The sequence below is a fragment of the Candidatus Binatia bacterium genome, from assembly GCA_029243485.1.
In the GTDB taxonomy this organism is placed as follows: Bacteria; Desulfobacterota; Binatia; order UBA12015; family UBA12015; genus VGTG01.
On sequence record JAQWRY010000058.1, the window covers coordinates 1 to 113,426 of the forward strand.

At 65.7% G+C, this 113,426-nt stretch carries 99 protein-coding genes and 2 pseudogenes; 35 read left to right on the forward strand and 66 right to left on the reverse strand.

The genetic code is table 11. The annotated features are described in order from the left end of the window. Together P8R42_16195 and P8R42_16200 are read left to right on the forward strand one after the other, a co-directional pair. Window positions 1-3,861, forward strand: a 3,861-nt coding sequence (locus P8R42_16195) for a right-handed parallel beta-helix repeat-containing protein (protein ID MDG2306155.1), incomplete at its 5' end; no start/stop codon positions are given. Next, window positions 3,858-4,232, forward strand: coding sequence for a hypothetical protein (locus P8R42_16200; GenBank protein MDG2306156.1), 375 nt, complete (start codon window positions 3,858-3,860; stop codon window positions 4,230-4,232). The genes P8R42_16195 and P8R42_16200, both read left to right, overlap by 4 nt. Before the next feature lie 6 nt (window positions 4,233-4,238). Here the strand turns inward: P8R42_16200 and P8R42_16205 are convergent, their stop codons facing one another. Then, window positions 4,239-5,525: an MFS transporter gene (locus tag P8R42_16205; GenBank protein MDG2306157.1), complete on the reverse strand. Its 1,287-nt coding sequence runs from the start codon at window positions 5,523-5,525 to the stop codon at window positions 4,239-4,241. Between the two features lie 83 nt (window positions 5,526-5,608). Between P8R42_16205 and P8R42_16210 the strand changes: the two genes are divergently transcribed. After that, a complete protein-coding gene (locus P8R42_16210) occupies window positions 5,609-6,379 on the forward strand; it encodes an enoyl-ACP reductase (protein ID MDG2306158.1) in 771 nt (256 codons plus the stop codon). A 69-nt stretch (window positions 6,380-6,448) separates the two neighbouring features. Here the strand turns inward: P8R42_16210 and P8R42_16215 are convergent, their stop codons facing one another. From P8R42_16215 to P8R42_16245, 7 genes are read right to left on the reverse strand one after another with little or no spacing between them, the layout of a single operon-like run. Beyond that, a complete protein-coding gene (locus P8R42_16215) occupies window positions 6,449-7,957 on the reverse strand; it encodes a TolC family protein (GenBank protein MDG2306159.1) in 1,509 nt (502 codons plus the stop codon). Window positions 7,958-7,988: 31 nt separating this feature from the next. Then, window positions 7,989-9,086: an ABC transporter permease gene (locus P8R42_16220; GenBank protein ID MDG2306160.1), complete on the reverse strand. Its 1,098-nt coding sequence runs from the start codon at window positions 9,084-9,086 to the stop codon at window positions 7,989-7,991. A 3-nt stretch (window positions 9,087-9,089) separates the two neighbouring features. Continuing rightward, on the reverse strand, window positions 9,090-9,698 hold the full coding sequence (locus tag P8R42_16225) for an ABC transporter substrate-binding protein (protein MDG2306161.1): 609 nt from the start codon (window positions 9,696-9,698) through the stop codon (window positions 9,090-9,092). After that, a complete protein-coding gene (locus tag P8R42_16230) occupies window positions 9,698-10,630 on the reverse strand; it encodes an ABC transporter ATP-binding protein (protein MDG2306162.1) in 933 nt (310 codons plus the stop codon). Before P8R42_16230 ends, P8R42_16225 begins: the two co-directional genes overlap by 1 nt. A gap of 57 nt (window positions 10,631-10,687) precedes the next feature. Then, on the reverse strand, window positions 10,688-11,980 hold the full coding sequence (locus tag P8R42_16235) for an adenylosuccinate synthase (protein ID MDG2306163.1): 1,293 nt from the start codon (window positions 11,978-11,980) through the stop codon (window positions 10,688-10,690). 13 nt (window positions 11,981-11,993) lie between these two features. Continuing rightward, the gene (serA, locus tag P8R42_16240; GenBank protein ID MDG2306164.1) at window positions 11,994-13,601 is read right to left on the reverse strand and encodes a phosphoglycerate dehydrogenase; all 1,608 of its coding nucleotides are present in this window, start codon (window positions 13,599-13,601) and stop codon (window positions 11,994-11,996) included. 27 nt (window positions 13,602-13,628) lie between these two features. Next, window positions 13,629-14,801 (reverse strand): alanine--glyoxylate aminotransferase family protein, encoded by a 1,173-nt coding sequence (locus P8R42_16245; protein ID MDG2306165.1) that lies wholly within the window; start codon window positions 14,799-14,801, stop codon window positions 13,629-13,631. A 167-nt stretch (window positions 14,802-14,968) separates the two neighbouring features. Between P8R42_16245 and P8R42_16250 the strand changes: the two genes are divergently transcribed. Continuing rightward, window positions 14,969-16,747, forward strand: coding sequence for a TolC family protein (locus P8R42_16250; protein MDG2306166.1), 1,779 nt, complete (start codon window positions 14,969-14,971; stop codon window positions 16,745-16,747). Continuing rightward, the gene (locus P8R42_16255; protein MDG2306167.1) at window positions 16,729-17,199 is read left to right on the forward strand and encodes a (deoxy)nucleoside triphosphate pyrophosphohydrolase; all 471 of its coding nucleotides are present in this window, start codon (window positions 16,729-16,731) and stop codon (window positions 17,197-17,199) included. The genes P8R42_16250 and P8R42_16255 overlap by 19 nt, the downstream gene beginning before the upstream one ends. A gap of 93 nt (window positions 17,200-17,292) precedes the next feature. On the opposite strand, the gene folE is transcribed toward P8R42_16255, so the two are convergent. The 7 genes from folE to P8R42_16290 form a co-directional block, all read right to left on the reverse strand. Then, on the reverse strand, window positions 17,293-17,844 hold the full coding sequence (folE, locus tag P8R42_16260) for a GTP cyclohydrolase I FolE (GenBank protein ID MDG2306168.1): 552 nt from the start codon (window positions 17,842-17,844) through the stop codon (window positions 17,293-17,295). A 16-nt stretch (window positions 17,845-17,860) separates the two neighbouring features. After that, window positions 17,861-18,967 (reverse strand): homoserine kinase, encoded by a 1,107-nt coding sequence (locus P8R42_16265; GenBank protein MDG2306169.1) that lies wholly within the window; start codon window positions 18,965-18,967, stop codon window positions 17,861-17,863. A gap of 252 nt (window positions 18,968-19,219) precedes the next feature. Next, window positions 19,220-20,542 (reverse strand): DUF4147 domain-containing protein, encoded by a 1,323-nt coding sequence (locus tag P8R42_16270; protein MDG2306170.1) that lies wholly within the window; start codon window positions 20,540-20,542, stop codon window positions 19,220-19,222. A gap of 27 nt (window positions 20,543-20,569) precedes the next feature. Continuing rightward, on the reverse strand, window positions 20,570-20,995 hold the full coding sequence (locus tag P8R42_16275) for a TraR/DksA family transcriptional regulator (GenBank protein MDG2306171.1): 426 nt from the start codon (window positions 20,993-20,995) through the stop codon (window positions 20,570-20,572). A 142-nt stretch (window positions 20,996-21,137) separates the two neighbouring features. Next, window positions 21,138-21,626 carry a YajQ family cyclic di-GMP-binding protein gene (locus tag P8R42_16280; GenBank protein ID MDG2306172.1) on the reverse strand — a complete coding sequence of 163 codons (489 nt, stop codon included), beginning with the start codon at window positions 21,624-21,626 and terminating at the stop codon, window positions 21,138-21,140. Between the two features lie 97 nt (window positions 21,627-21,723). Further along, the gene (gene lolA, locus P8R42_16285; protein ID MDG2306173.1) at window positions 21,724-22,380 is read right to left on the reverse strand and encodes an outer membrane lipoprotein chaperone LolA; all 657 of its coding nucleotides are present in this window, start codon (window positions 22,378-22,380) and stop codon (window positions 21,724-21,726) included. Further along, window positions 22,380-24,662, reverse strand: coding sequence for a DNA translocase FtsK 4TM domain-containing protein (locus tag P8R42_16290; protein MDG2306174.1), 2,283 nt, complete (start codon window positions 24,660-24,662; stop codon window positions 22,380-22,382). Before P8R42_16290 ends, lolA begins: the two co-directional genes overlap by 1 nt. Window positions 24,663-25,600: 938 nt before the next feature. Here P8R42_16290 and P8R42_16295 point away from each other — a divergent pair. Further along, window positions 25,601-25,948: a VOC family protein gene (locus P8R42_16295; protein MDG2306175.1), complete on the forward strand. Its 348-nt coding sequence runs from the start codon at window positions 25,601-25,603 to the stop codon at window positions 25,946-25,948. Between the two features lie 183 nt (window positions 25,949-26,131). Next, window positions 26,132-26,407: a hypothetical protein gene (locus P8R42_16300; GenBank protein ID MDG2306176.1), complete on the forward strand. Its 276-nt coding sequence runs from the start codon at window positions 26,132-26,134 to the stop codon at window positions 26,405-26,407. Between the two features lie 20 nt (window positions 26,408-26,427). Here the strand turns inward: P8R42_16300 and P8R42_16305 are convergent, their stop codons facing one another. Beyond that, window positions 26,428-28,080, reverse strand: coding sequence for a ribonuclease J (locus P8R42_16305; GenBank protein ID MDG2306177.1), 1,653 nt, complete (start codon window positions 28,078-28,080; stop codon window positions 26,428-26,430). Window positions 28,081-28,257: 177 nt separating this feature from the next. Between P8R42_16305 and ssb the strand changes: the two genes are divergently transcribed. Next, window positions 28,258-28,689 (forward strand): single-stranded DNA-binding protein, encoded by a 432-nt coding sequence (gene ssb / locus P8R42_16310; protein ID MDG2306178.1) that lies wholly within the window; start codon window positions 28,258-28,260, stop codon window positions 28,687-28,689. A gap of 31 nt (window positions 28,690-28,720) precedes the next feature. On the opposite strand, the gene radC is transcribed toward ssb, so the two are convergent. From radC to moaC, 3 genes are all read right to left on the reverse strand, one after another. After that, the gene (radC, locus tag P8R42_16315) at window positions 28,721-29,392 is read right to left on the reverse strand and encodes a DNA repair protein RadC (protein ID MDG2306179.1); all 672 of its coding nucleotides are present in this window, start codon (window positions 29,390-29,392) and stop codon (window positions 28,721-28,723) included. Window positions 29,393-29,485: 93 nt separating this feature from the next. Next, on the reverse strand, window positions 29,486-30,697 hold the full coding sequence (locus P8R42_16320) for a class I SAM-dependent rRNA methyltransferase (protein ID MDG2306180.1): 1,212 nt from the start codon (window positions 30,695-30,697) through the stop codon (window positions 29,486-29,488). Further along, window positions 30,694-31,188, reverse strand: a complete 495-nt coding sequence (moaC, locus tag P8R42_16325) for a cyclic pyranopterin monophosphate synthase MoaC (GenBank protein MDG2306181.1) — start codon at window positions 31,186-31,188, stop codon at window positions 30,694-30,696. Before moaC ends, P8R42_16320 begins: the two co-directional genes overlap by 4 nt. A gap of 101 nt (window positions 31,189-31,289) precedes the next feature. Here moaC and P8R42_16330 point away from each other — a divergent pair, with 101 nt between their 5' ends. After that, window positions 31,290-31,712, forward strand: coding sequence for a secondary thiamine-phosphate synthase enzyme YjbQ (locus tag P8R42_16330; protein MDG2306182.1), 423 nt, complete (start codon window positions 31,290-31,292; stop codon window positions 31,710-31,712). Here P8R42_16330 and P8R42_16335 read toward each other — a convergent pair. Then, window positions 31,697-32,350, reverse strand: coding sequence for a YqgE/AlgH family protein (locus P8R42_16335; protein ID MDG2306183.1), 654 nt, complete (start codon window positions 32,348-32,350; stop codon window positions 31,697-31,699). The two genes, P8R42_16330 and P8R42_16335, sit on opposite strands and share 16 nt — an antisense overlap. 148 nt (window positions 32,351-32,498) lie before the next feature. Between P8R42_16335 and P8R42_16340 the strand changes: the two genes are divergently transcribed. From P8R42_16340 to trxB, 5 genes are all read left to right on the forward strand, one after another. Next, window positions 32,499-33,683, forward strand: a complete 1,185-nt coding sequence (locus P8R42_16340) for an acyl-CoA dehydrogenase family protein (protein ID MDG2306184.1) — start codon at window positions 32,499-32,501, stop codon at window positions 33,681-33,683. Between the two features lie 80 nt (window positions 33,684-33,763). Next, complete coding sequence (locus P8R42_16345; GenBank protein MDG2306185.1) at window positions 33,764-34,603, forward strand: lytic murein transglycosylase; 840 nt, start codon at window positions 33,764-33,766, stop codon at window positions 34,601-34,603. Window positions 34,604-34,635: 32 nt separating this feature from the next. After that, complete coding sequence (gene cysC / locus P8R42_16350) at window positions 34,636-35,259, forward strand: adenylyl-sulfate kinase (protein ID MDG2306186.1); 624 nt, start codon at window positions 34,636-34,638, stop codon at window positions 35,257-35,259. Window positions 35,260-35,266: 7 nt separating this feature from the next. Beyond that, window positions 35,267-35,923 (forward strand): nitroreductase family protein, encoded by a 657-nt coding sequence (locus P8R42_16355; GenBank protein MDG2306187.1) that lies wholly within the window; start codon window positions 35,267-35,269, stop codon window positions 35,921-35,923. 49 nt (window positions 35,924-35,972) lie between these two features. After that, entirely contained in the window at window positions 35,973-36,911 is a 939-nt protein-coding gene (gene trxB, locus P8R42_16360; GenBank protein MDG2306188.1) for a thioredoxin-disulfide reductase, read from the forward strand. A 30-nt stretch (window positions 36,912-36,941) separates the two neighbouring features. Here trxB and P8R42_16365 read toward each other — a convergent pair whose 3' ends face one another. Genes P8R42_16365 through hisB form a run of 5 tightly spaced genes read right to left on the reverse strand, consistent with a single transcriptional unit; the run spans window position 36,942 to window position 40,684 of the window. Next, window positions 36,942-37,964, reverse strand: coding sequence for a cation diffusion facilitator family transporter (locus P8R42_16365; GenBank protein ID MDG2306189.1), 1,023 nt, complete (start codon window positions 37,962-37,964; stop codon window positions 36,942-36,944). Continuing rightward, the gene (gene hisF, locus P8R42_16370) at window positions 37,961-38,722 is read right to left on the reverse strand and encodes an imidazole glycerol phosphate synthase subunit HisF (protein ID MDG2306190.1); all 762 of its coding nucleotides are present in this window, start codon (window positions 38,720-38,722) and stop codon (window positions 37,961-37,963) included. Before hisF ends, P8R42_16365 begins: the two co-directional genes overlap by 4 nt. Next, window positions 38,722-39,468 (reverse strand): 1-(5-phosphoribosyl)-5-[(5-phosphoribosylamino)methylideneamino]imidazole-4-carboxamide isomerase, encoded by a 747-nt coding sequence (gene hisA / locus P8R42_16375; GenBank protein MDG2306191.1) that lies wholly within the window; start codon window positions 39,466-39,468, stop codon window positions 38,722-38,724. The genes hisF and hisA overlap by 1 nt, the downstream gene beginning before the upstream one ends. Then, window positions 39,465-40,100 (reverse strand): imidazole glycerol phosphate synthase subunit HisH, encoded by a 636-nt coding sequence (gene hisH, locus P8R42_16380; GenBank protein ID MDG2306192.1) that lies wholly within the window; start codon window positions 40,098-40,100, stop codon window positions 39,465-39,467. The genes hisA and hisH overlap by 4 nt, the downstream gene beginning before the upstream one ends. Beyond that, window positions 40,097-40,684: an imidazoleglycerol-phosphate dehydratase HisB gene (gene hisB, locus P8R42_16385; GenBank protein ID MDG2306193.1), complete on the reverse strand. Its 588-nt coding sequence runs from the start codon at window positions 40,682-40,684 to the stop codon at window positions 40,097-40,099. Before hisB ends, hisH begins: the two co-directional genes overlap by 4 nt. Window positions 40,685-40,916: 232 nt before the next feature. Here hisB and P8R42_16390 point away from each other — a divergent pair, with 232 nt between their 5' ends. Beyond that, complete coding sequence (locus tag P8R42_16390) at window positions 40,917-41,657, forward strand: hypothetical protein (protein ID MDG2306194.1); 741 nt, start codon at window positions 40,917-40,919, stop codon at window positions 41,655-41,657. Window positions 41,658-41,664: 7 nt separating this feature from the next. Here P8R42_16390 and P8R42_16395 read toward each other — a convergent pair whose 3' ends face one another. The 13 genes and pseudogenes from P8R42_16395 to P8R42_16455 form a co-directional block, all read right to left on the reverse strand. Further along, entirely contained in the window at window positions 41,665-43,188 is a 1,524-nt protein-coding gene (locus P8R42_16395) for an alpha-L-arabinofuranosidase C-terminal domain-containing protein (GenBank protein ID MDG2306195.1), read from the reverse strand. Next, complete coding sequence (locus tag P8R42_16400; GenBank protein MDG2306196.1) at window positions 43,178-44,662, reverse strand: carotenoid oxygenase family protein; 1,485 nt, start codon at window positions 44,660-44,662, stop codon at window positions 43,178-43,180. The genes P8R42_16395 and P8R42_16400 overlap by 11 nt, the downstream gene beginning before the upstream one ends. Next, window positions 44,659-45,318, reverse strand: a complete 660-nt coding sequence (locus P8R42_16405; GenBank protein MDG2306197.1) for a PadR family transcriptional regulator — start codon at window positions 45,316-45,318, stop codon at window positions 44,659-44,661. The genes P8R42_16400 and P8R42_16405 overlap by 4 nt, the downstream gene beginning before the upstream one ends. Window positions 45,319-45,351: 33 nt before the next feature. Further along, window positions 45,352-45,819 carry a gamma-glutamylcyclotransferase gene (locus tag P8R42_16410; protein MDG2306198.1) on the reverse strand — a complete coding sequence of 156 codons (468 nt, stop codon included), beginning with the start codon at window positions 45,817-45,819 and terminating at the stop codon, window positions 45,352-45,354. Next, window positions 45,816-47,129 (reverse strand): histidinol dehydrogenase, encoded by a 1,314-nt coding sequence (gene hisD / locus P8R42_16415; GenBank protein MDG2306199.1) that lies wholly within the window; start codon window positions 47,127-47,129, stop codon window positions 45,816-45,818. The genes P8R42_16410 and hisD overlap by 4 nt, the downstream gene beginning before the upstream one ends. Before the next feature lie 134 nt (window positions 47,130-47,263). Beyond that, a pseudogene (gene murA, locus P8R42_16420) lies at window positions 47,264-48,541 on the reverse strand (UDP-N-acetylglucosamine 1-carboxyvinyltransferase). Between the two features lie 78 nt (window positions 48,542-48,619). Next, the gene (prmC, locus tag P8R42_16425; protein ID MDG2306200.1) at window positions 48,620-49,501 is read right to left on the reverse strand and encodes a peptide chain release factor N(5)-glutamine methyltransferase; all 882 of its coding nucleotides are present in this window, start codon (window positions 49,499-49,501) and stop codon (window positions 48,620-48,622) included. Window positions 49,502-49,503: 2 nt separating this feature from the next. After that, complete coding sequence (prfA, locus tag P8R42_16430) at window positions 49,504-50,568, reverse strand: peptide chain release factor 1 (GenBank protein MDG2306201.1); 1,065 nt, start codon at window positions 50,566-50,568, stop codon at window positions 49,504-49,506. Between the two features lie 32 nt (window positions 50,569-50,600). Beyond that, window positions 50,601-50,903, reverse strand: coding sequence for a 50S ribosomal protein L31 (gene rpmE, locus P8R42_16435; GenBank protein ID MDG2306202.1), 303 nt, complete (start codon window positions 50,901-50,903; stop codon window positions 50,601-50,603). Between the two features lie 57 nt (window positions 50,904-50,960). Then, complete coding sequence (gene glpK / locus P8R42_16440; GenBank protein MDG2306203.1) at window positions 50,961-52,463, reverse strand: glycerol kinase GlpK; 1,503 nt, start codon at window positions 52,461-52,463, stop codon at window positions 50,961-50,963. Between the two features lie 26 nt (window positions 52,464-52,489). Continuing rightward, complete coding sequence (locus P8R42_16445; GenBank protein ID MDG2306204.1) at window positions 52,490-53,290, reverse strand: hypothetical protein; 801 nt, start codon at window positions 53,288-53,290, stop codon at window positions 52,490-52,492. A 143-nt stretch (window positions 53,291-53,433) separates the two neighbouring features. Next, window positions 53,434-53,565: a hypothetical protein gene (locus tag P8R42_16450; protein ID MDG2306205.1), complete on the reverse strand. Its 132-nt coding sequence runs from the start codon at window positions 53,563-53,565 to the stop codon at window positions 53,434-53,436. Window positions 53,566-53,598: 33 nt separating this feature from the next. Beyond that, complete coding sequence (locus tag P8R42_16455; GenBank protein ID MDG2306206.1) at window positions 53,599-53,784, reverse strand: hypothetical protein; 186 nt, start codon at window positions 53,782-53,784, stop codon at window positions 53,599-53,601. Window positions 53,785-53,893: 109 nt separating this feature from the next. Here P8R42_16455 and P8R42_16460 point away from each other — a divergent pair, with 109 nt between their 5' ends. From P8R42_16460 to P8R42_16480, 5 genes are read left to right on the forward strand one after another with little or no spacing between them, the layout of a single operon-like run. After that, on the forward strand, window positions 53,894-54,748 hold the full coding sequence (locus tag P8R42_16460; GenBank protein ID MDG2306207.1) for a glycosyltransferase: 855 nt from the start codon (window positions 53,894-53,896) through the stop codon (window positions 54,746-54,748). Further along, a complete protein-coding gene (locus tag P8R42_16465; GenBank protein MDG2306208.1) occupies window positions 54,745-56,082 on the forward strand; it encodes a sodium-dependent transporter in 1,338 nt (445 codons plus the stop codon). The genes P8R42_16460 and P8R42_16465 overlap by 4 nt, the downstream gene beginning before the upstream one ends. Window positions 56,083-56,119: 37 nt before the next feature. Then, window positions 56,120-56,866, forward strand: coding sequence for a hypothetical protein (locus tag P8R42_16470; GenBank protein MDG2306209.1), 747 nt, complete (start codon window positions 56,120-56,122; stop codon window positions 56,864-56,866). Further along, window positions 56,844-57,701: a TPM domain-containing protein gene (locus tag P8R42_16475; protein MDG2306210.1), complete on the forward strand. Its 858-nt coding sequence runs from the start codon at window positions 56,844-56,846 to the stop codon at window positions 57,699-57,701. The genes P8R42_16470 and P8R42_16475 overlap by 23 nt, the downstream gene beginning before the upstream one ends. Window positions 57,702-57,729: 28 nt before the next feature. Then, entirely contained in the window at window positions 57,730-58,290 is a 561-nt protein-coding gene (locus P8R42_16480; protein ID MDG2306211.1) for a LemA family protein, read from the forward strand. A gap of 6 nt (window positions 58,291-58,296) precedes the next feature. On the opposite strand, the gene P8R42_16485 is transcribed toward P8R42_16480, so the two are convergent. Continuing rightward, window positions 58,297-60,639, reverse strand: coding sequence for a multiheme c-type cytochrome (locus P8R42_16485; GenBank protein ID MDG2306212.1), 2,343 nt, complete (start codon window positions 60,637-60,639; stop codon window positions 58,297-58,299). 379 nt (window positions 60,640-61,018) lie between these two features. Between P8R42_16485 and P8R42_16490 the strand changes: the two genes are divergently transcribed. Both P8R42_16490 and P8R42_16495 read left to right on the forward strand, forming a co-directional pair. Continuing rightward, window positions 61,019-61,405 (forward strand): amidohydrolase family protein, encoded by a 387-nt coding sequence (locus tag P8R42_16490; GenBank protein MDG2306213.1) that lies wholly within the window; start codon window positions 61,019-61,021, stop codon window positions 61,403-61,405. Then, on the forward strand, window positions 61,405-61,713 hold the full coding sequence (locus P8R42_16495; protein ID MDG2306214.1) for a 4Fe-4S dicluster domain-containing protein: 309 nt from the start codon (window positions 61,405-61,407) through the stop codon (window positions 61,711-61,713). The genes P8R42_16490 and P8R42_16495 overlap by 1 nt, the downstream gene beginning before the upstream one ends. 11 nt (window positions 61,714-61,724) lie before the next feature. On the opposite strand, the gene P8R42_16500 is transcribed toward P8R42_16495, so the two are convergent. Continuing rightward, window positions 61,725-61,940, reverse strand: a complete 216-nt coding sequence (locus tag P8R42_16500) for a hypothetical protein (protein ID MDG2306215.1) — start codon at window positions 61,938-61,940, stop codon at window positions 61,725-61,727. A 623-nt stretch (window positions 61,941-62,563) separates the two neighbouring features. Between P8R42_16500 and P8R42_16505 the strand changes: the two genes are divergently transcribed. Both P8R42_16505 and P8R42_16510 read left to right on the forward strand, forming a co-directional pair. Beyond that, entirely contained in the window at window positions 62,564-64,690 is a 2,127-nt protein-coding gene (locus tag P8R42_16505; protein MDG2306216.1) for a diguanylate cyclase, read from the forward strand. Between the two features lie 56 nt (window positions 64,691-64,746). Next, window positions 64,747-65,682: a TIGR03560 family F420-dependent LLM class oxidoreductase gene (locus P8R42_16510; GenBank protein ID MDG2306217.1), complete on the forward strand. Its 936-nt coding sequence runs from the start codon at window positions 64,747-64,749 to the stop codon at window positions 65,680-65,682. On the opposite strand, the gene P8R42_16515 is transcribed toward P8R42_16510, so the two are convergent. From P8R42_16515 to P8R42_16525, 3 genes are read right to left on the reverse strand one after another with little or no spacing between them, the layout of a single operon-like run. Then, entirely contained in the window at window positions 65,679-66,221 is a 543-nt protein-coding gene (locus tag P8R42_16515; GenBank protein ID MDG2306218.1) for a DUF1318 domain-containing protein, read from the reverse strand. The two genes, P8R42_16510 and P8R42_16515, sit on opposite strands and share 4 nt — an antisense overlap. Further along, window positions 66,221-68,611 (reverse strand): YdbH domain-containing protein, encoded by a 2,391-nt coding sequence (locus P8R42_16520; GenBank protein MDG2306219.1) that lies wholly within the window; start codon window positions 68,609-68,611, stop codon window positions 66,221-66,223. Before P8R42_16520 ends, P8R42_16515 begins: the two co-directional genes overlap by 1 nt. A gap of 45 nt (window positions 68,612-68,656) precedes the next feature. Beyond that, window positions 68,657-69,256, reverse strand: a complete 600-nt coding sequence (locus tag P8R42_16525) for a pentapeptide repeat-containing protein (protein ID MDG2306220.1) — start codon at window positions 69,254-69,256, stop codon at window positions 68,657-68,659. Window positions 69,257-69,334: 78 nt separating this feature from the next. On the opposite strand from P8R42_16525, the gene P8R42_16530 reads away from it, so the two are divergent. After that, window positions 69,335-69,940: a hypothetical protein gene (locus P8R42_16530; protein MDG2306221.1), complete on the forward strand. Its 606-nt coding sequence runs from the start codon at window positions 69,335-69,337 to the stop codon at window positions 69,938-69,940. A 10-nt stretch (window positions 69,941-69,950) separates the two neighbouring features. Here the strand turns inward: P8R42_16530 and P8R42_16535 are convergent, their stop codons facing one another. The 5 genes from P8R42_16535 to P8R42_16555 all read right to left on the reverse strand — a co-directional run bounded on the left by P8R42_16535 (window position 69,951) and on the right by P8R42_16555 (window position 78,981). Next, window positions 69,951-71,384, reverse strand: coding sequence for a sulfatase (locus P8R42_16535; protein MDG2306222.1), 1,434 nt, complete (start codon window positions 71,382-71,384; stop codon window positions 69,951-69,953). 23 nt (window positions 71,385-71,407) lie between these two features. Then, a complete protein-coding gene (locus tag P8R42_16540) occupies window positions 71,408-74,374 on the reverse strand; it encodes a proline dehydrogenase family protein (protein ID MDG2306223.1) in 2,967 nt (988 codons plus the stop codon). Then, entirely contained in the window at window positions 74,368-76,491 is a 2,124-nt protein-coding gene (locus P8R42_16545; GenBank protein MDG2306224.1) for a TIGR00300 family protein, read from the reverse strand. The genes P8R42_16540 and P8R42_16545 overlap by 7 nt, the downstream gene beginning before the upstream one ends. A gap of 82 nt (window positions 76,492-76,573) precedes the next feature. Further along, on the reverse strand, window positions 76,574-78,145 hold the full coding sequence (locus tag P8R42_16550) for an MFS transporter (protein ID MDG2306225.1): 1,572 nt from the start codon (window positions 78,143-78,145) through the stop codon (window positions 76,574-76,576). A gap of 47 nt (window positions 78,146-78,192) precedes the next feature. Then, entirely contained in the window at window positions 78,193-78,981 is a 789-nt protein-coding gene (locus P8R42_16555; GenBank protein MDG2306226.1) for an alpha/beta hydrolase, read from the reverse strand. Window positions 78,982-79,102: 121 nt separating this feature from the next. On the opposite strand from P8R42_16555, the gene P8R42_16560 reads away from it, so the two are divergent. Both P8R42_16560 and P8R42_16565 read left to right on the forward strand, forming a co-directional pair. Continuing rightward, window positions 79,103-80,521: a M20/M25/M40 family metallo-hydrolase gene (locus tag P8R42_16560; protein ID MDG2306227.1), complete on the forward strand. Its 1,419-nt coding sequence runs from the start codon at window positions 79,103-79,105 to the stop codon at window positions 80,519-80,521. Window positions 80,522-80,560: 39 nt separating this feature from the next. Further along, window positions 80,561-81,478, forward strand: coding sequence for an LLM class flavin-dependent oxidoreductase (locus P8R42_16565; GenBank protein ID MDG2306228.1), 918 nt, complete (start codon window positions 80,561-80,563; stop codon window positions 81,476-81,478). A gap of 135 nt (window positions 81,479-81,613) precedes the next feature. Here the strand turns inward: P8R42_16565 and P8R42_16570 are convergent, their stop codons facing one another. Further along, window positions 81,614-81,805, reverse strand: coding sequence for a response regulator (locus tag P8R42_16570; GenBank protein ID MDG2306229.1), 192 nt, complete (start codon window positions 81,803-81,805; stop codon window positions 81,614-81,616). 18 nt (window positions 81,806-81,823) lie between these two features. Then, window positions 81,824-82,645, reverse strand: a pseudogene (locus P8R42_16575) (diguanylate cyclase). Between the two features lie 202 nt (window positions 82,646-82,847). Between P8R42_16575 and P8R42_16580 the strand changes: the two are divergent. Then, on the forward strand, window positions 82,848-84,047 hold the full coding sequence (locus P8R42_16580) for a CoA transferase (protein ID MDG2306230.1): 1,200 nt from the start codon (window positions 82,848-82,850) through the stop codon (window positions 84,045-84,047). A 487-nt stretch (window positions 84,048-84,534) separates the two neighbouring features. On the opposite strand, the gene P8R42_16585 is transcribed toward P8R42_16580, so the two are convergent. From P8R42_16585 to rnr, 4 genes are all read right to left on the reverse strand, one after another. After that, window positions 84,535-86,769, reverse strand: coding sequence for an ATP-binding protein (locus P8R42_16585; GenBank protein MDG2306231.1), 2,235 nt, complete (start codon window positions 86,767-86,769; stop codon window positions 84,535-84,537). A 396-nt stretch (window positions 86,770-87,165) separates the two neighbouring features. Beyond that, window positions 87,166-87,438 (reverse strand): hypothetical protein, encoded by a 273-nt coding sequence (locus tag P8R42_16590; GenBank protein MDG2306232.1) that lies wholly within the window; start codon window positions 87,436-87,438, stop codon window positions 87,166-87,168. A 346-nt stretch (window positions 87,439-87,784) separates the two neighbouring features. After that, window positions 87,785-88,288: a hypothetical protein gene (locus P8R42_16595; GenBank protein ID MDG2306233.1), complete on the reverse strand. Its 504-nt coding sequence runs from the start codon at window positions 88,286-88,288 to the stop codon at window positions 87,785-87,787. 25 nt (window positions 88,289-88,313) lie between these two features. Further along, entirely contained in the window at window positions 88,314-90,866 is a 2,553-nt protein-coding gene (gene rnr, locus P8R42_16600) for a ribonuclease R (GenBank protein ID MDG2306234.1), read from the reverse strand. A gap of 82 nt (window positions 90,867-90,948) precedes the next feature. On the opposite strand from rnr, the gene P8R42_16605 reads away from it, so the two are divergent. Genes P8R42_16605 through P8R42_16615 form a run of 3 tightly spaced genes read left to right on the forward strand, consistent with a single transcriptional unit; the run spans window position 90,949 to window position 93,192 of the window. Continuing rightward, complete coding sequence (locus tag P8R42_16605; protein ID MDG2306235.1) at window positions 90,949-91,851, forward strand: 3-keto-5-aminohexanoate cleavage protein; 903 nt, start codon at window positions 90,949-90,951, stop codon at window positions 91,849-91,851. Then, a complete protein-coding gene (locus P8R42_16610; GenBank protein ID MDG2306236.1) occupies window positions 91,848-92,867 on the forward strand; it encodes a hypothetical protein in 1,020 nt (339 codons plus the stop codon). Before P8R42_16605 ends, P8R42_16610 begins: the two co-directional genes overlap by 4 nt. Window position 92,868: 1 nt before the next feature. Then, entirely contained in the window at window positions 92,869-93,192 is a 324-nt protein-coding gene (locus tag P8R42_16615) for a hypothetical protein (GenBank protein ID MDG2306237.1), read from the forward strand. On the opposite strand, the gene P8R42_16620 is transcribed toward P8R42_16615, so the two are convergent. The 4 genes from P8R42_16620 to P8R42_16635 are packed head-to-tail and all read right to left on the reverse strand — an operon-like array spanning window position 93,183 to window position 98,144. Beyond that, window positions 93,183-94,355 carry an MFS transporter gene (locus P8R42_16620; protein ID MDG2306238.1) on the reverse strand — a complete coding sequence of 391 codons (1,173 nt, stop codon included), beginning with the start codon at window positions 94,353-94,355 and terminating at the stop codon, window positions 93,183-93,185. The two genes, P8R42_16615 and P8R42_16620, sit on opposite strands and share 10 nt — an antisense overlap. Window positions 94,356-94,415: 60 nt before the next feature. Further along, the gene (locus P8R42_16625) at window positions 94,416-95,492 is read right to left on the reverse strand and encodes a Zn-dependent alcohol dehydrogenase (protein ID MDG2306239.1); all 1,077 of its coding nucleotides are present in this window, start codon (window positions 95,490-95,492) and stop codon (window positions 94,416-94,418) included. Window positions 95,493-95,505: 13 nt separating this feature from the next. Continuing rightward, window positions 95,506-96,975, reverse strand: coding sequence for an aldehyde dehydrogenase family protein (locus tag P8R42_16630; GenBank protein ID MDG2306240.1), 1,470 nt, complete (start codon window positions 96,973-96,975; stop codon window positions 95,506-95,508). Window positions 96,976-97,022: 47 nt separating this feature from the next. Then, window positions 97,023-98,144, reverse strand: coding sequence for an LLM class flavin-dependent oxidoreductase (locus tag P8R42_16635; protein MDG2306241.1), 1,122 nt, complete (start codon window positions 98,142-98,144; stop codon window positions 97,023-97,025). 99 nt (window positions 98,145-98,243) lie between these two features. On the opposite strand from P8R42_16635, the gene P8R42_16640 reads away from it, so the two are divergent. Next, window positions 98,244-98,894 (forward strand): TetR/AcrR family transcriptional regulator, encoded by a 651-nt coding sequence (locus P8R42_16640; GenBank protein ID MDG2306242.1) that lies wholly within the window; start codon window positions 98,244-98,246, stop codon window positions 98,892-98,894. A 198-nt stretch (window positions 98,895-99,092) separates the two neighbouring features. On the opposite strand, the gene P8R42_16645 is transcribed toward P8R42_16640, so the two are convergent. From P8R42_16645 to P8R42_16680, 8 genes are all read right to left on the reverse strand, one after another. Next, entirely contained in the window at window positions 99,093-103,412 is a 4,320-nt protein-coding gene (locus tag P8R42_16645) for an Ig-like domain-containing protein (GenBank protein MDG2306243.1), read from the reverse strand. Window positions 103,413-103,693: 281 nt separating this feature from the next. Then, window positions 103,694-105,148, reverse strand: a complete 1,455-nt coding sequence (locus tag P8R42_16650; protein MDG2306244.1) for an NADH-quinone oxidoreductase subunit N — start codon at window positions 105,146-105,148, stop codon at window positions 103,694-103,696. Further along, on the reverse strand, window positions 105,145-106,689 hold the full coding sequence (locus P8R42_16655; protein ID MDG2306245.1) for an NADH-quinone oxidoreductase subunit M: 1,545 nt from the start codon (window positions 106,687-106,689) through the stop codon (window positions 105,145-105,147). Before P8R42_16655 ends, P8R42_16650 begins: the two co-directional genes overlap by 4 nt. A gap of 3 nt (window positions 106,690-106,692) precedes the next feature. Then, a complete protein-coding gene (nuoL, locus tag P8R42_16660) occupies window positions 106,693-108,627 on the reverse strand; it encodes an NADH-quinone oxidoreductase subunit L (GenBank protein MDG2306246.1) in 1,935 nt (644 codons plus the stop codon). A gap of 27 nt (window positions 108,628-108,654) precedes the next feature. Beyond that, a complete protein-coding gene (nuoK, locus tag P8R42_16665; GenBank protein MDG2306247.1) occupies window positions 108,655-108,960 on the reverse strand; it encodes an NADH-quinone oxidoreductase subunit NuoK in 306 nt (101 codons plus the stop codon). Between the two features lie 2 nt (window positions 108,961-108,962). Further along, window positions 108,963-109,448, reverse strand: a complete 486-nt coding sequence (locus P8R42_16670) for an NADH-quinone oxidoreductase subunit J (GenBank protein ID MDG2306248.1) — start codon at window positions 109,446-109,448, stop codon at window positions 108,963-108,965. Next, on the reverse strand, window positions 109,445-110,551 hold the full coding sequence (locus P8R42_16675; protein MDG2306249.1) for an NADH-quinone oxidoreductase subunit H: 1,107 nt from the start codon (window positions 110,549-110,551) through the stop codon (window positions 109,445-109,447). Before P8R42_16675 ends, P8R42_16670 begins: the two co-directional genes overlap by 4 nt. 66 nt (window positions 110,552-110,617) lie before the next feature. After that, window positions 110,618-110,950: an NADH-quinone oxidoreductase subunit A gene (locus P8R42_16680; protein MDG2306250.1), complete on the reverse strand. Its 333-nt coding sequence runs from the start codon at window positions 110,948-110,950 to the stop codon at window positions 110,618-110,620. A 94-nt stretch (window positions 110,951-111,044) separates the two neighbouring features. On the opposite strand from P8R42_16680, the gene P8R42_16685 reads away from it, so the two are divergent. From P8R42_16685 to P8R42_16695, 3 genes are all read left to right on the forward strand, one after another. Further along, window positions 111,045-112,073, forward strand: a complete 1,029-nt coding sequence (locus P8R42_16685; protein ID MDG2306251.1) for a phosphotransferase — start codon at window positions 111,045-111,047, stop codon at window positions 112,071-112,073. Next, on the forward strand, window positions 112,070-112,822 hold the full coding sequence (locus tag P8R42_16690; GenBank protein ID MDG2306252.1) for a nucleotidyltransferase family protein: 753 nt from the start codon (window positions 112,070-112,072) through the stop codon (window positions 112,820-112,822). Before P8R42_16685 ends, P8R42_16690 begins: the two co-directional genes overlap by 4 nt. Window positions 112,823-112,932: 110 nt before the next feature. After that, the gene (locus tag P8R42_16695) at window positions 112,933-113,202 is read left to right on the forward strand and encodes a transposase (GenBank protein ID MDG2306253.1); all 270 of its coding nucleotides are present in this window, start codon (window positions 112,933-112,935) and stop codon (window positions 113,200-113,202) included. Window positions 113,203-113,426: the final 224 nt, after the last annotated feature.

The following is a 113,426-nucleotide window of genomic DNA, read 5'->3' on the forward strand; positions in this document are numbered from 1 at the left end:
CTTCTCCTCCAGGACGTGACGGTCACCGCCCCGGGTACCCGGGGCGTCGAACTCACGACCTGCGCCGCCGCGACGATACGCGGCCTGGTCGTCACCGGAGGCCAGCACGGACTTCGCGCCACGACCGCCGATGGTTTGATCGTTCGCAATTGCCAGCTCTCCGGACAGACAAACAACGGGATCATGATCGTGGACACCACGGGCGCGACGATCGAGAACAACCGCATCGACACCGCTTCCCAGCGCGGCATCTTCCTCGACGACACGGACCAGGCGTACGTTCGAAACAACGGCGTGACCAACAGCGGAGAGTGGGGCATCCACTTCGACGCGGCCGGCGGACCGGTGTCGGCGAACAACGTCGTGGCCTTCAACACCGTCTACGCCAGCGGCGCGAGCGGGGGGGGCATCCGGTTCCAGCACGCCACCGGCGAGATTCGGGAAAACGTCGCGACCATGAACACCAACATCGCCATCAAGGTCGACACGGCTCCCACCTACATCCATCACAACGTCCTGCACGCAAGCACGACGGACATCGATACGCAGACCGGCCAAGAACCCGTCCGCTGGGACAACGCCACCACCGACCCCCTGCTCGTGAATCCCGCGGGCGGCGACTTGTCGCTCTCCCACCTCGCGGCCGGCCAGGGTGCGAACAGCCCGGCGATCGATCAAGGATCGGCCCTCGTGGTCGACGCCGACATCTCCGGCGCGACGCGCACGGACGCCATCGCGGACTCGGGGACGGCCGACCCGGGCTTCCACAGCGGCGCCGGCGCCTCGACCGGGATCCCGGCGGTGATGACCGGCCCGACGGCAACACCGAAGACCTATTACGTCGACCCCATGAACGGGAACAACGGCAACTCGGCAACCCACGCGCAGAGCCCGGGCTCCGCGTGGCAGACGATCGGACACGCCATCGGGCAGTCCGTATCCGGAGATACGCTCCACCTCCAAGCCGGGACGTACGCCGAACAGGTCGACGTCACGGTGGCCGGCCTGACGCTCCAAGGCGTCGGCGCTCTGGGCACAGTGATCCTCACCCCGCCCGGAGGCCAGGTCGGCATCACCGTCGACAGCCTCTCCGACGTGCGCATCGAGAACCTCGTCGTTGACGGCGGAACCCAGGGAATTCGCGCAGAAAACGCGAATGGCCTACGCATCGTCGGCGTCGCAACGACGAACCAGGACTTCATCGGAATTCACGTCGTCGACACGGCCGACGCCTGGGTCGATAGTTGCATCGTCACCGGGGCCGGCAGCAGCGGGATCTCGCTCGAGCGATCGAGTGCTCTGTACGTCCGAAACAACCTCGTCTACGCGAACACCGAGTGGGGCATCGACGTCGACAACGCTTCGGCGCCTCTTTCGACCGGCAACGCGATTGCGTTCAATACGGTCCATCAGAACGGTGACGGCATCCGTGTTGTTAATGTTAGCGCCGAGATCCGGGGAAACCAGATCACCGGCCAGGTCGATCTCGGCCTGTTCCTCTCGGGCACGTTCCTGAGCGCCCATCACAACAACTTCGCGAACAACGCGCGCGATCGTGACCGCGATTCGTCCAGCCTATTCGTCTCCGTCTGGGACAATCTGGGCAAGAACCCGCGCTACGTGAATGCACCTGGTCTCGACGGACTCCTCGGCGGTGCCAACTGGGTTGACGACGACTTCCGGCTGCAGACCCTCGCAGCCGGCGAGGACTACGACAGCCCGTCGATCGACGGAGGCTCGAACGACGTGTCGGCCCTCGACATCGGCGGCTCGACCGCGACGCTCGGCGCACCCGACTCGAGCACTGCCGACGTGGGCTACCACTACAATGCCCCCGCCGGGGTGGCGATCCCCGCGTACATGTCTCCTCCGCCGGAGCCGAACGAGACCTACTACGCCTCGCCCTCGATCGGCGATGACACGCGGACCAAGGCGCAGGCGCAGAATCCCGCCACTCCGTGGGAGACACTCGCAACGGCCCTCCAGCAAGCAAGCGACGGCGATACCGTCGTCGCCCTCGCAGGAACCTACGTCGAATCCGCGAGCATCGAGCGCGCGGACCTGACGCTCGTCTCCGAGACTCCCGGCGGTGCCGTCATCCAACCCATCTCCGGCGCGGCCCTCGCGGTCAGCTCGCCCGGCGTGACAATCGACGGCTTCCTGCTGAAGGAAGGAACGACCGGCATCACCGTGACCGCGGGCGGCGATGACGTCCGCATCACGAACTGCTCGGCAGCCGGGTCTTCGACCGACGGCTTCCGAGCGACGGACGTGTCGGGCGTGATCATCGAGAACTCCGTCGCCTCGGGATCGCTCTTCTCGGGCATCCACCTTCGCCGTGTCCAGTCCGCCACCATCCGAAACACGCTGAGCTACGCGAACGGCGAGTGGGGACTCTCGCACGACAACTCGCCGGGGACGGAACCGCTATCGGTCGACAACCTAGTCGCACACAACACCTTCACGATGAACGGAGTCGGCAACGCAAGCTTGCGGAACGCCGTCGGTCTGGTCCGTGAAAATCTGCTCACCGATTCGCCGGGCACGGGCATGCGGATCGACACCCCCGGCGCCGTCCTGAGCCACAACGGGTTCAACGCAAACACCACTCCGCTCGATCCGGAGAGCTATCTCTTCTGCGCCGGCTGCACGAGCAACGAGACGGTCGTTCCCGACTACATCGATCCGACCGGCACAGACGGCATCCTCGGCGGAACGGATTGGACCGATGACGACTTCCGCCTGATGCAGGTTGCGGCCGGGCAGGCGAGCGAGAGCGATGCCGTCGGATTCGGTTCCGACCTGGCCTCGACGCTCGCCGTAAACGGCAGCACCGCGACCAGCGGCGCCATCGACTCCGGCACGGTCGACCTCGGCTACCACTACGACTCCTCCAGCACGGCCCTTCCCTCGCCCGGCTACTCGGCACTGCCTCTCGACGTGTTGTTCGTCGACGTGAACACCGGCGACGACGGGCGTTCGCGCTCCCAGGCCAACGTCCCGGGGACGCCCTGGCGGACGCTAGAGCACGCGCTCTCTCAGGTCGTGCCGGGCGACACTCTCCTCGTCGAACCGGGGACCTACCCCGAGGCGCTGCAGATCGGCGTCGAGGACGTGAAGATCCGTGGCACAGACGCCTCACCGGCCCTCACGATCCTCGCCCCGGCCGGACGGGACGGCATCCGAATTCGCGCCACCGGCGTGCAGATCGAGAACCTCTCGATCCACGACTCCCGGCGCGGAATCGTCACCCTGGGTCGCTCGGACGATCTCTCCATCGAGGACGTCATCGTGAACGATGCCGAGCGGTACGGGCTCGCGCTCGGGAACGCCGACGGGATCTCGCTTTCGGGGGTTATCGTAGCCCGGAGCGGCCGCTATGGTGTCTACGTGCGCAAGGCGACCGGATTCGAAATGCGGGACTGCGACCTCTACGGAAATGGTCGATCGGGCCTCCGCGCCGTCCGTACCGACGGCACGATCACCTTCGTCACCTCGTACGGAAACCGCAATGGTGTCCGGGGTGCGCGCAACACGCTCACCGTGCGCGACTCGATCTTCGCCGGAAACACGCAGTACGGCTTCCGAGCACACTCGACCGACACGACCACCATGAGCCACACCCTGCTCGGACTGAACGGCCGGGGCGACGTCTACCCCACGGCGCTCGGCGCCGGGACCGGAATGCTGCTCGCCACCGATCCTCTTCTCGTTGATCCCGACAACGGAGATCTGAGCCTCCAGCCCACGAGTCCGGCCATCGACGCCGGCTCCGACTCGGTGGGCAACCTGAATGTCACCGGCTCCGCGACCGGCGGAACCCCCGACACCGGAATCGCCGACCAGGGAGCGCACCGATGAGCCGCCTCACCGTCTTCGCCGCCACGATCGTTCTTGGAGCCGGCCTCCTGCTCGCAAGCCTCCCGCAGACGGCAATCGCCGGCAGCAGCGGTGGGCGGGTCTACAATTCGAAGCGTCTGCGTCCCCGCGCCGAGACCGCCGCACGCGGGCGCATCATCCGCGACCCTCGCAAGGCTCCGACGAACCCTCGTCAGCCTGCGAAGCGGCGTGCGCTGATCCCCAACCCGGAGAAGCGGTACAAGGGGGGCAGCGGCTACACCAAGCGCGGCAACTATTACTACCAAACACCGAAGCAGATCCGTGCGGGCGGCAACACAAAGCGCCGCGTCGAGCGCATCAAGATCCCGCACCCGAACAAGAAGCTCCGCTGAGCGGCTCTACTCGCTGATCGACTCGAGTTCGCGCCCGCGCGTCTCGGGGAACGTGAGAATGACCAGCGCACCGGTGGGCGCAAGCAAGCTCACGAGCGGCAGTACCGTAGTGAGTTCCATCCCGGACCTCATACCTACGGTCGCGAGGCCAAGACCGGCGGCCGCACCCAGCGTCTCCATCATCGCCTGCAGCCCTGTCGAGGTTCCGCGGTACGCCGTCGGGAACAACTCCGTGGCGAACGCCCGCAGGATCGTCATGCTCGCCGTCAGCGACAGAACGAGGAGACTCCACGAAAGCACGATGAGAAACCCATCGGTGCGGAAGAACCCCCACGCGAGCAGTGGGAAGACCGCGACGAACCCGATGCCTACGCGTCTGCGCCCGATCCGATCGCCGAGCCGCCCGGCGAGGATGTTCCCGAACACCCCGAGCCCACCGGCCGTGAGAACGAGGATCGAATACTGACCGGGCTCCCAACCGCGATGAACGAGAAGGTACTGTGCGGTGAACTGATACGCGCTCCCCATGGAAGCCGCGGAAAGAAAGCCGAGCGCCGCGATGCCCGCGGCGCGACCCGGATAACGCCGGACGAGCATCCGGAACGGCTCGAAGTACCCGGCGAGCGCCCCCGCCTGGTCGGCCTCCTGCGTCGCAAAGCGCTCCGTTTCCGGCACGCCCCGCCGGAACGCCGGCAAGAACAGCACGGGAACGATCCCGATCACGTACAGGGAACGCCATCCGAACGGCAGATACTCGACCCCGGCGAAGAGCAGCGCAGAGAGGCCGTGCCCCAGGGATGCGAGCGCGCCCAGCATCCCGATGCCCCACCCCCGGTGCGCGGCGGGGAGCTCTTCGGAAACCATCACGAACGCGACGGTCGCTGCCGTCAGCATGAACGTCCGAGTGAACACCTGCAGGAGAACGAATTGGGTGGCCGTCTGACTGAAGCCGGTAAGGAGCGTACCGAAACTCAGCGCGACGACCGACACCAGGAATACACGGCGCCGCCCCACCCGATCCGCAAACGGCACTACGAGGAACGCCGGCAGCGCCCCCAGCCGGATCAGTCCAGTGAAGCCACCGAGCTCCGCCTCGCCGAGATCGAGACTCTCCGCGATGAACGGCAGCGCGGCTGTGAGCAGTGAGAAGTCGTAGTTCTCGAAACAGAGCGCGAGCGAAACGAAGCCGAGCAAGCGCAGCTGGTCCGACGTCAGGTCCGGAACCGAGCCGAGGATCGGCGGAATCCACAAGGGCCGGCGCGGACGCGATGGAAGGCTCACCGGCTCCGACACGGCCTGATCCATACTCCCGAACGCGGTGGAGTGCGACGCAGGGTCTCGATTGCATCTCGGTTCCCCTGTGCCATAAGCGCCGCATGGGTACGCTTTCCGGTAAGCGCGCGCTCGTACTTGGCGTCGCGAACGAACGCAGCATCGCTTGGGCGATCGCCCGAGCGCTCGCGAGCGAGGGCGCGCACATCGGGCTCACCTACGTCGGCGAAACCCTGGAGCGGCGGGTTCGCCCTCTGGCGGAGAAGATCGGCGCAGACGTCCTCGGCTCGTGTGACGTGACGGACGACGCACAGATCGACCAGCTGATGGGCGAAGTGCAGAGCCAATGGGGACAGCTCGATGTCCTCGTGCACGCGATCGCCTTCGCGCAGAGAGAAGACCTGACGGGTCGCTTCGTCGACACCGGTCGCGAAGGCTTCCGCCTCGCCCTGGACGTGAGCGCCTACTCCCTGGTCGCCCTCACCCGTGCTGCGTTGCCTCTATTGTCCGCAAGCGACGGCTCGGTGCTCACCCTGTCCTTTGCGGGCAGCGAACGCGTGTTCCCGAACTACAACGTGATGGGCGTGGCCAAGGCGGCCCTCGAGTCGTCCGTGCGCTACCTCGCGGCCGACGTCGGCCCCGAAGGCGTCCGCGTCAACGCGATCAGCGCCGGGCCGATCAAGACTCTTTCCGCCGCCGGGATTCGAAACTTCCGCGAGATACTGCACGTCGCCGAAGAGCGAGCTCCGCTGCGACGCAACGTGGCCGCAGACGATGTCGGCCACCTCGCCGCTGCGCTCGCCGGCCCCGCGGGCCGCGGAATCACGGGCCAGGTTCTCTACGCCGACGCCGGCCTCAGCATCCTCGGCGTCTAAGGTCTCCCATGACACACATGATCGTACTCGTTCTGACCACCCTACTCGGCGCGGCCGGCATCTGGCGGCTCAACGCGTGGGCGGAGACGGCGCCCGATCCGGGCCCTCGTCCGAAGCCGCCGCTCGAAGATTGACGGCCGACACACCCGCACCGACCTTCTGCGCTCCGAGAACGCGCGCCAGTCGCGCGAGGGAAACGTTGTAGTCGCGCACGGCCTCGTAGTAGCTGCTGGACACCCGCGCGTAGTTCCCGAGCGCGTTCAGGATCTCGCTGGCGTCACCGATGGCGAGATCGAAGTTCGTCACCGAGAGAGTGAGGATCGCCCGCCCCGCTTTGCGGCCATCCTCGAGATCCGTCACGGCCTTGCGGTTCTCGACTACGCTCTCGTAGGCGCTCACGAGTTCCACCGCTAGCCCGCTTCGCGCCTGACGCCGCCGCGCTTCCAGCGTCCCCAGCTCGGCGCGCGCCTTCTGCACCTTCGTTGCCGTGATGTGGAAGTTGAGCGGCCACCGGACAGTGAGAAAGCCGCCGGGGCCGTTGAGAAAGTTGAACCGGTCGAACGCGAACGGATTGAGCTGCCGATCCCGCTCGGGCGCGTAAGAGTAGCCGAAATAGCCGGTGAATAAGAGGTCGGGAAAATACTCGGCCTCGGTGCGCGACAACTCGCTCGCCTGCGCTTCGACACCCTGCTCGATTTGCCGCCACATCGGGCTCACGTCGTACAGCTCCGCCAGGTAGTCCTCCACGGGATCGAGGACGGCCGGCTCGGGGTTGAGCCAGCGGTCACGGACGTCGAGCGGCGACCGAACCTCACCCCCGGCGAGCACCCGAAGAGCCTCCAGCGCCGCCTTCTCTCCTGCGGTGAGCTTCGGAATCTCCTTCGCGACCTCGGCACGACCGACGCGCAGATACAGGATGTCGAGTTCGGAGATGTCGACGTCGCCATCTTCGCGTCTCTCGCGAGCAGTCTCGAGGGCATCGTTGAAGCCCTTGCGCGCCTCCTCGAGGATCCCCCGGACCGAACGTGCGAGAACAATGTTGTAATAGAGCGTCTTGGTCTGCTCGATCACCGTGGCTTCGAGGCCGTCGTGCTCGGCGATCTTCACCCCGACGGCATGCGTTGCCGCCTCGATCCCCGACGAGATCTTCCCCCACGTGTACAGCGGTTGGACCAGCTGAACCTCGACACGATTGAACGGCCCGAACGCCCGCGTGTCCACGGTGTCGGGAGAATCGAGCACGGTACCGCGAGCGCGGCGCGCAAAGCCGAAGCTGTTCGTCGCCGTGAACTCCGGCAGGAACGCAGACGCCTGGGCCCTCTGAAGATCCGCCTCCTGGCTGACGACCGCCCAGCGCGCAACATCGAGCTCCGGCGCCGCTTCGATTGCTCGCTCGACAAACTGGTCGACTCCGAGCCGCTCCATCTCGAAGCCGCCCCTCGCCGATCCCACTGGTGCGGCCGCGCCATCGACCGCAACGGGATCGACCAGGTCGGCAGAGCCGAGGCAGACCGCCGTAGGAGACAGCATCAACACCATTGCAAGGACGAATCCCCCGCGCGCAACTCCCAAGGCCATCGCCGCCGACGTTCCTCCCGCTGGTCTTCCCTCAGCGCGCGCTGTGGCGCGCCCGAAACAATCTCATGCCGATCACCAGAGTCACAAGCCCGTACCCGAAGAGCACCGCCACCGAGCCCTGGATCGCCTCCAGCCCCCTGTCCCGTAGCACAAGATCGTTCATCGCGCGCATGGCCCAGCTCGTATAGAAGGCCGGCTGGAGTTCCCGCATCCACTCGGGAACGAACTCCGGAGGGAACCAAAGCCCACCCAAGAGAGACACCAACATCACCACGGCCAGGCTCAGGGGCTGCGTCTGCTCACGCGTGCGGGCGAACCCGGCCACGAGGAGTCCCACCGCGACGGTGGTGAAGACCATCCCCGCCGAAAGGGCCACGAGCGCGGCCGGCGACGGACCGAGCGAGACACCGAAGAACCAGTGGGCCCACAGAAACAGCAGCACCATCTGCACGCAGCCCAGGACGAATCGCGCGCCGAGCTTGCCGAGCACCATCCAGGTGAAGCCGGCGGGCGCCACGAGGAGGCGCGGCAGCGTGCCCCAATCGCGCTCGTCGTGGAGCCCCATTGAAGTTCCGAAAATGACCACGATCAGCACGAATAGCAGCGCGAAGCCCGGCACGTTCTCGTCGAACGAGTTCACCTCGCGCCGGCTGGCGGTGAGGCTCGTCTTTTCGACGACGATCAGATCCTCCGAAAGCGGATCCGCCAGGGCCTGTGCCTCCTGATCCATCAGCAGAAGCAGGACGCGAATGGCCTGCAGTCCGTAAGCCTGCGCCGGATCGGTCAGAAGCTCGATGTTGCCGGGACGCCCCTTCAGATAGCTGCGGCTCAGGCCGGTCGGGAAGACGAGCGCCGCGGCCGCGTCGTTGTCGTCGCGCACCAGTCGTTCGGCTTCCGCACGACTCACCGACCGGACATTCGCGTGCTCTTCGAGGAGTTTCGTGAACGCCGTCGCGACCGGCCCCTGATCCTCGTCGACGACCGGCAGCAAGAGCCGCGTGCGATCCCCGTTGTCGAGGAGCGCCCCTGCAATCAGGCTGATCACGAGGATCGGGACGACCATCGCGCCCACGAGGGCGACGCGATCGCGCACGATCAGCCGCAGGTCTTTCCAGAAGACGGCGACCATCGCTCACTCCGGCGGGGCCGCGTCCTTCTTCTTGCCGTGCAACTTGCGCTCGAGGCGGTCCATCAGGTCGTCGAACGAGTTCTTCTTGAGGGCCTTGCCGAACTGGGACTGAAAGTTCGCCGACAGGCTCACGTCCTCGATGAAGATGTCCGTCGCCTGCCAACCGGTATCGGTCTTCTGGAGGTCGTAATCGACCGCGAAGCGATCGCGCGGCGTGACGATCTGCGTACCGATGTGCGCCTCGTTGCCGTCGATCTTCTCTTCCGTGAACGCGAATTCCGGCGCGTCGAAAAGAAGGAGTCGCTGCACGTAGGTCCGAACGAACAGATCGCGGAACAGGCTGAAGAATCGCTCCTGCTGCTCGGGGGTCTTGTCGTCGAGGTGCGTCCTCATCGATTGACGGCCGAGCGCTTCGGTATCCAGGAAGCCCCGAAGCAGGTCTTTCAAAGATTCCAGCTTCTGATCACGATCGCCAACGCCGGTGACGACCCCGTTCGATGCACTGAGAATCTTCTGAGTGGTCTGCATGGGGCCACCCGACACATAGGAAAAGGCTCCGCCGACGGTCGAGACGAGCGCGACCAGGGTGGCCGCGATGATCACGGTGCGCATCAGTCCCGCAGCTCCTTTCCGGTGAGCTCGATGAAGATCGTTTCGAGAGAAACCGGTGTGACGCGGATCTGGACGATAGGCTGCCCGGCGACGTCGCGTTCGCACACAGCGGCGAGGACCGGCTCCGCGTGCGAAGCAAAGAGACGAACCAGGGAACCCGAGGACTCGACCCTCTGCACACCGGCAAGAGCGGCGAGCGCCGCCTCGTCGCGCAGCGGTTCCGCGAAACGCAGCTCGATCACTTCCGTCGCGGAGGAGAGCCCGAGCAGCTCCGACAACGTACCGAGCGCTACAACCTGGCCTTCGTCGAGGATCGCGATGCGATCGCACAAATCCTCCGCTTCTTGCAGATAGTGCGTCGTGTAGAGAATCGTCACGCCCTGCTCGCGGAGCTTCCGGACCGCCTGGAAGATGTGCACGCGGGACTGGGGATCCACGCCCACCGTCGGCTCGTCGAGCAGAACGAGGCGTGGGGAACTCACGAGCGCGCAGCCGAGATTCAGGCGGCGCCGCATCCCGCCCGAGTAGGTCCGAACGAAGTCGTTGCGGCGCCCCGACAGCTCGACGGCCTCGAGCGCCTCTTCCACGCGCGCGGGGCGATCCGCGCGCGGCACGCCCCAGAGACGGGCGAAGAACTCGAGGTTCTCCTGGCCGGTGAGGTCCGGGTACAGGGCCTCCTCCTGCGGGGCGACGTTCAGAAGACGCCGTGCAGCGTGCACCTCGCGGACGACGTGTTTGCCGAAAACCCACGCATCGCCGGATGTGGGCCAGATGCGCGTCGAGATCATCGACAAGGTCGTGGTCTTCCCGGCGCCGTTGGGTCCAAGCAGTCCGAAGATCTCACCCTCGTTCACCTCGAGAGAAATCCCTCGAACCGCCTCGCGCTCGCCATAGGAGCGCCGGAGGTTCTTGGTCACAAGGGCCGCGGTCATCTCTCTGGTCGCCTATCGGGAGCCGCTGGTCGCGTCAATCGAACCGCGGCCGAGGGGTTACAGCAGGAACGGGTCGCGCAGCAGGATCGTCTCGTCGCGTTCGGCACCGACCGAGATCAGCGTGACGGGCGTGCCGGTGAGCTCCTCGATCCGCGAGATGTACTTCTGGGCCGCCAGGGGCAGATCGTCGAAGTTCCGGGCTCCGCTCAGATCCTCGGTCCAGCCCTCGAGATCCTCGTAGATCGGCTGGGCCTGGGCCAAGGCGGAGACGCTCGCGGGAACCCGGTCGTAGCGCTCGCCGCCACAGTCGTAGGCCGTCGCGACCTTCAGAGTCGGGATGCCGGAGAGCACATCGAGTTTGGTCAGGGCCAGACCGGAAAGCCCGGACAACCGGGCCGCCTGTCGAACCACGACCGCGTCGAACCAGCCACACCGCCGGGGCCGACCCGTGGTGGCGCCGAACTCGCCGCCGACCTGGCGTAGCTTGGCGCCGACCTCGTCTTCGAGTTCCGTCGGGAACGGTCCCGCGCCCACTCGCGTAGTGTACGCCTTCGCGATTCCGAGGACCCGGCCAACGTGTTTCGGAGCGACACCCGCCCCGGACCCGACGACTCCGGCCACTGTGTTCGACGAGGTCACAAAGGGGTACGTCCCATGGTCGAGGTCCAGCATGGCCGCCTGCGCGCCTTCGAACAGGATGCGCTTGCCCGCCGCGATGTGGTCGGAAATGACGACCGTGGCGTCCGTCACGTACGGCTTCAAGCGCGCCGCGTAGACCGCGTATTCTTCGAGGATCGCATCCACCGTGGGAGGCGTCTCACCGTAGAGCTCCAACAGCGGGCCGCGCTCCGAAAGGATCCTCTCGACGCTTTCGCGGAAGTACCGCGGGTCGAGCATGTCGACGACGCGAACACCTCGGCGAGCCGCCTTGTCCTCGTAACACGGGCCAATCCCGCGCCCGGTCGTGCCGATCGCACGTTCGCCCAGCGACTTCTCGCGGGCCTTGTCCAGCATGCAGTGCACGGGAAGGATGATGTGCGCCCGTTCGTCGATTCGAAGCTGGTCGGGATCCGTCAGGTACCCCTTGGCCTGCAGGCCTTCGATCTCCTCGCAGAGAACCTTCGGGTCGATGACGACACCATTGCCCAGAACGCAGGTGGTTCCGGGGTGCAGAACGCCGGCCGGGATCAGGTGAACGACGGTGCGCTCGGTCCCGACGACCAGGGTGTGTCCCGCGTTGTTGCCGCCCTGGTAGCGGGCCACCATGTCGGCATGTGCGGCAAAGTGGTCGACGACCTTGCCTTTGCCTTCGTCACCCCACTGGGCTCCTACGATGATCAGCGTCGGCACGAGACTCGTCCTATCACAGACTCAGCAGGGCCGCGTTGAGAACCTCGGGGAGCTTGCGCAGCTCGTCGAGAATCTCGTCGGATACCGGGTCGTCTACGTGGAAAAGCGAAACGGCGCGCTTTCCGATTCCCTCGCGGCCGAGCTCGAGGCCGGCGATGTTCACACCGCTCTTGCCCAGAAGGGTCCCGACCTGCCCCACGACGCCGGGGACGTCCCGGTTGTGCAGCATGAGGATGAAGCCCTCGGGAACCGCCTCGAGGAAGAAGTCGTTCATCTTCACCAGCCGCACGGTCTGCCTGCCGAACACGGCGCCCGCCACCTGATGGCGAGCCCCGGAGGCAAAGGACACCGTTACGGAGATGCGGTTCCGAAAATCGCCGGGCTGGGTGGAGATCGTCTCCTGGACCGAGATACCCCGCTCGCGCGCGATGACCGGAGCACTGACGTAGTTCAGATCGTCCCCGAGGATCGGCAGGAGAAGTCCGCGCAGGAGCGCGGCGGTCACGGTCTTCGTGCCGTGGTCGGCGACTTCGCCCTTGTACTCCACTTCGAGCGACACTGGTGCACCGGCGGGCTTGGTATCGGTCGAGCCGAGCTGGGAGACCAGTGAGCCGAGTCGTTCCGCCAGGTCGAGATACGGGCCGAGGTGCTCGCGCTGCTCCGGCGTGAGGGCCGGCATGTTCACCGCCGCGGTGATCGCCCCGCGGCAAAGGAATGCCGAAACCTGGTCGGCAATCGCGACGGCAACGTTCGTCTGCGCCTCGCCGGTCGAAGCCCCGAGGTGCGGAGTGACGACGACGCCGGGCAGGTGCAGGAGCGGGTGGTCGGCCGCCGGGGGCTCTTCGACGAAGACGTCGATCGCCGCGCCTGCAACCTTCCCGGACCGCAGCCCTTCGGCGAGCGCTTCCTCGTCGACGATCCCGCCGCGCGCGCAGTTGATGATGCGCACGCCGGGGCGCATCCGCTCGATGGCGGCGGCGTCGATCAGGTTCTTGGTGTCTGCCGTCGCGGGGACGTGCACCGAGATGAAGTCCGAGCGCTCGAAGAGCTCTTCGAGCGTCGCGAGTTCGACCTCGAGCGGCTTCGTTTCCGGAGTCACGAACGGGTCGAAGGCGATGACCTTCATCTTGAGGCCCGCCGCGCGGTCGGCGACGACACGCCCGATGTTGCCGAGGCCGATGATGCCGAACGTCTTCCCCGTCACCTCGCTGCCGGTGAACTTCGACCGCTCCCACTTCCCGCCCCGAAGCGAGGCGTCCGCGGCCGGAATGTGGCGCGCGCAGGCGAGCGTCATGGAGATGGCGTGCTCGGCCGTGGTCACGTTGTTCCCGCCGGGCGTGTTCATCACGACGATGCCGCGTCGCGTGGCCGCGGCAACGTCCACGTTGTCGACGCCGATGCCGGCGCGACCGACCACCTTCAGCCGCTCGCCCTTGGCGATGACCTCTTCGGTGACCTTGGTGCCACTACGGACGACGAGAGCATCGTAGTCGCCGATTTTGGCGAGAAGCTCATCTGGCGGAAGACCGGGGAGGTGATCCACCTCGATCTCGGCTTCGGCTTCGAACCGCTCCATCCCCTCTGGGGCGAGCTTGTCCGACACGAGAACGCGGTACGACATCGCTCCTCATTCCTCCTCGCGCCGCGCCTACTTGGCGGGCAGCGCCGGGAGGCCTTCGGCCAATACCGCTTGTGCGGCAGCCACCCCCCGTCCCAACGGCGCCTCGACCCCGAAACGAGCAAGGCCGAACTCGAGCGCCGCCATGCCGGTCACGACGTCGAACATGCCGACGTGACCCAAGTGGGCGAGACGTAGGATCTTGCCCTTGAAGCGGTCCTGCCCACCCGCGACCTCGACGCCCAACCCGTGACGCAGATACTTCTGCAGGTCGCCGCCGGGGATTCCCTCGGGAAGGAAGACACCTGTTGCCGCCGAACTCGGCGACTCGGCCGCGACGAGATCGAGACCCAGCCCCGCCGCACCAGCGCGCGTGGCGCGCGCGAGACGGTCGTGTCGGGCGAAGATCTCGGGGAGACCTTCGGCGACCATCAACTCGAGTGCCTTGCGCAGGCCGAACATCAGGTTGATCGCCGGCGTGTACGCCGTGGTGTTCTTCTGCTGCGCCGCGCGCTCGCGTGTCAGGTCGAAGTAGAACTTCGGGAGCGAGGAACGCTCGGTCGCCTTCCACGCCTTTTCCGAGAGCGCGAGGAACGCGAGCCCCGGCGGAAGCATGAACGCTTTCTGAGAGCCGGATACGAGAACGTCGATGCCCAGATCATCCATCGGCATGTCGGCCACACCGACGGCGGTGATGCCGTCGACGACCAGGAGCGTCTCCCGGGCGCGCGTGAGATCCGCCAGCTCTTTCACCGGGTGCATGGCCGTGGTCGAGGTCTCGCTCGCCTGGAGCAGAACGGCCCGGGTCTCGGGACGGCGCTGCAGGATGGCCTCGACGGTCGCAGGATCGACGGCCTTGCCCCACTCGACCTCGATTTCCTCGACCTCGACGCCGTATTCGCGACAGACCTTGGTCCAGCGCTCGCCGAACTTGCCGCCGTTGACCACGATCACCACGTCGCCCGGCGACAGCGTGTTCACAATCGAGGCCTCCATCGCGCCGGTGCCGGACGAGGCGAGGACGATCACGTCCTGGGCGGTCTGGAAAACGGCCTGTAGACCCGACCGAATCTCCTTCACCGTGGCCTCGAACTCTGGCGTGCGGTGATGGATGGTGGGTGCCGCCATCGCCAGCAGCACCGCTTCAGGGACCGGGGTCGGACCGGGGGCGAGTAAGTACTTCTTCTGTGGGACTGGCGTCATGGCAGCGGGGCGTCTCGAGGTGGTTGCGAGACGGCAACCAAGGTGGCTAGCGAAGGCCCCAGAGGCAATCAAGACGAGCCCCGCTCAGGCGGGTTTTACGATTGTGCAGACGGTGCAACCCCGCCGTTGCGTTGACAACCTCCCGGCGCGCCGATACCCGAGAATTGGTGCAGCAGAGCTCCTTGGGACACTCCGGGCTCCGCGCCTGGGCACTCGTGATCGCCGCCGCCACACTGGCGGCGATGGCCTCGAGCGCACACGCGGAGGAAGTAGTGAATGCGGCGGCGGGCTCCTCGCCCGAAGCGGGTGCGACGCTCGAGGTGCGTGAAGGCCTCGTCGACGGGCCGTCGATCTGGCAGGTGCTGAGCGCTCAGTACGAGCTGCCGACAACCGAGCCGCCGGATCCGTTCATCAGCGGCCTGCGAGATGCACCCGCGCAGCTCACGCTGCGCGACGCTGTGCTGACGGCGGTACAGAACAACCCGGCCGTGATCGCGGAGTCTCTCTCCCCGCTCGCCCAGGAGACCGGCATCCTCGAGGCTCAGGCGCAGTTCGATCCGATCCTCGGAGGCGACGTCGGACTCGGGCGCAACGCGAATCCGGTCAGCAATGTACTCAACGCGTCGTCCGAAGGCTCCCTGCGCGTCACCCAGACCAACGCGAACTGGGACTTCGGACTCAGCAAGGCGCTACGAAGCGGTGCCGCGTTCTCGCTCGACTGGGACAACGCGCGGTCGACCAACGACGCCCGCCTCGGCCTACTCGATGCGCCCTTCCAGCTCTTCAATCCCCAGCTGGTCCCGCAGCTCACCGCGAGCCTGAATCAGCCACTTCTCCGCGGCTTCGGTTTGTACTTCACGAGCCTCCGGATCCGGATCGCGGAAAGCGCGACGGACGCAGCCATCGAGAACTATCGCGCAGCAGTCGCGAACTTCATCCGCGGCGTTATCGCCAACTACTGGGCGGTCGTGGGGCTCGAAGAACGGCTCGACGTGCTGAACGGCTCGCTGGAACTCGCCGAGAAGACCGTGCGCGACAACCGCACCCGCGTCGACGTGGGCGTCCTGCCGCCGGTGGCCGTGCTCGAGAGCGAGGCGGAAGCCGCCCGCCGCAAGGAAGAAGTCATCGTCGCGACCAACGACCTGAGCCAGGCGCGGCTCCAGCTCCGCACGCAGGTCTACCTTCCAAGTGACAACCCGTTCTTGCCCCGCGCCGTGCAGCCCATCGACCGCCCTACTGACGACAAGATCGACGTGATGGTGGAAGAGGCCCTCCAGATCGCCATGGAGAAGCGGCCGGAGATCCAGGCGGCGAAACTCCAGTACAAGGGCCGCGAGCTCAACACCGCCCTCAACGAAAACGGCGTGCTGCCGAAGCTCGACCTGTTCGGCTCTCTCGGAGTGAACGGCCTGGCCGGCAGCAACACCACGGACGTAGTCGAGTATTTCGAGGGCAACTACGGCGACTCGCTCGAGACGATGGTCGACGGGCGCTTCTACTCGTACCAGGCGGGAGTCCGTATCGAGATCCCGATCGGCAACGCCGGAGCCAAGGCCCGTGCAACTCGCGCCCGTGTCGAAGAGCAGCAGACGTTCACCCGGTACCGCCAGACCGTGGCGGACGTGAGCCTGGAAGTCGGCCGCGCCGTGTCGGATGTCCTCTCGGACGAAAAGCGAATCGAGACCACCCGCGTCGCCCGCGAACTCAGCGAGCAGAACCTGCGCAACCAGACGAAGCGCTACGAGGTCGGCATGGTGACGACCACGGACCTTCTGAAGTTCCAGAACGACCTCGCCGCGGCCAAGGTCTCCCACATCCAGGCGATGATCGAGTACAACATCTCGCAGGCCGAGCTCGAAAGGGCGCAGGGCACCATCCTGTCGCGCTTCAACGTCACGATCGAACCCCGCGGCGAGACCGAAACGCCGTGGTGGGCCACCTTCTGACGGAAATCCACGTCGTCGGAGCCGCGATCCTGCGCGGCGACACCTGCCTCGTCGCGCTGCGGAGCGACACGATGGACGAGCCCGGATGCTGGGAGTTCCCTGGCGGCAAGATCGAGCCGGGCGAATCTCCGGCCGAGGCCCTGACGCGCGAGATCGAGGAGGAACTCGGATGCCGGATTCGGCCAGGCGCCCTGCTCGGCACCGGGCGCTGCGTCTCTGGCGGGCGCCAAATCCGCCTCGACGTCTTTGAGGCTGAACTGGTCTCCGGCACCCCGCGGGCGACGGAGCACCGAGAGGTTCGCTGGGTGGGCGCTGCGGGCCTCTCAGGGCTCCTGTGGGCCCCTGCGGACATCCCCGTGGTGCCTGCGGTCGCGGACCGCCTGGCGGGCGCTCAGGCCCGAGAGCCGAGCATCAGCGGGCCAACGGCGGCGCCACCGACGAGGCCGAAGTAAAAGACAGCAACAGAGTCGAGGAAGGTCGACACAGAGGCTCCCGGCCGAAATCACCAGAAGCCCCCGCGCCCAGATAGTGCTGGATCCGCCTGCTCAAGAGCGGCGGTGGCCGATGAGGTTCATGAACTCGTTTCGGGTGTCCTGGTTCTCGCGGAACACACCGAGCATCGCGCTGGTGATGACGTAGGAGTTCTGCTTCTCGACGCCGCGCATCCTCATGCAGAGGTGCTCGGCCTCGGCGACGACAGCGACTCCCTCGGCGCCGAGCTTCTCCATCAGGAGGGACGCGATCTGCGTCGTCATGCGCTCCTGGACCTGCAGCCGGCGCGCAAAGACGTCGACCAGCCGGGCCATCTTGGAGATGCCGACGATCTTGCCGCTCGGCAGGTAGGCCATGTGGACCTTGCCGAAGAAGGGCAGCATGTGGTGCTCGCACATCGAGTAGAAATCGATGTCCTTCATGATGATCATCTCCGAATAGTCCTCGGTGAAGAGGGCTCCGTTGATGATCTCCTCGGGATCCTGCGAGTAGCCGCGCGTCATCTCGGCCAGAGCTCGGGCGCAACGCGCAGGTGTCTTCAGCAGGCCTTCGCGAGTCGGATCCTCGCCGAGACCTCTGAGGATCCCTTCGAAATATTTCTCCAAGTCGACCCCCCTCCCCTCAGGACTTACTGCCCTTGCGCTCGACCGCCTTCACCTTCTGATACTTCCGGTAGTCGTAGCCAGTGGCCATGGCGAGCAACATCGGCTCCATCCCGCCATCACGTTCGCGGCGGAGGATCGAAAGCCGGCCGAAGAACTCCTGGAAGCCGCGAATCGCCGCACTACGCGCATCATCCGCCAGCGCGGGGATGCGCTCCTCGGTGATGGCAGCGAAACAGGCGGCCGAATCGGCCAGGCCCAGGATGTCGCGAAGCCGCGTGACGGTGAACCGGAACGCGGAGAAGCGCAGCTCGTTGGGGAACGCGTCCCACTCCGCCAGCGAGAGCGTACGCATCGACTCGTAACCGGCGATGACCGTCTCGAACCGCTTCAAGTCGTAGCTGCCGTCGTTGAAGCACAGGGCATTCACGGCGGTCGCGAGATCGAAGATGAACTTACCGCGGCAGGCGGCCTCGAAGCTGACGATGCCGACGAGCTTGTCGCCCTTCAGCAGGACGTTCTCGCTCAGCAGGTCGCCGTAGATGACGCCCTTGGGGAGCTTCGTCTCGAGGTAGTTCCCCAGGTAGTCGACTTCTTCGTCGAGCGTGCGGGTGATGCGCTTGAAGTACGGGGGCAGACGCCGCCGGATCTCGGCGTAGAGATCCGCGACACGATCGAAGCTGAAGCGGTTCTCGATGCCCTTCTTGTAGCCCTTGCCGATGAGGTGCAGCTCGCCGAGCGCGCGACCGACGCCCTCGATCTGGTTGCCGCTGAAGTCGCCGACCTCGGGACGCTTGCCGTCGATGTTCTTGTAGGCGGTGAGTCGCGCGCCGCCGACATCCCGATAGTGGCGGCTCTTGCGATCCGCGAGCGGCTGCGGGCACGGGAAGCCGTGCTTGCGCAGGTACAGGAAGAGATCGACCTCACGCTTCAGGTCGAGCTCGCCGCGGCGGTCGTCGAAGCGGAAGATCACCTTGCTGCGACCGACGTCGACCAGGAAGTTCTTCTGGTGGTTCGACGGGCGCGACCATCCACGCGGCGCTGGCCCAACCCCTTGAACCTTCCCGAGCCCGTACTCCTCGGCGAGGCCTACGATCTGCCTCTTGTCTAGCGCGGCGTCGGTCATCGGTGATCCGTCCGGGCAAGCCCGCGATCGTTCGGCTTCCACCTGCAGCATCCACTCACCCCCTCAAGCCCCATGTAGCGGATCCGTAACGAACGCCCCGTGATTCCGCTATGACTGAAGCCCAGCCAACGATGACACCGTGTTTGTTTTTCCTGCTGCGCGGAAATTAGGAGAACCAAGCAAAACTGTCAACAACGATTTACCGACACCCATCGGGGTACATTCGCTACATCGGCGTTTTGCACCCCAAAACTATTTGGCGCTCGGCCCTCGGAGCGCGGCGACGAAATCCATCACATTCGTCCCCGAAGGGCCTGTCACCAGGGTATCCCCGATCGATTCGAGGAGTCCGCCGCAATCGTGCTCGCGCAGGACCCGGCGAACGACGGCCGCCCCACCCGCCCGACGCCGGGACCGCCCATCTGCGAACCCGCCGGCGGCCGGTGTCTGCCCATCGATGCCGTCGGTTCCGGCCGAGAGGAGGGACCAGGGCCCGCCGGCGAGGCCGGCCATCGCAGCGACGGCGAACTCCTGATTGCGCCCACCCCGCCCCGTGGCCTTCCCGACACTGACGGTGGTCTCCCCGCCCGCGAGTATGCAGGTCGGCCCCCCTCGCCCACCGAGTCCTGCCACAAAGGCCGCCGCCGCCATGGCCGCCTCACCGCGCAGGGGTGCCCGCAGGTTCTCCACCCGGTAGCCCCGCCGGCGCGCCTCCCGGGCCGCCCCGTTGAGCGCGATTCGATTCGAACCGATCACACAGGGGTAGGAACGCCGCTCGTCCGCCGAGCCGGGCTTCACGGTCTCGACCACATCCGGGCGCCCCGCGCAGCCCGCCTCGAGACGGCGCCGCACCGCGACCGGAAGATCCCCCAGGACCCCGAGAGCCGCCAACCCGCGCCAGGCCTCCTCGAAAGTCGACGGGTCAGCGACCGTCGGGCCGGACCCTATCGTCGGCAGCGGGTCGCCGATCACGTCCGAGAGCGCCAGAGTCAGCACCCGTCGAGGCGCGGCGGCCCGCAGTACGCCGCCGCCCTTCACGCTCGAGACGTGCTTTCGCACCGCGTTCATCAAGCCGATATCGGCGCCGCACTTGAGCAAGAGCCTCCCGAGCCGGACCTTGTCGCGCTCTCCGACGCCGCGGGTGGGGCGGGCCAGGAGCGCCGACGCGCCACCGCTCAACAGGAACAGAACCGTGTCGGTCGGCGGTCGGCGGCGAAGACGACGGAGCAGCGCCTCGGTCGACGCGAAGCTGAGCCGGTCCGGAACCGGATGCGAGCCGGGCAGAATGTCGATCCGCCCGACGCGCCGCGTGCGGGCCCCCGTTCGCCCACGCGGGGCTATGACCAGACCACGGGCTTCGGGCGCCAGATCGGCGATCGCCTCGGCCATGGCCGCCGCAGCCTTCCCAGCGCCGGCAACCCAGAGCTCCCCGACGGGCACGCGGAACCGCCGTGTGCCCAGATCGACCTCGATCCTTCCCCCTGCCCGACGGACGTGGCGACGGATCAGATGACCAGGCGCAACGGCCTCGACACCGGCTCGGTAGATCGCTTCGAGGTCGGCGCGATGGCCCACTGAGGTGACTCCCGGGGAGTCGACTCGCTAGGAGTCGTCGCCGCCGTCGTCGCCAACGGCGAAGCGGCGAATGCCGCGATCGTCGTCCGCCTGCCGGGTCTGGCGGGCTTCCTTCTCCTGATCAGCCTGGCAGATGACGCATAGCCGGGTGAAGGGCAGCGCCTTCAGGCGCTCCTCGGCGATGTCGAGCTCGCACTCGTCACAGATGCCGTAGCTGCCGGCCTTGATCCGCACGAGAGCCTCGTCCAGCGACTGCAGCTTCCGGCGGTCGCGGTCGGACAGGATCATGCTGATGTCGCGATCCCGCTCTTCGCTGGCCAGGTCGTAGGCATCCATGCCCTCGTCCTTATGGCCGGAACGACTGGTCTTCGTGTCGCTCTCGATGTCAGCGAGGACCTGCTCACGCATTTTCAGCAGGGATTCTTGGGCATTTTTCAGGAACGCTTTACGCATGGTCCTTGGGTTGATCCTCTCCGTTGGGCCGGGATGCAAGAAACCGGCCCGCGAAGGGTAAGGATGAGGTGGACCTATGTCAACGGCAGGCCACGGTCGCGGAACCACCCCGCCCTGGCGCAGGCTAGGGCGGAATCCCATGTCAGTCGCGCATGTTCACGTACTGCAGGGCCCGCTTGTAATCGGCGTCCCGCAGGAGCTGCATCACTGCCTGTAGGTCGTCCCGCTTCTTCCCGGTCACGCGCACCTGCGCGTCCTGGAGCTGGGCCTGGACCTTCAGCTTGCTCGCCTTGATCATCTTCACGATCTCTTTGGCGTCGTCCTTTTCCAGCCCCTGATGGACGGTGATCGTCTGCTTGGCGAGACCACCGGCCGACGGCTCGACCTTCCCGTACTCGAGCGACTTGAGGCTCACCTGCCGCTTCGCAAGCTTGCCCTGCAGGATCTCGACGACGGCGTTCACCTTGTAGTCATCGTCGGACACGAGCTGGATGACCTTCTTCTCGGGGAACGCGATCTCGGTCTTCGAGCCCTTGAAGTCGTATCGCTGACCGACCTCGCGGCGGGTCTGCTCCAGGGCATTCTCGACCTCGGGAATGTCGACTTCGGACACGACATCGAATGACGGCACAGCTGACTCCTTCTATCGAAACGTTCGGGCAACCCGGCGTTCGTTGCGCGTTCGCCCTAACGAAGCATCTTGCCCAAAAGTTGCAATGACAGGTGGGTCAGCCGCCCGGGGCCTCGATGATGTCCGTGCCCGGCGGCCGCTCGAAGTGGAACAGGTCCTTGTCGACGCCCTCGTTGCGCTGCGGGTCGATCAGGCGAACCTCGGTCACGTTGCCCAGGGGATCCCGAACGGTCGCCGCGCGGAGGTCATAGGAATCGGGATCGACTTCGAGGGTGAGGAGGCCGAGGGCGCCGCCCTCCTCCGCTTTCGGGTGAAGCTCGATGCGAAGACCACCGTCCTCGCCCTCCTCGGCCATCTTCGGATCGAAGTCGCGTCCGATGCGCGCCACGCCGAAGAGGAACGAGACCGGCGTCTGGGACTGAAAGGCCTGCTCGAGCGGCGCGCGCAGCACCTGCTCGTCCTCGGGCTGATGGATCCAGAGGTGCTTGCCATCCGCTACGATCGTCTGCGGCTCAGGCGATTCGTACTCCCACCGCATGAGGCCGGGCCTCTCGAAATACATCCGCCCCTTCGAACGGAGCACCTGGCCCCCCGCCTGAATTCGCATCTCCTGCGTGAACGAAGCGGACAAGTCCACCGTCTCGTCGTACCGGGCTTGGACGCGCCCGGCGATCTCTTCCGCATCGTCCTCGGCCCGCGCCGACGCGCCGAGCACCGTAGCAAGCAAAAGGACTGCGCAGATCGCGTTCCGCACTACTCGTCGTACCCCGCAGCCGCGCGAGCGACGACCTCTCGGGTACCACGGTGGTCTGGGCTACTGACGACGCCCTCGCGCTCCATGCACTCAATCATGCGTGCCGCGCGGTTGTAGCCGACCTGGAGCCGGCGCTGGACGTAGCTGATGGATGCCTTGCCAGTGTCCGTCACAATGGCGACGGCCTCGTCGTACATCGCGTCGTACTGCTCCTCGCCACGTTCCGCCGCGGAGCCCTCGTCCTCGGCGCCCTCTTCTTCGAACAGCTCCATGCGGTAGTGAGGCTGTTGCTGATCGCGCACGAAGTCGGTGACCTTCTGAATCTCCTCGTCCGACACAAAGGCCCCGTGCAAGCGCTGCAAGCGTGACGTTCCCGGCGGGAGGAACAGCATGTCTCCCATGCCGAGCAGCCGCTCGGCGCCCATCGTGTCGAGAATCGTCCGGGAATCGACCTTGCCGGCGACCTGGAAGGAAATGCGTGCCGGGAAGTTCGCCTTGATGAGTCCGGTGATGACGTCGACCGACGGACGCTGCGTCGCGATCACCATGTGAATCCCGGCGGCGCGCGCCTTCTGCGCGAGGCGCGTGATCGGCTCTTCACAATCTCGGCGCGTCATCATCAGGTCGGCGAGCTCATCGATGATCACGACGATCCGGGGCATGTGCTGGTGCACCACAGCCGGTTCGCCATCGCCGTCGGCGTCTTCGCCTTCGTCGAGCTCGATGACCTTTCCGTTCTTCTCCCCCTCGGCCACCGCCTTGTTGTAGGAGTCGAGGTTGCGGACGCCCTTTTCCTTCATGAGCTTGTAGCGCTCGTTCATCACGGTCACGAGATTAATGAGCACCGCGACGGCGAGCTTCGCCTCGGTGATGACTGGAACGAGAAGGTGCGGGATCTCCTCGTAGGTAGCGAGCTCCAACATCTTCGGATCGACCAGCACCATCTGGACGTCCCGCGGACTCGCGCGCATGAGGATGCTCATGAGCAGAGTGTTCAAGAACACCGACTTGCCGGCACCGGTAGCGCCCGCGACCAGGAGGTGGGGCATTCTCGCCAGATCACCCGCGGCGGGGTTGCCCGTCGTATCCTTGCCGAGCGCCAGTGCGAGCGTCGACTTGGACTGCTGAAAGGCATCCGAAGCGCAGACCTCCCGCAGAGAAACCGTCTCCCGGCGCGGATTCGCCACCTCGATACCGACGACGGACTTCCCCGGAATCGGTGCGAGGATGCGGACACTCATGGCCTGCATCGCCATGGCCAGATCGTCGGCCAGAGCGGTGATTCGATTCACCTTGATACCGGCTGCCGGCTCGAACTCGTAGGTCGTGATGACCGGCCCCGGGTGAATCCCCTGCACCGTGCCCTGCACGTTGAAGGTATGGAGCTTTGCCTCGAGCACGCGCGAGCTCGCGATGAGCGCATCGTGATCGATCTCGACTTCGCCTTCGACCGGCGGATCGAGCTGCGCCAGGTCCGGCAGGCAGTACGAAGTACCGTCAGAGAAGGGCATCTCGGCCTGGCGCCGCTTCGCGCTGGCAGGCGGCCCAGGAGCCTTCGGCGTGGAGATGACTGGGGCGCGGCGTTCGCGCACACTCGGCCGGACTGCACCGGTGCGTCCCGGCACGACTTCCTGGTGACCGAGGACGATGGGTTCGATCGTCGGGTCGACTTCGTCGCGCGACGCCCAGTCGCGCAGCCGTTCCTGCCCGAGCTTGAGCGCGCCGGCCGTCCCACGGCCACTCGCCTGCGCGAGACCGAAGAGGGACTGACCACTCGCGAACGCGCCGAAAAGCAGGAAGCTCGCGAGAGCGGTGACCCACGCGCCGGTCGGGCCGGTGTACTGCTCGAGAATGGCTGCGCTCAGACCACCGATCATGCCGCCGGCGTCGCCGTCTTCCCAGCGTGAGATCTTGCCTACCGCGAGATTCGCGAGAATCGCGAAGGAAACCAACGCACCGGCTCCAGCGCCGACGCGGGCCGCATCGATCCGCGGACGCGCTCCGTTGAAGACGGCTGCCGCCACGGCGAAGAACGCAGTCGGCACGAGTAAGGACGCGAGCCCGAGGGACTGCACGAGGAGGTCGGCCAGCACGGCGCCGAGGGGGCCGAAGGCGTTCTCGCCCGTCGCCGGTGCGTACGTCGCGATCGCGACACCGATGAGTAGGCCGGCAAGGCAGAGGAAGAGGCAAATCGCCTCCCGCCCGAACGACGGCACCTCGTCCTCCAACTCCACTGGCTCGACCTGCGCCCGCTTCCGCGCAGCCTGTCCCCGCGTCGCCACAACCCCTCCCCTACTGCGAGACCCGTGCCCCGCCAGGTTTCAAAGCTACCCCAACCCGGGGGCCCGCTCAAATCTTTCTCGGCTGCCGAGCCGATTCCCTCCGAGCTCGAATCGGCCTGCGGTCGCCCGGCCCTCACCAGGGCGAACCCTAAAAGCAGGGGAGCGCTCGCCTTGTGAACCCCGAGGGGCTCCTGGTCGGGGTCTCGCACACGCCATAGTTTCACGAGGACCCGAGCTGAGCCTGCCTCGCACGGCGCTCTTCCAACGAGCGCCGCCCGCGATAGAGTCGCGTCCTGTCCGCCACCATCCGAGAGTACGACGCCACCCACGACGCCGAAGCGATCCATCGGTGTTTCATCCCGCTCCAGGACGAGGGACACGGCCAAGGCATCGACCTCGCCGATGTGCTCCCATCGGGCCTCCGCCGGGGCGAGGAGCGACGTGGGCAAAGACAATTAGCAAGACCGCCAAGAGCTTCATCCCTCGGGGATCCCCCTATGCGCCTGCCGCCCGTTGCCGACATCGATGTAGCAACCACCTGGGTCCGACGCGCATGGATATTCGGCAGCGAACGTCGAATTCAGGACAGCGCCGAAGGCCAACAGAATCACCGTCGTCAAAACGATACGTGTCATCGAGCGGGCTCCTCTGGTTGCAGTCCGAGCGTGAACGTCAATGCCCCGGAGAAACCGATGGACGGCAACCGAATTTACCAACACTAACTAGACGCCGCGCAACAGGTGACCTAACGGGACGGACGAACGGATCTGCCTGAGCGGCTCAACCCACGAGACAGATCTGCACACGCACAGAACGTCTGAGTTTCCAGACAAGGTGCAGCTGCGCGCACGCATTCTGTCCAGCAAGACGCAGGCACGCACGACTACGACTCGACTCCACCTCGACCTTTAGTATCGTTCGATAGAATCTCGATCGGTATGACTACAAGCGCTGATCCAGTCTCGATCCAGAGCCTTCCGCACCTTGCGCTCAACGTGACGGGCATGGAGGCGTCGGCGACCTTCTCTCCTGAAGTACTGGGGTTCCAGCAGCTGTGCGCCCAGACGGGTGTCGTCGCCGCGGCCTCCTCTGGGTTTCTCACTCCATCGGGCGTGATGGTCGAGCTACTCCACTTCGCGCACGAAGACGGCTCGCTCGTAGAGGTGGACACCTCGCGCGACACGGTGAGACTCGCCTTCTCCGTGGCCGACATGGACCAAGCGAAAGCCGCGCTCAAAGGTTCGGGCGTCGAGCCGGTCGCGCCATGGAGTTCGAGGGGATCCTGATGAAAGAGTCCTGGAGATCACGCAGTTCCCCGGCGGCGTGGTGAACGCCGCAGACCTGCACGACCACTGATCGAGCTTCCAGAGCCCGAAATGCCTAGCCATCGCCCCGACAACGGCATAGGGCCGGCGGCGGTTGCAACACCATCGAGCCTGCTACGGTGCTCACTCCAGACCGGGGCAGGCATGACTCCAGCCCTCGACCGCCTCGAGAGCGCGGGCCTGGTCCGCCGCAAGAGCCACCGCGTGGATCGGCGACGGACGGAAATCCGCCTGACCAAGGCGGGTGCTCGGCAGGCGAAGCAGATCTTCCGAGCTGAGATCGGGTTCATGCATTCGCTTCTCGAGGAGTTCTCGGACCGCGATCGCAAGACGCTCACCTCTGTAGTGGACCGACTGGTCGCTCGCCTCGATGCGTTCCAGCCGGGTTCTCGTGTACCCAGCTCGAAATCAGTGACGTAGACGTCCGCCTACGCGTCGAACTACATCTCGTAAATATGCGGCACGATCAGCGGTCGCTGCCCGCGCGTGCGCGAGAAGTACCGCTTCAGCGACCGTCGCACTTCATCCTCGACCTCGAGGAAGTCCGCACGCGACTCCGGGGTGAGTTCCCGAAGCTGATCCATCATCGCGTCGCGCGCCTCGTCCAGCACCTCGGGACCCTCGCCTTCGCGCAGTAGCCCGCGCGTGACGATCTCCGGGGCCGCGTGGATCTCGCCCGTCTGCGGATTCACCGCGAGGACGGCGACCACGAAGCCGCCGTCGGAGAGATGACGCCTGTCGCGCAGGACTTCCAGGCCGATCTCGCCTTCGCCCGAACCGTCGACCAACACTCGCCCGACCGGGACGCGCTCGCCCGTGACCGGGCCCGCGTCTTCGAGTTCCAGCACGTCCCCATCCTCCAGCAGGAAGATGTGATCACGCGGAATCCCCATGTCGGCCGCAAGGTCGCGGTGCGCCGCAAGGTGCCGGTACTCGCCGTGGACCGGTACGAAGTACTTCGGCTTCGTGATCTGGATCATCTCCCGAAGCTCGTCTTTGTAGGCATGCCCCGACACGTGCACCTGCGAGTCGTGGCCCTGGTGGATCGTCGCGCCGAGCTTCGCGAAGCGGTTCAACAAACCATGCACCGAACGCTCGTTCCCGGGGATCACGCGCGACGAGAGGATGACACCGTCGCCGGGCGCGATATCCAGATTCTTGAAGCGGCCCTCGGACGCGCGCGACAAGGCCGCCCGCGGCTCGCCCTGCGAGCCCGTCACGAGCAACGCGATATCGTTCGCCGGAAGCTGCATCGCCTGGCCGAGAGAAAGGAAGCCCCCCTGCGGCGCGCGCAGGTAGCCGAGCTCTCCCGCGAGCCGTGTCGAGTCTTCGAAGCCGCGACCCGCGACGGCAAGGCTCCGGCCCGCCGCGTCCGCCGCATCGACGACCTGCTGAATCCGGTGGATGTGGGACGCAAAGGTCGTGATCAACACACGCCCCTCAGTCTTGTGCATGATCTCTTCGATGTGCGGACCGACGTCCGACTCCGAACCACACACGCCATCATGCTCGACGTTCGTCGAGTCCGACAGGAGGAGCAGGATCCCCTTCTTTCCCCAATCGGTGATGCGATTGAGATCGGCCGTCCTGCCGTCGACCGGGTTCGGGTCGATCTTGAAGTCGCCGCTGTGCAGGATGATGCCCTGCGGCGTCCTGATCGCGAGCGCGCACGCGTCGGCGATCGAGTGGGTCATGTGGATCGGCTCGATCTCGAAGGGGCCGACCTGAACGTGGCGGCCCGGCTCCAACACCTCGATGTCGTGATCGATCCCTCTGCGACGCAGCTTCGCGCCCGCGAGCGACGCAGCGAGACGCGGGCCGAAGACGGGGACCGGCATCTCTTCAAGCAGCCGCGGCAGGGCCCCGATGTGATCCTCGTGGCCGTGGGTCAGGACGACGCCCTTCAGGTAACCCGGGCGCTCCCTGAGATAGGTGAGATCCGGGAGCATCAGATCGATGCCCAGCCCCGGACGCTCGGGGAACAAGACCCCACAATCGATCGCCAGGGCCCCTCCGTCGGCTTCGACGAGGAGCATGTTCAGCCCAATCTCACCGAGTCCGCCCAGAGGGACGATGCGCACAGAACCAGCCACTACCTCACCTCATCCCTCGCCCGGAGGGCCCTACCCCCCATGGCGCAAGACCTACGGCCGCCGGGAAACCATGTCAATTGAACGGGCGCGCATTGCCCACGGGCCCCGAGCGTTGTAGGCGAAGCGTGAATGGCTTCGGGGACCTCCCGCAGCGCCTGAAACTGGAGGGAGCAAGAAATGTCGGTCAACAAGGCGATCATCGTAGGCAACCTCGGAGCGGACCCGGAACTGAGATTCACGCCGAGTGGACGCCCTGTGGCCAACTTCAGCGTCGCGACGAGTTCCGTGTGGAAAGACAAGGCGAGCGGCGAGAAGAAGGAAGACACACAGTGGCACAGAATCGTCGTGTGGGGACCGCAGGGTGAGAACTGCTCGAAGTACCTCAAGAAGGGTGGCCAAGTGTACGTCGAAGGCGAGATCCGGACGAGCAGCTACGAGAAGGATGGTGTGAAGCGCTACAGCACCGAGATCGTCGCGCGCGACGTGAGGTTCCTCGGCGGCAAAAGCGGAGGCGGAGGCGGTGGTGGCGGAGGCGACGGCGACTTCGGCGCCCCGAACGACCCTCCGGGCGGCTTCGACTCCGGCGACGGCGGAGACATCCCCTTCTAGAATCCGCACCAAACTTCGCGGACGGGCCGGCTCATAGCCGGCCCGTCTCGACGAAGCTCAACCAACGCCCTCGACCGATCACGACGTGGTCGAGGATCTTCACCCCGAGCAGTTCCCCCGCCGCACGCAGTCGTCGCGTGAGCGCCTCATCCTCCGCCGACGGACTCGGGTCACCGCTCGGGTGATTGTGCGCGAGGATCAGTGACGCCGCCGCCTCGCGGAGCGCGAACCGAAAGACCTCGCGCGGATGCACCAGGCTCGCCGTCAGCGTTCCTTCCGAAACGCGAATCTCGCGCATCAAGCGCCCCTTCCCGTCGAGCAGGAGAATGTAGAACCGCTCCTGCTTGAGCGCCGACAGTCGCGCGTGAAAATGTCGATACACCTGCGCGGCGTCCGTAATCGCCGCGCCCGCCGACAGCAGGGGATAATCGACGCGCCGCCCCAGCGCGATCGCCGCGCAGATGGACGCCGCGCGTGCGCGCCCGATCCCGGCGATCTGCGCGAGTTCGCCCGGGCTCGCCTGCGCGAGCGATGTGAGCGTCGGATACCGAAGGCGGAGGCGCTCTGCGAGCACGCATGCACTTGTGTCCCGGTAACCGGTGCGGAGTAGAAGACTCAAAAGGTCGGCGTCGGAAAGCGCCTCGACCCCCCCGCGTTCGAGTCTCTCCCGCGGGCGATCATCCAATGCGAGCTGTGACGGCATGGGCGCTTAAGCGCACACCATGCCAACGGCGCACCCGCTTCCCTGCTGTACGCCGCGCCGGATCCCCGGAACGAGACGTTTCGCGCGAAACGATCAGTCGCGCACGCAGCGCACCAGAAGGCCGCAGAGGTACTCGCCCTCAGGATGCGCGGGCAGCGTCGGATGATCCGCCCCGGCGCCGAGCTGGGCGAGGATCTGCAGTCGATGTCCGGCTGGGGCCGACGTCGCGACGACGTGCACGAACACATCCCGCGTCATGTGCGGCGAGCAGCTGAACGTCATCATCATCCCGCCTTCGGCGAGCGCGCGAAGCGCTTTCCGATTGAGATCGCGGTAGGCCCGGGTCGCCCGGTCGCGGTCGGCGCGGTGGCGCGCGAACGGCGGTGGATCGAGGATGATGAGTTCCGGCCGGTTCTCGGGCTCGACCGGCTGGAGGGCGTCGAAGACATCGGACATCCGGAAATCGATCCGGGAGGCGTCGACGCCCCCGGCTTCCGCGGCGGCACGAGCAATCTCGAGCGCCGGCCCGGACGTCTCTACCGCGCGCACCTGATCCGCCCCACCCTTCTCGGCCGACAATGCAAAGCCACCGGTGTACGAGAAGCAGTCGAGGACGCGCAGTCCTCCCGAAAGGCGAGCCACGAGCGCGCGATTGTCGCGCTGGTCCAGGAAGAAGCCGGTCTTCTGCCCGCGGCGAAGGTCGACCAGATGCCGCACCCCGTTCTCGGTAATCGCGACGTGCTCGGGCGGCTCGTTGCCGAACGCGAGCTCGGCGCGGTCGGCCAGGCCCTCTTCACGACGCGCGCCACCCGTGGAGCGCTCGAAGATTCCCTGCGGAGAGAGCTCCTTTGCCAGCGCTTCAAAGATGATCGCACGGAGGCGATCGGCGCCGGCGTTCAGGAGCTGGACGACGACGTACTTGCCGTACACGTCGGCCACGACGCCCGGGAGGCCATCACCCTCGCCGTTCAGGAGGCGATACGCGGAGTCCTCGTGCACGAGGCCCAACCCGCGCCGCATCGCCAACGCATCAGAGATCCGACGCTCGACCAGCGCGGCGATCGACGGAACGGCTTGCCCCGACAGAACGCGGACCGCAATCGATCCGTTCGGGTTGTAGAGCCCGACGCCCATCGGCTTGCTGTCGGCGCCTTCTATGCGCACGACGGCACCGGGCTCGGCCGCGCCACTGAATGCCGCGATCGCGCCGGAGAAGATCCACGGATGGCCCGCGCGGATAGGTCCTTCCTTCCCACGCTTGAGCTTTACCGTCGCTTCGGTTCCGCTGGTGGGTAGATCGCTCATGAGTCGCGCACCCAGTCTCCGCTGCGACCGCCGCTCTTCTTGACGAGACAAATGTCTTCGAGAACCATGCCGCGGTCGATCGCCTTGCACATGTCGTAAATCGTGAGGCCGGCGACGGAGACCGCCGTCAGGGCCTCCATCTCGATGCCGGTCTTTGCGGTGATGCGCGCCTCGGCTTCGAGGGCCACGCGGCCCGCGGCCGGATCGACGTCCACCCGAACGTCGATGTAGTCGATCGGCAGGGGGTGGCAGAGCGGGATCAGTTCCCCGGTCTTCTTTGCAGCCATAACCCCGGCGATCCGCGCGGTCGCGACCACATCGCCCTTGGCGATCTGCCCGTCGGCGATCCGCGCCGCCGTCTCCGGCTTCATCCGAACGGCGCCCCGAGCGACCGCTACGCGGCTCGTGGCGGCCTTCTCACCCACATCGACCATCTGCGCGCGCCCGCGCTCATCGACGTGGCTCAACTTGTCCGGCTGATCGTGACCCATGAAAGAGGATGACACGCGGGGGGCCCCACCGCACTGGAGCCTCTAGGTCCGTGGGGGCAGAGCCCTTTCGGATCTTACCGAGCGCAGGCTACAAGGCCGCCATGAGTGTCCACCGACTCCGGTGTCGGGTCGCAGGCCAGGGCCTGCACGAAATCACCAAACTGATCGAAGGCGGGGTCCGTGACGCCGTCCAGGAGGCCGGTCTCACAGAGGGCCTCTGCACCCTATATCTGCGCCACACGTCTGCGAGCCTCACGATCCAGGAGAACGCAGACCCGGCCGTCTGTCGGGACCTCGAAAACTGGATGAACCGACTCGTAATCGAGGAGGACCCCCTCTACACCCACAAAGCGGAGGGGCCCGACGACATGCCGGCGCACATCAAGTCCGCCCTGACGGCGACCTCACTCTCGATCCCGATCCTCGACAGCCGCCTCACACTCGGCACCTGGCAGGGGATCTTCTTGTGGGAGCACCGGTACGCCCGCGGAGACCGCGAGGTCGTGCTTCACGTCGGCGCCTGAGCTCCCACCCGCCGGACCCAGCGCCCGGCCGCCCCCTCGATCAGAACGGACCAGAGATCCCGGGGCTCGGTGGAGAACACCGACTTCACCTCAGCGTCGACGACGTACCAGTCGCCATCGGCGATCTCCCGATCGAGCTGTCCGGGGGACCAACCGGCGAACCCGGCGTACGCCCGGACCGCCGCGGGCGGGATGCCACGTCCGAACGCGCGGTCGAGCCCACGCTTCGTCAATACGAGCTGGACCTCGGCAAAGATTGGGAAGCCGTCCGGGAGTCGCTCGTGCGCACGCGCAAGGAGCATCAGCCGCGTCGGCTGAACGGGGCCCCCGACCCACAATGCATCCCCTCGCGTCTTCACGTCGCCTCGGGAGGGCAGGACCTCCGAGAGTCTCATCCGACTCGGACGGTTGATGATCAGCCCGGTCGAGCCCTCGGGGCCGTGATCGACGAGAAGGATCACGGATTCCGCAAACGAACTCAGTCCGCGCAGGTGTCGCGCCGCGACGAGGAGCTTCCCTTTCGCCGGCCCCCCCGCACCCTCAACGAAATCGCCAGTCGGCTTCGCGTAGGCCGGGACCACCGCCGCGCTCGCGACCAACAGCAGGAGCGCCACGGCAAGCGCCGCTCGACCCCTCACCCCCGTGCCCGGCCTCGAGCTCGTCCTCGGTCCCACCATGATCGAAATTGTGCTCCTGTTCCGACCATTCGCACAAGGGGGCGCCGCCACGCCCGGAATCCGGTCGCGGGGCTGGCTGCGTTCCTCCCGGCTCGGTAGCTTGACCGCCATGCCCAGCGATCCGAGCGACTTCTACGCCATCACCGAACTCCTCTCTCCCGAAGAGCGCCAAGTCCAAGAAACGGTGCGACGTTTCGCGCAAGAGGAGTACATGCCCCTCTCGCGCGAGCACTTCGAGGCGGGGACGTTTCCGACCGAGCTCATCCCGCGCCTCGGCGCCCTGGGCTGCCTCGGCCCGACGGTGCCGGTCGAGTACGGCGGCGGCGGGCTCAACTCCGTTTGCTACGGCCTGATGGCCCAGGAACTGGAACGGGCGGACTCCGGACTGCGCTCTGCGGCGAGCGTCCAGTCGTCGCTGGTCATGTACCCGATCCTCACGTTCGGATCGGAGGATCAGAAGCAGCGCTGGCTTCCCAAAATGGCGCGCGGCGAGGCCGTTGGCTGCTTCGGGCTCACCGAGCCCGACTACGGATCGAACCCGAGCGGGATGATCACCCGCGCACGCCGCGAGCGCGACGGCTTCGTCCTGAACGGCACCAAGCGCTGGATCACGAACGGAAGCATCGCCGACGTCGCGGTCGTGTGGGCCAAGCTCGCCGACGACGAGTCGGGGCAGGACGTCATCCGTGGCTTTCTCGTCGAAAAGGAACGCGACGGGTTCGAGCGTCCCTTGATGCACGGGAAGTGGAGCCTGCGCGCGTCGATTACCTCCGAGCTCATCCTCGAGGATTGCTGGATTCCCGAAGAGAACCTCCTGCCGAAGTCGGCGAATCTGAAATCGCCGCTGATGTGCCTAAACCAGGCGCGCTACGGGATCTCGTGGGGGGCGATCGGTGCCGCCCTCTCCTGCTACGAATGTGCGCTCGACTATGCGAAGTCGCGCGTGGTCTTCTCGCGCCCGATCGGCGGCTACCAGCTCGTGCAATCGAAGCTCGTCGAGATGCTCGCGGAGATCACGAAGGCGCAACTGCTGTCGTGGCGACTCGGACGCCTGAAGGACGCGGGCACCATGACACCCGAGCAGGTATCCCTCGCGAAGATGAACAACGTCTCCAACGCGCTCGCCATCGCACGCAAGGCGCGCGACATCCTCGGTGCGAACGGCATCACCGACGACTACCCGATCATGCGCCACATGATGAACCTGGAGACGGTGAACACCTACGAAGGAACAGAGGACATCCATCGACTGACACTCGGTCGCGCCATCACCGGGCTCAACGCCTTCGAATGATCGCACTCCTGCCCCGCCCGACTCATCGCACGAAGGGCCGCACAGCGGCCCGGTGTGTAATCTTCGTGCTCCTCGTCGCGATGAGCACCCTCACCGCGAGCTCCGCCCCGGCTGCGTCGGATCGGGGCTGGACATACCTAATCGACAAGCTCGAGGCGGACGGCATCAGCCGTACCCGCACCCGGAAGGTGTTCTACGACTCACGCGTACGCCCCCACTCCCATCTCGACTACGGGCTGTATCCGAAGGAATCCGCCCGCCTCTATCGGGGCTTCCGCTCCCGCTCGAGCATCGCAGCGGCCCGACGTTGCCGCGCGAAGTACGCACGCGAATTCGACCGCGCCCAGAAGCGGTTCGGCGTACCGGCGAGCATAGTCGCCTCGGTCTTCCACGTGGAAACGCGCTGCGGCGAGAACAAGGGCAAAGACGTCGCCCTCTATCGACTGGCGCGCCTTGCGATGGCTAACGAACCGCGCAATGTCGTGCGCAACATCAAGCGACACCAAAAGGGTGCGCCGCGCGCGAAACTCGCCCAGATCGAGGAGCGAACCCGCTACCGCGGCAAGTATCTCGAGGACATCTTCTACCCAGAAGTCGTCGCCGCCTTTCAGATCGGCACGAAGCTCCGGATCGACCCGCTGGACATCATCGGCTCGAAAGCCGGCGCCTTCGGGATCCCGCAGTTCCTCCCCTCGAGCTATATGAGGTTTGCTGTAGACGGGAACGGCGACGGCAAGGTGAGTCTGCACGAACCGGCGGATGCGGCTTATTCCGCGGCGAATTTTCTGTCCGGGAACGGATGGCGCCCCGGCATCACGGGCGCGAAGAAACGCGAAGTGATCTGGGCCTACAATCGTTCCGATGCGTACATCGATACGATTCTTTTCTTGTCGGACCAGATCGAGAGAACCCGAAATTGACAGCCCATCCGGGGTTCATTACCCAACCTAGGATGAGCGAAGCAAAGTCGAAGGCCACCAACATCGTTTGGCACCCGGGCGACGTAAGTCGTGAAGACCGCAAACGAATCCTCGGACACAAGGGCTGCACGATGTGGTTCACCGGCCTTTCGGGCTCCGGTAAATCCACCGTCGCCGTCGCGCTAGAGAAGGCGCTTTGGGATCGGGGCATCTGCTCCTACATCCTCGACGGAGACAACGTTCGTCACGGCTTGAACAACGACCTTGGCTTCTCGCCGGAGGACCGCACCGAGAACATCCGGCGCATCGGCGAAGTCGCGAAGTTGTTCACCGACGCGGGCGTCGTGAACCTCACCGCGTTCATCTCCCCTTACCGCGCCGACCGCGACAAGGTTCGCGAGATGAACGAAGATGGCGACTTCATCGAAGTCTACGTCGATTGCCCTCTCGACGTTTGCGAGAGCCGCGACGTGAAGGGTCTCTACAAGAAGGCGCGCGAAGGCAAGATCCCCGAGTTCACCGGGATCTCCGCTCCGTACGAAGAGCCGCACAAGCCGGAGATCACCCTCAAGACGGGCGACAACACGCTCGAGGAGAGCGCTACCGAGCTCGTCGCGTACCTCGAGAGCAACGGCTACATCTCGAAGAAGGGCTGAAGCGCCCATGGGCGCCGGCACGACCTCTCCGATCGACGTCGAGTCGATCGGAGAGGACGTTCCGCTCTTGGAGGCGATCCGCACCTCGTGTGCCGTCCGACGCCTCAAGCCCGACCCCGTCCCCCCCGACCTGATTCGAAAGGTCTGCGAGGCGGGAACCTTCGCCCCGAGCGGAGGCAACCGGCAACCGTGGACGTTCGTCGCGGTGACCGACCCGGAACGGCGAGCGTGGTTCGCCGAGCGCTACCGGAAGATCTTCCTCGCCTACATCGCGCCCGCACGCGAGAAGGCGAAGGATCCTTCGTTTCCGGAGACCAAGCGCAAGATCATGAACGGCGCGATCCACCTCGCCGAGCACATGCACGAAGCGCCGGTTCACCTCTTCGTTGCCGGCTGGAAGCGACGCGGCGACCCGCAGATCCAGGCGCTGTTCCCCGCGATCGAGAACATCCTTCTCGCCTGCCGCGCCGTCGGCCTCGGCGCGTCGCTCACGACGCTCCAGCAGGCATTCCAGCCCGAGCTCGACACCTGGCTCGGCCTCCCGGAAGACACCCCCACCTGCGCGATGGTCCCGATCGGCTGGCCCGCGGTGAAACACCGGCGCCCCGTGCGCCGCGGCATCGACACCTGCCTGCATTTCGACCGCTTCGAAGCCAAGTCCTGACCGAACCCGACTGGCAGGTCCCCTCTTCCGTGGTTAAGGAGAGCGAATCATGCCCGAAACGTACAAGGTTCTCATTCTCGGATCAGGCCCCGCGGGCCTCACGGCCGCGCTCTACGCGGCGCGCGCCAACCTGAACCCCGTCGTCGTCGAGGGCGGGCAGCCAGGCGGACAGCTCACGATCACCACAGACGTGGAGAACTACCCAGGCTTCCCCGACGGCGTCATGGGACCAGAGATGGTCGACCTGTTTCGCAAGCAGGCCGAGCGCTTCGGTACGAAGTATATTGGCGCCGAAGTGACCAGCGTCGATCTCTCGAAGCGCCCGTTTACGCTCGAGACCGCGTCGGGGGACCCGCTGAGCTGCGAGACCCTCATCATCGCCACCGGCGCAACGGCGAAGCTCCTCGGCCTTCCCTCCGAAGAGAAGCTGATGGGCTTCGGCGTCTCCGCCTGCGCGACGTGTGACGGCTTCTTCTTCAAGGACAAGGACGTGATGGTAGTCGGAGGTGGCGACACCGCGATGGAGGAAGCGACCTTCCTCACGCGCTTCGCGAGCAGGGTTCGCGTCGTCCATCGCCGCGACGAACTTCGCGCTTCGAAGATCATGCAGGAGCGCGCGGAGAAAAACGACAAGATCGAGTTCGTCTGGAACAGCGCGATCGAGGAGATCCACGGCGAGAAGGCAACCGGCGTGAGTGCCGTGACGCTCACCGACACCAAGACCGGCGCAAAGACCCAGACCCCGACCGAGGGCGTCTTCATGGCCATCGGCCATCAGCCGAACACGCAGATCTTCAATGGCAGGCTCGACATGGACGACGTCGGCTACCTCATCACCGAGGGCAAGACGACGAAGACCAACATCCCCGGAGTGTTCGCCTGTGGTGACGCTCAGGACTCGACGTACCGGCAGGCCGTTACCGCCGCGGGGACGGGGTGCATGGCCGCGATCGACGCGGAGCGCTTCCTCGAGAACGAAGAGGGATAAGCCCACAACCCCGGGGTCGACGGCGGCGCCCTAGTGCGACAACGGCTCCTCGAGGCGGGCTTCCTCGAGAGTCAGAGGCGGCCGCGTCTCGAAGTCGAAGCGGCGGATAGGGCAGTCGGTCACGTCGCAGACGCGGCAGAACTCCCGGCGGCACGGGTCCGTGTGGAAGACGATTTCACCTTCCACCTCGCCCGCCTCCAGCACGGCAAGCTCGAGGGCGTTCTCCGCCTCGTGCGCGGTTTCCACAGTCCAGTACTCCGGCACGATGAGGTGAGCATCCGCGTGTGTCACCGCGCCCGACCGAATCGCACGTAGGCGATGTACGCGGATGATGCCCGGAAAAGTGCTCGCATCGAACGCCGCAACGATGCGGGCCAGGAGTTCTGTGTCCTCCTCGTCGAGGAGGCCTCCCGCGCCGTGACGCACCAGACCGGCGCCGGTCCACGCGAGGCTCAACCCGACGACCAGCGCCGCGAGCGGATCGAAGATCGGCATCCCGGTGATCCAAACCAGCCCGAGCCCCAGGACGACGCCCAGGCTCGTCTTGAAGTCCGAAAGAACGTGACGCCCGTCCGCAATGAGCGTGATGGAGCCCGTCTTCTCCCCAGCACGCACCAGGTAGGCCCCGAGCCCGAGGTTCACGAGGCCCGCCCCCACCGTCAGGAGGAGGCCGAAGTCGAGCTGCTCGACCTGCGCGCCGACGATGAGCTCGCGGATCGCGAACCAGACGATCAACACCGCGGCAAAGGAGATCAGTCCCCCCTCGAACACCGCGCTCATGTACTCGATCTTGCCGTGGCCGTACGGATGCCCCTCGTCAGCCGGACGGATCGCGAAGAAGATCCCGCCCAGGGCGAACGTCGCGCCGACGACGTTGGTGATCGACTCGAGTGCGTCCGAGAGAATGGCCGCCGACCCGGTCGCGAGATACGCGACGTACTTCACGCCGAGCACAAGAGCGCCGACCACCAGAGAGATCGACGCGGCGCGAATTCGCAGACGGCTGGCGCTCGGCGAGTCGCTTGCAGCCGGCGCGTCCGGCGAAGGCGTCATAGACGGACGGGCACTCCACGCTCATGCAAAAACTCTTTGCACTGGTGGATCGAGTATTCCTCGTAGTGGAAGATCGACGCGGCGAGCACCGCACTCGCGTGCCCTTCTGCAAGCGCGTCGTACAGATGGTCGAGGTTGCCGGCTCCGCCGGAGGCAATGACCGGGACTCCGACGGCGTCCGACACCGCCCTGGTGAGGCCGAGATCGTAGCCGTCGCGCGTTCCATCCCCATCCATGCTGGTGAGGAGTATCTCGCCGGCACCACCGTCCGTCAGCCGCTGCGCCCATTCGACCGCGTCGAGGCCGGTCGGCCGACGGCCTCCATGGGTGAAGACCTCCCAGCGGTTCTCACCGGGGACCTGCTTCGCGTCGATCGCGACGACGATGCACTGCGTGCCGAACCGCTCGGCGCCGCGGGTCACGAGTTCCGGCTCCGAAACCGCGGCGGTATTGATCGATACCTTGTCGGCGCCCGCGCGCAGCAGAGTGCGGATGTCGTCTTCGGTGCGGACACCGCCGCCGACCGTGAGCGGCATGAAGCAACGCTCCGCCGTCTCCCGCACGACGTCGAGCAGGATGCCCCTCTTCTCGTGCGACGCCGTAATATCGAGAAAGCAGAGCTCGTCGGCTCCTTCCCGGTCGTAGCGGGTCGCCACCTCGACGGGATCGCCGGCGTCGCGGAGCCCGACGAAGCCGATCCCCTTCACGACCCGCCCGGCCTTCACGTCGAGGCACGGGATGATCCGTCTAGCGAGCATCAGCCGGCTCCCGCGCCGATGCGTACGGCTTCGCCGAGATCGATCGCGCTCTCGTAGAGCGCGCGTCCGATGATGACCCCGCTGAGGTTCGCACCGCCATCGAAGGCGGCGCGCGCAAGACGGACGTCCTCGACCGTGGCGACGCCACCGGACACGATGACAGGCACGCCGTGGCCGGATGCAAACGCCACGGTCGCATCGAGGTTGGCACCATCGCCGGTGCCGTCACGCCGGATGTCCGTGAAGACGATCGCGGCCGCGCCGGCCGCATCCCCGCGTCGCGCAACATCCAGCGGCGTCGTCGCGGCCTCGTCGACCCACCCGGCCGTCGCAACCTTGCCGTCGCGCTGATCGATCCCGACGGCGATCCTGCCGGGGTAACGCTTGCAGGCTTCTTCGACGAGCGTCGGATGGCTGACCGCCGCCGTCCCGAGGATGGCACGGTCCGCCCCCGCGTCGAGCACGCTGGCAACGGCGTCGAGATCGCGGAGTCCTCCGCCGACCTGAACGGGGATCGAGAGCGCGGCGCAGATCTCCGCGATGACCGATCCGTGGGCTCTCTGCCCGCGCGCGGCGCCGTCGAGGTCGACGACATGGAGACGCTGGCCGCCTTCGGATTCCCAGCGCTTCGCCATCGCGACCGGGTCGTCCCCATAGGTCGTCTCCGCATCGAAGTCGCCCTGAAGGAGGCGCACACAGCGCCCACCTCGCAGATCAATCGCCGGGATAACTTCGAAGACGCTCATGAGACTCCCACGGTACGGACGAAGTTCCGCAGCAGCTGAATGCCCACACCTTGGCTTTTCTCGGGGTGAAACTGGGTTGCGAAGACGTTATCGCGGGAAACGGCCGACGCGAACTCTTCGTTGCCGTAGGTGGTCGTCGCCGCGAGCAGCTCGGGCTCGGCCGGCTCGGCGCAGTAGGAGTGCACGAAGTAGTAGTAGGTGCCGTCGTCAATCCCGTCGAGCATGGCGTTCGGGGTTCGCTTCCGCAGGCCGTTCCAGCCCATGTGCGGGATCTTCACATCCGTCGAGCGGAACTTCACGACCTTGCCCGGCAGGATCCCGAGACCCGCAACGCGCCCGAACTCCTCGCTCTCTTCGAAGAGGATCTGCATCCCAACGCAGATCCCGAAGAACGGGCGGCCCGAACCGGCCGCATCGAGAACCGCGCCGGTCAGACCAGCTTCGGCGAGGCTCGCCATGCAGTGCGCAAACGCACCCACGCCGGGCAAAACGACCGCCTCCGCGTTCTCGACATCCGACGCTTCGGGCGTGACACGAACCTCCAGATCGAGACCTTCCTCGGCCACGGCACGCTCGATGCCCTTCTGAGCGCTTCTCAGGTTGCCGACACCGTAGTCGACGACCGCGATCACAGAAGTCCTTTTGTCGAAAGCACTCCGGTCACGCGCGGATCGAACTGCGTCGCCACGTCGAGCGCGCGCCCGAGTCCCTTGAACATCGCCTCGATCATGTGGTGCGGATTACGGCCGCGAATGCAGTCCACGTGGAGATTCATCCGAACCTCGTTGATGAACGAGAGCAGGAAGTCATGCACGAGGCCCGTGTCGAAGTCGCCGACGCGTTCCTGGCCCGGGTCGAGCTCGTAGACCAGGTAAGGCCGGCCGGAGAGATCGGCGACGATCGAGACGAGCGCCTCATCGAGCGGAACCGAAGACTGTCCGAATCTACGGATGCCGGTCTTGTCGCCGAGCGCCTCCCGAAACACCTGCCCGAGCGTCAATCCGACGTCTTCGACCGTGTGGTGCTGATCGACCTCGAGATCGCCGGTCGCCCGGACGACGAGGTCGAAGAACCCGTGCTTGCTCCAGAGCTCGAGCATGTGGTCGAGGAACGGTACGCCCGTCGAGATCGTCGAGGCGCCGGAACCGTCGAGCGAGAGCTCGACGAAGACGGTCGTCTCCCGCGTAGTCCGCTCGAGGGCGGCCGTGCGCGCCAGCACCGCCTTGCGGCGTGCCGGGGCCTTCGCGCGGGGCGCGGGCCGGCCGGCCGGAGCCGAGCGCTTCTTCGGAGACGTCTTGCGCGCCTTGGCGGCGCTCTTCTTGGTGGCCTTGCGTGCCATCGACGGATTGTCGCATACAGACCCGGTAGGCGCGAGATTCCAGCCTGGCCGGGGCCCCGCATTCTACGGCCGTGTTGAAAGGGCCGGCGGCAGCGGGCAAGCTCGAAGAGTGGAGACGGAACCATACGAAGATGAGGGGCCAAGCGTTCTCGGGAGCTACGCACACGCCTGGGGGACGCTGAAGGCGATGCCGGGGCGGCTGATTCTGATGCTGTTCCTGTTTGCGGTTCTCCAGCTCCCGGCCTACGCCGACTTCGGCGGCGCTTTCGGCAGCCTGGTCGGCAACCTCTACCGGCTGCTGGTCCTCGGCCCCCTCACGTTTGGGCTTTCGTACTGCTTCCTGATCGCGATCCGAGGCAATACGCCGGAAGTGGGAGACCTGTTCGCGCCCTTCCAGCGCGCCTACACCTCGGCGGTCGCCGCGAGCTTCCTCCTCCCGGTCGTCCTCGTCATCGCGAGTCTGCCCATGATCGGCGCCCTCGGGATCGTGTTTCTCGGAGACGAGCCCTCACCCATCCTGACGGTCGCTGCCTCCACGCTGGTCGCCCTACCCATTTTCGCCGCGGTGCGGTTGAGCTTCGTTCCCTACCTGCTCATCGAGGAAGGCCTCGGCCCGATCGACGTGCTCGGTGAGAGTTGGGCGCGCACGCAGCCCGTTCAGATGCCGATCCTCGGGGTGGAGATGCTGTCCGCCGCCCTCCTCGCCATCGGCCTCGCGCTTCTGGTGGTGGGTGCAGTCCCGGCCATGATCCTCGCCGGGCTGGCCATCGCGACGATCTACGACGACGTCTCGCCCGACCTGCCGGACGAAGACGACGGGGTCGACCTCACGCCGCCGAGCGCGGTCTAGAAACTTCCTAAGCCCTTGGGCTCAGTTCGAAAGTCATCGCCACCACCGACAGCGGTGCGAGTTCGGCAACCGCCGCGCCCGCGTCGACTCGGACGTCACCGAACGATCGCGGCACGATCACGTTCGGGTTCTCGAAGGAGTTCTCCGCCTTGGGATCGTCGCCGGTCACGATCTCCGCATCGACAAGTGCTGCGACCTGCCGATCCGCAAGATCCACCCGGAGTGGCGCGGTCTCCGTGAGGCTGCGATTGGTCGCGAAGACGTGCATCCGGTCGCCATCGAGAATCGCGCTCGCGTCGACCGTGTGAACCCGACCGTTGGTCGCGCCTTCGTACACCGGGCCGTCCACCACGGCGCGGAGCGCGCGCCCTGTCCGGCGCTTCGCGTACATCTCGAACACGTGGAAGATCGACTGCAGGAGAAGATCTTCGCCGCGTGTCTGGATCGGCGCGATGACGTTCACGACCTGCGCGATGTTTGCGATCTTCACGACGTCGGCGTGACGGATGAAGCTGTTGAAGAAGCCGGAGACCACCAGAGCGTCCTCGAGATTGTAGGTCTCCTCGATGAGGTGCGGCGCCTGCTGCCCGGCGCCGCTCATCTCCATGTTCTTATACCAGATGTTCCACTCGTCGAAGCAGAGGTACGCGCGCTTGGGGCGTTTGCGCTTCGCCTGCACGAAGCGGCAGACCGCATCCATCTCCTCGATCTGCCGATCAATCGAATTCGTCACGGCGAGAAAGTCCGCCGTATCGTCCGCCCGGTTGTCAACGTAGCGATGGAGGCTGATGTAGTCGGCGAGCCCGCCGACGTACTCGAGAACCTCGCGGTCCCACTGCATGTAACTCGGCAGGACCGTCATCGACGAACCGCACACTACGAGCTCGATCCGGGGGTCGACGTCCTTCATCATCTTTGCGGCTTGCTGTGCACGAATCGCATACTGATCCGCAGGAACATGACCGAGCTGCCACGGGCCGTCCATCTCGTTGCCCAGGCACCATAGCGGCACGGCGTGCGGCGCGGCGCCTCCGTTCTCGACCCGCATGTCGGCGTAGCGCGTCCCTGCGGGAGCATTGCAGTACTCGACCCAATCCCGAGCCTCCTGTGGCGTTCCCGTGCCGAGGTTCACCGAGAGCATCGGGGTCCAGTCGAGCTTGCGACACAGACGCATGAACTCCTCGGTTCCGAAGCGGTTCGTCTCGACGCTCTGCCACGCGAGTTCTCGAACCGTCGGCCGGGACTCCGCCGGACCGACCCCGTCGAGCCAGTGGTAGCCCGACGCGAAGTTACCCCCGGGGTAGCGCACGACGGGCATCTTCAACCGCGAGAGCGCCGCGAGGACGTCACGCCGGAAGCCGTCTTCGTCGGCGTGGACCGAGCCCGGCTCGAACACGCCCTCGTAGACGCACCGGCCCATGTGTTCGAGGAAGCCACCAAAGATCCGGGGGTCGACGTCGCCGATTCCGAATCCCGTATGTAGCGTGAGGGTCGTCTCCCCCATGTGTGCGGTCCCCGTGTCAGGCCCCATCGGGCACCCAGACTCCATGGAAACCGTACGGCACCAACTGGGGAAGTGCGATCTCGGCGACCGGACCTCTTTCGACATTCAAGGCGTCGAGCACGAGGAAGGTGCTGGAGTCACGCGCGTGGTCGTAGGTGTAGCTGAGGAGCCAGCCCTCCCCCTCGCCGCTGCCTTCGGGCACGAAGAACACTTCGCCGAGATGCCGGTTCGGGCCCGGATCCCACTCACGGAGGTCGCCGGACTGGTAGTCGACGTGCAAGACCCCACCCGTGTTGACCGTATCCGGGTGCGGACGGAAGGTCGTCAACCAGCCGTGACGATTCCGACGACCGGTGAAGCGACGGTCGTGCACCGGGAAGTCCAGGTTCCGCTCGAAAAGGACCTCGTCGCGGAAGCTCAGCGACTCGCCGGCCGTATTCACCCGCCAGCGATAGAACGCCTGACGCGTGTCTCCGAACCGCTCGCCGTCCATCATCTTGTCGAACCGACACACGTCGAGGACGATCTCGTCTCCGTCGCGATACGCATTCAACTCGTGGAACACGTAACAGGGTTCGATCTCGACCCAGCGGATCTGATCCGCGCTACCACCGAGGGGCATCACACCGATGCGCGCGGGGTAGTCGTCGCTCCACGAAAAAGGGAAACCACCGGCTCCACTGGCGGCGATGTCGAAGTCGAACAAAACCGGGAGATCCCAGAACACGACATCCTGCTCGGTGATCGCGAACGAGTGCATCATCGAGTTCGCACCGAGCTCGATCTCGGTGCTGTGGATGATCCGACCGCTCGGATCGGCCACGTGATAGGTGAGGTACGGGGGAACAAACCAATACCCAAAGAAGTGCATGTTCCCGGTCGCCGGGTCCACCTTGGGGTGCGCTGTGAACGACGTATTGAGCTCGCCCTCAAAGTCGTTCACGCCGACCGTACTGAGATCACGGGGATCGATCTCGTACGGCGCACCGACCTCTCCCGACGTCATGAGCTTGCCGCCGTGGTAGAACGCGCTCACGTTGCTCTGATTATTGCCCCGGATCGGCGGGCCCCCGTCCGTAAAGCTCTTACCCCCTGTGTAGAGCGGCGTCTCGATGTACCGGTTGCGGTACCAGGAGGCGCGGCCGCCATCGAGACGAATCCCGTGCAACATCCCGTCGCCGAGGAACCAATGCCCCGATACGCCCGACTGCGCGTTCGACCCGTTGCGAACGAAGAGTCCCGACAGCTCCGAGGGGAGCGATCCCACGATCGGCAGATCGAATGCTTCGACCTCCGCGGCGACTGGCCCGAAACCGTTCTGTAGCCACCACGGACGACTCGGATCGACCTGCAACGGGACGGCGACGTCCGCCGCCGAGGTCGCACTGTCGCCACAGCCCGAGAGCAGAGGCGGGAGTGCAAGAGCGGACGCGGCCGCACCCATGCTCCGCAGGAACTGGCGGCGGTCGATGGACCGCGTGAAGGGATCTCGAACCGTCATTGATTTTCTCCCTTTCGCCGGCGGCCCGTGCCTCCGGCGCTCATCGGGCTCCTCCCCTTCTTGGTGCGGGAAGAATTCTTCTTGGATCGCACACCCGACTCGGACTCAAGGCGCGCGAGCTCTTCCAGTGTTTCGTTGACCCAGTCGATCTGCGCGCGGCGCTCGCGCTCTCCGTATCGGAGCGTGATCCGCCAGAACGGCATGTCTTCGGATTCGGGGAAGGACGATTCGAGGCGCCGACGCATGCCCTCGTAATGCGAAAGGAAGCTCTCCTGCAGGGCCCGGTGGTTCTCGAGTTGGCCCCGCAGAGCCTCACCCGACATCCGCTTGCCAAAGAACAACTTCAGCAGGAACTCGTTACGCACGGTCCCCAAGTCGGTCGGCTCCAGGAGCCATTCGTCGAGCGCCTTGCGGCCGGCGTCCGTGACTTCGAATACGCGCCGCCCGCGAACCGCTTCCGTCCCCTGGACCGCGCGCGTCAGGCCGTCTTCCGCCAGGCGGCGGAGGATCGGATAGATCTGCCCGTAGCTCTCCGCCCAGAAGTTGCTGGCGCTGCCGTCCAGGGCCTTTTTGACATCGTACCCCGACATCGGCCCCCAACACGTGAGGTACCCGAGGATCGCGAAGGTCGTGCGATTGACGCGAGACGTAGCCACCGCTCTTCCAGATATATCCAGAAGAGCGGTTGGTCAATTCCGATTCGTGCCGTCCCGATCCGCGATCCGGAAGGCCCGGCAGCTCTCCAGGTAGGCCTCCAGATCCCCGCCCATGAACCCAAAGGGGTCCCAGGGACGCCCGTCGAGCCGGTCCGCGTAGCGCTCGGGGACCATCCAGACCTCCGCGGTGAAGGATCCGCCCTCTTTCAGCTCGACCTCGAGCGTCCTCCGCTCGTAGAGCCAGTCCTCGAAGCGATCGAGGACGGCAAGCGTGTCGTCGTCGACGGCGAGGTAGAGACGCCCAAGGGTCGTCTTTCCCTCGGCTTCGACGATTCCCGGATAGACCTCCCCGGAAACGCCGAATCGCTGAAACCCGGCGAGCGAGGCGCGGTGGGACTCGAGGGTCTGGCCGGTGACGGTGTCCATCACGACCGGAAACATCAGGGTGCCGTACGTGAAGACCGCACGCCCGGCCCCACCCGTGGGCGTCGCGGTGCTCAGGAGCGCCCGCGCGCCGAGCGCTTGGCGACCCGACGCGCCACGGCCGAGCCATGCGCTTCGAGGCCTTCCATCTCGGCCAGCCGCAAGAGGGGCGGCGCGAGGCGAGCCAACGCACGCGGCGTCGCCTCGATCACACTCGTCCTCTTCAGGAAGTCATACACGCCGAGCGGGGACGCGAAGCGCGCGGAGCCACCTGTCGGAAGGACGTGGTTCGGGCCGGCGAGGTAGTCTCCGAAGGCTTCGGGCGACGAGTGCCCGAGGAAGATCGCACCGGCGTGCTCGATCTTCGGGACGAGACGCCTGGGGTTCTTCACCGCCAACTCGAGGTGCTCAGGCGCGAGTTCGTTTGCCAGCGCGACGGCCTCGGACAAGCCCCGGGTCACGACGATCGCGCCCAGGTCGTTCATGGCCTTGCGCGCAATCTCGCCGCGCGGAAGTTCATCGAGCTGTTCACCCACCGCCCTCTCGATCGCGGCGGCGAGACGAGCGCTCGGCGTGAGACAGATCGCCGTGGAATCCTCACCGTGCTCCGCCTGGGCCAGGAGGTCGGCGGCCACCAACTCGGGATCCGCCGACGCATCGGCTACGACGACGACCTCACTCGGTCCGGCAACCATGTCGATGCCCACCCAGCCGGCGACCAGACGCTTCGCCGTTGCCACGAACGCATTGCCCGGCCCGACGATCTTGTCGACGCGTGGAATCCGCTTGGTGCCGTACGCGAGCGCGGCGACCGCTTGCGCGCCGCCCACCCGATAGATGCGATCGACCCCGGCAAGGTACGCCGCGGCGAGGAGTGTGGCGGGCTCGCCCCCCTCGTGCGGCGGCGTGACCGCGATCACCTCGCGCACACCGGCCACCTGCGCAGGGATGGCGTTCATCAAGACCGAAGATGGATAGAAGGCGGTGCCACCCGGCACGTAGAGTCCGACGCGGCCGAGCGGACGGATTTCCTGCCCCAGAGTGACGCCGAGCCCGTCGCGATACCGGAAGGAGCGCTCGCGCTGCTTCGAGTGGAAGGATCTGATCCTTCGGACCGCCACGCGCAGAGCGGCGAGATCCGCGCGCGCCAAGCCCGCACAGGCCGCCCGCATCTCCTTGCGCTCAACGACCAACTTCGAAGGAGGGACGCGGATGTGATCGAATTTCTGGGTCGCCTCGGAGACGGCACGATCGCCGCGTGCACGGACGTCGGCGAGGATTCGGCGCACGGACCGCTCGACGGTCGACTCGAGGGCTTCGCCGCGGCGAGCCCACCTGCGGCGGAGTCGAGCAAAGCCGGGGTCGGATGTGCGGACGACGAGCTTCACGACTCCCCTCTGTCGCCCGAGCCCTTCGCCTGTAAGTTCGTGGTGTTGCCGGCTGCGTCGGTCGAGGCGGATACAGCCCTTTCGAGCGCCCGCAGAGCATCCTCGGTTTGGGCAAACGTTGCTGCCGGGCCGCGCACGCGCTCGACCTCGGCGCCGAGCGCCGTAAGCTTCTCTTCCAGCCGCTCGTACCCACGGTCCAGGTGATAGACGCGCTGCAGGCGCGTCGTATTGCGCGCAGTAAGGCCCGCCAGGACGAGGCACACGCTGGCGCGAAGGTCCGTCGCCATGACCTCGGCCCCTTCGAGTCGGTCAGCACCGCGTACCGTCGCGGTCGATCCGTCGATCGCGATGTCGGCGCCGAGCCGCACGAGCTCTTGCACGTGCATGAAGCGGTTCTCGAAGATCGTCTCGGTGATCCGGCTCTGTCCTTGTGCAAGGCACACCAGCGCCATGAACTGCGCCTGCAAATCCGTCGGGAAACCGGGGAAGGTCGCGGTCTCAATGTCGACGGCGCGGATGCCGTCGTAGCCCCGACGGACGCGGATCGAGTCTTCCGTGCTCTCGATGCGTGCACCGGTCTCTTCGAGCTTCGCGACGAGGCTTCGCAGATCGTCGATCCGCGCGCCCTTAACTGTGACGTCTCCGCCGGTCGCAACGCCCGCGATGAGGAACGTGCCGGCCTCGATGCGGTCGGGGATGACGCGGTGACGGAAGCCGTCGAGTTCTTCGCGGCCTTCAATCTCGATCGTCGACGTACCGGCACCCTCGACGCGCGCGCCCATCGACGCGACGACCTTCGCGAGGTCCACGACCTCAGGCTCGCGAGCGGCATTCTCGATCACAGTCGTGCCGACGGCCATCGAAGCGGCCAGGATCAGGTTCTCGGTGGCTCCGACCGACGGCATCGGCAGCGCGATGCGAGCGCCCCGCAGACGCGCCGGCGCCTCGCCACGGCTCGGGGCATGCGCCTCGACGTAGCCGCTGCGATGACCGATTCGGGCGCCCATCGCCGCGAGGCCCTCCAAGTGGATGTTCACCGGCCGGCTGCCGATCGCGCAGCCGCCCGGGGTCGCCACGCGGGCGTACCCGAAGCGAGCGAGGAGCGGGCCCATCGCGAGGAACGACGCCCGCATCGTCTTCACCAGCTCGTAGGGCGCCTCGTAACTCAGCACGCTCGGCGTCCGCAGCACCAGAGTCGAACCAGCGCTCTCGAGCTCGACCAACTCAACGCCCAACCGCTCGAGGAGTTGGCGCGCGGTGCGGCAGTCGGCGACCTTCGGAACGTTCTCGAGCCGGCACAGCTCGGGGGTCAGGAGCGACGCAAAGAGGATCGGCAACGCTGCGTTCTTCGCACCGCTGACCTCGACAGTCCCGTTGAGCGGTCGCCCTCCCCTGATGATGATTTCGTCCATGCGTCCCCCAGATCCTCAGCCCGTCCACCCGCCGCGTTCGCACCCGCCCTTGCGCCACGGAAGCGCTCGCGCTTGCCCTCAGTGCGTCGCCGCGTCCGCCCGCAAGACACGCGGGCGACCCGCTAGATCACGTAACACCCGGACCTCGACGAAGCCTAGCCCCTGGGCGATCTCCGTGGCGCGAATCCCCTGCCCCGCCCCGATCTCACACAACAGCCGCCCCCCAGCCCGAAGCACCCGGCCGGAATCCGCGATCAACTCCCGAACTACACCCAGACCGTCGCCAGATCCACCGTCGAGTGCCATCCGTGGCTCGAAACCCAACTCCCGCCGGGCGCCCCGCAGCTCGTCCGGTGTGAGGTAGGGAGGGTTGGACACGACCAGGTCCACGCTGTCCGCCGCCAGGCCCCGTGACAGGTCACCGCGAGTGAACGAAAGAGCCGGTTCCACGTTCGTCGCGACGGGGAGCAATCGCTCGGCGTTCCGGCGCGCGACCGCGAGCGCCTCCCCCGAACGATCGACCGCGACGATCGTCGAGCACCCGGCCGGTCCTCCGCACGAAGAGAGCTCGTACGCCAAACTGACGGCAATGGCTCCACTTCCGGTGCCCACGTCCACAACCCTGCAGTTCTCGCCGCGGGCGACGACGAAGGCGACCCCCTCCTCGACGAGAAGCTCGGTCTCGGGCCGCGGCACGAGCACATCCGGCCCCACCTCGAAGGAGAGCGAGAAGAACTCCTTGTGGCCTGTGAGGTAGGCCACGGGCTCCCCGCCTTCTCGACGTCGCAGGAGGGCTTCGAAGGCCTCCTCGAACGGGCCCAGGGGATCACGGTCGTGCGCCAGGAGCCCGGCGTCATTGCGGCCGGAGACGTGCCCGAGAAGGACCCGGGCATCGAGCTCCGGCGTCTCAGAACCGGCCGCTTCGAGCCTCCGCTCGGCTGCGGCCAGGGCCTCCCGCACGGTCAATCCGCCGCCTTCAGCGCCTCGGCCTGGGTTTCGGTGACCAGCGGGTCGAGGAGAACATCGAGCTCGCCTTCCAGGACCTTCTCGAGCGCATGCGTCGTCAGGTTGATGCGGTGGTCGGTGATCCGGCTCTGCGGGAAATTGTACGTGCGGATCCGCTCCGAGCGGTCGCCCGAACCGATCATCGAGCGACGATCGGCATCCTGCGATGAGCGCTGCTCTTCCTCGGCGCGCTCGAGAAGGCGAGCGCGAAGGACCTTGAGCGCCTTCGCCTTATTCTTGTGCTGCGACTTCTCGTCCTGGCACGTCACGACGAGGCCAGTCGGCTCGTGGGTGATGCGCACAGCCGAGTCTGTGGTGTTGACGCTCTGCCCGCCCGGCCCCGACGAACGGAAGACGTCGATGCGCAGATCGTTCTCGTCGACGGCGATGTCGACCTCGTCGGCCTCCGGCAGGACGGCCACGGTCACCGCGGACGTGTGAATGCGCCCCGATGCCTCGGTCTGCGGTACCCTCTGAACGCGGTGTACCCCGCCTTCGAACTTGAGCCGACTGAACGCGCCGGCGCCGTCGATCGAGCAGACGATCTCCTTAAAGCCGCCGATACCCGTGGGGTGGGAATCGAGGATGTCCGTGCGCCAACCCCGCCCTTCCGCATAGCGCGTGTACATCCGGAAGAGGTCGGCTGCGAAGAGCGCGGCCTCGTCACCACCGGTCCCCGCGCGAATCTCGACGATCACGCTGCGCTCGTCGTTCGGATCCTTCGGCAGGAGCAGGATCTTCAGCTCGGCTTCGGCGGCGGCGAGCTGCTCGCGAAGCTCGGGCAGTTCCGCCTGCGCCATCTCGCGCATGTCGGCATCGTCGTCGCCCACGAGTCCGGTGAGGTCTTCGACCTCACTGCCGAGCTGCTTCCAACGCTGGAAGCACTCGACGACGGCCGAGAGAGTGGATAACTCGCGACTCAGGCGAGTGAACTCACCTCGATTGCCGATCACGTCCGGATCGGCGAGCATCGCCTCCAGCTCGTGATAGCGCCTTTCGACGTCCTCGAGCTTGTCGAGCATGGCTCAGGCGCCGGGCGTGCCGGCGCTCACTCTCAGCTGGCCGGCTCGGCCGGCGTGTCGGTGGCCGCGGCGGCAGCAGCGGCAGCGGCAGCAGCCTCTTCTTCGGCAGCGGCTTCGGCGGCGATCCCCTTCTTGGGCTTGCTGCCGTAGCGCCGGTTGAAGCGCTCGACCCGGCCCGCGACGTCGAGGAGCTTCTGCTTGCCGGTATAGAACGGGTGGCAGGAGGAGCAGATTTCCACGTGGACCTCAGCGACGGTGGAGCGCGTTTCGAGAACGTGCCCACAGCTGCAGACGATCTTCGCGGCCTCGTAGTTCGGGTGGATCCCTTCCTTCATTATCCCCAAAACCTAACACCCACCTCGGACAGGCGAAAGGGGGGAGACTGGAGCCCGCTAGCGGCGGCGGGCCTGCCGCACGGCCGCCTTCCAGCCCTCGTAGAGCCGGTCCCGCTCGCCCGCCTTGGCCTTCGGACGGAAAATCTTGTCGCGCGCGCGGCGTTTTTCCAGGTTGGCCGGAGTCCAGAGGCCGACGCCCAAACCCGCCAGATAGGCGGCGCCGAGGGCCGTCGTCTCCACGACCTTGGGACGATTCACCGCGACACCGAGCTGATCGGCCTGGAACTGCATCAGGAAGTCGTTCGAGGCGGCTCCGCCGTCTACCCGGAGCTCGCCGAGGGCGGCCTTGGGGTTCTTGGTGGCGCTCCGGAGGTCGTCGACCATCGCCTCGATCACGTCCCGGCTCTGGTAGGCAATCCCCTCCAACGCGGCGCGAACGATGTGAGCCTTCGTGTTGCCCCGCGTGAGACCGACGAGCGCGCCGCGCGCGTCCGCGTCCCAGTACGGCGCTCCCAGCCCCACGAAGGCCGGAACCAGATAGACGCCGTCGTTCCCCGCGACCGTCTGCGCGATCTTCTCGCTGTCCGATGCGTTCTTGAGAAGACCGAGCCCGTCGCGAAGCCACTGGATCGCTGCCCCGGCCACGAAGATGGACCCCTCGAGAACGTAGAGGGGCTCGCCCGCCGGCCCGCAGCCAAGCGTCGTCACGAGCCCACTCGACGACATCACCGGCTTGTCCCCGACCGGCATCAAAACGAAGCAACCGGTGCCGTAGGTGTTCTTCACCATGCCGGGACGAACGCAGAGCTGACCGAACAAAGCGGCCTGCTGATCGCCGGCGATCCCCGTTACCGGAATCTCGGCGTTACCGAAGAGCCCCGGTACCGTGCGGCAGAACTCCCCGGAGGACGGTTTCACTTCCGGCAACACGGCCGACGGTACGCGGAGAAGCTTCCTCAGGTCGTCGTCCCAAGTGCGGCGGTGGATGTCGAAGAGGAGCGTGCGGGACGCATTGGTGTAGTCGGTCGCGTGCACCGCCCCGCCCGAGAGCTTCCACACGAGCCAACTGTCGATCGTGCCGAACGCAAGCCGACCGGCGTTGGCGCGCGCACGTGCGCCGCGCACCTTGTCGAGGATCCACTCGACCTTCGTACCTGAGAAGTAGGAGTCGACCACGAGCCCGGTCCGCTCGCGGACGAGCTCAGTCGCCCCCTGTTCGCGCAGCTCGTCGCAACGACGCGCGGTGCGCCGGTCTTGCCATACGATGGCCTTGTGGATCGGCTTGCCGGTCTTCCGATCCCAAATCACGGTCGTCTCACGCTGGTTCGTTATGCCGATGGCGGCGACGTCGGCCGGCTTCACCTTCGCCTTCCGCAACGCGGCCCGCATCACCTTCAGCGAGACGTCCCAGATCTCTTCGGCGTCGTGTTCGACCCACCCCGGCTTCGGAAAGTGTTGGGTGAACTCGCTGTAGGCGCGCGCGACGACGGCGCCGCGGGCATCGATCACCAGCGCCGTGCTTCCCGTGGTTCCCTGATCGATCGTGAGGACGTGTGGCATCGGTACGGTCTCCTTCGGCGGCGCTTCTACCCCGCCAGGATCGCGCGCGCGAGCCCCGCGCAGAGAAGAAGGGTCGAGACTTCAGCGAGCTCAGCGCCCGCGGCGAGGCTTCTCTCCCCGACGCCGCCGGCCCGGCGGTGGACGAGGATGCGGAGGGTGATCGTCTGGGTCGCGGTCCACAGAATCAGGATGAGGCCGATCGCGTTTGCGAGAATCAGCGTGAGCGCCATCGACGAAACGCTCGCGATCCCGAACTCCCGGAACTGCATCGCCCGTGGGAACACCGCACCCACACCGTCGGCGCGCGCCGACCGGGAACCGTAGGCCTGCACGACGAACGCCCAACGCCCAAGCATCAGAGCGAGAGGGAGCGACAAGCTGAGCGCTTCCGGCGGTGTCACCGAAAGCGCCCACCACTTCACCCATGTCGTCGCCCCAGCAGCAGCGACTCCGGCAGCCCGCGCCGCCATCGGACTCTCGCCGGTTTCAATCGAAGCGCGCGGAGAAAAGGCGAGCGCGACCGTGCCGGCGAGCCCCCGCGGCAGTGTGGCCGTCGTGAGGCCGGTGAGGACGAGGACGGCCACGAGCGCGGTGTCGTCCGTGCCCACGACTCCTTCCAGCCCACGCACGAGGACGACTGCGAGTGCGCCGAGGAGCAGTCCGAGCACCGGGAAGAACGCCCCTCCCCGTGCGACTTCTTCGAGATCGAGGCCCGGCCGCCGTCCCAGGAGCAGGTAGCGCGTGGCGGCCACCGCCTCCCGGGCCATCGCGCGAACCTGGATCGCCAGCGGCACGGACGGCTCCTCGTCGATCTCGTCTTCGGCCATCCGCGCCAGAACTAGCCCATCCGAAGACGCCACGCTCATCCGGCGCGACACGAGCGAAGGCGGGTCGATTCGAAGCCGCCAACGGCGCAACGCTGTTCCTCGACGATGTCGACACCCTATCGCTCGGCGTGCAGAGCAAACTGCTACGAGCCATCCAAGAGGGCGAGGTTCAACGCCTCGGCAGCAACCACCTCCACCACGTCGATGTGCGGATCATCGCCGCGACGAACCGCGACCTGCTCGCGGACGACCAAGCCCGAACGTTCCGCGAGCACCTGTACTACCGGCTTGCCGTCGTTCCCTTGAACCTACCTCGGCTGCGCGACCGACATGAGGACATCCCCGCACTCGTCGAGCACTTCATCGCCGAGGAAACACCCCGGCTCGACCGCGAGGTGCGCGGCGTCGCGGCGGAGGCCCTGTCCGAGCTCGAGCGATACGACTGGCCCGGAAACCTTCGCGAACTGCGCAACCCTGGTCGCCGTCTCCGCCATGTGCCCGTCCTGCCTCAGCCCGGGCCGGCGTGCAACACGTCCACCAGACGCTTGACCATCGCATTCCGATCCCGGTACGCACTACGAGTCTTCGCGGGCGGCAATGCGAATGGGATCGTCCGGCAATCGTCCACCACGTGCGACCGTGATCGTAGCCACCTACGAGAACCCCGCCGCTCTGTCTCTCGTGTTCGCTGGGCTCGCCCGACAGACCACCCCGGACTTCGAGATCGTCGTCGCCGACGATGGGAGCGGCGACACGACGCGCGATCTCGTGTCGACCTTCGCACGCGGGAGCCGCCTGCTGGTTCACCACACGTGGCACGCAGACGAGGGTCTCCAGAAGGGCCGGATCGTCAACCGCGCACTGCTCGACGCCAGGTCGGACTACGTGATCTTTCTCGACGGCGACTGCATTCCCGGACCGACGTTCGTTCAAGCCCACCTCGCGATCGCCCGGCCGGGCGCCTACCTCTCCGGCGGCTGCGTCCTGCTGTCCTCCGACGCGAGCCACACCCTCCGTCCCGACCTCATCGAAAACGGTGCGCTCGACGGACTCCGGGCCTGCCGACCCGGAAATCGGCGATCACGCCGGCTGGCCGTCTTCGGCATCCCGCCCCTGAGTGCCCTCCTCGACCGACGGTTCGCACGGCACCCCGTGGGCTTCCACGGGGGAAACGCCTCGACGTGGCGTGCGGATCTGGTGGAGATCGGCGGGTTCGACGAGCGTCTCCGACGCTTCGAGGACAAGGACATCGGGCACCGACTGCGACTTCGCGGCTTCCGGGGCGAATCCGTCCGCTACCGGATTCCGACGTGGCACGTGCACCATGAACGGCCGTACGTGGATCAGGCGATGCGCGACGAGAGCCGGGCACTGTTCGAAGCGAACGTCGCGAGCGGAGAGCGACGCACGCACCACGGTCTCGCACCCGCCGTCGATGCTGGTACAAGGGCGCCATGAGCGAGGGAACGAGCGCCGGACGCGGCGGATTTCAAACGGACCTCGGCTTCGTACTCGCCGCCGCCGGCAGCGCGGTGGGGTTGGGCAACATCTGGAAGTTCCCGTACATCACCGGCGAGTATGGAGGTGGCGCCTTCGTCCTAGTCTACCTGGGGTGCATCGCGCTGGTCGGACTTCCCCTTCTCTACGCCGAGATGATCATCGGGCGGCGCGGCGGCAAGGATGTGCTCGACAGCATGAGCACGCTCACCGCTCAGACCGGCATGCCCGGCGCACTCGCCAGCTGGGGCGTCGGACTGCTCGCCGTCGGCTCCGGATTCTTCATCCTCTCGTTCTACGCGGTCGTCGCGGGCTGGGCCGTTCACTTCGTCGCGTTGTCTCTCGGAATCCTCTCCGCGGATCCGGCGGGGCCGGAAGCCACCTTCGCCGCTCTCGCCGGGAACGGCCCGCTCTCTGCCTGGTGGCACACCGTGTTCATGGTGCTCGTTGTATTCGTCGTCGCGGGTGGCGTTCAGTCCGGGATCGAGCGCGCGTGCAGAATCCTCATGCCCGCGCTCATGGTCATCCTGTTGCTGTTGCTCGTCTACGTCGGCATCACCGGAGGACTGGGCGCGTCTCTCTCGTTCCTCTTCCGACCAGACTTCTCGAAGCTGAGTGCCGACGCCGTTCTCGAAGCCCTCGGGCACGCGTTCTTCACCCTCTCCCTCGGCATGGGCGCGATGGTGACCTACGGCTCGTATCTGAAGTCCGATCGACACGTCGTGCGCGACCAGCTGGCCGTGGCATTCCTGGACACCGGCATCGCCCTCATCGCCGGACTCGTGATCTTCGCCGTCGTGTTCTCGATGGGCGCGGAACCCGGCGCCGGGCCCGGCCTCGTCTTCATCACACTGCCCGATCTCTTCGCCAAGATCCCCGGAGGCTCGGTCGTCGCCGTCTCGTTCTTCGTGCTCCTGGTCTTCGCCGCATGGTCGTCGGGGATCTCGCTGCTCGAGGTGGTCGTCGCGCTCGCGATCGACCGATTCGGCTGGAATCGGCGAACGGCCTCGATCGGCTTCGGCCTGCTCATCTGGGGACTCGGACTTCCGTCCGCCTTCTCCGGCGAGTTCCTCGACTTCATGGACAACCTCACGACGCGATACATGCTCCCGGTCGGCGGGCTCCTGATCGCGCTCTCCGCCGGATGGCTCCTCACCAAGGAGGATCGCGAGGCCGGGTTCCGCGCGCTGCCCGGCGGCGCCCCCGCACTCGCGAGCGCCTGGACGTTCACCATCCGCTTCGTCACACCCGTCCTCGTCCTGCTAGTGATCCTGAACGGAATCGGGGTCTTCTGATCGTTCCGCGCAGCGGAGTCTGCTAGGAGGAGGAAACGTGGAGCCCGCAGCCGAAGTCAGCAAGCGCATCGACGACGTAGGCCAGTCTCTGGCCCAGGCCCTCGGAGCCGGCGCCGTGTGCATCGCCGTTTACGGCAGTGCCGCGGGGGACGACTTCTCCCCGGGCCACTCCGACGTCAATCTCTTGATCGTCCTGCGAGACGTCACCTTCGCCGACCTGCGCTTGATCGGCGCCACGCTCGAGCGCGAAGCAACCGACGCGTTGATCTTCGCAACGCCGCTGGTCATCGCACCCTCGTTCCTCACCGACGCGCGGGACTCCTTCCCGATCGAACTCGCGGACATCGCCGCGCGACACCGGGTGCTGCAGGGCGACGACCTCCTCGCGAGCGTCCGCGTGAGCCCGGCCCACATCCGCGAAGAGGCCGAACGCGAAGCACGCAGCAAGCTCCTCCACCTCCGCGCTCTCGTCATGCACCGGCCGCCCGAGGCGGAGATGCGTCACGCCCTCGCCGGCCTCGTGAGCACTATCTCCCTGCTCGAGCGCGCCCTGCTCGAAAAGAAAGCCGCCGGCGCCGAACTTCGTGGCGCCGCCCTGTTTGCCGAGATCCAACGCCTCCAAGGCATTACGCTGGGCTCCCTGAATCGACTTCATGCCATGCGCGAAGAACGTGAGTCCTGGCCGAGCGGTGACGCCCTCGACGAGTTAGTCGAGGGAGCGCTCCGAGACGTCGAGGCCCTCGTTGCCTGGGTCGACACCCATGCGCACGATTCCGTCGGCTGACACCGCGCGGTTCGCCGCCGTCGCGCTCTGCACGACTCTGCTGCTGCTTCTCGGCCGCGGTCCGGCGCAGGGCTTCACGTTTGATGTTCCGAAGCCGACCGGCTTCGTCGTCGACGAGGCCGGCGTGCTGACCGTCGGGCAGAAGAAGCGCCTGATCGACCTGAACCGGGAACTGCAAGAGAAGACGGGGGCGGAGATCGCGGTGGTCGTCGTGCGGTCGACCGAGCCGGAGCCACCGCACGACTACGCCATGGCCATCGCCGAGAGCTGGAAGCCCGGCTCGGCCAAGAAGGACAACGGCGTCGTCTTCCTCGTCGCGACCGAAGACCGACAGATGTACATCCTGACGGGGTACGGAGCTGAGGGCCCGCTTCCCGACGGGCTCGTCGGCGAGATTCGGGATCGCATCGTGCGACCGGCGTTCCGCGCCGGCGACTACGGTGCCGGCATCGTCGACGCCTCGAACCTGATGGCGTCTCTGATCGCGAAAGACGCGGGCGTGACCCTCACCGGCGTAGCACCGCCGCGGATGCCCCAACGTCGACGGCGACAACGCGGCGGCGACTCCTCTATCCTCGTCCTCTTCATCCTCTTCTTCATTCTCCGTTCGATGTTTCGCGGCGGAGGAAGGGGCGGCCGAGGGGCACGCCGCGGACACGATGCGCTGGGCGGGTTCCTCCTCGGCAGCTTGCTCGGCCGAAGCTTCGGTCATGGACGACATGGCGGCGTCGGAGGCGGCGGATTCGGCGGCGGTGGGTTCGGTGGCGGGGGCGGCGGGTTTGGTGGATTCGGCGGCGGCGGCTTCGGCGGCGGCGGCGCGGGTGGTAGCTGGTAGATCGTGTTGGGTAATCAGGAGGCTCGAGATGACTGATGTGAAATCGTCCCGGAACGTCGCGACGTTCGTCGCTCTCACGGTGCTCGCTAGTGGATGCGGCTACAACACGATGGTCGCGCAGCGCGAGTCGATCGACGCCCAGTGGGCGCAGGTCGAGAACCAACTGCAACGACGCAACGACCTCATCCCCAATCTCGTCGAGACCACGAAGGGCTACGCGAAGCACGAGAAGGAAATCTTCGAGTCGATCGCAGAGGCGCGGGCGAAGCTCATCGGCGCGAAGACCCGCGACGAGAAGATCGAGGCCTCCAACCAGGTGTCGGGTGCGCTCTCTCGCCTGCTCGCAATCGCCGAGAACTATCCAGACCTGAAGGCCAACACCCAGTTCGCGCGACTGTCGGACGAACTCGCCGGGACCGAGAACCGGATCGCGACCGAGCGTCGGCGGTACAACGATGAAGTGAAGGTCTTCAACACCACCATCAAGGGCTTCCCGACCACCATCTTCGCCGGCTGCCTGGGCTTCCAGCCCGCCGACTACTTCGAAGCGCCCAACGAGGCGAAGGTCGCGCCCAAGGTCGAGTTCTAAGGAGCGCTACTCCGGGTGCGCCGCTGCGCGCGCCCGGACCATCGCGACGAGCCGAACGACCTCGGGCTGCGCGCCGACCAACTCGAGGAGACGCTCGGCCTGCGGCATCGCCTCCTCCCAACGCGCCTGCTGCACGTAGAAGATAGCGAGTGCGTTGCGGAACTCGGGGGAGTTGGGCCGGAGGTTCACCGCAGCGCGGAGATACCCTTCCGCCTCGCCCGGCCGCCCCAGATGCTGCACCGAAAGTCCCGCGTTGTACTGGAAGCGTGGGTTGTCCGGTGCGGCGCGTGCGGCGGCGCGGAGATACTCTGAGCTCTCTTCGAGACGAGCCTTGTCTTCGGCCAGGAGAAGACCGAGCGAGTACTTCGCCTCCGCGAGCTCAGGCGCACGGCGGATCACCTCGCGGAACCCGTCTTCTGCCTCCGCCGACCGACCGCCGGTCGCGTCGAGCATGGCGAGGTTGAAGCGCGCCGGAACGAAGGCCGGCTCGATCCGGCTCGCCTGCTGATAGAAAGCACGGGCGCCCGCGTCGTCGCCCGCGTTCTGTCGCAGGACGCCGAGATTCATCTGCGCGGCCGGCTGGTCGGCGGAGGCCATCTGCCCGGCGACGTACTCGCCGAGGGCGGCCTCGTACGCGACCGTGTCGGCGTCGGCGGAGCCCGTGAAGCGCTGGCTCGCGATTCGGGAGAGCGAGATCGCCGCCTCGGTGCGAACGAGTCGGCTCTCGTCGGAGAGGAGCGGGACGAGCAACTCGAAGTCGGCCTGCGACGTGGCGAACGCGGCCGTGTTCACGACCGCCAGCGATCGTACGAACGGCTCGGGGTCGTTCAGAGCGGACCGCGCCGCGGCCAACGCGACGCCGGGGTCCGAGGTCTGCAGAAAGTGGAGCGCCGACGCGCGGAGAATCGCCGACCGCTCGGGATTCGCCACGATGGCCGCAAGAGGCCCTGCCGCGGCCGGCCCGTCCGTACGAGCCGCCGCCATCGCCCGCGTCTCGTGGACGTCGTCGGGTCGATTCGGACCGAACCACTCGACGACGCGATCGCGGGCCCACTCAGCCGTCTGGTCCGCGTGACAACGCGAGCACGCGTTCGGCACCCCGAGTTCAACGGTCAGATCCGGGCGCGGGATGTGAAACCCGTGGTCGCGACGCGGGTCGACCTGCATGTAGGTCGTCTCGGCCATGTGACATGCGACGCACGCACTCCCCTCGCTGCCTGCCCGATGGTGCGTGTGGTCCGGAGCGTCGTAGGTCGCGGGAACGTGGCACTGGGCGCATAGCGCGTTACCCTCGGCCACCAGCTTCAGCGTGTGGGGGTCGTGACAATCCGTGCAGGTAACGCCCTCTGCGAACATGCGACTCTGAAGGAACGACCCGTAGACGTAGACCTCGTCCAGGATCTGACCGTCGGCATGGTAGAGTTCCTCGCCGAGAACTTCAGGGCGATACGATTCGGTGAACGGCACGCCCCACGCATCTTGGGGATGCACGAGCGCCCGCCGCGAATGACAGGGAGCACAGGTGTCGATCTGAGTTCGCTGGAGGCCCCGGTCTCGACCCGTGAACGCACCCACTCCCAGGTCAACGAGGAGCCCAAGGTCGGCATCGTCCCGGGCGCCATCCGCGCGAGCCCACGCCACGTGATCTTCGCCCGGGCCGTGACAGGCCTCGCAACTGACGTCGATCTCACTCCAGACGGTGTCGTAGGTGTTCGTCTCGGGGTCGTATTGCTTGCGGAGATTCGTGGAATGGCAATCCGCGCAACCCTGATTCCAATTGAGACCGAAGCGCGTCCAATGCAGCGGATCGTCGAGCGGGATCTCCTCCCCCGGGTAGAGGGAGAGCCACTCCGCCTTCTCAACGTCCCACGCTACGGGGTGCGCCTGCAGCCTGCCGCCGCCGATGTCCACGAGATACTGCTGCAACGGACGAACGCCGAAGACGTACCGGACCGGGAAGCTCTGCTCCTCACCATCGGGACCGATCGCGCGAACCCGAAACCCGCCGTCCTCACCCCGATGGAAGCGGGTCGTGGCTCCGGCGTCCGTGAAGCTCGAATCCTCGAAGCTTCCCAGAACCGTGTCCTCGGTCGCGAGTTCCATCGCGAGATCGTGATCGGAACCGGCCCAGGCGCGGGCCTCCCTCGCATGGCACTCCGCACACGCCGCCCCGCCGACGAAGGCGACGGGTTCCGCCGCCGCAACCTCCGTGGGGCCCGGGCTCGGCGAAGCCGACGGAGCCGTCGACGGCACCGGAGCCTCGGCCGGCACCTCGGGCTGCGGACATGCCGTCAAGAGCAAAAGGACTACTACCGGCGCTGCGAACCGCATTGCGAACAATCGTTCCATTCTTCGTCCGCGCGACACCGCCCCGCGAGAGGGGCACCGTAGCGCGCCTTCTTCGAGAGGTCACGCAAAAGCCGGTCAGCCCCGACCGGGGCTCGATCACGTACGTCGATCGCCGGTCGCGACGAAGTCGGCGCGGAAGAGCACGCCGTCGCTGGCTCGCGGCGCGCCACGCGTGATAGCCACTGGGGTCCTGAAAAGGGGGAGATCCCGTGCTTCTGAGGACCAACCGACAAGACTCTGCGGGACGAAGGCGAGGGCGGCCTTCCCATCCCCTTCCGTTGAGTTTCCAACGGCGAATTCACGCCGGCCGATCAGACGCCCAAGGAAAAGAATATCGAGGCCCTCGTTCGTGAGATGGCCGACGAGCGCGCCCGCCAACTTGGCTGGTCTCGCCGCGTATCCGATGTACGCCGAAGCCGATCACGTGCTCTGGGGCACCGATTCGATCTGGTGCGGCACGCCACAATGGCAGATCAACGCACGCAAAACGTTCAAGATGCCCCAGCGACTCATGGATGAGTTCGGCTATCCGGACATCACCGATGAGGTGAAGGCGCAAATCTTCGAACGCAACGCCGCGCGACTCCACGACATCGACATCGAGGCCGTCCGCTGCACCCTCCCGGAGGACCGGCTGGCGATGGCCCGCGCCGAGTATCAGACCGGAGCGATCCCAAGCCTGCGTACGTACGGACCGAAGACCCGGCGCGACTTCCTGAAGATGGCTTTCGGCCGGCGGCAGCCCGGTAAGCCGACGGAGGCGTAATGGCGGCCACCCAGAAGGCATCGCGCGATCGCTGCGACGACGACGCCGGCCGGCTGGCCCCCGTAATCGACCGGAACCGCTGCGAGGGAAAGGAAGACTGCGTCCAGGTCTGCCCGTATGACGTCTTCGAGATGGGCGTCCTCACGAGCGGGGAATTCTGGGACCTCTCGCTCGTCGGCAAGCTCAAGGCAGTCGGACATCGCTACCGACAGGCGTACACGCCGAACGCAGCCGACTGTCACGCGTGCGGCCACTGCGTCGAGGCCTGCCCCGAAAAGGCGATCAAGCTCGCGAAGACCGCGGCCTAGTTGCAACGCCGTCACTTCACGAGGCCGCACCGCCGCTCCCACGCCAGATACCCCCGGTAAAGACCGGCCGCCTCCGGGCCGGCCGACGGGCTCATGTAGTCCGGAACGCTGAATCCTACGAGCGGCCCCACCACGAGCCTCGAGGCAACGGTGATCTGATCGCGTACGCGAGCGAGGGATGCAGGCTTCGCGGCGAAAGGTTGCTTCGACACGTTCCCGCCGGCCATCGCCGCCCACTACTCCACCAGAGCCCGGGGCGACGCGAAGCCGGTCGCGAAACAGGACGTACTTCGTTCGCCAGTTCCCGCGCCACCCGAGGTGCTCCCCCCCCCCCCCGGAGCTCGACCGCGAGCTGCGTGTCTTCGTCGTTGGGATACACTCCGACGAAGATGCAGTAGTTGCTTTAGTCGAGCGTCTTGATCGTGTTCTCGAGCATCTGCTCGGTCACGTCCGACTCCTGCCACGCCGGCACCGGAATCGCGATGGGCTATTCCGGGACGGTCGACAGCTGCTCGGTGCGCAGCCGCGGATGCCGGGGACGAATCCACACGGCCAGGTAGATCTGTCGGCACCAGTAGTAGACGTCGATTAGAAGGTCATCGAGCCACTCACGGTGAACAGGATCACTGTCACCATCAGCAGGAACTGGGTGATCAGGCGCAAATCTGCAAGGAAATCCACTGACGCCATGGAGCATGCGGCCTCGAGGGTTCATCGGCCTCGCCAGCCGACCTCTTGAGTCACTCCGCAGTGGCGTTTTTCGCACTGCCTCTCAAGCCCGGCTCCCATCATGCCGCAAAGTAGGTACAGGGGCTGGCGGTATTGCACCGCGCCCCCAGCAAGGAGCGGCATGGAGATCGTCGAAACCCCCTCCCCACGGGAGAACCCCAACTCGGGGTTCGAGAGTGAGCGAATCCTGATCGTCGACGACGATCCGGTCTCCGCGGCTCTCGCCTCCCGGTTCCTCACGCGAGAGGGATACGCCTGCCAGATCGCTCAGGACGGCGATGAGGCTTGGGAACTACTCGGACCCGACGTCTCGCTGGTCCTCCTCGACGTCATGATGCCCGGGAAGAGCGGGCTCGAAGTGCTCCGGCGAATGCGGATCGATCCGATCCTCGCCGGGATCCCGGTGCTTCTCGCCACGAGCGTGACGGATCCCGCCATTCAGATCCGCGGGCTCGGCCTCGGCGCCCAGGGGATCGTTCCCAAGCCCATCAACCGTAAGGACCTGCTCGTCCGCGTCCGCAAGGTGACCGGTCGTGGCCTCCAGTTCGGCGAAGGTTGCGCCCCGAAAGACTTCGATCCGCTGGAGGCGGACGCCGGGGATCTTCCCGTCGACCTCCGCGAGATCTTCGGGACCGCGTCGGAAGAATCGAGCGAGCCGACCCAACAGCTCACGATTCGCCAGCTGCTCGCGGAGCGCGAGGCCCTCAACCGCCGACTCGACGCCGGTTACCGCCTGCTCAAAGCAATTCTGAGGCTCCACCAGATGGTGGGAGCCGGGCTCGCGCCCGATCGGGTCGCGAGCGGGATCCTCGATCTCGCGAAGACCGTTCTCGGCGCGGGCCAGGCCGTTCTCTGGGTCCCCGACGGCAGACAACTGAGTCCGCTGGCGGTCTTGAACGTCGCGGAGCCCCTCCCCCTGCCGCGCGACGACGCATCGTTGCCCTCGAGAGTGACGCGCGAGTGGACGACCCTCGAAGGCGATGAAGTCATCCACGGCGAGCGTTGGTTCCACTTCCCGCTGAGCGTTGCGAGCGAGGGCGTAGGGGTGCTCTCGTTGCGCCTGTCGATCCACCAGCCTCCGTCGCGGACGCTGTCGGCGTTGTACTGCGCCGAGGCGGCGACGGCTCTCGACGCGAGCCTCCGTCTTCGCGACGCCCAGAGCGAAGCGCTCACGGATCCCCTCACGGGGCTCCTCAACCGACGCGGCTTGGAGCAACAGCTGGATCCGCTGCTCGGCCACGCACGATCCGTCACTGGTGAACTGAGCGTCTTGTTCGTGGACCTCGACCACTTCAAGAGAGTGAACGACGAGTTCGGCCACGACCGCGGCGATGCCATCCTGCGCCTCGTCGCCGGAACGCTTCGCCGCCTCGTCCGCACCATCGATGTGGTCGCACGCTGCGGCGGAGACGAGTTCGTCGTCGTGCTGCCGTCGACGGATACGCCGACCGCCGTCAAGGTCGCGGATCGAATCCGCGAAGGCGTCTCAACGGTCATCCGATCGGATGGCGCCGGGACCGTTCCCATCACCGTGACGATCGGTGTCTCCAGCCTTTCGGAGGGCCGCGGCCGTGCCTCTGAAGTCCTCAATGCCGCCGACCAGGCGATGTTGAAGGGAAAAACCAGCGGTCGGAATCGAACCGAAACTTTGAACGACACCCAAGTCCAGGAAGAACCCAGGGTGCGAACTTCGAACGCGGGAACACCCTCGGCCCTCCGTGCCCTGCTGCGCACGCTCGGCAGCCGTCATCCGGATTCCGGCAGCCACTCCCTGGCCGTCGGTGCGCTCTCCGCGCGACTCGCGCGTCGGATGGGCTGCGCACGAAACGAAATCCGCGAGGCCGGCCAGGCCGGACTGATGCACGACATCGGGAAGCTCTACCTGCCGCTCGAGATCCTCGATGGCACGGAGCCGCTCACCCCCGCGGAACGCGAGATCGTCGACCAGCACACCCTCACCGGTGCCGAGCTCGTCGAGTCGCTTCCCGAGACACGTCATCTGACGGTGCTTGTGAAGGCCAGCCAGGAACACTTCGACGGTCAGGGCTATCCCGAAGGCCTCGCCGGCGACGAGATCCCCGTCGCCGCGCGCATCATCTCAGTCACCGACGCGTACCACGCGATGATCACCGACCGGCCCTACCACAAGGCGCTCGCGCCCGTCGCGATCCGGACAGAGTTCCGCCGGTGCGCGGGTACGCAGTTCGATCCGGACGTCGTCGAGGCACTCCTCGAGATGATCTCCTAGAGGACGCGACCGCACTCCAGTTGCCCGGGGGCCCAGCCGCGCCGTAAGGTACGGCCATGAGCCGACCCATCCGCTTCGGAGTCACCCTTCCCCAGATCAAACGCAGCTGGCAGCAGGCCAGCGACGCGGCCACCGAGTTCGATCGCCTCCGATTCGACTCGGTGTGGGTCTGCGACCATCTGTACGGCGTCCCGATGCCGAACCTCCCGATCCTCGAGGGATGGACTGAGTTGGCCGCGGTCGCGGCCATCACCAAGCACGTCGGGCTCGGCACGCTCGTCACCCCGCCGTTCTTTCGGAACCCGGCGGTCCTCGCCAAGCAGATCGCGACGATCGACCAGATCTCGGGCGGCCGCGTGATCGCGGGCCTCGGCGCCGGATGGTTCGAGGCTGAGTTCAAGGGATACGGCTGCGAGTTTCCGTCGGTGCGCGAGCGACTGCGCGCCCTCGAGGAATCCGTGCAAATCATGAAGAAGATGTGGACCGAGGAAACGGTCACGTTCACGGGGAAGCACGCCTCGGTCGAGAACGTCTACTGCGAGCCCAAGCCGGTCCGTCCTCCGCCCATCCTGATCGGCGGCGCCGGCGAGAAAATCCTCATGGGGATCGTCGCGCGCCACGCAGACATCTGGAACAACATGGCCGCGGGCCAGGCGCAGCTGCCCGAGAAGATCGAGGCGATGAAGCGCCGCTGCGACATCGAGGGACGCGACTTCGACACGCTCGAGGTCTCCCAGCAGTGTGTCGTCATCATCGGCGCGGACGACGAGACCGCGAAGGCATCGCTCCAGAAGGCCACCAAGATCTACGGCGGCCACATGGGCGGCGATCTCGAAGCCAACGGCATCTGGGGCACCCCACAGGGCGTCATCGATCGGATCGGCCGCTACGTCGAGATGGGCTGCACGTCCTTCGTCATCGAATTCTTCGGGAAAGATACGCGCGAGCCCGCGCGGCTGTTCGCCGAGAAGGTGATGCCGGCGTTCCGCTAGCTCGCGGGGGTCGTGGCCTTGCCGGATGCCGGCTTCGCCGCGGCGACCTTTTGGATCCAGATCCAGGCGCCGCCTCCCTCCTGCACCTGGATCCACTCCCCTGCGAAGGAGCCCTGACGTAAGAGGTCCGCCTGGTTCTTGCGGACCGCCGCGACCGGCTTGTCCTCCGCCTTCGCCGTCGCCGCATACTGCGCGGTGCGATCGGCGTTCTCGGTTGCGACCGTCTCCCTCACGTACTTCCCGTAGGGACCCGGTGGGGGATTCCGAAGCGCGAGAAGCCCTTCATGATTCTCGCCCACGACCCGATTGTTCTTCAGCTTCTGGAGCTCCGCCGCCCGGTTGCTGCGCCGCCCCCGGATCTCCTCGAGGGTGCCACCCGCAGGCGCGGCGTTCGAATCCGGAGCCTTTCCATCGAACTGATACACATCGAGACGCATGTTGATGTCGATCGCGATCGGCTTCGGCGTCTCCACCTTGATCGTGGGATCACAACCGACAACCGACAACGCCGCCATCGCAACTAGAAGAAAGACCCGCATCAGTCCCCATCCTCGCGTGAAGCGACCTTCACGTCGAGCGCATGCGGGCCGGTTCCTTCGCCGTGATAGTGGAGCTGGAGGTTTCGGCCCCCATCCGGACCGGTGAGAGCCAACGTCGCAAGGCCAGTTCCGTCCTCGAAATGGAGCATGCCCTTCCCCTCTTCGTAGTCGAAATCGCGCAGGGCCTCGAGCGCGATCCTCGCCAGATCCTGCTGCCACGACGGCCAATCGGGCGGGATCTTCGACTCGCCCAGGCTCTTGATCTCGAGGTGTCCCGGCTCCGAAAGGGTCAGGCCCCCGTTCGCGTTCCGCAGCGATTGGTTCGCAATCGTGAGCGCGACGTTGGCATCGAAAGGTCCGGACATCGTCACGGCGCCCCCGGCGACCAGGGAGGTCAGCTTCGCGAGATCGATCTCGCTCGCCGAGACCCAACCCACCCAAGGCGCACCCGACGCGTACGGGACCGTGAGCCCCCCGTTCACGTAGCCCTCGTAGCCGGCACCGCCGAACTTTCCGCTGATCCCGTTCGGGTCGAATGTCAGAGAGAGCCATCCCTCCTGAAGACCGAAATTCCGCCACTCGAACGCGTCAGCATACAGTGTACTCACGAAGTTGTCGGAGCCCTTTCCGGGCGGATAGTCGAACTGCATCTCACCGCGAACCGAGTCTACACTCACCTCGTAGTCGGGGAAGCTGTAGCTCTCCTCCGGGACGACCAGCTTGGCGGCGAGCTTCAGATCCGCGAGGTTGTCGAGCTTTACGTCGCGGACCTCGGTCTCGAACGTGATCGGCAAGCCGACGCGCCGGGCCGTTCCGATCTCGAGGATCAAGTTCCCGAGTTCCGCCTTCAGCAGGTCGATCGTCCACGGAGACGACCCCTGTGATGCCTCGTCCTTTCGCTCGTTCGCAATGTACCAGAAGAGCTCTTCTGCGAGGTAGATCGTGGGACGAAGCAACTTCACCTGGGCGATCTTCTGCCGCAGAAGCCCTCCGAGTGAGAAGTCGATGAAGACGCTTCCGACGGTCAACACCTTCTCGAAGGGGTAGAACGGTGCGTTCAGGACGAGGCTCGCCATTTCCAACTGCTGCGCCTGGTCGGCGATGGCCGCACCCGCGGCCGAGAGCGGAAGATCGTTCAACGCCGTGTGGACGTCGAACTTCACATCGGGGATCGGCGGTCCGAGTTCCGCTACATGAACGGCGAGGGTGCCGATGTCGAGCGTGCCGATCCGCCAGATCATCGCCCCCGCCTCGACCGGTTCCCCCTGCGGCGAGGAGAGGAACGCACGGCCGGCGCTGTCGAGGAGCAACGCGCCGTCGGTGATTCGAACCGCTTCGATCTCGTTGCGAAGTACCCCCGCTACGGAGACCTCGGCAGACGCCTTCGGGATCGACAGCAGAGGCTCGACGGTCTGCCCCGGCACAGACACCCGCACGTCGGACAGCGCGACCACCTGCAAGCGCTTCGCAATCTCCTTGCTGTCGCCCACGTCGGTCAGATCCCACGCAAAGTCGACGTCGATCTTTGGGAGGCTTCCCTTCGCAGGAGATTGCAGGTGACCGTTCTCCACGACGAACCGTCCCACCCAAAAGCCCGAGCGGGCTTCTCCCGAGCCGGGCTCGGCCTTTTCCCCCGTCCTGAGCGGCACCGAAAGGTCGACCTCCGGCTGGGCCACCCGCAACGACTCCAGCCGCCGCTCGTTCAGTCCGGCAAATGACAGCTCGGACTCGACGGTCGGAGCGGAGAGGAACGGTGCAGCGGCCGGCCCCACCGTCAGATTCGAGACGGCTAGCAAACGCTTCGTTTCATCAAGGAGCGCATCCGAGCCGACGTCCGCGAGGTCCAGATCGAAATCGAGTGCGATCTCCGGGACGCCCGCCGGAAACGACACCCCGAGGTGGCCATCTGCGGCAGACAACCGTCCGATCGACCACCGCACGCCGCCCCCGGCTTCACGGACAGCCGCACCTTCGCTGCCCTCCCCGGCTTCCGCGCCCCCACCCAACGGCCACGAACCGCTCGATTGCTCCGTCCACGACCCCCGCGGGCGAACCATCCGAATGGCTCCCACCCGCGCTTCGAGGAGCTCCGCCCACGCGAAGTCGACCTCGACCCGGTCCGCCGTGAAGAACGGCGCTTCGGCATCGCGGAACGCGAGAACGATCTGCTCGGCGACCAGGCGCTCGCTCGATTCCAGACGAGCACCGGCGACCTGCAGTTTGAACTCCGGAGCCAGTTCTCGGACTGCCATCGACAACAACTGCGGAAGCCGACCCCGCGCTTCCACGGCGACCAACACGACGAGGCCGGCCACGACAAGCGGAACCAACGCGAGCGCCGTCCAAAGGAGACGACGGCGGGCTCGGGGTCGAGGTGCGTCGGACGCCATTAGACCACCCTACCGGGGTCTGCGTCGGGGCAGAAGCGGTTCGGCCTACTTCGGAACGACGACGCCGAGTTGCGCCACCAACGCGAGTGCAGCCTCCTGCGAGAACTTCGTCTTTCGCAGCCGGTTCTGCTGCGGACTGATGTCGTAGTTCACGGCCCCGGAGAGATCCGCCTCGACCAGAACCGTGTCAATGAACCGCGCCCCTCGGAGGTCGGTGCCGGTGAAGACACACTTCGTGAGATCGACCGCGGAGAACGAGACCTCGTGGCCACGGCACTCCCGAAAGACGGTCTTCGGCATCTTTCGGTCCGCGAAGGTGCAATGGCTCAGATTGCAGCCCTCGAACGAGACGAGGAACGAGATTCCCCGCACGTCGGTCCAGTCGACGCCCATCAGCTTGCTGCGCCGAAAGGCGACCCCGCGGAATGCGACGCCGCCCACCTTCGCCATGGTGAGATCGCAGTCCTCGACATCGCAATCTTCGAAGGTGCAGCCGCTTAGGCGTGCCTCGGCAAACCGAACCTGCTCGAAGCGACACTCCCGAAAATTCTTGTCCACCAGGTTCAATCCCCCGAGGTCGAGATCACGGAACGTCACGTCCTCGAAGTCGTCACCGGCCAGAAGCTCCTCTTTGGGGTCCGCCACGCCGCGATTTTGCCGTACCCTGGCGATGCGTACAAACGGTGCGTGGCGTGGCGCGGCGGATGCCGCTATGGAGGAGCCATGAGTCAGATCACGGCGACCCTCGATGCCCTGGCCACCCCGGCACTCGATCCTGAAGAAGCCGCGGGGCGCTTCGAAGAAGCCTCTCCGCCCGACCGGGTCGCGATCACCGAGTCCATCGACGGGAAGACCCAGGCCCGACTCTGGGACGCTTGCGAAGGGCGTTCCATGACGATCGCCGAGATGGTCCCGCCCGACCTCGGACCGCTTCAACCGATCATCTTCCACGGTAAGAACTCGCTGCCGATGTTCACCAACTTCCAGAAGCGGTTCTGTCGCGCGAACGAGGGCTCCGACGAATTGTGGGGCTACAACTACCAGCCCGTCCAGTGGCTCGCGCCGCTCACGGGGCCGGGGTACTTCGTCGCGTACGACTCGCCCGAGGGCCCTGGCGGCGTCGCCGTCGACTACACCCGCGTACCCACCGCGAAGCCCGAAGAGTGGCCGGACATTCACGACAACACGTATCGACTGTCTCGGTTCATCTACAACGGCATGATCGACTATCTGCGACGCGTGTCGGATCATCTCTTGATCGGACGAGCGACCAAGGCCGGGAAGGACTTGCCGAACTACTTCCTGCTGTGTCGCGAGGACCCGTCCTAAGACACTCCGCTCAATCGTTCACGTATCCCAGCGCGCGGAGTAGAGCCTGCGTTCGCGAATCGACTTCCTTCATCTCCGCGTTCTCGGGGCCGGCGTACGGCGGAGTGTCCGAGCGCCAGTCGTTCAGAGCGGTCTGTAGTTCCGCTACGAGCGCCGGGTGTGAGTCCGCGAGATCGTTCTCCTCCCCGGGGTCGGCTTTGATGTCGTAGAGCTCGAATTCCCTGCGGTCGAACATCTGTCGGTCACGGGGTGCCCGCAGCCGCGCGAGCTTCCACTTCCCCTTGCGAACCGAGAGCTGGCTGGGCTCGTACGCACCCGATTCCAAGAAGACGTAGTCGTTCGGAGCGGTCGGCGAATCGGCCCAGGTCGCGACCAGGCTGCGCCCCTGCACGGCGGGTAGAGACGGGAGGTCGAGCATCGCCGCCAGAGTCGGGAGAAGATCGATCAGACCCACTGGGGCCTCGACTACCCGTCCCGGCGGGATCCGCCCGGGGAAGACCAGCACGAACGGCACGCCAGCCGTAGGCTGATACGGAGCCGCGCCGTGCTCCAGGAGGTAGAGGTCGTCATCGAGGCTCTCCCCGTGATCGGACGTGAGGACCAGCAGCGTATCGTCCCGCAGTCCCCGAGCCGCGAGCTCGTCGAGCAGCCGTTGAAGCTGGTCGTCGAAGAAGCGGATCTCACGATCGTACTGCGCGATGTAGTGAGAGATGTTCGTGATCGGCGCCCCCGCCTCGTCGTACTGTCGCTGATAGAGCGGCATCGCCTCGAACGGGACATCCTTCACCTCGTACTCGTCGGCCCACAGCCCGTCATACTCGGGCGGTGGCCGGTAGGGGCCGTGCGGATCGATGTAGTGCAGCCACAGGAAGAACGGCTCCGCCGCGGCGAGATCGTCGAGCAACTCAAGCGCCTGATCGGTGACGACCCGAGCCCCGGTGAACTCTTTCACCTCTCCGGGGTCGTTCGCGAAGGTCGTGCTACCGGTCGCGGCCTCGAGCCCCGCCTCCCACGACTCGACGAACGTGTCGAATCCCTGGTCGAAGCCGAACTTCGAGCTGACGTTGACGTTGGCAACGACCGCGGCCGTCTCGTACCCCGCGCGGCTGAGCAACTCCGCCAGCGTTTCGTGATCCTGCGGAAGCGGACGGCGAGGATACATCCGGACGCCCGTCGTCGCAGGATACTTCCCCGTCAGCATGGACGCGACGGCGGGCCACGTCTTCGGCCAGGGAACCGTCGCGTCGGAAAACCGAACGCCCTCGCCCGCAAGACGATCCAGGTTCGGGCTCGTGGGGAGCCGGTAGCCGTAAGCGCTCAAGTGATCGGCCCGCAACGTATCGACCGTGATCAGAAGCAGGTTGGGCTTCACAGAAGAGCGCACCGCGGGCGCGGGCTCTTCGGCGCGAACGCACGCGACCAGCCAGAACGCGGCGGCGAGCACGACGGCAGTGCCGCGGGCGGGCCTCAGTGGAGTTCCTCGGGAGCAAAGCCATGCCGCAACGTGTGCTCCGTGATCGTCCGCGCCTCGCAGAACTGTCGCAGATAGTCCGGGCTCCCCGCCTTGGCCCCAACGCCGGAGAGTCGACTCCCACCGAAGGGCTGGCGATCGACCAATGCGCCCGTGATCCCACGATTGATGCACAGGTTGCCGACTCGAAACTCGCGCCGTGCGCGCTCGATATGATCGGGGTCCCGAGAATACAGGCCACCGGTCAGGCCGCAGTCGGAGTCATTGGCCAGCAGCAGGGCCTCGTCGAAGTCCGCCGCCACGATCACCGCAAGGACGGGACCGAAGATCTCCTCGCGCGCGAGGTCCGCGCTCGAGTCGACCCGGTCGAAGATCACCGGCGCAACCCAATGGCCGGGGACATCGGGCACCTGCCCGCGGAAGCAGGGCTTCCCGGCCGCCGCGACCGCGTCCCTGATCCGTCGAGCCGATTCTTCGTCGATCACGGGCCCGACTTGAGACTCGGGATCACCCGCGGGCCCGATACGAAGGCTCCGCGTCGCCTCGACAAGGCGACGCACCAACCGTTCGTGCACCGAATCCACCACGATCACCCGGGAGCAGGCCGAGCATTTCTGACCGGCGTACCCGAAGGCGGACTCGACGATGCCACGCACCGCTTCATCGAGGTCGGCATCCGTGTCGACGATGATCGCGTTCTTCCCGCCCATCTCGGTCAGAGCCCGACCAATCGTCACCTGGCCGGGCCCGACCGAAGACGCCTTCTCGATCATTCCGAGACCGACGTCGCGAGAGCCAGTGAAGGCGATGACGTCCACTTGCGGATGTTCGACCAGGCGCGCACCCACGTCCTCTCCGAACCCAGGCAGAAGACTTACCACGCCGTCGGGCACGCCCGCCGCGACGAGCACCTCGAAGAACATCGCGCCGACGACCGGCGATTGTTCGGCGGACTTCAAGACGACGGTGTTCCCGGTCGCCAGAGCCGCGGTCGTCATTCCCGCGAGGGTCGCGAGAGGGAAGTTCCAGGGCGCGATGACCGCCGCCACGCCACGCGGCTCCTGAAGAAGAAGGTTCTCCTCGCCGGGCAACCCGCGAACGCGCTCGATACCTTGGAGCCGCTCCGCGCCGAGCGCGTACATCTCGCAGAAATCGATCGCTTCGGAGACCTCGGAATCGGCCTCGCGCCAGCCCTTCCCCACCTCCAGAACGATCCAGGCGGCGAGTTCGAATCGGCGACGGCGGAGTTCCGCTGCGGCGCGGCGTAGAAGATCCGCGCGGTCAGCGACCGGCGTCTCACGCCACGCGCAAGACGCGCCGTGGGCGGCCGCAACAGCCTCGTCCGCTTCCGCCACCCCGGCACGGGCGGCGCGACCGACGACGCGATCGGGAGCGGAGGGATCGCGGGACTCGATCCAATGGCCAGTCGTCACGGCGCGACCGCCAATCCGAGCCGGATGATCCCGCCCAAGAGACTCCGCACAGAGGCAATCGAGTGCACCCACCATCGCAGCCCGCGTCTCGATCCGAGAAAAATCGCTCATGGGCTCGTTCTCAAAACGCAGACCCCCCATGTCGTCCTCCGAATCGACCGCCCGCAGCGCGGGGAATCGCGGGCTCGTCGTCCGTGCAGCCGTCGGGCTGGCGAGCAACTCGGCGGTCGGCGGTTGGTGGGCGAACGAATGCCGCAGGAAAGACCCGTTCGACGCATTCTCGAGGAGGCGACGGATGAGGTACGCCATGCCCGGAACGAGGGGGCCGAAGGGCGTATAGACGCGCACCGCGTGTCCACGATCGACGAGCGCGTCCTGTAGCGGATCCGCCATTCCGTAGAGCATCTGGAACTCGAACTCGGACGAAGCGACTCCGTACTGCTCCGCCGTGGCGAGTGTTGCCGAGAGGCTCCGCACATTGTGGCTTGCGAACGCCGGGCGAACCAGGTCGCGTTTCGCGAGCAAACGTCGCGCGAGTTGCTCAAAGGCCGCGTCGCTCTCCCACTTCTCCAGGAACACCGGACACGGCCAACCACGCTGCGTCGCCAGCCGTGCCTCCAGATCCCAGTACGCCCCCTTCACGAGGCGGACGAGGATCGGCGCACCCCGCGTCTTCACCCAATCCAGGAGCTCCTCGAGATCATCCGCCGTATCGCGGAGATACGCTTGAAGAACGATGCCGACATCTCCCCGGTCGCGGAACTCGGGCTCTGCGAGAACGGAGCGGAAGATCTGCAACGTGAGATTCTTTGTGTCGTACTGCTCCATGTCGACCGTGACGTGGGCCCCACGCTCACCGGCCCGGCGCAGAATCGCACGGAGACGGCGCCCGGCAGACTCGGCAGCCGCCGCCGGCGCCATCGCGTCGAACGCCGGATCCAGGGAGGAGAGCTTCAGTGCGACGTGCGCCCCGGGAAGGCCATCGATCAAATCGAGATACGTCGCCGTGTACAGATCGGCCTCGGCGTCGCTCGTGACGACTTCGCCCAGCACGTAGAACACCGCGCCCGCGCCCCGATCCTGGAGCGCCGCGATCGCCTCGGTCGCCTCTCCTACCGTTTCGCCGGCAATGAAGCGCCGCGCGATCTGGCGCACGTTGTGTCGCGCAGCAAAGGCCGCAATGTCCCCGGCCGGCGAGCCCGGTGACGACAGCCGCAATGCGAGCGCGAGAGGTCGGGGCAGCTCGTGGCCATCCTCTAGGAGATAGCTGCGCAGATGAGCGGCGACGTCGTGGCTCGACGCCAGGGCCGGCAATACATCGACGAAGCGCAACAGCCGGGCGCGCACCTGCGGATGCGCAAGAGTCCACGAGAACACCTGCTGCTCCCACCAGTGCGAACCGAAGATCGCCCCCGCGTTCTCGGTCCGCGAGAGAATCTCAGCCCCGATCTGCCCGATGCGAGCTTCGCTCCCCAGCGGGGCCGCCCCGATGGGTGTACGGGCAGCGCCGTCGCCCGGCGTGCTCAACACAGCGGATCTCCTGGAGCCGCCGTCGGTTCGGCGTCCCCGAGGTTCTTGTCCAACAAAGTGAGGAAAAGACCGACGTCGGTGACGATACCCGTCGACTCGACCGAGCCTCGATCCGCCAGCTTCGTGACCACCGCGGGTGAGATGTCCACGCAGATCAAGCGCACGCCGGCCGGGGTCATGTTGCCGACACCGATCGAGTGGAGCATCGACGACAGCATGAGAATCATGTCGGCCCCGCGCGTCAGCTTTGCGTACTCCGCTTGGGCGACGCGGAGGTCCATCAATGTCTCGGGCAGAGGCCCGTCATCGCGGATCGAACCTGCGAGAGCGAACGGGACGTCGTTCTGCACGCACTCGTAGAAGATCCCGCTTCGCACGACACCGGCGCGCACTGCCCCCGCGATGTTCCCGTGCGCCCGCACCAGATTGATAGCCCGCAAGTGATGCCGATGACCGCCGCGCACCCCCGCACCTCGTTCCAGATCTACGCCGAGAGAGGTGCCGAACAACGACACCTCGACGTCGTGCACCGCCAGGCCGTTTCCACCGAGAATGGCGTGCACGTAGCCGCGTTGCACCAGGCGTGCGAGGTACGGTGCCCCGCCCGTGTGAATCACCACCGGACCACCCACGACGACGACACGTCCCCCGCGTTCCCGGATGCGCTGCATCTCCCAGGCGATGCGTTCGACGACCAGCTCGACCCGCCGCTCACTCGACACGCCCGACGTCATGAACGCAAAGGAGTCCTCCCGCGCAGCGGCCGAGCGGACCGGATGCGTGCGAACGCCTTCGACCCCGCACACTACGAGATCGCCTTCCGCGAGATCGCGGAGCAGCCCGCACCGCACGACGGCCGACCCGTTTTGCCCCCGAACCACGAGGACCGCATCCATCCGTTGCTCCCCCGCCCGAAGCCAGGCCCCGGTGACGCGAACATCCGTCGGAAAGATGGTGCTCGCGTAGAAATCGTCCGGCGCCACTCCGGCGGCCGGGGCCGGAGCCAGTCGTGCGTCCTGCTCGACATCTCCTGCGTCGACCACCCGCACACCCATTTCGACGAGGCGCTCGAGGATTCCGCCAAGGCCCTCAGCCGAGGGCGCCACGACCCGAACGCGCGCGACCGAATCCTGGTCGTGGCGCAGACCCGCGCGAAAATCCTCGATCTCGAAACTGCCACCGGCATCGTCGATCGTGTCGAGCACGCGTGTCATGAGGCCGCTGTCCAAGAGGTGCCCCCCGAGCCCGACCACGCGATCTCGAATACTCGACGGTGGGATCTCTCCGACGCGTGGAGCCGCCGGCCGGTCGGTGCGCAGCACGAGACACTTCGCTGCGCCCCCAGCGAGCATGAACTCGCCGAGCGGACACTCCACGGCTTCGAACCCCTGCCGGGAGAGCTTGGCTCGCAGATCGTCGCTCACGCCGTTGGCGATGTACGCGTCGTCGGTCACGACCGCGTTGCAGGCGAAGGCAAGCGCGTCGGCCGTCCGCACCTCGATGCGTTTGCCTACCGGGACGCGGCGACGGATCTCGTCCTGTGACGCGCGGTCGAACGCATCGGGGTAGTAGACGACGCCGCCGCCCGGGAGCGGGCAGAAGCAGGTATCGAGGTGATAGAATCGCTCGTCGATCAGGTGCAGCGGGACGATCTCGGCATCCAGCGCCTCACCCACCGCCGGGTACGCGTGCAGCGAAGACCGCACGCCGTAGCCCGCCCAGAGCAGAGGCTCGCCCGGCTGGAAGAGTGCGTCGCCCTCACCCTCGAACGTCGCGCCCTCGGGCGGTTCGACGATTTTCAGCTCGCGCGAGCGGGCCCATGCCGTGAAATGCCCCTGCTCCGGCTGCCGCTGCGGAAACCGAAACCCCGCGGGAACGAACACGTCCCCCAGAACCAGCCCGGCATTCGCCACGAAGGGCATGTCCGGCAGGCCGTCGGCCGGCTCGAGGAGCTCGATCGAGGCCCGTTTTTCGACCTCCTGACGGAGGCGTTCCCACTGGGCCGCCGCCCGTTGCGGATCTGCTCGCCCAACGTTCCCCTCCATCCACGGATTGATGACGTACTCCACGCCGTAGAAGCGGGGGGGACACAGGAGGAAGGACTCGCCGGTCGCCATATCAGCTTTGTTATCGGCCGATTTCCTCGCTGTCGTAAGCGGGCCGTTCCAGGGCTCTGCGCCGCGGCAAGTGCTGGTTTCGTCAGGCTTGCGCGGGCTCGCCGGCGGCCTGGGCGCGCTCCATCCGGGACGCCTCGTCCCGGGACAGGCTTCGCATCGCGAGAAGCAGGAAACCGGCCGCAATCACGTTCGAACCGAGGCTAACCAGGATCGCGAGGCCCAGATCGTCGAACGCCACGCTCAGTCTTCCGATCGTATACGGACCAAGCGCCAGACCGATGAACGTGAGGATGAGCAGGTAGGCACCCGAAGCGGCGCCGCGCATGCGCGGCAGCACCAAGTCTTGCACGGTGCTCGCGGCCGGGCCGATCCACATCGCGGTGAACGTCGAAAGCGGCACTCCGAGGAGATACACGATCGTCACGGACTCGGTTGTGAACATCCAGAAGGCAATCGGCAAGGGTGTCACGGCCGTGAGCAGACCGACCCAAATCCGCCCGTTCGGGCTCATCGCACGAAAACGATCCGCGAGAACGCCACCCATCGTGACGCCGAGCCACCCGCCCAGCGCGGAACCCGAACCAAAGAGAAGTCCAACCTCCGCCTCGGTCGCGCCGTGCACTCGAATCAGGAACGGCGACGCCCAGAAGCCGGTGCCGTAACCGGTGAACGCGAGGAACGCGAAACCGAGAGCAGCCCACCGCAGCGCGGGTGTAGTGAAGATCAACGTGAAGGCGGGCGCGTCGCGTCGCCGTAGCGCCTGCCCCCACGAGAACGTGGCGTACACACCGATCGCGAGCGCCGCCCACTGCTCGGGCGTTCCGAGGAGCGCGGTGAGCAGGACCACCATCAGCGAAACCGCAGCGGCCACGACGAGGTTCATCCCGATCGCGCGCACGCCGTACCGTTCGACGGCGAGGTGCACGAGCGTGAGCGGCGGGACAACCGACAGGATCTCGCGAAAGAACTCGCGGAATGGCCTCTCGACGACCGGCGCAGGAATTCCGTCCATCAGACCGCGCACGGGCTCCCGCAGCGTCGAAACCCAAACCGCCAGCAGCAGCCCCGGTAGTCCGACCGCCATGAACGCGACCTGCCAACCGGCAAGGCCGAACGGTGCTGCCGCCCCGGCGTAGGCGGAATCCCACTGATCGACGATCACGCCGCCGATGCCCAGGCCAAGACCCGCGCCGATGTAGATGCCGCTGGAGTAGATGGCGAGTGCCGTCGCGCGACGCGCGGCGGGGAACGAGTCGGAGAGCATCGAGAAGGCCGCCGGCGTCGCGCTGGCCTCCCCGACGCCGACGCCGATCCGAGCGATGGCGAGCTGGGTGAAGTTCTGCGCGAGCCCGGACAGCGCGGTCATCATGCTCCAGAACGTGAGGCCGATCGCGATCAGCTTCTTTCGATCCCACATGTCCGCGAGGCGGCCGAGCGGGATTCCGAACAGGGCGTAGAAAACGGCGAAGGCCGTCCCGTACAGAAAGCCCATCTGCGCGTCGGTCGCGCCGATGTCGGCCTTGATCCGCTCCGCGAGAATGGAAACGATCTGCCGGTCGAGGAAGTTGAAGACGTAGACGAGGACCAGAACACCAAGGAGGTAGTTCGAGTAGCCTCTCGACGGTGCGCCCGGCGGATCCGGCTCTGGAGTCATGCGAGGGTGAAGCTAACCGAATTCACCCGACGCCGATACCCCACGGCTCACCCCGCGCCTTCTGCGGTCGCGGCAAAGTCCGCGAAGCGATTCTTGTACTCCCCGTGGACGCGGAAGCCGAAGTGCTCGCTCACGTCGATCGCTTTGAGCCCGGCGTAGTCAGACACAGGCGGCACCACCCCAAGCGCCCGCTCCCAAGCGACCAGAGGGAACGCCACACCCAGCACGAGGTCGTTCGAGGAGTAATAGAGGTAGGTACGCTCGCGGGCGAGGTCCGCGAGCTGCCCTTCGACCTCGTCTTCCACCAGAGCCGGCGCACACAGGTGGATCTCCGCGGGACGATGCTCCGGCGGCAGCGACGATGCCGCTGCCACGACCTGCCGACACCCCAGCGAGTGCGCAACGACGCGGACCCGTGCATGCTCCCGCGAGAGCGCTTCCAACTGTCCGGCAAGAGCGTCGGCATCCGCGGCCGCACGCCGTTCCGCCGCGAGATACTGCGTGACAAATCGCGCGCCGATTTCCGCGACGGCGAGACCCACCGTCGCCCCGAGCGCCGCCACGCGCGCGTACCGAACCGCCCGGTAGACATCGACGGCGAGCTTCGCGGTCCCCGCGACGGGCACCGGAATCGAGAGCCAGTTCCCCGACGACCACGCCCATCCGTGCGCGACCGACCCCCAACCGTGGCTGTCCACCAGCGCCTCGTGACCGCGATGCCACCGATCGAAGTGCTCCGGCTCTTCCCCGGACCCGAGGAAGCCCTTCACGTAGATCGTCACCTCGTCGCTGTCCGACATCGAGAGAGGGATCAGTTTGCCCGTATCGATCGGCATGGAAATCCTCCTCGGAGCCTATCACGGCGGGTTTCGGCGCGTGCTCCCACTTGAACCTCGGAGCCCGCCGGGGGATACCCCGCAACGTGGCCTCACTCAACATTCGGACAGGAGCCTGCCCATGAAACGATTTCTCTGCGCAATGTTTCTCACGGCGGTCGCCCTCGCCTGCACGTCGCACCGGGTCACGGCGTCGGTTCCGCTTGGAAATCCGGACTTCGATGCCGCATCGAAATCCGTGCGCAGGCTTCTGACTGCACTCGTCGCCGCGAACACGACGAACCCTCCGGGGAACGAGGCGCGCGCAGTGGCGCTGGGCAAGAAGAAGCTTGAGGCGGCAGGCATCCCGTTCGAGGTCACCGAGTTCGCGCCGGGCCGCGAGAACCTGGTCGCGCGACTCGCGGGGGACGGTTCCGCCGAACCCATCCTCCTTCTCGCGCATATCGACGTGGTCGGCACCGAGGGGCAGGATTGGTCGGTCCCCGCGCACACCGTGACGGAAAAGGGCGGCTACCTTTACGGCCGCGGCGTCAACGACGATCTCGGGATGGCCGCTATCGAGCTGGAAGTTCTTCTACTGCTGAACAAGGCCGGCGTCGCCCTTTCGCGCGACGTGATCCTCGCTTGGACGGGCGATGAAGAGAGCGGCGGCGCCGGGATCGAGTGGCTCCTCGAGAATGCCCCCGACTCGGTCCGCGCCGAAGTCGTGCTGAACGAGGGCGGCGGGCTCGTCCTCAACGACGACGGCGAGCCCACGCGGATCCAGCTTCAAACTGCGGAGAAGACCTACCAGGACTTCACCCTGACCGCGTACGGCCCCACGGGGCACTCTTCCGTACCGCTCTCCGACAACGCAATCTATCGGATCTCCCGTGCCCTCTCCCGGGTCGGTCGGCATCGCTTCCCGGCTCGACTCCTACCCGTCACGCGCGCGAACCTCGCCGCGCGCGCCTCGCAGGAGTCCGGGGATCTCGGGCACGCGATCCGAGCCCTCTCCGAAGCCAAGGGTACCCTCCCCACAGAAGCACTCGAGATCGCCGACCGGAACGCAAGCCTCTCCGCGAACCTTCGCACGACATGCGTCGCCACGATGATAGATGGAGGAACGCGAGTGAACGCGCTGCCCGCGGAGGTGCGAGCCACCATCAACTGCCGAATCCTGCCGGACGAAACCGTAACCGAGGTCGAGGCCGAGCTCGTGCGCATCATCAGCGACCCGGAGGTCGAGATCGAGAGCAGCGAGGACTTCGGATACGCCGCGCCTTCGCCGCTCAACGGTCCCGGGCCGGACGCGATCGCGGCCGCTGCGAACGAGATGTGGCCCGGCCTCCCGATCGTGCCCTTCATGTCGCGCGGGGCCACGGACTCGCGGTTTCTACGCGCCAAGGGCATTCCCGCCTACGGGATCGATCCGATCGCCATCTCCGAGGAGGACTCGCGGCGCGCCCACGGCATCGACGAGCGTATCCCGACGAGCAGCCTGAAGCCGGCCGTCGAGTTCCTCTACCGCGTCGTGGTCGAGCTCGCCGCCAAGCGTTAGGGTCCTGCACCTTTCTCAAGCCGCTGCAGGAGATCTACCATGTCCGACGCCACCCGTATGCCATCCGTCTCGCTGAGCGCCATGCCCGGGCGCCGCAGCAAGACACTCGCCGCCGCGAAAGCGCTCGAAACTGCAGGGTTCACCGGTGTCTACTCTCCAACGTTCGGCGACGGAATGGCCTTCTGCGAGGCGCTCGCACTCGAGACCAACAGGATCCAGATCGGCACCTCGATCGCGAACATCTACACGCGGCTGCCGAGCGACTACGCGCAATCGGCGGCTTTCATTCAGGAGGTATCGGATGGCCGATTCAGGTTCGGCATCGGGGTGAGCCACGAGGCTCTGAACAAGCGACTCGGCGTGCCGGGCACCGGGAAGCCAGTGAGCGACATGCGGCGCTTCGTCCAAGAGTGTCGTGCCGTCCCGCGCATCGGCAATCTTCCGCCGATCGTTCTCGCCGGACTCCGAGACCCGATGGTGCGACTCGCGGGGGAGATCGCCGAGGGCGTCGTTTTCGCCAATGTCGCGGCGTCACACGTTTCTCACACGCTCGAGCAACTCCCTCAAGAGAAACGAACGAGCGACGACTTTTTCATCGGGAACATGATTCCGATCTGCATCTCCGACGACGCCGAAGCGGCCGCCGCCGTGAACCGCAAGACGATGATGGCCTACATCGGCCTCCCCAACTATCGGAACTACTGGAAGGCCGCCGGGTACGTCGAAGAGATGGAGGCCATCGAGAAGGCCCGCGCCGCGAAGGACTTCGATAGCCTCCCGAAGCTCATGCACGAAAGGTGGCTCGACGACGTCACCTTGTTCGGGTCACTTTCGAAAGTACGCGAGGGGCTCGAGCGCTGGTTCGACCTCGGCGTCCGCACTCCCATCCTGGTCTCCTCGTCGACATCGGGTGGTCAGTTGAAAGCGATCGAGGAGCTGATCGCCGCGTTCCGCTGAGGAACGAGCCCAGCTACGCAGGGTTCGCCGTCCGAGCGCCGGCGCGAGCACCAGCTTCGGTAGAAACCCGTTCATTCCGGCTTCAAGACAGTCCGCACAATCCTCGGGGAGGACGTTCGCCGTCATCGCCACGATCTACGGCGCCGTCGCCTGGCCCGTGATCTGCCGAATCCGGCGCGAAGCTTCCACGCCGTCCATCTCCGGCATCTGCAGGTCCATGAGAATGAGATCGTAGGTCTGTCGTCGCACCGCCTCAACGGCCTGGAGCCCATTGCCGTCCGCGAGCAGGACTCGAAGCGGGAGCGTCTCGCCCAACTCGTGATTCATCTTCGGAAGTGGAACGGGCCCGGCGACAGCGATCGTGCCCCAAACCCCACCGGCGTCGTGCACCGGGATCACCCCGACCACGTCGTCGATCTCGAACCGTTCGAGAAGATCGGAGACGAAAACCGCTACGAGACCGCCCGCAGCGCCCACCATCACCCCGATGGCCGGCGAGAACACGTTCGCGACGGCCGTGATCGCGCCTGTCACCGACAGCGTGCTCCCGCCGTCAAATTCGAACCAACCGAACCACAGCAGGAATACCCCCAGCATCACCATCGGGATTTCGTGGCCGTGCATCGGCCACTTACTCGCTCCGAAGCGACCGAGTCGCGGGCCGATGACGAATACCGCGGAGAGGACCGCCCAGGCCCCCGTCGAGTGCAGCACGGCCTAACCGGCGAAGTCGATGAAGCCGAGGTCCGCGAGCCAGCCCGCCGGACCGGAGTCCGGACGAGCCCGCATCCAGTGACCGACCACAGGATAGATGAACGCCGCGACCAGCACCGTCGCGATGAGGTAGCCGACGAAGCTCATGCGCTCGCCGACGGCGCCCGAGACGATCGTCGCGCACGTGCCACAGAACATGAACTGGTAGACGAAGAACGCGAGCCGCCACGGATCGCTCTCGTTGAACGCGAACCCTTCGCTGCCGACCAACCCGTTCCAACTCGCACCGTACATCATCGCGAATCCGACGAGCCAGAAGACCCTACTCGAGATCGCGAAGTTCGAGAGATTCTTGATCGCGACGTTGATGCTGTTCTTCGTGCGAGAGAGGCCGCTCTCCAAACAGCAGAATCCGGCCTGCATCAGGAAGACGAGCGCCGAGCACCTCAACACCCATGCGACGTCTTAGTTTTCGAGGCTCGGGCCCAACCCAGTCCCCCTCCCACCGCCGATTCCGAACCCAACCACCGGAAAACAACCCATGTGGGCTAACGGCGGAATAAACCGGCAGGTTCACGCACGGGCGGGTTGACCGCCGAGCACCGCGATGGGAGCGTTCGGCCATGCGTATCGAACAGGCGAAAGATCAGCGAAAGTGACGGCCCCGCTGGAGGGAATACGGGTTCTGGAGCTTGCGAGCTTCGTCGCCGCGCCGTCCGCCGGTGCTCTCCTCGCGGACCTCGGCGCCGAGGTCGTGAAGGTCGAGATCCCGGACGGCGAGATCTACCGGCACTCCCGGCCGCGGCTCGCGGGCATCAAGCACGACTTCCCCGAGGCCCCTCAGTTCCAGATGGACAACCGCGGGAAGCGCTCGCTGGCGGTCGACCTGACGCGCGAACCCGCACAGAAGGCCGTCCGTGCCCTCGTCGATCGTGCGGACATCTTCCTCACGAACATGTTACCGCATCGCCTCGAGCGCTACGGCCTAGATCCCGACACCCTGCGCAACGACCGCCCCGAGCTCATCGTGGGCGTGCTGAGCGGCTACGGCCGAGAAGGCCCCGACGCCAAGCGGCCTTCATTCGACTATACCGCCTACTGGGCCCGCAGCGGAATGATGGATCAGATGCGTGACGCGGGTGCTCCGCCAACGTTCCTGCGACCCGGCATCGGCGACCACGCGGCCGCACTCTCACTCACCACCGGCATCCTGTCGGCGTTGCGCATGCGCGATCGCGACGGGCTCGGCCAGGTCATCGACGTCTCCCTGATGCACATCGGCCTCTACGTGCTCGGGAACGACTCCGCGCAGGCCCTCGCAACCGGGGAAGCACCGCCCGCACACGATCGCTCGCGCCCGCGCAACCCGCTCTGGAACCAGTATCAGACCGCGGACGACCGGTGGCTCTTCCTCGTCATGATCGAATCGGAGCGTTACTGGGAGCCGCTGTGCCGCGTCCTCGGCCGCGACGATCTCCTCGCCGACGAGCGCTTCAAGGACCCGCGGGAACGCTACCGCCAGTCAGCCGAGCTGGTCGTGATTCTCGAGGAGACCTTTCGCACGCAAACGCTTACGCAGTGGGAAGAGACGTTCCGCGACCAGAATGTCATCTGGGCCCCGGTAGTGACGCTTTCCGAAGCGACCCGAGACCCACAGGCGCGTGCGGCAGGCGTGTTCACCGAAGTCGAGCACCCGGTAGCCGGCCGATATGAGACCATCGCACCACCGCTCAAGATGTCGCGCCACAAAATGCGTGGCGAGAAACCCGGCCCTGCTCTGGGCGAGGAGAACGAGGCGCTCCTGCGAGAGGCGGGCCTCAGTACGGAGGAGATTGCTCAGCTGCTCGAGAGGTGAAAGGGCCGGGCGCAGCTCTGCAAGGGTGCATTCAACCGGTCGTCGCGACATCATGAACCCCAGTCTCGGAGTGAGAGCGATAGGTGGGGCGACGCAGACGAAGGTGGTGCGCCACATCGTTGGCCGCCGCGTTGGGATGACCGCTTGAACTTGCGAGGGTTTTGGAGACAGACCGAGGTGGAAAGCCAGACAACGTTATCGGTGATCAAGACGATGGCCACAGCGACGCATCCCGTCAGATAATTGATACAGAACGCCAAGAACGTTCCCATCGCCCGAGCAAAGACTCCGCTGAGCATCGCGCCGAAAAAGCTCCCCAGGCCCACCAGCCCAAAAATGGCTTCTATCCCGAAGCGGCGACCGCCGGTGGCGGGAACTGCGCTCCCTGACCCCAGGGGCGCTCTCTCACCCGATTTTTTCCCGTCTTATGGAACCCCCCGGTCGCCTGCGGACCGGGGCCCGCTATTAAGAGTCCTGATTTCCCGTCTTAGTCGACACCATGCTTATATCGGATGGGTCTTGAACTTCCTGTCCGCGCGATGGCGTTGTCTATCGAGGCCTGGAGGGCACCGCGCGAGAACGGTTTCGATAGGAACTCCACGGAATCACCGAGGGATTGGTCTTGCAGTACGTTCCGAGCGTCGTAGCCACTTACAAGAATGACGGGCAGGTCGGAACGTCGCTTGCGGACCAGGGTCGCAACGTCGAGACCGCTACCATCGCCCAACGTGACATCGATCAGAGCGAACTCGATTTCGTCGAGGTCAATTGAAGCAAGGGCGCGTTGAAAAGCAGCCAAGCTGTCGACCCACTGTACCTGACGCCCACTCTGTTCGAGCATCCTGGTAGTAAGCCGGGCAACAAGCGGTTCATCTTCGATCAGCAAAACCCTCGTTTTCTCTGAAACGCTTACCAACTGCCCGAGGGCTTCGGTCGAGATCGTCTCCGGCTGCTTCGACGAGCAGGGAAGAAGCATGCGAAACTGACTCCCCTGGTAAAGTTTTGATTCAACCGTCAAAGCACCGAGGTGCGCACGCATGATGCCCAATGAGGCCGCGAGACCCAGCCCAGTGCCCGTTTTGCGCGTCGTGTAGAACGGCTCAAAAATTCGGTCGATCTCGCTTGGCGACATACCGGAACCATTGTCTTTGACCTCGAGCCAGTGGTGCTCTGACTTCTCGAGTGTTGGGTCACGCTCCGAAAGTGTGCGAGCGCTTTCGGATCCAGCTGAAATCGTGATTCGAGACGCGCCTGAATCACGCGCATTGGTCAGCAGGTTGAGGATGACCTGGCGAATTTGGGTTGGATCGACGTCGACCGCGAAGACTTTTCTGTGATCGATATCGAAGGCGACTTCGATGCCTTCGAGCAGGTCATGCGCCCAGTCGCGATCGATCTCGAATCCAAAGGAGGCAAGGTCGATCGTTCGGGTTTCGCGGTGAGCCCTCCCCGCATATGCCAGCATTTGCTGTGCCAGGTCTCGAGCACGGATGCCAGCCTCCATCATGGACTCGAGACTAGTCTGTGTCTCGCTGGAAACGGTCTGCGATTGCTGCATTAATTCAATATTGCCCAGTATGACGGTCAAAAGGTTGTTGAAGTCATGCGCGACGCCCCCAGCGAGCACGCCTAGACTTTCCAGGTGCTCCGCTTTGCGAGCCTGCCCTTCGAGGACGATGCGCTGGCGAGTCTGCAATGCCAGGTTCGCAAGGTCGGCGATGGAGGCTGCGAACATTTGGTCTTCGACGGTCCAATCGGCCTCTATGCCTTCGCGTTCGACCAGAATCACCCCCGCCAAATTGCTAGAACTGATGATGCCGACATAGAGAGTGGGCCAACCTCGACCTTCTTCGTCAGGGCCTCCTCCGCCTGAAAGGTCTTCCGCATGTTCATTCGAGGTGACAGTCCGGCTTTCAAAGAGGAGCTGTCTAAATTCCTGGCTGATAGCCAACGTCTCGGGTGTAGGAGGGCCTGTGTCCGTGACGCCTTCGCGATCCGAGGAGACAAGTTGCAGCTCGTGTTTGTCGCCTTCGGGCAGCCAGATCGTGACCCTCGAGGCTGCGAGGTTCATTCGTGCAGCTTCGGCGATCAAGTTCAGGACATGCGTGACATTTGTGCCGGAAAGGGCCGGCGTCTTGACGAGATTTTGGAGCGCTTCGTTTCTTGTCCGCAGCAGTTCCGCTCGCGTCCCGGAGGCACGAGTCGCGTAGATTCGCTGCTCCTCGAGAATGCCGCCGACGAAAGCGGCGAAGAAAAGAAACCAGCCCCATTCTGAAGGCTCGGGAACATTGAAGCGGGTGACGATTGCGGCCCATGCGACCAGGGCGAGCGTCAGGATGGAATAGAACAACACTCTCGACAGCATCACGAGGCCCAAGCCGAGGATCAGGATGACAAAGTTGGTCGTGTTGACGGCTTCTCTGAACAGGGCAAAGTGCAGCACTGTATTGACTAGCGCGATACCCGCCAACATGGCGCTCACGGGGTGGGCTTGATTCGGCCGGGGGCTCTTTTTCCACGCGAGAGCTATGGCAGCGCTCAGGATTGAAGAAATGGCGGCAACCAAGGAAATGGACCAGCGGTTGTCATCGGAGAGAACAAAGGGGTGAACTCCGGCGAGTAAGCCGTAGAGGACAGCCAAGAGCCAGGCCATCGGAGTGATGGATGCCGAGATGGCTTCTTGTAAAGCCAGAGTGCCTGGATCGATTTGCCGTATTTTCAACTCGACTGCCTCGTGAAGTAGGGTGATTGATTGAGCCTTAGCCCTGCCCGGTCGCAATGAGAGTACCCGCAATAGTCTCCTTGGGGGGGGGGCTCAACTTGATCGGTTGGGGCCAGTCTCGGCGAACCCACCGCCCTCGGGTTTCTCCTTATGCCGCCAAGAGCACCGCACTACGCTTAGCTGTGTCGAGGCTACTGGTTCATGCATGGATGTAGAGGTGCCTTTGCACCCCGTACCCAGACCCTCTCCGATATGGATACGGTTCCGTAGGCTGCCGGAACCCGCCGACGGACAACGGCTTGCTAGCGAGAACCCTGAGTTTTCACCTTGAGTCGACAGCATGCTTGCCCCAGGGTGTACCATGCGTCTTGAACTTCCTATCGGCTGGCTCTGGTTTCATATTTTAAATGAAGGCCGGAAGATCGGAACGGCATGGGGCCGCCTCTCTACCCAACCGGTAGTGGCAGAAGATGAAACGAACCACAGCATCACGCTGCAGAGATATTCGCAAATCCTGTGGATCGGGCGTGATCCGGCGGCTCGTTCTTCCTTGTTCTCCAGTTGAATTCTGTCTTGATACTTGACTCCGTGTGCGACCAGCGGGACCAGCTCGTAGCCGTTGAGCTTTCGCCACCGCCCCTCCGCCATCTCCAAGAGCTTGAAGGTCATGGTTATCGCCTTCGCTCGTGATTCCGCACCCTTGGTGACTCGCGTGCGCAGTCGCACGGGTTCTGGCACGTCCACCGGAACCCCGGGGAAACGGGACAGAAGCACCCCTTCGTGTTTCAAAAATTGTCCCGAAATCAACGTTCCATTTCTCCCCCGTTGATGGCTTTCGGGACGCCCTCATTCCGGCACCGGGGAACGCAGGCGTAGAGTTCTGCTGAACCGCGCGGCCGAGCACCGGCCGGCGAGCTTCATCGTCGGGCGGGTCGGCCGCTTCGTTCACAGGCGCCGTCGGGTCGTCGAGCGAGCAGAGGCCGCGCCAAGAGTCCGTCCTCCCCGGGGGTGCGCCCTACTTCTTCGTCTCAGCCGGGGGGAGACCCGCCGGCCCCTTGCCGGTCGCGTCGGTAGGCACATAACGTACAACGACCGTCGTTCCTTCGCCGAACCCCTTGCGGAACTTGGCCTGCCAACTCTCCGTAAACTTTTCGCCATACTTCTTCGCAAACGCGGCGACCAACGCGTCCTGTGCCTTCTCGTCGTTTACCACCGCTCCCGTTGCGCCGAACCACGGGCCGTCGCTGTTCTCGACCCAGATCCGGGCAGCGGCCCGTCCCGCTTGGATTCGGCGGACGCGGTACGACTTCACGTTGGTGCCGACCACCAGATCCGTGCCGTCCCACGCAAACCAGATCTCGGCGGCTGCGCTGAGATCTCCGCTCTTTCGCGTCGAAGAGATGTATACGTACGGATCTTTCTCGAGGTGCTGCACGATCTCGGTCGGGAGATCGGCTGCGGTCGCGAAGGTCGCGAGGAGCAGAAAAAGGGCAAAAGCCGTTACTGTGAGACGCCGCATCCTGAGTTCCTTTCGATCGGTCGATCTACCGACGCGGTCCGCCGCCCCTCGGCGGGGCCTTTGGCCCACGAGGCGGTCCATTCCGGCCAGGTCCCGATCCTCCCCCACGCGGTCCCGAAGTGCTGCCTCCGGGACGCGGTCGTCCCCTTCCGCCACCGGGCCCATCCGTGTTCCGCAGTCCCGAAGTGCTACCCCCGGGGCGCGGTCGTCCTCTTCCACCACTGGGACCATCGGTGTTCCGCGGTCCCTTGTAGCCACGAGACTCCCCGTCGTGCCCTCCCCGCCCCTTGGGTCCGTCCGTCGAAGGCCGGCCGCGATCCGTAGCGGGCGACGGCGACCGGCGCGCCGGGCTCTCGAGCATTTCGATGACCTGAAGAGTGACCTGGCGACGCGCGAGGGAGACATCGGACGCCTCGACGACCACGCGATCCCCCAGCTGGATCCTCCGGCCGGAGCGTACCCCGTAGAGAACCTGCGCCTTCTCGTCGAAACGCCACTCGCCGTCCAGATCTTCGATCCGCACGAGTCCTTCGACCGGATACGCATCGAGTTCTGCGAAGAACCCGAACCCGGCGAGGGAAACGACGGTCGCCTTCCCCGGCTCGTGTAGATGCCCCTTCATGAACTCGACCTTCTTCAGATCGGCCATGGCGCGCTCCGCCCCCATGGCTTCGCGCTCGCGCCGCGAACTCGCTTCGCTCGCGGCCGCGATCTCCGGCCCTGCACCGCGCGCCCGCGCGCCCCGCCCCTCAATCCACTCGACGAGTTGGCGATGAACGAGAAGGTCCGGGTAGCGCCGGATCGGCGAGGTGAAATGGCAGTAGAGGGAGAAGGCGAGACCGAAGTGGCCGACGTTCTCCGGGTCATACTGCGCCCGCTTCAACGCGCGGAGCACCTGTTTGGAAAGAACCCGTTCGAGCCGATGACCTTTCAACTCGTGCAACGCCGTCGCGATCGCCGCGGGCGTGATGTCTGACTTCGTCTCCACGTGCACCCCTGCCGAGTGGAGAAGCCGATTGAGCTCGTAGACGTCGTTCTTCTCGGGCGGCTCGTGAATCCGGTACGGGATCGGCACCTCGGCGTCCGCGAGTTCACCCGCAACCGCCTGATTCGCCTCGAGCATGAACTCCTCGATGATGCGATGCGCATCGTTACGCTCCACGAAGCGGACGCCGACCGCATGCCCGTCGTCGGAAAGATCGACGACGGATTCGGGGAGATTGAGATCAAGGGCGCCGGCGGCGAGTCTCCGCGCGTAGAGGAGCCGCATCAGAACGCGCATGCGATCGAGCTGGGGTACGAGCGCCGCGAGCTCCGTGCGCCGCGAACTGGCTTCCGGCGTATCCGTGCCGTCGAGAATCGCGGAGACCTCAGTGTAGGTGAGCCGCGCCTGACTCCGGATCGCCGCGCGGAACAAGCGAGTGGCTGTCCGGCGCCCCTGCCCGTCGTACTCCATGTCGGCAACGAGTACGGCGCGGTCCCGTCCCGGCTTGAGCGAGCAGAGCTCGTTCGACAGCCGCTCGGGCAACATCGGAATGGCGCGGTCGGGGAAGTAGACACTCGTTCCGCGGAGCGCCGCTTCCGCGTCGAGAGCCGATCCGGGCTTCACGTAGTGGGAGACGTCGGCGATGGCGACACGGAGACCGAAGCCCCCGTCCGCATTGTCCTCGAGGCAGACGGCATCGTCAAAGTCGCGCGCGGTCTCGCCGTCGATCGTGACAAACGGGACGTCGCGAAGGTCTTCGCGGTTCTCCAGGTCCGCGGGACGCGGATCGTGCGGCAGGCGGACCGCCTCCGCGGTCGCCGACGCTGAAAATTCCAACCGAAGGCCATGCTCGAGCGCGACCTGCAGGAATTGCACCTCCGGATCGTCCATCTCCCCAAGCAACCGGACGACCTGACCGCGCCAGGGATTCGAACCCGCGGGCGGATGGGTGAGACGCACGAGCGCCATTCGGCCGGCGTCTTCCTTGCGCGGTGGGGTCTCGCCGACCACCTCGATCGGGGGCAGAAGCTCCGACACGGGCACCAGCCGCCACCCCGTCGGGATCGAACGCCAGCGGGGACCGGCGATGAGCTGGAGGGTCCCGAGGATCTCGGTGTGGGCCCGCTCGACCACCGCGACGACGCGGCCGCTGGATCGACCGGTCCGGTGGTCGCGTCGGACGATCTCCGCGCGAACCCGATCTCCGTGCAGCGCGATCCCTTCGCGGCCGCGGGGGATCATCATGTCCCCTCGCATGCTCTCGATCTTTGGGCCCTCGGCTTCGAGGAAACCGTAGCCACCACGCACGCGGCAGTAGCGCCCGATGACCTCGGTCGGTCCTCGTCGCTTTCGCATCGGCCGGGCCTTCTTCTCGACGACCTCGTGCGCGTACCGGTACCGGGTCTTGCCGACGCGGTGGAGACGACGGGCATCCGCCTGCATGTCGAGCACGGCCGCCATCCGACGACGGTCGTAGCGATCTATCCCGAGCCGCTCGGCGATCTCCTTCACGGTCAACGACCGCGGGGCCGCCTTCTCGAGGATTCCGAGCATATCCTCCAGAGGTACGTCTTGTTGTTTCGGGTCCGGCACCTCCCTTCTCTCCGTGTCCCCCGGCCCCTGGTCAAGCCGGTGGGTTGGCCGACCCCGTGCCCCCTGGTAGATTCGCCGCGTCATGAGTGAATCCCCCGTGGTCATCGAAGCTGCGATCAATGGCGCCACCCACAAGACGCGGAACCCGCATGTCCCGACCCTCCCCGAGGAGATCGCGGCAGACGCTATAGCCTGTCTGGAACGAGGCGCCGCGATCATTCACAACCACGTCGACTGCATCGGCCCGCCGGCCGAAGTTGCAGAGCGCCAGGAGGCCGGCTGGCGGCCCGTGCTCGAGGCGCGGCCCGACGCCCTGCTTTACCCGACGATCAGTTTCGGCGGCACGCCGGAAGAACGGTTCGGGCACATCCCACTCCTCGTCGAGTCGACTGGCCTGCGCGTAAGCATCGTCGATCCCGGATCCGTGAACTTGGGTGCCGTCGGCGACGACGGAATCCCGGGAGGCGGCTTCGACTTCGTGTACAGCAACGACTTCGGATTGATCCGCCACGCCGTGGAGATCTGCGAACGCTACGAACTCGGCCCAAGCATCGCCTGTTTCGAACCCGGCTTCGTACGCACGGTCCTCGCCTACCAACGCGCGGGCCGACTGCCCGCCGGCTCATTCGTAAAGCTCTATTTCGGCGGCGACTTCGACTACATCGGCGGGAAACCGGGCGGTGCGAGCTTCGGGCTCCCGCCGACCGACAAGGCACTCGACGCGTATCTGGAAATGCTCGAGGGAACCGGGCTCGAGTGGGCCGTAGCCGTGATCGGCGGCGACGTCATCGAGAGCGGCATCGCGAGGTACGCCCTCGAGCTCGGCGGACACGTCCGCGTCGGCCTCGAGGACTACGCCGGGCCCCGCACGCCTTCCAACCCCCAGTTGGTGGACGAAGTGACCGCTCTCGCCCGATCCGTCGGACGCCCGATCGCGAGCCCGACCGAAGCGGCGAGTCTCCTCGGCATCCGGGCCGCCGGGTGAGGGGCTCAAAGACCCTCCGCGGCCAGCTCGTCGTCCTCTTCATCATCTTCGCGGGGTGTACGACGACGCCAGGGCACTCCGAGCCGACGGCGGCACCCCTCGAGGTTCGTCAGGACGATCTCGACGACGACGAACGAGTCGCTCCAGAGATTGCGGCGACGGTCGGTCGCGTCCTGCAGCGAAACTCTGCGTACCTGGGGGCACCACCGATCCACTTCTGCCGGCGTATGTCGGTCGAAGAACGCAAAGCATGCATTCCCGAAGTCGAGGCGACTCGCGAGAGCACGATCGACGGACCGGTCGACATCGAAGAGAACACCGAACTCGACGAGGGCGGTCGCGACTGGCCGAACACCGAAACCGTGTCCGAGTTCCGCCGGCTTCGACTCTCCGTCCCGCTTGCGAAGGGAGAGCGCCGCACCCGGCACGAGGCGAACATCGTATCCTTCCGATCCCAGAAGAACGGTGGCGAGGAACTCTGCATCTTCCCGCTCGAGCACTGGAGCTGGTCGGAGATGGATCGTCCCGAGCGGTTCCGCCAGGCCCCCATCGGAATCTGCGGAGACCGCGAACTCACCGTGACCGAGTACCTGGTCGAACAAGAGCCGGACGCCGCCCCCGTCGTGCTGCGCTTCCTCTCCGAGCCCGAAGCGCAAGCCTGGAAGGCCCACGACCCCGAGCGCATCAAGTGGGAAAGCCCCTACACATCTGGGCACCCCTACGCGAAGTACTTCCTCCTCGACTCGCTGCGGTGGTGGCGCGGAGGCAGCGCACCTAGTCCAAACGAGGGGTACGCCTGGGCCGTGCGGTTCAAGAGTCTCCCTCTTCGCAGGATCCTCGAGCTCGAAAAGAACGGCGACGTCTTCCTCGATGTGTTCGAAGACGGCGCTCAGATAGAGCTCACGAACGTCACCCGGGGCGGCCTCCTCGCCCTCCTCGCCGAAAAGCCCGCCGTCCTGATCGATGCGTCCAGCCCCGAAGCCACCGAGCCTCGCTTCGAACCATTCCCCAACTGAGATGGCCCGGAAACCTCTCACAGCCCGAGGCGGCCGCCGCGCGGAAGAGCGCAGGACGAAGAAGCTACGCGACGATCTCGAAAAGCTCGCGCATCTCGAGGCGGGGGGCAGCCCCGAGCACCCGATCGAGGTCTCCTCCCCCGTCCAGGTCGACGCAAGGACCGAGACCACACCGTGCCCGCTCTGCGAGGGTCGGCTTCAGCTCGACGAGCACGTCGCAGAAGTCGTGGGCGGCGAGCGACTACGGGTCGCGCGGTGTCACTGCGTCGAGTGCGGCACCGCGCGCGTAATCTACTACCGCTTGCGAAGCCCGCTTCAGAGCTGAGCCCGCGCGTCAGCCGTCGGGCGCGCCCACACGAGGAGCGCGCCGACCACAGCGGCCGCGACCGCGGATGCGGCCAACACCGCCGCGACGGAAGCCCCGCCCGTCACGAACCCCATCACGGCGAGGACGCCGGCGAGGGAAATCCGCGACGCGACGCTCTGCAGCGACAGCGTCGTCGCACGCAAGCGACTCTCAACCCGACGGTTCACGTAGATGTTCGCAAGCGGCATCCAGAGCCCGTCGAGAAGACCGCGCGTCAGAATCCACAACGCGGCGAGCGGGCCCGTCGCGACGGCCATCGCGCCCAGCCCGACCGTCGGGACGATCGCCATGATCGCGGCCGTACCGCGCTCCCCGCATACCTCGTCGACGCGGTGCGCGTAGTTGGCGACCACCGCCGTCACCAGCTTGGTCCCCGCAAACACGACCCCGAACACCGCGAGCGGCAAACCGATTTCCTGCAGGAACGGCTGCTGGAGATAGAAGTAGACGTGCGACGCCACGACAGAGAAGACCATCAAGGCGACCACCCACCGGAGCGACGGCGACTCCAGGGCGAGACGACCGGCCTCTCGTAGCGGGCGCTCCGATCGGGCGACTGCGGCGGCCGGGCGCGAATCCGGAAGGCGCAACGCGAGCAAGCCGGTGATCGCAGCAAACACCGCGGTCATCAGGTAGGGGAGTCGAAGGTCCACGGCAGCCAAAAGCCCTCCCGCAATCGCAGCGAACCCGGACCCGGTCGATGTGATCGCCTGCGCGCGGCTCTCTGCGAAGGCGTACACGTCGTCGCGGTCTTCCGAGTCGAGTGCGTCGTAGAGCAAGGCCGAGTCGGCGCCGGAGCGCAGCGCAGTTGCCGTCGCAAACAGCGTCTCGGCCATCCAGGCACCGGCGATCGACGGAAAGATCAGAAGCGTGACGCTCCCCGCCGCGAGGCAGGCGGCGCCCCAGACGAGACAACCCCGACGCGAGATCCGATCGGCGAGTCCTCCCAGAGGCAGATCGAGCAGGCCTCGCAGCGCCGTCGTGTACGACTGCAACGCAAGGATCGCTGCCACCGACATGCCGAGCGCTTCCCCGTAGAACACGAAGAACACCGAACTGTAGAAGACGCAGTTCGCTGCCCCCGAGTAGAGGAAGTACGTTCGAAGGACGGCCGGGTGCACCCTGCAGTCCTAGCCCCGTCGCGCCACCCAGGCCAACGTCCCTGCGCCCGCGGCCGCGGTCTAGGCCGTGCCGATATCGAACACCCCGCGCGCCAATTCGCCCTTCTCGAGGTCTTCCATCGCGGTGTTGATGTCGTCGAGTGGGTAGTGGCGCGTGATCAGCTCGTCGATCTTAAGCCGGCCGGCGAGATACAGCTCCGCGAGCATCGGGAAGTCGCTATGTGGCCGGGCCGTACCATACCGACAACCCTGGATCGCCTTGTCGAGGCGCAGCGCGTTGGCCACGAATTCCGCTTTCACGCCGAGACCTGTCACACCGACGATCGTCATGGTGCCGCCGGGTGCGAGGGAATCGAGAGCCTGCTCGATCGCCTTCACGTGACCGACCGCCTCGAACGCGTGCGTGACGCCGCGCCCGCCGGTGAGCTCCTTCACCTGCTCAACCGCGTTGCCCTCGCGACCGTCGACGATGTGCGTCGCGCCGAACTGCTGCGCCCACTCGAGCTTCGAGGGCAACAGGTCGACGGCGATGATCTTCGTCGCGCCGGCAAGAACGCCGCCTTGGATGATGTTCAGCCCGATACCGCCGGCACCAAAGACCGCCATGGTGTCCCCGGCTTCGACCTTCGCCCGGTTCAGAACTGCGCCGACGCCGGTGATGATGCCGCATCCGATCAACGCCGCCTGCGCCATCGGAATCTCCTTCGGCACGGGGATCGCGCTGGACTCGGGGACGAGCGTCTTCTCCGTGAACGTCGAGGCGTTCGCGAACTGGAAAGCCGGCTCGCCCCGGAAGGTGAACGGCTTCCGCGGACCGGGAGGCTGATAGCAGAGCGTCGGATGACCGGTGTCGCACGCCGGACAGTGGCCACAGTTCGCGAGTGTCGAGATGACGACGGCGTCGCCTTCCTTCACCGAGCGCACCCCCGCGCCCACCGATTCGACGAAACCGGAACCCTCGTGACCGATGACGGTCGGGGTCGGGATCCCGTAGGTTCCGTTGATCGCGCTAATGTCGGAGTGGCACAAGCCGGCCGACTGGATCGCGATCAGAACTTCCCCTTCGCCCGGGTCGGCGATACCAACGTCCTCGACGATGACCGGCGCACCCTTCTCGTGAAAAACTGCCGCTTTCATCTCTCGAATCCCCTCAGCTCGCCCAACCGACGTACTTCAGCTCGGAGTACGCATCGAGACCGAAGCGCCCCCCGTCGCGACCATGGCCGCTCATCTTGTATCCGCCGAACGGTGCGTCGGGGTTCGGCGGGCTCCCGTTGATCTGCACGGTGCCCGTACGCAGCGCGCGAGCGACCCGCATGGCGCGAACCGGATCGCCGCTCCACACATAGCCGTACAGACCGAAATCGGAGTCGTTCGCGATGCGGATCGCCTCAGCTTCGTCTTTGAAGGGGATCGCCGTGATGACCGGACCGAAGATCTCTTCGCGCGCGATCGTCATGTCGTTGTTCGCATTCGTGAAGAGCGTGGGCTCGAAGTAGAATCCCTCCTTCATGTGCGCCGGCCGCTTGCCGCCGCAGGCGATGGTCGCGCCCTCTTCGACGCCCTTCTTCACGTAGCCTTCGATGCGGCCGAGTTGCGCCTCGGAGATGATCGGCCCCACGACGACACCTTCCTCGTTCGGGTCACCGACCTTCATGGCCGAGGCGGCCGTGGCCATCTTCGACGTGAACTCCTCGTAGATCGACTCCTGGATGAGAAGCCGGGTCGGCGCGATGCAGATCTGACCGGAATGGAAGCCGAACACGCTCATCGAGCTTCGAATCGCGGTGGGCATGTTGCAGTCGGCGAAGACGATGTTCGCGGACTTTCCGCCGAGCTCCTGCAAAGTGCGCTTCATCGTCTTGGCCGCGGACTGCTCTATGATCGAGCCGATGACCGTACTGCCCGTGAACGAGATCATGTCGACGTCGTCCGAAGAGCTCAAAGCTTCGCCGATGTCCGGGGTCGAACCGCAGATGAAGTTGACGACGCCCGGCGGGAGAACCGAATCCACGATACGTGCGAGCACCGTCATGCCCATCGGGTCCTGCGGGGGCGGCTTGATCACCACGGTATTCCCAACCGCGAGTGCGGGCGCGATCTTGCCCGCACAGTTCGTCATCGGGAAGTTGTACGGACTAATGCAGGCTACGACGCCCACCGGATCACGGACGACGATCCCGGCAGCCAGACTCGCGGTGGAGCCGGCCACGCCCGGCCGCGAGATCGGGGGAAGTCCTTCGACGTCGGGGTTGCGAGCGAGCCCCGCGTACTTCTCCAGCCGCGCCGCGACCTCGCCCACCTGGAGTTGTTTCGCGATCGGGCGGAGAGCTCCGGTCTCGGCGACCGTGATGTCGACGAGATCATCCATCTGACGGCGGAACTCGTCCGCGGCCTTTTGGAGCAGAGCGCCTCGCTCGGCTCCCGTCATCCGTGGCCACGGGCCGTTCTCGAAGGCTTCTCGGGCGGCGTGGGTCGCCGCAGCGACCTGCTCCGGCGAGCACTCCGGCGCTTTGCCGGCGAGACCGCCTGTCGCGGGATTGGTGATTTCGTAGGTGCCGCGCGCGGCCGGCACCCAGTCACCGCCGATCAGGATCTTGTCGAAGACGGGTACGGACATGGGCTGGTCTTAACGAGCCGCCGCGCAGAGAACCAACTCGCCCGATCTCACGCCGCCGCCTTGGACCCGGCCTGCTCGCGGAGCCGGGTGGTGCGATGCATCGGGTCCTTGTCGAAGCGCGGCAGCACGTGCTTGCCGAAGCACTCGATCGACCGAAGGACGTCCTTCTGTCCGACCGAATGGCACAGCGGCGCGTAGATCAGCTGGTCGACGCCGATGGCCTCGTAGCGCTGAACGACCGCGGCGACATCGTCTGGCGTGCCGACCTGGTAGCCACCACCGGCGGTCACGGCGACCATGTCCTGAGGCGAAGGCTGCGGAATCTTGACCGGGCCTTCCTTCGGCATTCCTTCCGGGCGGGGGAACGAATCCAGGTACTGGAAGAAGTACTCGAGATACGCACTCGGGCGCCCCTTGCAGTAGATGTCACGCGCCTCGTCGCCATCATCTAGACAGAACATGTTCGACGTGACCGCGATGTTGTTGTTCACGAAGCCGCCGATCGGATTCGTGCAGCGCGCGACGGCTTCCTTGTAGGCCTTCACGCTGTCGGTGACCGTATCGACCTCACCCAACGTGAAACAGAGCGCCCCCAGACCGAGTTCCCCTGCCTGCACGAACGTCTGCGGGCTGGCGCACGCGACCCAGATCGGCGGGTTCGGCTTCGAGAACGGCTTCGGAAGCACGTTGCGCTCCGGCATGCGGAAGTACTTTCCTTCGAACGAATACGGCTCGTCTTTCCACATCTCCGGTATCTGCTCGAGAGACTCGCGCCACATCGGCTTCGTCTCGGCCAGCGACGGAATCGCAAAACCGCCCCACTCCATGCTGGAGGAGCCACGTCCCGTTCCGAACTCGACGCGCCCTTCGCTCAGGTGATCGAGAGTCGCGATGCGCTCTGCCACGCGGGCCGGGTGGTTCACCGGGGCGGTGATGTTGTTGATCGCGTGACCTACGTGGATCTGCTTCGTGCGCGCCGCGACGTAGGAGAGAAAAATCTCCGGCGCCGGCTGATGCGAGTAATTCTCGAGGAAGTGATGCTCCGGCGCCCAGTCGTACTTGAATCCGACGTCATCGACGGCCTCAGCGACTTCCAATTCTCGCAGAAAGCGACTGTGTTCGTCATCGCCGGCGGGGACATGCATCTGTGAGAAAATGCCGAATTCCATGGTGTTTCTCCTTATCGAGAACTAAGATGGCTGTTTTCCGAATTACCATTCGGAAAGTCGACTTGTCAATCGAGAGAATCTTGATACGGTTCGGGCTTCGTGGCCGGCCGTACCAACAAGACGAAACCGACGGCGGCCAACCCACGCGCCGCAGCGCGCGCCGCTCGAGAGGGCGTCTACCGCGAGCACATCCTCACCGCCGCCGAACACGTGTTCGCGGAGAAGTCGTTCGAGGATGCGAAGGTTCAGGACATCTCTCGCGAGGCCGGCCTTTCGATGGGATCCATCTACAGCCTCTTCCCGGGCAAAGAGCAGATCTTCGAGTCCATCACCGAGAAGCGCGGCAACGAGATCCTGGCTCTGGTCCGCGCCGTCATCGCCCAGGAACGGGATCCTCTCGAAACGATCGAAGAGATCGCCACGACGTACATCCATTACCTGCACGGCCATCCCCACTTCCTGCGAATGAACCTGCGGACCGGCGCGGCGTGGGCACTCACACCTCGGCACGCCCACCACGTGGCGAAGGAGATCCACGAGCTGCAGGCGTCTGTCTTCGCTCGCGGCATCGAAGCCGGCGTGTTCGTCGATGACGACCCCGCCTACCTCGCGACACTGCTCACCGGCATCGATCAGATCCACCTGGCCCACTGGGTCCAGACCGGGATGAAGCAACCGCGCGACTCGCTTCGCGAGAACTTCCTGCGACTGGTCCGGCGCACCTTCCTGCGCAAGCCACCGAAGACCTGAGCGCACGAAAAGGCGGCGCCCCCTCCGGGCGGCCTTCGATGGTTCGTCTTGATCTCCGGCGGGCACGGGATCTTCTACTGATCTCGGCTGGGCGCGGGAGCGCACTACCCTTGTTGGTGCAGTGCTCCCCGGTCGCGACCTGGAGGCTTACTGGGCACGGAAGCCCGCGTCTCGGCCGACGGCAGGCTGAGTTCCGCCCTAAGGCAGAACCTGGAAGACAACGTCGACGCTGAGCTCGGTGGCCGATGCGGCGTCGACCGGATAGGTGCCTGTCACCGTGATCGTACCGGGCGCGAGAAGCTGGCCTTGGTTGACCTTGAACGCCCCGCTTCCGTCGCCCATCAGAACCTTGGCCGGATCCGAGGAGGTCCACGTGAGCAGCAGGTTCACACCCTGCGTCGCACCACTGACGTAAGTGACGCGCGCCTGGAAGCCGTACGTCGCCCCCACGTTCCCCACGAAGCCGACACCGTCGTCTTCGGGGAACAGCTCGAGAAGCACGCGCGTCTTGCGGGTCCGGATCACACTGACCTGGCCGCTGGCCGACGAGCTAACGTCGAAGGCGGCATCGTAGGCGAGAAGCGTGACTTCACCGTCTCCGACGGCCGTCGCCAGGCCGCCGTCGCCACCGGTCTCGATGACGCTCGCGATCGAAGGATCACTTGAGGTCCACAAGACCTTGCGGGTCACTTCGATCTCGCTTCCGTCCTCGAGCATTCGGTAGGCGCGCAGTTGGCGCGTGCTGAGGTAGTCGAGGTCCCGGAAGTCCGGCGTCGTGCGAATGCCGAGAACCTGGCCGGAGCAGGTGACCACGAGGTCGCCGAGCGTAGCGGCCGACGAAATTCCCGTGTCCGGGTCGGTCGCGGAGATGATTGAGGCACCGACAGTTTGGCAGGTGACGAGTCCGGAACCGCTGACCGATACAGCGACGGGATCGCTCGAGACCCAATCGAGCTTGCTCCCGAGGCTGAAGGCATCGACCCGGCCGGCGTACTGACCGGCCCCCTTCAGACTCTTGGTTTCACCGGCGCTGAGCACGACGTCGGGGGGATCGGCGGTTAGATCCGTATTCGTCGAAACCCTGATGCCGATGAGATCGCCCACAACCGACAGCGAACGACTACCGTCGCTGTCCGACGAGGAGATGCCCGTCAGAAGATCCGTCGCGTGAACCGTCGCATCGCCGAGGGCATGCGCGGTAACGCGCCCGGACTCGCTGATCGTCGCGAGAGGCGGTAGCCCAGCGTCGATCGACCATTGAACCTCGTCCGAGATCTGAATCGTCGAACCGTCCGCGAAGACACCGAACGCTTTGTAGTTCTTTTCGCCACCCACCGGCAGCGCGAGCCTGCTCGGGGTGAGGAAGACCCGAACCAAAGTGCCTACGACCGAAACGTTGCCCGTGGACGCATCCGACCGGACCCGAGTGCCACGATCGAGCACTTCGATCCGCACCGAGCCTTCCGCGTGCGCCGTCACGTGCCCGTTCTCGTCGACGGAAGCGATCGCCGGATTGCTGGACTTCCATTCGACCGCATTCGTGACGTCGACGTCGATCTCGCCATCGGAGAACGTCGCAATCGCCTCGAGGGCGGCAGAACCGTCGACACGCAGGCCGGTGGACGCCGGGGAGATCGCGAGGCTCGTGATCTCGCGAACGGCCACCGTGACCGTACCGCTGAAGCCATTAACCGAGTCCGTGATCTGAACGTGCGTGACGCCCATGCCCTTCGCGACCACCCTCCCGGTGACATCGACGACGGCGACACGGAAGTCGCCCGTGCCGTAGTCGAGGCCCGTGTTGACGACGTCAGAGGAGCCGTCCGAGTAGTGCAGCGACGTGACGATCTGGGCGGTCTCGCCGTCCTGGAGAACGATCGTCTCGGGCGTGTAGCTCTGGCCCACCACGACGGCGGGTGCACCCGGATCCGGGGTCGGGGTGGGTGCCGGCGTCGGGGTGGGTGACGGCGCGCCCGCGAGGGTCACGCGAATCAGTCCAGCATCCCGGTCGGACTTCACTTTCGTTACGAGATGCTGAGCGGTGACGTCGGTTTCGCCGACGCCGATCGCGGTTAGAAGTCCAAAGTCCGGCGCCTCACGCTCGACCTCGGCCACCGAGGTCCGCGTCGAAGACCACTTCACTTCACCTGTGACGTCGACGCCTTCGACGCCGTTGTCGTAGCTGGCGAAGGCGAGCAACTGGATCCTCTCGCCGGGCGCGAGAAGCGGCTCGCGCGGCCAGGTCTCGATGAAGGTCATCTCGGCGACGTGCACTCGGGTCGAAACCCGCGACTTGATGCGCGTCTGGGGTTCCTTCACGCGGATCTCGGTGTCGCCGCCCCGCTCCGCCGTCACGACGCCGAACTCGTCCACCTCCGCCGTCTTGCTTCGGCGCGAATCAAACTTCACAAATTCGGTGAGATCGCGGGTGGAACCATCTGCGTAGATGCCCGTCGCCGTGACGAATGCGGTCTCTCCGGGCATCAGGTTCAAAGACGCCGGATCGAGTACGATGTCACGTAGCCCGATCGTGTAGCTGATGTCAGTCCCGATATCGCCGGGATCTTCTTCCCCCTCTTCGAAGACGACGACCTTGCCCGAAGACGATTTCGACTTCTTGCCCGATGCCGGATCGCGCGCGACGATCACGGCGTCGCCGCGAGACACGCCGGTAACGAAACCCTTCGAACCGGCGCCATCGGAGACGGTCGCAACGCGCGCCTTCTCGGACGACCATTCCGCGGTGTCGGTGATGTCCTCGTTCAAGCCGTTGTCGTACGTCGCGAGAGCCAGCAGCGGTTTGGTGTCGCCCAGGAGGACACTCACGCCGGTCGGTGAGATGTCGATGCTCTCGACCTCACCGACCCAGATGCGGGCCTTCTTGCGCGCGTCCTTGCCGCTCGCAGGATGGTACGCGTCGATCTTCGTCTTGCCCGCTTCTACCGCGGTGACGATGCCGGCGCCGGCGACAGTCGCGACGCGCTCTTTGTCCGACTCGAAGATGCACCCGGCGGTGACGTCAATCTCGCTGCCGTCTTCCATCGTCGCGATGGCACGGAGCGTATGGGTGCCGGTTGGAAGCAGGTCCAGTTTGAGCGGGACCAGGTTGATCTCGTCGACCTCGCCGAGGTCGATCGGCGTCGGCGTCGGCGTCGCACTCGGATCTTGTGTCGGGGTCGGCGTCGGAACCGGATCGATCACTTCCACACGACCGGACTCGGAATCGGTCTCGTCGCCGGAAACAGGATCCGTCGCGATGATGACGGCGTCGCCCCGCTCGTGGCCGGAAACGAGTCCCTTGGTCCCGGCGGCGTCGGAGACGGTCGCGACGCGGTCCTTCTCGGAATGCCACGTCGCGGTCGCCGTGATGTCCTCGGTCAGGCCGTTGTCGTAAACGCGGACGGCGGAAAGCTGCACGGCGCTGCCCACGGCCACCTGGGCGCCCGCCGGGGAGACCGAGAGGCTGTCGGCCTCACCGACCCAGACGTCGGCCTTCGTGTCGGCGTCGATGCCGCTCGCCTCATGGTGTGCGTGGATCTCGGCGGAGCCGGACTCGCCCGCAGTGACGACGCCGGCGGCGATGCCGGCGATATGGTCGCGGTTCGACTCCCAAACGACTTCGCTCGAGACATCGCGCTGCGTTCCGTCGCTCAGAGTCGCAATCGCCTGGATGGCGCCGGTGGCACCATTCGGCAGCAAGTTCAGCTGGAGCGGAACGAGATGGATCTGCGTGATCGACGGCGTCGGAACCGCAGTCGGCGTGGGGCCGGGGTCCGGCGTGGGCGACGGCGTCTGCCCGGGCGTCGGAATGGGACTCGGCGTCGGCGTGGGGGCGACCTCGATGACCGTGATCACGCCCTCGCTGTTGGGCGACTGGTTGCCCGACTCGAGATCCTTCGCGCGGATCAGGACCTCACCGTTCTGATGGGCGGTGGCGAGTCCCTTCGTGCCGGCCGTGTCCGAGACCGTAGCGGTTGCGACCTTGCCGGACGTCCAACGGACAAAGTCCGTCACGTCGTACCCGGTGCGGCCGTCACTCAGCGTCGCGGTCGCCGTGAGTTGCAGCGTGTCGCCCTCGACCACCGTAGCGGTGGCGGGAGAGACGGAGACCGAATCGATCTCGGCGACGATGACTTCGCCGTCCTCACTCGCACTCGTCCCGGACTCGGGCTCCACGACTTCGATATCCGTGTCACCAGGGCCGATGGCGGTCACCAAGCCGGTTGCCGACACGGTCACCACGTCGGTGTCGCGCGACGTCCACTCGACCACGTCGGTCAGGTCGGCGGTGGTGTCGTCCTCGTAGACGCCGATCGCTGTGAGCTGGGCGTTCTCACCCGGGCCGAGCGTCAGCGGGGAGGGTTGGATCAGGATGTCATCGAGACGCGGGTCGTCGTTCAGCGCCACTGCCAGCCGATTCGCCGCGAAGGCCACCGGGACAAGCAGGAGCCCGAGACCCACGACGACCGCAAAAGCGGCCCCGAGGACACGGGCTGAGATCATCCGTTTCGATTGCAAGCAGAACCCTCCGAGTTTCAATCCGTGGGCGGGATCTTCAATGAGGTGCGGCGGAGGTTGAGGAAGGTCGGAAGGGGTAGCTGCCGGCGGTCTCGGAAAGTCCACGGATCGAGTTGAAGAAACGCAAGATGGGTGCCACGCCCGACTCCAAAGATGTCTGTTTTTACTGAGAAAATAGGGCCCCGGCGGATGCGGAGGCCTGGCAGGAATGCAAGTATTCGTAGCCGTGCACGATTCGCCCCCGCAGCCGACAGGAAGAGCCCCGGGGGCGGAACGATCGTTCAGCGAAGCGCGGCGAAGGAGTCCCGGGCGGCATCCAGAGCCACGTCCGGGAAGATTCCGAAGAACACGGTGCCGAAGAGGGCGACCGCAACGCACAGCATCAGGTAGGGCCGCGGCTCGATCTCGGTGGCGTCCTTCACCGGGTCCCGCATGAACATCTCCATGATCACGCGGAGATAGTAATACCCCGAGACGACGCTGTTGAGGATCAGTACGACGGCCAGCAAGACCTGCTGGGCGTCGACCAGGGCCTCGATGATGTAGAGCTTGCCGACAAAACCGGCGAGCGGCGGAATGCCCATCAGCGAGAGCAGGAAGAGCACCATGGCGCCACCGAGCAGAGGCCGCCGGCTCCCCAGTCCAGCGAAGTCGGAGAGGAGCTCGTTCGGCTCGTCCTTGGTCCCCATCGCAATCACCACCGCGAAGGCGCCGAGGTTCATGAAGGCGTACGTCAGCAGGTAGAACAGGACCGCCCCGCCGCCGCGGCTCGTACCGGCCGCGATCGCCGCGAAGAGGTACCCCGCGTGCGCGACACTCGAGTACGCGAGCATGCGCTTCACGTTGTTCTGCGAGATCGCAACGAAGTTGCCGAGCGTCATGGTCGCAACCGCGACCCACCACAGCACCATGCTCCACTCGACGTGGAGTCCTTCGAGGGCCGTGAGGAACAAACGCGCGGTACCCACGACCGCGGCCGCTTTCACCCCGACCGCCATGAGTGCGGTGACGGGCGTCGGCGCGCCCTGATAGACGTCCGGCGCCCAGAAGTGGAACGGCACGACGCCGACCTTGAAGCCGAGCGCGACGATCAACATCGCGATGCCGGCGAGAACCGGCAGGCGCGGCGCATCACCGAGAGCCGCAGCGATACCCGCATAGCTGGTGCTGGCCGTCGCACCGTAGAGCAGCGCAATTCCGTAGAGGAGGAAGCTCGTCGCGAACGCACCGAGGAGGAAGTACTTCAGGGCAGCCTCGCCCGACTTCTCATCCTGTCGTCGAATGCCCGCCAGCACGTACGCCGGGAGCGACATGACCTCGATTCCGAGGAAGAGCACTATCAGGTCGCGAGCGCCGCCCATGATGATCATGCCCGCGACGGCGAACAATACGAGCGAATGGAACTCCCTCGCGCGGACACCGACCATGGCCATGTAGTGCACGCCCATCATGAGCGAGAGGCCCGCGGCGAGGAAGCACACGAGATTCGTGAATACGGCTACGCCATCAGTCGAGAACGTCCCACCGTAGGCAGCCGGCCCGTCGGTCCACGCTAGAAGCGAGGCGATCGCCGCGCCCGAGAGCCCGAGGATCGAGAACCAGAAGGGCAGCTCGGCGCCGCGGTCGTTGTCCGGGAAGAACGTCTCGTACAGCAAGATCCCCATCGCGAAGACCACCACGATGGCGAAAGGCGCGATGGCCCATGCTTCGGCCGCTCCGAATCCGATGTCGATCATCGCGCTGCCACCCGCGCTTCGTCCTTCGAGTCACCAGCGTCCGCGAGATAACGCGTCGCCCCGGCGCGCTCGAGACGCCCGAGGAGAACCTCGACCGTCGGCTCGATGCGATTGAGGAAGGGCTTCGGATAGACGCCGATCCAGAAGATCAGAACCACGATCGGCAGGACCGATAGCACCTCACGGGGAGACAGATCCGTGAGACTCTCGAGGGCCGAGTTCTTGAGCGGCCCGAAGACCACGTGTTTGTACATCGTAAGCATGTAAGCGGCTCCGAGAACCACACCCGTCGTCGCGATCGCGGCGGCCCAGGGATGGACGCGGAACATGCCGAGCAAGATCATGAACTCGCCCACGAAGCTGTTCGTTCCGGGCAGGCCAATCGATGCCATCGTGACAATCAGGAAGAGCACGGAGAAGATCGGCACGACGGCCCAGACGCCACCGTACTCGGCGATCTGTCGTGTGTGCGTGCGGTCGTAGATGAAGCCGATCAACAGGAACAGCCCGCCGGTCGTGAGACCGTGGTTCAGCATCTGCAGGACGCCGCCGGTCATGCCCATGACGTCGAAGGAGTAGAGCCCGAGCATCACGAAGCCCATGTGGCTCACCGACGAGTACGCGACCAACCGCTTCATGTCCGGCTGCGGGTAGGCCACCATCGCCCCGTAAATGATTCCCACGACGCTCAGCCCGATCACGATCGGGAAGGCTTCCTGCGCGGCGTGCGGGAAGAGAGGAATCGCGAACCTGAGGAACGCGTAACCGCCCATCTTGAGCAGGATGCCCGCGAGATCCACCGAGCCGCCCGTGGGCGCCTCGGTGTGCGCGTCGGGCAACCAGGTGTGCAGCGGGAACATCGGAACCTTGATGAAGAACGCGATCGCGAACGCCCAGAACAGAAGCGTTTCCTCGCGGTGCGTGAGAACCGTGTCGTACAGCGTCACGATGTCGAACGTCATCGTCCCCGACTTGGCGTGGGCGAGGACGAGGTAGAGCATCGCGACCATCATCAGGGCGCTGCCCGCCATCGTGTAGAGCACGAACTTGACCAGCGCGTAGTAGCGACGCGGGCCGCCCCAGATCCCGAGAACGAAAGCCATCGGGAAGAGCATCAGCTCCCAGAACATGAAGAAGAGGAACAGGTCGACCGCGACCAGCGCGCCGAGCATCCCCCACTCCAGCAGGAGCATGAAGAACAGGAATTCCTTCACTCGGTGCCGGATGTCGGTCCAGGAACCGAGGATGACGACCGGCGTGAGCAACGTCGTCAGGACGACGAGCCACAGGGAGAACCCGTCGACGCCGAGCGAATAGTAGATGCCGAGCGAGGGCATCCACGACACCGTCTCGGTCATCTGCAACTCGCCGATCGCCGGATCGAACTGATTCAGCATCATCAGCGCGAGCACGAACGGAACGAGCGAGAAGGCCAAGGCCGCGCGTTGCGGGATCTTCACCGGCTCGGACGGCAGGAAGAGCAGCAGGAGCCCCAAGACGAGAGGCGAGAAGGTGATCAGACTGAGGATCGGAAGGTCCATTGCCTACCCCACCCCCACGAACAGCCAGTAGCCACCGACGATCGCCACCGCACCGAGCAGCATACCCAAGGCGTAGGACTGGACGTTGCCGGTCTGAAGACGACGCAGCACGCCGCTGTTCCACACGACCACGGCACCGACGCCGTTCACGACGCCGTCGATCACGACCGAGTCCACGGTCTTCCAGAAGAAACGCGACGCTCTCTTGTAGGGATCGATGATCAGGGAATCGTACAACTCGTCGATCCAGTACTTGTTGAAGAGCACTTCGTAGATCCGCGTCGTCTTTGCGTAAACCTTATCGAGCGTCTCGGGCGATCGCACGTACAGAGTGTGCGCCCACCAGATTCCGAAGAGCGCGGCACCGGTGGCCGAGGCCATCAGCATCAGCAGAGTCCCGGTGCTGGGATTACCGTGATGTTCGATCTGCGCGAGGGACGGTGCGAGATACTCGCCGATGGCGTCCCCCCACAAGAGGTGGAACGGCATTCCGATGTAGCCACCGATGGTCGACAGGACCGCGAGGATCATGAGCGGCACCGTCATCACCTTCGGCATCTCGTGGACGTGCGCGGCCTTCTCCGGGTCCATCCGGCTCTCACCGGTGAAGGTCCGGAAGTAGGCACGGAACACGTAGAATGCCGTGAAGCCCGCCGCCGTCGTTCCGAGCAGCCACACAAAGGTGTGTCCGTTCACGAACGCGGCCTCGAGTACCATGTCCTTGGAGAAGAAGGCTGCGAAGCCGGGCACGCCAGCGATCGCGAGCGATGCGATCAGGAACGTGCGCGCGGTGATCGGCATCTTCTCTTTGAGACCCCCCATGTGCGACATGCGGAGTTCCCCGTGCAGCGCGTGCATGACGGCGCCGGCACACAGGAAGAGCAGCGCTTTGAAGAAGGCGTGCATCATGAGGTGGAAGATGCCGGCCGAGAATGCGCCGACTCCCACACCGATGATCATGTAACCGATCTGAGAGACCGTGGAATACGCGAGGACCTTCTTCAGGTCTTCCTGGACGATCGCCATGGTGGCGGCGAACAGGCAGGTAATCCCGCCGATGGTCGCGACGACCTCCATCGCAACCGGTGCCTCGACGTAGAGGAAAGAGAGACGGGCAATCATGTAGACGCCCGCGGTCACCATCGTCGCGGCGTGGATCAGAGCCGAAACCGGCGTGGGCCCGGCCATTGCGTCGGGCAGCCAAACGTAGAGCGGAACCTGGGCCGACTTGCCGGTCGCACCGACGAGAAGCAGGAGGCAGGCCACGGTCGGAACCCACGGAAGCTTCGCCGCGAGGTCGCCCGCCTGCTCGTTGATGCCCTGCAGGTTCAGCGTCGCGGTGCCGATCTCGTTCAGGCTCCAGAAGAGCAGGAACATGCCGATCAGAAACGCGGCGTCACCGATACGGTTGACGATCATCGCCTTCTGGCCGGCGTCCGCGTTCGGCATCTCTTTGTACCAGAAGCCGATCAACAAATAGGAGCAGAGCCCGACCCCTTCCCAACCGATGAACATCACCGGCAGGGAATCGCCGAGCACGAGGATCAGCATCGAGGCGACGAAGAGGTTCAGATAGGCGAAGTAGCGCGCCACGTCCGGCTCGTCGTCCATGTACCCGAGCGAGTAGATGTGGATCAGCGAGCCCACACCGGTGATGATGAGGATCATCACGCTGGTGAGCCGGTCCACGCGGAACGTCAGGTCGATGCTGAGCGGCCCGGCCTCGATCCACGTGTAGATGTTGTCGACGAGCGCACCGTCGGGGGCGAGCCCCCAGAGGCGGCTGACGGCGAACAGAGCGAGCACGAAGGTCAGGATCAGGGCGCCGGGGCCCGTCATCCGCGCGATCGCCGGACGATCCCGGTTAGCGGCCAGTGCGCCCAGTCCGAAGCCGAGAAGCGGCACCAGGACGATGTAGCGCAGTAGTGAGGTCTCCATGTCGGTCATGCTCTCGAACCCGTGCGCCTACCAGCGAAGGAGGTTGATCTCGTCCGCATTGATCGTCTTTCGCTGCGCGAAGTTCACCAGAATGATGGCGAGACCGACCGCGACTTCCGCGGCGGCGACCGTCATGACGAAGAACACGATGACCTGGCCATCGACCGACCAGTGCTGCCGCGCGAGCGCGACGAAGGTCAAGTTCACGGCGTTCAGCATGAGCTCTATCGACATCAGGATGACGATCACGTTCCGCCGGATCAGGACGCCGAGCGCGCCTATTCCGAACAGAATGGCCGCCAGGACGAGATAGTTTTCGACCGGGGTATCCATACTCAGCTCCGCCGCCTCGCCAACACTACGGCTCCGACGACCGCGACGAGGAGCAAGATGCTCGTCAGCTCGAACGGCAGCATATGGGTGGAGAACAGCTCCGTCGCGACAGACGTGACCGAGCCGAAGTCCGCGGGGCCCGCTTCAGCGGACCCGGAATGCTCCATCGTAGCGACCGCGCCAAGCTCGAGTCCGAGAAGTGCGGCTAGACCCCAACCCCACGCGCGAATCGTGCTCCGCTCGGGGGAAGGTTCTTCCGGCTCCAGACTGAGCAGCATGATCGCAAACAGGATCAGCACGAGAATCGCGCCGGCGTAGACGATCACTTGCAGGAACGCGATCAGGAACGCGTCCAACGCGACGAACATGATCGCGACCTGGAACAGCGTGAACACCAGGGCCAACGCCGAGTAGACCGGGTTGCGGTGAAGCACGACCGTGAGAGCCGCCGGCACCGTCAGGAAAGCGAGGATCCAGAAGAGCGTCACGGGATCGTCTTTCCGTCGAACAAGAGAACGAGCACGGCCGTCACGGCCACGTTGATGAGCCCCAGCGGCAGGAGCCGCTTCCAGCCGAGTTCCATCAGCTGGTCGTAGCGCAGTCGCGGCAGCGACCAGCGAACCAGAATCTGAATCCAGCAGAACAGGAACAGCTTGATCAGGAAGGACACCACCTGCAGCACCGTCACCAGGAGGGACGGCAACGCGATCTCGAACCCACCCGGGAAGGCGAAGCCCTCGCGGTAGAGATACGGGACCTGCCACCCGCCGAAGAACAGCGTGGTGATCAGGGCGGCGACGATCGCGACCTCGACGAAGTCGGCCATCATGAAGACCGACTGCTTCGAACCCGAGTATTCGGTGTAGAAACCGGCAACGAGCTCGGATTCGGCCTCGGGCAGATCGAAGGGCACGCGCTTGGACTCCGCCATGCCGGCGATGAACAGGATGACGAGTGCGATCGGCTGGTAGAAAACGCCCCAGGCGGGCAGGAAGCCGAACATCAGCTCACCCTGATCGCGGGCGATCTGCTGAAAGTCGATCGTGCCGAAGGTCAGCACCACGCTCACGAGCGCCAGGCCCAACGCGATCTCGTAGGAGACCATCTGCGCGGTGCCGCGAACCCCACCCAGGAACGAGTATCGGGAGTTCGATGCCCAGCCGCCGACGACCACGCCGTAGACGGCCAGCGAGAGCATCGCGAGAACGTAGAGGATGCCGAGGTCGAGCTCGGCGGCCTGCAGGTTGATCGTGTAGTCACCCGCGACGAGCACGTCACCGAACGGAATCACGGCGAAGGTCACGAACAACGGGAAAATCGCGATCCACGGCGCGAGCCAGTGCAGGAACTGGTCGGCCTCGGCCGGGACGATGTCTTCCTTGTGGAAGAGCTTCAGAGGATCGGCCAGCCACGTGTTCACGATGCCGAGGTTGAACGGCAGAACGCCGCCGAAGAGGTTGGCGCGGTTCGCGCCAACACGGTCCTGGATCAGGGCCGAGCCTTTGCGCTCTACCCACAGGAGAATCAGCGTGAGCTGCAGGACGATCAGGAAGGCAACGACGACCTTCCCCAAAGTGAACAAGACCTCCATCTCACCCGCCCCGCCGCATCGTCATTTTGTCCCCGTGCCGCTGCGCCTCGCGCCGCTGCTGCGTGATCATTCCCATTCGAGGGCGCCAACTCGCCACACGTAGGCCAGGCCCACCGTCAGGACCCCGACGAACACGGCCATCTCAGCCAGTCCGGCCCAACCGAGCTGCCGGAACACGACCGCCCAAGGGTACATGAACACCACCTCGATATCGAAAACGATGAAGAGGATGGCGGTGAGGTAGAACTTGATCGGGAAGCGAACCCCCCGCAACGAGCCGACCGGCGGATTCCCAGTCTCGAAGATTTCGAGCTTGGTCTTGGTCGGGTTCTTGGGCCCCAGGATCCAACTGGCGCACACCATGATGGTGGCTACGAGCCCGCACAGGGCGAAACTCATTAATAGCGCTAGATACGGATTCACGAAAAGGTCCCGAAATGACGGGCGCGCGCTCCACCGCGAGCCCGAGATTAGCTAGGAATTAGGGGGACCGATGTCAAACTGGACGGCCATATTAGAGGGGTGTTTTCCTGGCGCGAGCGTGTCCAGCGAGCAGCCACTGGCCGGGGACGCGTCCACCCGGCGCTACGTCCGGCTCCATCTTTCGGGCGGCGGCGCCCCGCAGACGGCGATCGGGATGGTCCTGCCGGAGAAAACGGCCGCCACTGCCCCAGAGCTGTCCTTCTTGAACATCCAGAGGCACCTCGAGGGCCGGGGAATCGGCGTTCCCGCAGTCTACGGGGCGCGCGACCGGGATCTGGGCCTCCTTCTCCTGGAGGATGTGGGCGATCGGCCCCTGGCCCTCCCCCTGCGGGACCCCACCACCAGCCCCGACGAGCGCCGGCGCCTCCTGGGCGACGTGGTCGCCCTGCTCGCGGCACTCGCCGCGTCGGCCCCGGACCCGGGTTGCGTCGCGTATTCGCGGAGCCACGACGAGGCACTGCTGCGACGCGAGCTCGACATAGTCCTCTCGCACGGCCTCGCCGCCTCCGACGACGGGCCGACCTGCTCGCCGGGGGACCATCCCGAGGCGAAAGGCGCCCTCGCCCGCCTCGGCGACACTCTCGCCGCGCAGCCGCGCCGACTGATGCACCGGGACTTCCACGCCTGGAACCTCCACGTCGACCCGGACGGCCGGCTACGCGTGATCGACTTCCAGGACGCGATGCTCGGCCCACCGACCTACGACCTCGCGAGCCTCTGCACCGACCGCGACAGCGACGAGCTGTTCTCCGCGGCCGACGAGCGCGAACTCCTCGACACATACGGAACCGCCCTCGCGCGCGCCGGGGTCGACCTCTACACCGACCCCACCGTGCTCCGCCGCGACTACTACACCTCGGTCGTCTTCCGTACGCTTCGCGTCATCGGCCGCTTCCGCTTCCTCGCAATCGAGAAAGGCAACCCGGGCTACCTGCACTACATCCCACGCATGGCGCGACAGACGCGACGTGCGCTCGATGAACTGGGCGACGACGGACTCGCGCGCGTTCTCGCCGACCGGAGCGCGTACTTCGCATGAGCCGTCCGCACGCGATCATCCTCGCGGCCGGATTGGGCTCGCGACTTCGGCCGCTAACCGACCACACGCCGAAGCCGCTCGTCGAAGTCGCGGGCCATCCCCTGATCGCATACGGCCTCGGCCTGCTGCGCGAGAACGGCATCGAGGACGTAGTGGTCAACGTGCATCACCTCGCGGACCGCGTGCGCGACGAACTCGGCGACGGCTCGAAGTACGGGGTCCGCATTCGATACTCCGTGGAACGCGTCCTTCTCGACAGCGGCGGCGGCATTCGACAGGCTGCGACTCTGTTTGAGCAACCCGTCGACGGCCCGCTCGTCGTTCTGAACGCCGACGTCGTGACCGAGGTCCCACTGAAAGACGTACTGGCCTTCCACGCCCGCCGAGACGCACTCGCGACGTTCGTGCTGCGCGACGATCCCCGCAAGGACGCGTACGGTGTATTCGGCATCGACCCCGACGGCCGGATCCAACGCTTCCTCGGACGGGGCGCGCCTCCCGGGCTGCCCGAGTACATGTTCGCGTCCGTGCAGATCCTGTCGCCGAGCGTGCTCGCACGCATGCCCGAAGGCCCGTTCAGCTCGATGCGAGGTCTCTATCCCGACCTCTTCGCCGAACAGGCGCGCCTTTTCGGGTACGTTTACAACGGCCCCTGGCACACCGCCGATACGCGAGAAGACCTCGAGAACACGGCGGCAGCCCTGCAGCAGAACGGCCTACCGGGGTACATGAGTGCCCACGGCGAGTGATTCGGCATCGCTCCGGAGACACCGCCTCCAACCCGACACGCGACTGATGTGCCCCGGGTATTGCGGAGTCGGATTTCTGGAATTTAGAGCTGCTGTCGGAGGAGGACAGCATGGGCAGAAGGGGCTATCCGGCCGAGTTTAGGCGACGGGTACTGAAGCTTGTCGAAGCGGGGAGGCGTGTCGCGGAGGTCGCGACGGATCTCGGCATCAGCCAGCAGACAATCTACGACTGGCATCGCCAGGATCGGGTCGACAGGGGCTTGAAGTCCGGCATCTCGTCAGCTGCCCAGGTCGAGCTCGCCGCGGCTCACAGGCGCGTGCACGAGCTTAAGAACGAACTCCAGCTCCATCGTCGGGCAACGAAGCTCCTGGAAGGGTGACTCCCGCCCGGGCGTCGGTACGCGGCGATCCAAGTGATGGCCGCGGAAGGGTTATCAGTGCAGCTCTCCTGCCGGGTAATCGGCGTCTCTGAACCCGAACAAAGTGGTCACACGACGGTTCCGAGGCCGATCGGAATCAGGTCGACGACCCCGCAACCCCCCGATTTCACGAACTGCGCCAGGAAGGACTTGAACCTTCGACCTACGGCTTAGAAGGCCGTTGC

What these genes read in the sequence shown, in the direction of transcription:
- P8R42_16455 (MDG2306206.1), bottom strand. Translation starts at nt 53,784, where the DNA reads ATGGCGGAGACGGCGACCAGGGTTGCGCAGTTCGCGAAGGTTTCCGGG.
- P8R42_16495 (MDG2306214.1), top strand. Translation starts at nt 61,405, where the DNA reads ATGGCGGCCACCCAGAAGGCATCGCGCGATCGCTGCGACGACGACGCC.
- P8R42_16675 (MDG2306249.1), bottom strand. Translation starts at nt 110,551, where the DNA reads ATGGAGGTCTTGTTCACTTTGGGGAAGGTCGTCGTTGCCTTCCTGATC.
- P8R42_16560 (MDG2306227.1), top strand. Translation starts at nt 79,103, where the DNA reads ATGAAACGATTTCTCTGCGCAATGTTTCTCACGGCGGTCGCCCTCGCC.
- cysC (MDG2306186.1), top strand. Translation starts at nt 34,636, where the DNA reads ATGAGCGAAGCAAAGTCGAAGGCCACCAACATCGTTTGGCACCCGGGC.
- P8R42_16555 (MDG2306226.1), bottom strand. Translation starts at nt 78,981, where the DNA reads ATGCCGATCGATACGGGCAAACTGATCCCTCTCTCGATGTCGGACAGC.
- P8R42_16340 (MDG2306184.1), top strand. Translation starts at nt 32,499, where the DNA reads ATGCCCAGCGATCCGAGCGACTTCTACGCCATCACCGAACTCCTCTCT.
- P8R42_16595 (MDG2306233.1), bottom strand. Translation starts at nt 88,288, where the DNA reads ATGCGGCGTCTCACAGTAACGGCTTTTGCCCTTTTTCTGCTCCTCGCG.
- P8R42_16655 (MDG2306245.1), bottom strand. Translation starts at nt 106,689, where the DNA reads ATGGACCTTCCGATCCTCAGTCTGATCACCTTCTCGCCTCTCGTCTTG.
- P8R42_16625 (MDG2306239.1), bottom strand. Translation starts at nt 95,492, where the DNA reads ATGAAAGCGGCAGTTTTTCACGAGAAGGGTGCGCCGGTCATCGTCGAG.
- P8R42_16515 (MDG2306218.1), bottom strand. Translation starts at nt 66,221, where the DNA reads ATGCGGGTCTTTCTTCTAGTTGCGATGGCGGCGTTGTCGGTTGTCGGT.
- P8R42_16330 (MDG2306182.1), top strand. Translation starts at nt 31,290, where the DNA reads ATGAGTGTCCACCGACTCCGGTGTCGGGTCGCAGGCCAGGGCCTGCAC.
- nuoK (MDG2306247.1), bottom strand. Translation starts at nt 108,960, where the DNA reads ATGGATACCCCGGTCGAAAACTATCTCGTCCTGGCGGCCATTCTGTTC.
- P8R42_16215 (MDG2306159.1), bottom strand. Translation starts at nt 7,957, where the DNA reads ATGGCCTTGGGAGTTGCGCGCGGGGGATTCGTCCTTGCAATGGTGTTG.
- P8R42_16520 (MDG2306219.1), bottom strand. Translation starts at nt 68,611, where the DNA reads ATGGCGTCCGACGCACCTCGACCCCGAGCCCGCCGTCGTCTCCTTTGG.
- P8R42_16230 (MDG2306162.1), bottom strand. Translation starts at nt 10,630, where the DNA reads ATGACCGCGGCCCTTGTGACCAAGAACCTCCGGCGCTCCTATGGCGAG.
- radC (MDG2306179.1), bottom strand. Translation starts at nt 29,392, where the DNA reads ATGCCGTCACAGCTCGCATTGGATGATCGCCCGCGGGAGAGACTCGAA.
- ssb (MDG2306178.1), top strand. Translation starts at nt 28,258, where the DNA reads ATGTCGGTCAACAAGGCGATCATCGTAGGCAACCTCGGAGCGGACCCG.
- glpK (MDG2306203.1), bottom strand. Translation starts at nt 52,463, where the DNA reads ATGCCACACGTCCTCACGATCGATCAGGGAACCACGGGAAGCACGGCG.
- P8R42_16510 (MDG2306217.1), top strand. Translation starts at nt 64,747, where the DNA reads ATGAGCCGACCCATCCGCTTCGGAGTCACCCTTCCCCAGATCAAACGC.
- P8R42_16505 (MDG2306216.1), top strand. Translation starts at nt 62,564, where the DNA reads ATGGAGATCGTCGAAACCCCCTCCCCACGGGAGAACCCCAACTCGGGG.
- P8R42_16225 (MDG2306161.1), bottom strand. Translation starts at nt 9,698, where the DNA reads ATGCGCACCGTGATCATCGCGGCCACCCTGGTCGCGCTCGTCTCGACC.
- P8R42_16320 (MDG2306180.1), bottom strand. Translation starts at nt 30,697, where the DNA reads ATGAGCGATCTACCCACCAGCGGAACCGAAGCGACGGTAAAGCTCAAG.
- P8R42_16550 (MDG2306225.1), bottom strand. Translation starts at nt 78,145, where the DNA reads ATGACTCCAGAGCCGGATCCGCCGGGCGCACCGTCGAGAGGCTACTCG.
- P8R42_16300 (MDG2306176.1), top strand. Translation starts at nt 26,132, where the DNA reads ATGACTCCAGCCCTCGACCGCCTCGAGAGCGCGGGCCTGGTCCGCCGC.
- hisF (MDG2306190.1), bottom strand. Translation starts at nt 38,722, where the DNA reads ATGCTCGCTAGACGGATCATCCCGTGCCTCGACGTGAAGGCCGGGCGG.
- P8R42_16635 (MDG2306241.1), bottom strand. Translation starts at nt 98,144, where the DNA reads ATGGAATTCGGCATTTTCTCACAGATGCATGTCCCCGCCGGCGATGAC.
- P8R42_16200 (MDG2306156.1), top strand. Translation starts at nt 3,858, where the DNA reads ATGAGCCGCCTCACCGTCTTCGCCGCCACGATCGTTCTTGGAGCCGGC.
- P8R42_16460 (MDG2306207.1), top strand. Translation starts at nt 53,894, where the DNA reads ATGGGATCGTCCGGCAATCGTCCACCACGTGCGACCGTGATCGTAGCC.
- P8R42_16485 (MDG2306212.1), bottom strand. Translation starts at nt 60,639, where the DNA reads ATGGAACGATTGTTCGCAATGCGGTTCGCAGCGCCGGTAGTAGTCCTT.
- P8R42_16650 (MDG2306244.1), bottom strand. Translation starts at nt 105,148, where the DNA reads ATGATCGACATCGGATTCGGAGCGGCCGAAGCATGGGCCATCGCGCCT.
- P8R42_16345 (MDG2306185.1), top strand. Translation starts at nt 33,764, where the DNA reads ATGAGCACCCTCACCGCGAGCTCCGCCCCGGCTGCGTCGGATCGGGGC.
- P8R42_16465 (MDG2306208.1), top strand. Translation starts at nt 54,745, where the DNA reads ATGAGCGAGGGAACGAGCGCCGGACGCGGCGGATTTCAAACGGACCTC.
- P8R42_16530 (MDG2306221.1), top strand. Translation starts at nt 69,335, where the DNA reads ATGAGTCAGATCACGGCGACCCTCGATGCCCTGGCCACCCCGGCACTC.
- P8R42_16565 (MDG2306228.1), top strand. Translation starts at nt 80,561, where the DNA reads ATGTCCGACGCCACCCGTATGCCATCCGTCTCGCTGAGCGCCATGCCC.
- P8R42_16685 (MDG2306251.1), top strand. Translation starts at nt 111,045, where the DNA reads ATGTCAAACTGGACGGCCATATTAGAGGGGTGTTTTCCTGGCGCGAGC.
- P8R42_16275 (MDG2306171.1), bottom strand. Translation starts at nt 20,995, where the DNA reads ATGCGTAAAGCGTTCCTGAAAAATGCCCAAGAATCCCTGCTGAAAATG.
- P8R42_16500 (MDG2306215.1), bottom strand. Translation starts at nt 61,940, where the DNA reads ATGGCCGGCGGGAACGTGTCGAAGCAACCTTTCGCCGCGAAGCCTGCA.
- P8R42_16400 (MDG2306196.1), bottom strand. Translation starts at nt 44,662, where the DNA reads ATGACGGTTCGAGATCCCTTCACGCGGTCCATCGACCGCCGCCAGTTC.
- moaC (MDG2306181.1), bottom strand. Translation starts at nt 31,188, where the DNA reads ATGGGTCACGATCAGCCGGACAAGTTGAGCCACGTCGATGAGCGCGGG.
- P8R42_16695 (MDG2306253.1), top strand. Translation starts at nt 112,933, where the DNA reads ATGGGCAGAAGGGGCTATCCGGCCGAGTTTAGGCGACGGGTACTGAAG.
- P8R42_16295 (MDG2306175.1), top strand. Translation starts at nt 25,601, where the DNA reads ATGACTACAAGCGCTGATCCAGTCTCGATCCAGAGCCTTCCGCACCTT.
- P8R42_16680 (MDG2306250.1), bottom strand. Translation starts at nt 110,950, where the DNA reads ATGAGTTTCGCCCTGTGCGGGCTCGTAGCCACCATCATGGTGTGCGCC.
- P8R42_16210 (MDG2306158.1), top strand. Translation starts at nt 5,609, where the DNA reads ATGGGTACGCTTTCCGGTAAGCGCGCGCTCGTACTTGGCGTCGCGAAC.
- P8R42_16630 (MDG2306240.1), bottom strand. Translation starts at nt 96,975, where the DNA reads ATGTCCGTACCCGTCTTCGACAAGATCCTGATCGGCGGTGACTGGGTG.
- P8R42_16615 (MDG2306237.1), top strand. Translation starts at nt 92,869, where the DNA reads ATGGCCCGGAAACCTCTCACAGCCCGAGGCGGCCGCCGCGCGGAAGAG.
- hisA (MDG2306191.1), bottom strand. Translation starts at nt 39,468, where the DNA reads ATGAGCGTCTTCGAAGTTATCCCGGCGATTGATCTGCGAGGTGGGCGC.
- P8R42_16245 (MDG2306165.1), bottom strand. Translation starts at nt 14,801, where the DNA reads ATGACGCCAGTCCCACAGAAGAAGTACTTACTCGCCCCCGGTCCGACC.
- P8R42_16545 (MDG2306224.1), bottom strand. Translation starts at nt 76,491, where the DNA reads ATGGCGACCGGCGAGTCCTTCCTCCTGTGTCCCCCCCGCTTCTACGGC.
- P8R42_16690 (MDG2306252.1), top strand. Translation starts at nt 112,070, where the DNA reads ATGAGCCGTCCGCACGCGATCATCCTCGCGGCCGGATTGGGCTCGCGA.
- P8R42_16445 (MDG2306204.1), bottom strand. Translation starts at nt 53,290, where the DNA reads ATGGCCGAAGACGAGATCGACGAGGAGCCGTCCGTGCCGCTGGCGATC.
- rpmE (MDG2306202.1), bottom strand. Translation starts at nt 50,903, where the DNA reads ATGAAGGAAGGGATCCACCCGAACTACGAGGCCGCGAAGATCGTCTGC.
- P8R42_16365 (MDG2306189.1), bottom strand. Translation starts at nt 37,964, where the DNA reads ATGACGCCTTCGCCGGACGCGCCGGCTGCAAGCGACTCGCCGAGCGCC.
- P8R42_16355 (MDG2306187.1), top strand. Translation starts at nt 35,267, where the DNA reads ATGGGCGCCGGCACGACCTCTCCGATCGACGTCGAGTCGATCGGAGAG.
- trxB (MDG2306188.1), top strand. Translation starts at nt 35,973, where the DNA reads ATGCCCGAAACGTACAAGGTTCTCATTCTCGGATCAGGCCCCGCGGGC.
- P8R42_16395 (MDG2306195.1), bottom strand. Translation starts at nt 43,188, where the DNA reads ATGGGGCCTGACACGGGGACCGCACACATGGGGGAGACGACCCTCACG.
- P8R42_16265 (MDG2306169.1), bottom strand. Translation starts at nt 18,967, where the DNA reads ATGACCGACGCCGCGCTAGACAAGAGGCAGATCGTAGGCCTCGCCGAG.
- P8R42_16605 (MDG2306235.1), top strand. Translation starts at nt 90,949, where the DNA reads ATGAGTGAATCCCCCGTGGTCATCGAAGCTGCGATCAATGGCGCCACC.
- P8R42_16475 (MDG2306210.1), top strand. Translation starts at nt 56,844, where the DNA reads ATGCGCACGATTCCGTCGGCTGACACCGCGCGGTTCGCCGCCGTCGCG.
- P8R42_16590 (MDG2306232.1), bottom strand. Translation starts at nt 87,438, where the DNA reads ATGACCTTCAAGCTCTTGGAGATGGCGGAGGGGCGGTGGCGAAAGCTC.
- P8R42_16570 (MDG2306229.1), bottom strand. Translation starts at nt 81,805, where the DNA reads ATGAATCACGAGTTGGGCGAGACGCTCCCGCTTCGAGTCCTGCTCGCG.
- P8R42_16220 (MDG2306160.1), bottom strand. Translation starts at nt 9,086, where the DNA reads ATGGTCGCCGTCTTCTGGAAAGACCTGCGGCTGATCGTGCGCGATCGC.
- serA (MDG2306164.1), bottom strand. Translation starts at nt 13,601, where the DNA reads ATGTCGTACCGCGTTCTCGTGTCGGACAAGCTCGCCCCAGAGGGGATG.
- prfA (MDG2306201.1), bottom strand. Translation starts at nt 50,568, where the DNA reads ATGCTCGACAAGCTCGAGGACGTCGAAAGGCGCTATCACGAGCTGGAG.
- P8R42_16480 (MDG2306211.1), top strand. Translation starts at nt 57,730, where the DNA reads ATGACTGATGTGAAATCGTCCCGGAACGTCGCGACGTTCGTCGCTCTC.
- nuoL (MDG2306246.1), bottom strand. Translation starts at nt 108,627, where the DNA reads ATGGAGACCTCACTACTGCGCTACATCGTCCTGGTGCCGCTTCTCGGC.